This window comes from Arthrobacter sp. 10N43 (assembly GCF_056394525.1).
In genome coordinates this window covers 1-101,246 of the sequence record NZ_JBFTIA010000015.1, presented here as the reverse complement: position 1 = coordinate 101,246, position 101,246 = coordinate 1, and the positions used below count along the sequence as shown (strand labels likewise).

At 64.7% G+C, this 101,246-nt stretch carries 89 protein-coding genes and 2 riboswitches; of the genes, 47 read left to right on the top strand and 42 right to left on the bottom strand.

All coding sequences use genetic code 11. The annotated features are described in order from the left end of the window. The 17 genes from AC1DDO_RS20215 to AC1DDO_RS20135 all read right to left on the bottom strand — a co-directional run. Positions 1-189, bottom strand: a 189-nt coding sequence (locus tag AC1DDO_RS20215) for a hypothetical protein (RefSeq protein WP_476972605.1), incomplete at its 3' end; no start/stop codon positions are given. 159 nt (positions 190-348) lie between these two features. Continuing rightward, the gene (locus AC1DDO_RS20210; RefSeq protein WP_476972604.1) at positions 349-1,080 is read right to left on the bottom strand and encodes a maleate cis-trans isomerase family protein; all 732 of its coding nucleotides are present in this window, start codon (positions 1,078-1,080) and stop codon (positions 349-351) included. Positions 1,081-1,088: 8 nt separating this feature from the next. Next, on the bottom strand, positions 1,089-2,558 hold the full coding sequence (locus AC1DDO_RS20205) for an amidohydrolase family protein (protein ID WP_476972603.1): 1,470 nt from the start codon (positions 2,556-2,558) through the stop codon (positions 1,089-1,091). 27 nt (positions 2,559-2,585) lie between these two features. Beyond that, positions 2,586-3,392 (bottom strand): aspartate/glutamate racemase family protein, encoded by an 807-nt coding sequence (locus AC1DDO_RS20200; RefSeq protein ID WP_476972602.1) that lies wholly within the window; start codon positions 3,390-3,392, stop codon positions 2,586-2,588. After that, the gene (locus AC1DDO_RS20195) at positions 3,389-4,072 is read right to left on the bottom strand and encodes a GntR family transcriptional regulator (protein WP_476972601.1); all 684 of its coding nucleotides are present in this window, start codon (positions 4,070-4,072) and stop codon (positions 3,389-3,391) included. The genes AC1DDO_RS20200 and AC1DDO_RS20195 overlap by 4 nt, the downstream gene beginning before the upstream one ends. 68 nt (positions 4,073-4,140) lie before the next feature. Continuing rightward, complete coding sequence (locus AC1DDO_RS20190; protein ID WP_476868708.1) at positions 4,141-5,523, bottom strand: MFS transporter; 1,383 nt, start codon at positions 5,521-5,523, stop codon at positions 4,141-4,143. Positions 5,524-6,013: 490 nt separating this feature from the next. Continuing rightward, complete coding sequence (gene uraH, locus AC1DDO_RS20185) at positions 6,014-6,394, bottom strand: hydroxyisourate hydrolase (protein ID WP_476972600.1); 381 nt, start codon at positions 6,392-6,394, stop codon at positions 6,014-6,016. Further along, the gene (gene uraD / locus AC1DDO_RS20180) at positions 6,391-6,888 is read right to left on the bottom strand and encodes a 2-oxo-4-hydroxy-4-carboxy-5-ureidoimidazoline decarboxylase (RefSeq protein ID WP_476972599.1); all 498 of its coding nucleotides are present in this window, start codon (positions 6,886-6,888) and stop codon (positions 6,391-6,393) included. Before uraD ends, uraH begins: the two co-directional genes overlap by 4 nt. 165 nt (positions 6,889-7,053) lie before the next feature. Then, positions 7,054-7,890: an alpha/beta fold hydrolase gene (locus tag AC1DDO_RS20175; protein WP_476972598.1), complete on the bottom strand. Its 837-nt coding sequence runs from the start codon at positions 7,888-7,890 to the stop codon at positions 7,054-7,056. Between the two features lie 204 nt (positions 7,891-8,094). Further along, the gene (locus AC1DDO_RS20170; RefSeq protein ID WP_476972597.1) at positions 8,095-9,225 is read right to left on the bottom strand and encodes a phosphotransferase; all 1,131 of its coding nucleotides are present in this window, start codon (positions 9,223-9,225) and stop codon (positions 8,095-8,097) included. Positions 9,226-9,304: 79 nt separating this feature from the next. Then, entirely contained in the window at positions 9,305-11,101 is a 1,797-nt protein-coding gene (locus AC1DDO_RS20165) for an ABC transporter ATP-binding protein (protein WP_476972596.1), read from the bottom strand. An 86-nt stretch (positions 11,102-11,187) separates the two neighbouring features. Beyond that, entirely contained in the window at positions 11,188-12,363 is a 1,176-nt protein-coding gene (locus AC1DDO_RS20160) for a glycosyltransferase family 4 protein (RefSeq protein ID WP_476868702.1), read from the bottom strand. Then, positions 12,360-13,580 carry a glycosyltransferase gene (locus tag AC1DDO_RS20155; RefSeq protein WP_476868701.1) on the bottom strand — a complete coding sequence of 407 codons (1,221 nt, stop codon included), beginning with the start codon at positions 13,578-13,580 and terminating at the stop codon, positions 12,360-12,362. Before AC1DDO_RS20155 ends, AC1DDO_RS20160 begins: the two co-directional genes overlap by 4 nt. Continuing rightward, the gene (locus AC1DDO_RS20150; RefSeq protein WP_476868713.1) at positions 13,567-14,832 is read right to left on the bottom strand and encodes a glycosyltransferase family protein; all 1,266 of its coding nucleotides are present in this window, start codon (positions 14,830-14,832) and stop codon (positions 13,567-13,569) included. Before AC1DDO_RS20150 ends, AC1DDO_RS20155 begins: the two co-directional genes overlap by 14 nt. Before the next feature lie 234 nt (positions 14,833-15,066). Beyond that, positions 15,067-16,608 (bottom strand): sensor histidine kinase, encoded by a 1,542-nt coding sequence (locus AC1DDO_RS20145; RefSeq protein WP_476868700.1) that lies wholly within the window; start codon positions 16,606-16,608, stop codon positions 15,067-15,069. Between the two features lie 52 nt (positions 16,609-16,660). Beyond that, positions 16,661-17,326 carry a response regulator transcription factor gene (locus AC1DDO_RS20140; RefSeq protein ID WP_476868699.1) on the bottom strand — a complete coding sequence of 222 codons (666 nt, stop codon included), beginning with the start codon at positions 17,324-17,326 and terminating at the stop codon, positions 16,661-16,663. Positions 17,327-17,845: 519 nt separating this feature from the next. After that, positions 17,846-18,766 carry a serine hydrolase gene (locus tag AC1DDO_RS20135; protein WP_476868698.1) on the bottom strand — a complete coding sequence of 307 codons (921 nt, stop codon included), beginning with the start codon at positions 18,764-18,766 and terminating at the stop codon, positions 17,846-17,848. Positions 18,767-18,902: 136 nt separating this feature from the next. Between AC1DDO_RS20135 and AC1DDO_RS20130 the strand changes: the two genes are divergently transcribed. Further along, positions 18,903-19,823: a 2-hydroxyacid dehydrogenase gene (locus AC1DDO_RS20130; protein WP_476868697.1), complete on the top strand. Its 921-nt coding sequence runs from the start codon at positions 18,903-18,905 to the stop codon at positions 19,821-19,823. 136 nt (positions 19,824-19,959) lie between these two features. Beyond that, positions 19,960-20,583: a dihydrofolate reductase family protein gene (locus tag AC1DDO_RS20125; RefSeq protein ID WP_476868696.1), complete on the top strand. Its 624-nt coding sequence runs from the start codon at positions 19,960-19,962 to the stop codon at positions 20,581-20,583. A gap of 37 nt (positions 20,584-20,620) precedes the next feature. Here the strand turns inward: AC1DDO_RS20125 and AC1DDO_RS20120 are convergent, their stop codons facing one another. Then, positions 20,621-21,001 carry a VOC family protein gene (locus AC1DDO_RS20120; RefSeq protein WP_476868695.1) on the bottom strand — a complete coding sequence of 127 codons (381 nt, stop codon included), beginning with the start codon at positions 20,999-21,001 and terminating at the stop codon, positions 20,621-20,623. 168 nt (positions 21,002-21,169) lie between these two features. Between AC1DDO_RS20120 and AC1DDO_RS20115 the strand changes: the two genes are divergently transcribed. Both AC1DDO_RS20115 and AC1DDO_RS20110 read left to right on the top strand, forming a co-directional pair. After that, positions 21,170-22,909: an ABC transporter ATP-binding protein gene (locus tag AC1DDO_RS20115; protein WP_476972595.1), complete on the top strand. Its 1,740-nt coding sequence runs from the start codon at positions 21,170-21,172 to the stop codon at positions 22,907-22,909. After that, positions 22,906-24,912 carry an ABC transporter ATP-binding protein gene (locus AC1DDO_RS20110; protein ID WP_476868693.1) on the top strand — a complete coding sequence of 669 codons (2,007 nt, stop codon included), beginning with the start codon at positions 22,906-22,908 and terminating at the stop codon, positions 24,910-24,912. The genes AC1DDO_RS20115 and AC1DDO_RS20110 overlap by 4 nt, the downstream gene beginning before the upstream one ends. A 336-nt stretch (positions 24,913-25,248) precedes the next feature. Here the strand turns inward: AC1DDO_RS20110 and AC1DDO_RS20105 are convergent, their stop codons facing one another. The 4 genes from AC1DDO_RS20105 to AC1DDO_RS20090 form a co-directional block, all read right to left on the bottom strand. Continuing rightward, positions 25,249-27,042 carry an AAA family ATPase gene (locus AC1DDO_RS20105; RefSeq protein WP_476868692.1) on the bottom strand — a complete coding sequence of 598 codons (1,794 nt, stop codon included), beginning with the start codon at positions 27,040-27,042 and terminating at the stop codon, positions 25,249-25,251. 383 nt (positions 27,043-27,425) lie between these two features. Continuing rightward, complete coding sequence (locus AC1DDO_RS20100; RefSeq protein WP_476868690.1) at positions 27,426-30,341, bottom strand: NACHT domain-containing protein; 2,916 nt, start codon at positions 30,339-30,341, stop codon at positions 27,426-27,428. A 216-nt stretch (positions 30,342-30,557) separates the two neighbouring features. Then, entirely contained in the window at positions 30,558-31,550 is a 993-nt protein-coding gene (locus AC1DDO_RS20095) for a DUF2971 domain-containing protein (protein ID WP_476868689.1), read from the bottom strand. Between the two features lie 627 nt (positions 31,551-32,177). Then, a complete protein-coding gene (locus AC1DDO_RS20090; protein WP_476868688.1) occupies positions 32,178-32,783 on the bottom strand; it encodes a TetR family transcriptional regulator in 606 nt (201 codons plus the stop codon). Between the two features lie 83 nt (positions 32,784-32,866). Between AC1DDO_RS20090 and AC1DDO_RS20085 the strand changes: the two genes are divergently transcribed. The 4 genes from AC1DDO_RS20085 to AC1DDO_RS20070 all read left to right on the top strand — a co-directional run bounded on the left by AC1DDO_RS20085 (position 32,867) and on the right by AC1DDO_RS20070 (position 35,332). Next, on the top strand, positions 32,867-33,646 hold the full coding sequence (locus AC1DDO_RS20085; RefSeq protein WP_476868712.1) for an SDR family NAD(P)-dependent oxidoreductase: 780 nt from the start codon (positions 32,867-32,869) through the stop codon (positions 33,644-33,646). An 80-nt stretch (positions 33,647-33,726) separates the two neighbouring features. After that, positions 33,727-33,921, top strand: a complete 195-nt coding sequence (locus AC1DDO_RS20080; protein ID WP_476972594.1) for a hypothetical protein — start codon at positions 33,727-33,729, stop codon at positions 33,919-33,921. Positions 33,922-33,938: 17 nt separating this feature from the next. Continuing rightward, positions 33,939-35,075, top strand: a complete 1,137-nt coding sequence (locus AC1DDO_RS20075) for an FAD-dependent oxidoreductase (protein ID WP_476868686.1) — start codon at positions 33,939-33,941, stop codon at positions 35,073-35,075. Between the two features lie 23 nt (positions 35,076-35,098). Then, on the top strand, positions 35,099-35,332 hold the full coding sequence (locus AC1DDO_RS20070) for a hypothetical protein (RefSeq protein WP_476868685.1): 234 nt from the start codon (positions 35,099-35,101) through the stop codon (positions 35,330-35,332). A gap of 213 nt (positions 35,333-35,545) precedes the next feature. Here AC1DDO_RS20070 and AC1DDO_RS20065 read toward each other — a convergent pair whose 3' ends face one another. Continuing rightward, on the bottom strand, positions 35,546-36,319 hold the full coding sequence (locus AC1DDO_RS20065) for an IclR family transcriptional regulator (RefSeq protein WP_476868684.1): 774 nt from the start codon (positions 36,317-36,319) through the stop codon (positions 35,546-35,548). Between the two features lie 188 nt (positions 36,320-36,507). On the opposite strand from AC1DDO_RS20065, the gene AC1DDO_RS20060 reads away from it, so the two are divergent. The 6 genes from AC1DDO_RS20060 to AC1DDO_RS20035 all read left to right on the top strand — a co-directional run bounded on the left by AC1DDO_RS20060 (position 36,508) and on the right by AC1DDO_RS20035 (position 43,666). After that, positions 36,508-37,929, top strand: coding sequence for an MFS transporter (locus AC1DDO_RS20060; protein ID WP_476868683.1), 1,422 nt, complete (start codon positions 36,508-36,510; stop codon positions 37,927-37,929). A 5-nt stretch (positions 37,930-37,934) separates the two neighbouring features. Next, positions 37,935-38,321, top strand: a complete 387-nt coding sequence (locus AC1DDO_RS20055) for an NIPSNAP family protein (protein WP_476868682.1) — start codon at positions 37,935-37,937, stop codon at positions 38,319-38,321. After that, the gene (locus AC1DDO_RS20050) at positions 38,311-39,144 is read left to right on the top strand and encodes an SDR family NAD(P)-dependent oxidoreductase (RefSeq protein ID WP_476868681.1); all 834 of its coding nucleotides are present in this window, start codon (positions 38,311-38,313) and stop codon (positions 39,142-39,144) included. The genes AC1DDO_RS20055 and AC1DDO_RS20050 overlap by 11 nt, the downstream gene beginning before the upstream one ends. A gap of 96 nt (positions 39,145-39,240) precedes the next feature. Further along, complete coding sequence (locus AC1DDO_RS20045; protein WP_476868680.1) at positions 39,241-40,635, top strand: FAD-dependent oxidoreductase; 1,395 nt, start codon at positions 39,241-39,243, stop codon at positions 40,633-40,635. Beyond that, entirely contained in the window at positions 40,632-42,116 is a 1,485-nt protein-coding gene (locus AC1DDO_RS20040; RefSeq protein WP_476972593.1) for an FAD-dependent oxidoreductase, read from the top strand. The genes AC1DDO_RS20045 and AC1DDO_RS20040 overlap by 4 nt, the downstream gene beginning before the upstream one ends. Further along, positions 42,113-43,666, top strand: coding sequence for an FAD-dependent oxidoreductase (locus AC1DDO_RS20035; RefSeq protein WP_476868678.1), 1,554 nt, complete (start codon positions 42,113-42,115; stop codon positions 43,664-43,666). Before AC1DDO_RS20040 ends, AC1DDO_RS20035 begins: the two co-directional genes overlap by 4 nt. Positions 43,667-44,036: 370 nt before the next feature. Here the strand turns inward: AC1DDO_RS20035 and AC1DDO_RS20030 are convergent, their stop codons facing one another. Continuing rightward, the gene (locus AC1DDO_RS20030; protein WP_476868677.1) at positions 44,037-45,554 is read right to left on the bottom strand and encodes a PAS domain-containing sensor histidine kinase; all 1,518 of its coding nucleotides are present in this window, start codon (positions 45,552-45,554) and stop codon (positions 44,037-44,039) included. Between the two features lie 164 nt (positions 45,555-45,718). Here AC1DDO_RS20030 and AC1DDO_RS20025 point away from each other — a divergent pair, with 164 nt between their 5' ends. From AC1DDO_RS20025 to AC1DDO_RS19995, 7 genes are read left to right on the top strand one after another with little or no spacing between them, the layout of a single operon-like run. Then, on the top strand, positions 45,719-46,858 hold the full coding sequence (locus AC1DDO_RS20025; RefSeq protein ID WP_476868676.1) for an acyl-CoA dehydrogenase family protein: 1,140 nt from the start codon (positions 45,719-45,721) through the stop codon (positions 46,856-46,858). Between the two features lie 23 nt (positions 46,859-46,881). Further along, a complete protein-coding gene (locus AC1DDO_RS20020) occupies positions 46,882-47,277 on the top strand; it encodes a hypothetical protein (protein ID WP_476868675.1) in 396 nt (131 codons plus the stop codon). A gap of 2 nt (positions 47,278-47,279) precedes the next feature. Next, entirely contained in the window at positions 47,280-47,819 is a 540-nt protein-coding gene (locus AC1DDO_RS20015; protein ID WP_476868674.1) for a nuclear transport factor 2 family protein, read from the top strand. Continuing rightward, positions 47,816-49,096, top strand: a complete 1,281-nt coding sequence (locus tag AC1DDO_RS20010) for an aromatic ring-hydroxylating oxygenase subunit alpha (protein ID WP_476868673.1) — start codon at positions 47,816-47,818, stop codon at positions 49,094-49,096. The genes AC1DDO_RS20015 and AC1DDO_RS20010 overlap by 4 nt, the downstream gene beginning before the upstream one ends. Further along, a complete protein-coding gene (locus AC1DDO_RS20005) occupies positions 49,086-49,643 on the top strand; it encodes an aromatic-ring-hydroxylating dioxygenase subunit beta (protein WP_476972592.1) in 558 nt (185 codons plus the stop codon). The genes AC1DDO_RS20010 and AC1DDO_RS20005 overlap by 11 nt, the downstream gene beginning before the upstream one ends. A gap of 11 nt (positions 49,644-49,654) precedes the next feature. Next, entirely contained in the window at positions 49,655-50,395 is a 741-nt protein-coding gene (locus AC1DDO_RS20000; RefSeq protein ID WP_476868671.1) for an SDR family NAD(P)-dependent oxidoreductase, read from the top strand. Positions 50,396-50,442: 47 nt separating this feature from the next. Further along, a complete protein-coding gene (locus AC1DDO_RS19995) occupies positions 50,443-51,402 on the top strand; it encodes a PDR/VanB family oxidoreductase (RefSeq protein WP_476868670.1) in 960 nt (319 codons plus the stop codon). A gap of 157 nt (positions 51,403-51,559) precedes the next feature. On the opposite strand, the gene AC1DDO_RS19990 is transcribed toward AC1DDO_RS19995, so the two are convergent. Then, positions 51,560-52,180: a response regulator transcription factor gene (locus AC1DDO_RS19990; RefSeq protein WP_476868669.1), complete on the bottom strand. Its 621-nt coding sequence runs from the start codon at positions 52,178-52,180 to the stop codon at positions 51,560-51,562. A gap of 220 nt (positions 52,181-52,400) precedes the next feature. On the opposite strand from AC1DDO_RS19990, the gene hpaC reads away from it, so the two are divergent. After that, positions 52,401-52,919 carry a 4-hydroxyphenylacetate 3-monooxygenase, reductase component gene (hpaC, locus tag AC1DDO_RS19985; protein WP_476868668.1) on the top strand — a complete coding sequence of 173 codons (519 nt, stop codon included), beginning with the start codon at positions 52,401-52,403 and terminating at the stop codon, positions 52,917-52,919. Continuing rightward, the gene (locus AC1DDO_RS19980) at positions 52,916-54,229 is read left to right on the top strand and encodes an amidase (RefSeq protein WP_476868667.1); all 1,314 of its coding nucleotides are present in this window, start codon (positions 52,916-52,918) and stop codon (positions 54,227-54,229) included. Before hpaC ends, AC1DDO_RS19980 begins: the two co-directional genes overlap by 4 nt. Before the next feature lie 102 nt (positions 54,230-54,331). Here AC1DDO_RS19980 and AC1DDO_RS19975 read toward each other — a convergent pair whose 3' ends face one another. Beyond that, entirely contained in the window at positions 54,332-54,601 is a 270-nt protein-coding gene (locus AC1DDO_RS19975; RefSeq protein ID WP_476868666.1) for a hypothetical protein, read from the bottom strand. Positions 54,602-54,807: 206 nt separating this feature from the next. Here AC1DDO_RS19975 and AC1DDO_RS19970 point away from each other — a divergent pair, with 206 nt between their 5' ends. From AC1DDO_RS19970 to catA, 3 genes are read left to right on the top strand one after another with little or no spacing between them, the layout of a single operon-like run. After that, positions 54,808-55,911, top strand: coding sequence for a mandelate racemase/muconate lactonizing enzyme family protein (locus AC1DDO_RS19970; protein ID WP_476868665.1), 1,104 nt, complete (start codon positions 54,808-54,810; stop codon positions 55,909-55,911). A 29-nt stretch (positions 55,912-55,940) separates the two neighbouring features. Then, complete coding sequence (gene catC, locus AC1DDO_RS19965) at positions 55,941-56,231, top strand: muconolactone Delta-isomerase (RefSeq protein ID WP_476868664.1); 291 nt, start codon at positions 55,941-55,943, stop codon at positions 56,229-56,231. Between the two features lie 51 nt (positions 56,232-56,282). Next, on the top strand, positions 56,283-57,131 hold the full coding sequence (gene catA / locus AC1DDO_RS19960) for a catechol 1,2-dioxygenase (protein ID WP_476868663.1): 849 nt from the start codon (positions 56,283-56,285) through the stop codon (positions 57,129-57,131). A gap of 185 nt (positions 57,132-57,316) precedes the next feature. Here the strand turns inward: catA and AC1DDO_RS19955 are convergent, their stop codons facing one another. The 3 genes from AC1DDO_RS19955 to AC1DDO_RS19945 form a co-directional block, all read right to left on the bottom strand. Further along, positions 57,317-57,916 carry a TetR/AcrR family transcriptional regulator gene (locus tag AC1DDO_RS19955; RefSeq protein ID WP_476868662.1) on the bottom strand — a complete coding sequence of 200 codons (600 nt, stop codon included), beginning with the start codon at positions 57,914-57,916 and terminating at the stop codon, positions 57,317-57,319. Positions 57,917-58,102: 186 nt separating this feature from the next. Then, a complete protein-coding gene (locus tag AC1DDO_RS19950; protein ID WP_476972606.1) occupies positions 58,103-59,641 on the bottom strand; it encodes an APC family permease in 1,539 nt (512 codons plus the stop codon). Between the two features lie 215 nt (positions 59,642-59,856). Continuing rightward, positions 59,857-61,272: an aldehyde dehydrogenase family protein gene (locus AC1DDO_RS19945; protein WP_476972591.1), complete on the bottom strand. Its 1,416-nt coding sequence runs from the start codon at positions 61,270-61,272 to the stop codon at positions 59,857-59,859. Positions 61,273-61,551: 279 nt separating this feature from the next. Here AC1DDO_RS19945 and AC1DDO_RS19940 point away from each other — a divergent pair, with 279 nt between their 5' ends. Further along, positions 61,552-63,489 (top strand): primary-amine oxidase, encoded by a 1,938-nt coding sequence (locus AC1DDO_RS19940; RefSeq protein ID WP_476972590.1) that lies wholly within the window; start codon positions 61,552-61,554, stop codon positions 63,487-63,489. 25 nt (positions 63,490-63,514) lie between these two features. Next, a complete protein-coding gene (locus AC1DDO_RS19935; RefSeq protein ID WP_476972589.1) occupies positions 63,515-63,952 on the top strand; it encodes a hypothetical protein in 438 nt (145 codons plus the stop codon). A 49-nt stretch (positions 63,953-64,001) separates the two neighbouring features. On the opposite strand, the gene AC1DDO_RS19930 is transcribed toward AC1DDO_RS19935, so the two are convergent. Continuing rightward, positions 64,002-64,640: a TetR/AcrR family transcriptional regulator gene (locus AC1DDO_RS19930; protein ID WP_476972588.1), complete on the bottom strand. Its 639-nt coding sequence runs from the start codon at positions 64,638-64,640 to the stop codon at positions 64,002-64,004. 159 nt (positions 64,641-64,799) lie between these two features. On the opposite strand from AC1DDO_RS19930, the gene AC1DDO_RS19925 reads away from it, so the two are divergent. Beyond that, the gene (locus AC1DDO_RS19925) at positions 64,800-65,792 is read left to right on the top strand and encodes a phosphotransferase enzyme family protein (RefSeq protein WP_476972587.1); all 993 of its coding nucleotides are present in this window, start codon (positions 64,800-64,802) and stop codon (positions 65,790-65,792) included. Position 65,793: 1 nt separating this feature from the next. After that, on the top strand, positions 65,794-67,065 hold the full coding sequence (locus AC1DDO_RS19920) for an aspartate aminotransferase family protein (protein WP_476972586.1): 1,272 nt from the start codon (positions 65,794-65,796) through the stop codon (positions 67,063-67,065). 415 nt (positions 67,066-67,480) lie between these two features. Here the strand turns inward: AC1DDO_RS19920 and AC1DDO_RS19915 are convergent, their stop codons facing one another. From AC1DDO_RS19915 to AC1DDO_RS19905, 3 genes are all read right to left on the bottom strand, one after another. Next, on the bottom strand, positions 67,481-68,572 hold the full coding sequence (locus tag AC1DDO_RS19915) for a type I restriction endonuclease (protein WP_476972585.1): 1,092 nt from the start codon (positions 68,570-68,572) through the stop codon (positions 67,481-67,483). Positions 68,573-68,663: 91 nt separating this feature from the next. Next, entirely contained in the window at positions 68,664-70,055 is a 1,392-nt protein-coding gene (locus AC1DDO_RS19910; protein WP_476972584.1) for a sensor histidine kinase, read from the bottom strand. After that, positions 70,052-70,750 carry a response regulator transcription factor gene (locus AC1DDO_RS19905; protein ID WP_476868652.1) on the bottom strand — a complete coding sequence of 233 codons (699 nt, stop codon included), beginning with the start codon at positions 70,748-70,750 and terminating at the stop codon, positions 70,052-70,054. Before AC1DDO_RS19905 ends, AC1DDO_RS19910 begins: the two co-directional genes overlap by 4 nt. 142 nt (positions 70,751-70,892) lie before the next feature. Here AC1DDO_RS19905 and AC1DDO_RS19900 point away from each other — a divergent pair, with 142 nt between their 5' ends. The 6 genes from AC1DDO_RS19900 (at position 70,893) to AC1DDO_RS19875 (ending at position 77,110) form a co-directional block, all read left to right on the top strand. Further along, complete coding sequence (locus tag AC1DDO_RS19900) at positions 70,893-72,158, top strand: COG4705 family protein (protein WP_476868651.1); 1,266 nt, start codon at positions 70,893-70,895, stop codon at positions 72,156-72,158. A gap of 178 nt (positions 72,159-72,336) precedes the next feature. Beyond that, positions 72,337-72,642, top strand: coding sequence for a hypothetical protein (locus AC1DDO_RS19895; RefSeq protein WP_476868650.1), 306 nt, complete (start codon positions 72,337-72,339; stop codon positions 72,640-72,642). Between the two features lie 241 nt (positions 72,643-72,883). After that, a complete protein-coding gene (locus AC1DDO_RS19890; RefSeq protein WP_476972583.1) occupies positions 72,884-74,401 on the top strand; it encodes a purine-cytosine permease family protein in 1,518 nt (505 codons plus the stop codon). Beyond that, the gene (locus tag AC1DDO_RS19885) at positions 74,394-75,005 is read left to right on the top strand and encodes a TetR/AcrR family transcriptional regulator (protein ID WP_476972582.1); all 612 of its coding nucleotides are present in this window, start codon (positions 74,394-74,396) and stop codon (positions 75,003-75,005) included. Before AC1DDO_RS19890 ends, AC1DDO_RS19885 begins: the two co-directional genes overlap by 8 nt. A 99-nt stretch (positions 75,006-75,104) precedes the next feature. Further along, on the top strand, positions 75,105-76,094 hold the full coding sequence (locus AC1DDO_RS19880) for a nitrilase-related carbon-nitrogen hydrolase (RefSeq protein WP_476972581.1): 990 nt from the start codon (positions 75,105-75,107) through the stop codon (positions 76,092-76,094). Beyond that, positions 76,091-77,110, top strand: a complete 1,020-nt coding sequence (locus AC1DDO_RS19875; protein ID WP_476972580.1) for an agmatine deiminase family protein — start codon at positions 76,091-76,093, stop codon at positions 77,108-77,110. Before AC1DDO_RS19880 ends, AC1DDO_RS19875 begins: the two co-directional genes overlap by 4 nt. A gap of 71 nt (positions 77,111-77,181) precedes the next feature. Here the strand turns inward: AC1DDO_RS19875 and AC1DDO_RS19870 are convergent, their stop codons facing one another. Beyond that, on the bottom strand, positions 77,182-77,913 hold the full coding sequence (locus tag AC1DDO_RS19870) for a hypothetical protein (RefSeq protein WP_476972579.1): 732 nt from the start codon (positions 77,911-77,913) through the stop codon (positions 77,182-77,184). Between the two features lie 334 nt (positions 77,914-78,247). Here AC1DDO_RS19870 and AC1DDO_RS19865 point away from each other — a divergent pair, with 334 nt between their 5' ends. After that, positions 78,248-78,868: a hypothetical protein gene (locus AC1DDO_RS19865; RefSeq protein ID WP_476972578.1), complete on the top strand. Its 621-nt coding sequence runs from the start codon at positions 78,248-78,250 to the stop codon at positions 78,866-78,868. A gap of 94 nt (positions 78,869-78,962) precedes the next feature. On the opposite strand, the gene AC1DDO_RS19860 is transcribed toward AC1DDO_RS19865, so the two are convergent. From AC1DDO_RS19860 to AC1DDO_RS19850, 3 genes are all read right to left on the bottom strand, one after another. Continuing rightward, positions 78,963-80,315, bottom strand: a complete 1,353-nt coding sequence (locus AC1DDO_RS19860; RefSeq protein WP_476972577.1) for a cytochrome b/b6 domain-containing protein — start codon at positions 80,313-80,315, stop codon at positions 78,963-78,965. Between the two features lie 461 nt (positions 80,316-80,776). Further along, the gene (locus AC1DDO_RS19855; protein WP_476972576.1) at positions 80,777-81,760 is read right to left on the bottom strand and encodes an electron transfer flavoprotein subunit alpha/FixB family protein; all 984 of its coding nucleotides are present in this window, start codon (positions 81,758-81,760) and stop codon (positions 80,777-80,779) included. A gap of 11 nt (positions 81,761-81,771) precedes the next feature. Then, positions 81,772-82,548: an electron transfer flavoprotein subunit beta/FixA family protein gene (locus tag AC1DDO_RS19850; RefSeq protein ID WP_476972575.1), complete on the bottom strand. Its 777-nt coding sequence runs from the start codon at positions 82,546-82,548 to the stop codon at positions 81,772-81,774. Positions 82,549-82,790: 242 nt separating this feature from the next. On the opposite strand from AC1DDO_RS19850, the gene AC1DDO_RS19845 reads away from it, so the two are divergent. The 3 genes from AC1DDO_RS19845 to AC1DDO_RS19835 all read left to right on the top strand — a co-directional run bounded on the left by AC1DDO_RS19845 (position 82,791) and on the right by AC1DDO_RS19835 (position 85,395). After that, positions 82,791-83,441 (top strand): MBL fold metallo-hydrolase, encoded by a 651-nt coding sequence (locus AC1DDO_RS19845; protein WP_476972574.1) that lies wholly within the window; start codon positions 82,791-82,793, stop codon positions 83,439-83,441. Between the two features lie 245 nt (positions 83,442-83,686). Then, positions 83,687-84,106 (top strand): YciI family protein, encoded by a 420-nt coding sequence (locus AC1DDO_RS19840; RefSeq protein WP_441410550.1) that lies wholly within the window; start codon positions 83,687-83,689, stop codon positions 84,104-84,106. A 35-nt stretch (positions 84,107-84,141) separates the two neighbouring features. Next, entirely contained in the window at positions 84,142-85,395 is a 1,254-nt protein-coding gene (locus AC1DDO_RS19835; protein ID WP_476972573.1) for an RNA polymerase sigma factor, read from the top strand. 26 nt (positions 85,396-85,421) lie between these two features. On the opposite strand, the gene AC1DDO_RS19830 is transcribed toward AC1DDO_RS19835, so the two are convergent. Together AC1DDO_RS19830 and AC1DDO_RS19825 are read right to left on the bottom strand one after the other, a co-directional pair. Next, the gene (locus AC1DDO_RS19830; protein WP_476972572.1) at positions 85,422-86,123 is read right to left on the bottom strand and encodes an SCO1664 family protein; all 702 of its coding nucleotides are present in this window, start codon (positions 86,121-86,123) and stop codon (positions 85,422-85,424) included. Between the two features lie 34 nt (positions 86,124-86,157). Further along, entirely contained in the window at positions 86,158-86,853 is a 696-nt protein-coding gene (locus AC1DDO_RS19825; protein WP_476972571.1) for an MSMEG_4193 family putative phosphomutase, read from the bottom strand. A 145-nt stretch (positions 86,854-86,998) separates the two neighbouring features. On the opposite strand from AC1DDO_RS19825, the gene AC1DDO_RS19820 reads away from it, so the two are divergent. From AC1DDO_RS19820 to AC1DDO_RS19810, 3 genes are all read left to right on the top strand, one after another. Next, positions 86,999-88,387 (top strand): sigma 54-interacting transcriptional regulator, encoded by a 1,389-nt coding sequence (locus AC1DDO_RS19820; RefSeq protein WP_476869567.1) that lies wholly within the window; start codon positions 86,999-87,001, stop codon positions 88,385-88,387. 28 nt (positions 88,388-88,415) lie between these two features. Beyond that, on the top strand, positions 88,416-90,419 hold the full coding sequence (locus AC1DDO_RS19815; protein ID WP_476869566.1) for a vWA domain-containing protein: 2,004 nt from the start codon (positions 88,416-88,418) through the stop codon (positions 90,417-90,419). Positions 90,420-90,576: 157 nt separating this feature from the next. Next, positions 90,577-91,404 carry an aldo/keto reductase gene (locus AC1DDO_RS19810; protein ID WP_476869565.1) on the top strand — a complete coding sequence of 276 codons (828 nt, stop codon included), beginning with the start codon at positions 90,577-90,579 and terminating at the stop codon, positions 91,402-91,404. A 27-nt stretch (positions 91,405-91,431) separates the two neighbouring features. On the opposite strand, the gene AC1DDO_RS19805 is transcribed toward AC1DDO_RS19810, so the two are convergent. The 3 genes from AC1DDO_RS19805 to AC1DDO_RS19795 form a co-directional block, all read right to left on the bottom strand. Continuing rightward, positions 91,432-92,574, bottom strand: a complete 1,143-nt coding sequence (locus tag AC1DDO_RS19805) for an amidohydrolase family protein (protein WP_476869564.1) — start codon at positions 92,572-92,574, stop codon at positions 91,432-91,434. Beyond that, positions 92,574-93,938, bottom strand: a complete 1,365-nt coding sequence (locus tag AC1DDO_RS19800; RefSeq protein ID WP_476869563.1) for a type I glutamate--ammonia ligase — start codon at positions 93,936-93,938, stop codon at positions 92,574-92,576. Before AC1DDO_RS19800 ends, AC1DDO_RS19805 begins: the two co-directional genes overlap by 1 nt. A gap of 170 nt (positions 93,939-94,108) precedes the next feature. Next, a complete protein-coding gene (locus AC1DDO_RS19795; protein WP_476869562.1) occupies positions 94,109-94,921 on the bottom strand; it encodes an SDR family NAD(P)-dependent oxidoreductase in 813 nt (270 codons plus the stop codon). A gap of 932 nt (positions 94,922-95,853) precedes the next feature. Here AC1DDO_RS19795 and AC1DDO_RS19790 point away from each other — a divergent pair. From AC1DDO_RS19790 to gcvP, 4 genes are all read left to right on the top strand, one after another. Further along, the gene (locus tag AC1DDO_RS19790) at positions 95,854-97,239 is read left to right on the top strand and encodes an MFS transporter (protein WP_476869561.1); all 1,386 of its coding nucleotides are present in this window, start codon (positions 95,854-95,856) and stop codon (positions 97,237-97,239) included. Then, positions 97,236-98,039: a putative hydro-lyase gene (locus tag AC1DDO_RS19785; protein ID WP_476869560.1), complete on the top strand. Its 804-nt coding sequence runs from the start codon at positions 97,236-97,238 to the stop codon at positions 98,037-98,039. Before AC1DDO_RS19790 ends, AC1DDO_RS19785 begins: the two co-directional genes overlap by 4 nt. Continuing rightward, a complete protein-coding gene (locus AC1DDO_RS19780) occupies positions 98,036-98,287 on the top strand; it encodes a hypothetical protein (protein ID WP_476972570.1) in 252 nt (83 codons plus the stop codon). Before AC1DDO_RS19785 ends, AC1DDO_RS19780 begins: the two co-directional genes overlap by 4 nt. 135 nt (positions 98,288-98,422) lie before the next feature. Beyond that, positions 98,423-98,520: riboswitch (glycine riboswitch) on the top strand. A gap of 1 nt (position 98,521) precedes the next feature. Further along, positions 98,522-98,627, top strand: a riboswitch (glycine riboswitch). A 37-nt stretch (positions 98,628-98,664) separates the two neighbouring features. Next, positions 98,665-101,246, top strand: a 2,582-nt coding sequence (gene gcvP / locus AC1DDO_RS19775; RefSeq protein ID WP_476972569.1) for an aminomethyl-transferring glycine dehydrogenase, incomplete at its 3' end; no start/stop codon positions are given.

The following is a 101,246-nucleotide window of genomic DNA, read 5'->3' as shown; positions in this document are numbered from 1 at the left end:
GATGTACTGGGCACGCTCGGTGCCCTGTTCCTGAATCAGCGCATCCAGGGACTCCAGCCACTCGGCGGTCTCTTCCGGATCACGATCAGGCAGCTGGTTTGTCAACCCGCTGAGGATATGGGAGGTATCTTCTCCTGCAGCCACGTCCACCTCACTCTTCATCATTGAATGGCGGCCAGTAATTTTCATTATGTGAAAAAACTTTCTTGCATTTCGAGATTATCTAGGCGGCAACCCGGGCGTCAAGGCGGCCGGACAGTCACAATCGGGTGCCACGGACAACGCGGAGTCGGATGCCGCCCATTCGGGGGTCCGGGATGGGCCGTACCTGACCCCGCGTTGCTTTTGTCAGGCCGAGGCGAGCAGCCTGCCCCAGCGCGGGGAGAGCAGCGGGGCGCCGGCCATCTTGAGGCAGTGCCACAGGGTCACGGCCACCGAGTCGAGCACGGGAACGCCCATGGCCGCCTCGATTTCCTCCGCGATGTTGGCCCCGTAGAGGTTGGTGCACAGGTACACCAGCGCGTCCGGGTTCAATGCCGCCAGTTCCAGCGATCCGGGCCGCATTTCGGCGTCGGAGACCCGGGCGAAGGACTCGTTGTCGCTCAGGCCGAGGAAGCGGTGGTCAAGGGTCTTGATCCCGTCCCGTTCGTAGGACGCCACGATCCGTTCGTTGACGTCCTCCGTGTACGGGGTGAACAGCCCGACCCGCTCGGTGCCGAAGGACCGGAAGGCCTCCATGTAGGCCAGGGTGGACGTGGTGGCCGGAATGCCCGTCGCGTCCTGGATGCCCCGGACGAGCTCGCGGTCGTGGCCGGCGCCGAGCCAGGAGCCCGAGGTGCCGTTCCACGCGATGACGTCGACGTCGGCGGTCGCCAGGATCTCGGCGGCGGCCCGCATCACCGAAGCGTCGAACTGCTTGTCGGAGGAATCATCCAGGGCGATCCGCGTGACCTGGATCCGGGCGAAGTGGATGGTCACGTCGGTGCGGTCGCCGAGGATCCGGTAGCTTTGCGGCTCCAGGCAGGTGTTGGAGGACGGCACGATCATGCCGATGCGGGTGGGGCGGGTTGCGGAAGGCATGGGTGCTCCTAGAGTGCAGCGGGGTAGACAGAAGCCGTGACGGCAGCGGGCGCCGCGGCAGCGGGCGCGGTGGCCGCGGCGGCGGCCTGGTGTTCGCGGAAACCGTTGCGGGCCACGAAGCGGCCCGTGGGGCCTGGATCATGGAAGCCGTCGGCGTCCAGCACTATGCGTCCGGCGGACACGACGACGGCGGGCCAGCCGGTGAGTGTCCGGCCATCGAACGGCGAGAAGTCAGTCCCCATGTGCAGGGCGCCGCCGTCCACGGTGCGTTCCTGGGCGGGATCAAAAACGACGATGTCGGCGTCGAACCCCGCCGCGATGGTTCCCTTGCCCGGCAGGGCGTTGATCCGGGCCGGCCCCGCGGCGAAGACTTCCACGAAGTCTTCCACCCGGGCGCCGCCGTCGGCGTCCATGATGGCGGTGAAGGTGACCGGCATGCGCGTTTCCACTCCCGGCAGGCCGTGCGGCATGGCACGGATGTCATCGGACCGTTCGCGCTTTTGCGCGAGGTCGTAGCAGGAGTGGTCCGAGGCCACGGTGTGGATGGCGCCCGCGGCAAGCCGGTCCCGCAGCGCCGCGACGGTCTCGGGGCTGCGCATCGGCGGGCAGCAGGCGTACCACTCGGGGAAGGACGTGCCGTAGACGGTGTCGTCCAGGGTGAGGTAGTGCGGGCACGTCTCAGAGAAGGCGTCCCGTCCCTGGCTGCGGGCCTCGGTGACAAGGTCCACGGCACCCGGCGTGGACTGGTGCACGAAGTAGACGGGCGCGTTGGTGTATTCGGCCATCGCCAAGGTCTCCTTGACCGAGATCTCCTCCGCGAGTTCGGGCCGGGTGCGGTGCAGGTGTTCGATGCCGATCCGGCCGTCGTCCGCATGCTGCCGGGTGCAGTCGGCAATGATGGGATCGTGTTCGGCGTGGATATAGGTGAGGCCGTCCAGCCGGACCATCTCGCGCATGACCTTCAGGATGGTGTCCCCGTCGGCCATGGTGCTGCCCCGGTTGGTGGTGTACATCTTGACGGACCGGACACCTTCGGCGGCGAGCTGTTCGAGCTGCCAGGGCACGGTTTCGTCCCACTGGACCACCGAGCCGTGCAGGGCGACGTCGCAGCGGGACTCGCGTGCCAGTTCCTTCTTGTGCAGGACCGCGGCCAGCGGGGTCTCGCGGGCGTCGCGGGGGATGCCGAAGTCAATGATCGTGGTGGTGCCGCCCCAGAGCGCGGCGGTGGAGGTGGTCCGGTAATCATCCAGGGTCCGGAACCGCCCGGTCACCTGGGCGACGTGGCAGTGGCCGTCCACGCCGCCGGGAATCACCAGCTGGCCGGTGGCGTCGATGGTCCTGGCGGCGGCCGGAACGGGCTCGGCAGCGTCCACGAGCTGGACGATCTTCCCGCCGTGAACCACGACGTGGGCCTCCTGGCGGCCGAAACTGTTGACCACGGTGCCGTTGGCAATGACAAGGTCTGGGGTGTGGGACATCGTTGTCCTCCTTCGGGGAAAAGTTACTTAGTGGGTGGGCGTGGTCGCCAGCGCGGCCTGCTGCGCCGTCGTGAGGGCGGCGTCGAGGGTTGTCGATAGGCCCTTGCGGGCCTTCACCGGCGGGGGTGCGAAGGCGCCGGACCGGTGCGGCCCTGACTTGAGGCTGACCACGGACTGGGCCATCTGGATGCCCGCGGAAATGCCGTCCACCACGGGGACGGGGATCTGGCCGGCAAGCTCGCGGGCCAGTCCGGCGAGCGGCGCGCCGGCGAGGATCACGACGTCGGCGCCGTCCTCGGTGACCGCCTGGCGGCTGAGTGCCAGCAGGGTCTCCTTGAAGTCCTCCTGGACGGAACCGATCCCGTTGAGGGCCTCGTTGATCGAGCGGATCGAGGCCAGCCGGCCGCCGAGGCCGAACCGTTCCACGCAGTCCTGGTACCAGGGCCGGATCCGGTCGGAGATGGCGATGATGGAGAACCGGTGGCCCTGCAGGGCGGCGGCGCACAGGGCCGCCTCGGTGATCCCGATGACCGGAACATCGGCCAGTTCCTTCAGCGCGGGCATGCCGGGGTCCCCGAAGGCGGCGACGACGACGCCGTCGATGCCGCCGCCCGACGTGCCGCCGCCGGACGCGCTGCCGGTGTACTCGGCGATGATCTCGGCGACAGCGCCGGCGGCGATCAGCGCTTCAAAGCGGGTTTCGATGTATTCGACGCCGTGGCCGGCGGTTCGGACCACCAGTTCGGTTCCGGGCGAGGCGGAACGCCGGGCTTCGGATTCGATCAGCGCGGTGACGTCGCTGCTGATGTTGGGGTTGATGACAAGGAGTTTCATTTCTTCTTCCGATGAAGGTCGGGTTCCGTCCGGCGGAAATTCTCCGGAAACTGTTCCCGGTATTTGTCGATGTGCGACGCCGACTGGGTGGCCGCCCGGTCCGGGTTCCCGCTGGCGATCGCGGCGTAGAGGGCGCGGTGTTCCTCGATGAGTTCGGGGAGGTCGCTCACATGCCGGAACAGCCAGTGCATCCGGCCCTGGAGGGGTTCGAGCGCGGATTTGAGGAATCCGTTGTCCGCGATCCGGGTGATGGCATCGTGGAATTCGCTGTTGGCCCGGTGGGCGTCCATGATGGCGCCTTTAGCAAGGGACGCCTCGGCCGCGTCCAGCAGGGCTTTGAGGTTGCTGAGGTCTTCCGGGGTGGCGCGGGCCGCGGCCAGCCTGCAGGCCAGCACTTCGAGCGACTGGCGGACGTCGAAGAGATCCTCGACGTCCTTGGCGCTGAGCGAGCTGACTTCGGCTCCGCGCGCGCCGCGGTCGCTGACCAGGCCTTCCTGGCGCAGCATGCGCAGGGCTTCGCGGACCGGGAGGCGGGAGACATTGAATTCGGCGGCGAGGTCGCGTTCCACCAGCCTGGTGCCGGGAACGTAGTGCCCTTCGAAGATCCTGGTGCGGAGGGTGTCCCGGACGGCCTCGCGGAGGGGGCGTTCCTTGTCCTGGGTTTCGTCTGCGGTAGGCATGGTGCTCCATTTCGGGTTCTTGTGGCACTGCGTTCCCGGCTCCGGGAACAGGTGTTGCGTGGCCTAGCTTAGACAGGGAGCCGCTTGTTGTAGTCCAGCGTCAGCACGGAGGCTCCCATGATGATCGCCGATCCCACGAAGTACAGCAGCGCCCAGGTGTACGAGCCGGTGGCGCCGACGATCAGTCCGACGGCGATCGGGGTGACGAAGCCGGAGATGTTGCCGCTGAAGTTCATGGCGCCGCCCAGGACGCCCGCGTTGGTCCGGCCGCCCAGGATGGAGGGGATGCTCCAGAACAGGCCAACCCAGCGCAGGAAGAACATGACGATGGCGAGCAGGACCACCGCCGTCGTCGGGTCCGCCACGACGGTGACGCCGACGAGGCCGCCGATCACGACGACGCTGGAGGTGCCCAGGAGGGTGCGCATGACGCGGTTGGCCGAGGCGCCGGCGGCCCGCCACTTGTCGGCGATGGTGCCGCCGAGGATTTCGCCGACGAACCCGGCGCCGAAGATGACGAACGTGGACCAGCCGATGGTCTTCAGGTCAAAGCCCTTGGCCTGGGCCAGGTAGAGCGGGCCCCAGGTCAGCAGGCCGTAGAAGACCCCGTTGAAGCCCAGCCAGCCGAAGCACATGGCCCAGAAGGAGCGGAATTTCAGGTAGGGGAGCAGGGCGCGCTTGCCCTTGCTGCCGTCGAGCTCGGCTTCGGCGTCCTCGGCGGCGTGGGAGGCCTCGATGTACTCGGCCTCGGCGTCGTTGACTCCGCGGTGCTGGCGGGGGTTGTCCCGGACGTACCACCAGACGGCGAGGCCCATGAGGACCGTCGCGGCGCCGGCGATGATGAAGGCGGTCCGCCAGCTGCCCGTCGAGGCGATCAGGCCGGCGATGAGGATGCCGCCCAGCCCGGCGCCCAGCGGGGCCCCGGCGTCAAGGATGGTGGCGCCGCGGCCGCGCTCGGATTTGTGCATCCAGATGGCGTTCAGCTTTCCGCCGGCCGGCATGACCCCGGCCTCGGTGACGCCGATGCCCAGGCGGGCGATGAACATGGTGAGGAAGCCCCCGGCCAGGCCGGAGGCCGCCGTCGCGGCGCCCCAGCCGACGCAGGACGCGGTCATCACCTTGCGCGGACCGAACTTGTCGATCAGCCAGCCGACCGGGATCTGCATGAGGGCGTAGGTCCAGAAGAAGGCCGAGAGCAGGAGGCCCACGAGCTCCGGGGCCATGTTGAATTCCTTCTGGATGATGGGCAGGGCGACCGAGATGGAGCCCCGGTCGATGTAGTTCACGGAGACGAGGACCAGCAGGAGCAGGAACATTTTCCAGCGGACCCTGGTGCGCCGTTGCACGCCGTCCTTGGAGCCTGCGCGGGTGGGTTGTCCTGCGGTTTCGGTACTTGCGACGTCGGTGCTGGGGGTTTCGGTATTGGCGGTTTCGGTATTTGGAAGAGACACAACTTCTCCTTGATAGAGAGGAAAAATGCCGGCGAGTGATGCGGGAGGGTTTGTTTCGTGGGCCAGGGTGCTGGCCTGAGGTGCTGGCGTTGGGTGCTGGCGTGGGGGGCTGGCGTGGGGGCGTCCCGTGTGCGGGCTGCCGAGTGTTGATAGAGGGGGCTGATATCAGCGCTGACATCAGTCCGCCGATCAGGTGCGGATCAAGTGCGGATCAGGTTCAGATCAGGTGCGGATCAGGTGCGGAAGCCGGGGCCCGGCAAGCTTGCTGTTTTGGGATCCCGTTTTGGGATCCCAAAATTGAGAATAGAAGTGACGTGGAGCACTGTCAAGGGGCGTGGGCCGGCGGGCCCCGTTCACGGGAAAAATGTCGATTGTGACTGGCCTGGGTCCCATGGCGCAGAGCGCATGCGCTATCAGATCGGGCTGCCCTGAAGCCTTCAGGGCAGCCCGATCTGACAGAGCAACGTGGGGTCCGGCGGCGGCGCGGGGCCTAGCTGCCTCGGTAGGTGGAGTAAGCGAAGGGGCTCAGCAGGAGCGGCACGTGGTAGTGCGGCTGCGACTCGGACACCGCGAAGGTCAGCGTGACTTCGGGGAAAAAGGTCTCGGTCCCGGCGGCGGCGTAATAGGTTCCGGTGTCGAAGCCCAGCCGGTATGTTCCGGAGCCCAGGTGTTCGGGGCCGAGGGCCTTGACGCGCCCGTCGTCATCCGTGGCGCCGGCCGCGATCCTTTCCCAGCGTTCGCCGTGGAGCTTGTCCAGGGTGACGGCGACGCCGGCGGCGGGCTTGCCGGAGCCGGTGTCCAGGACGTGCGTAGTGACATGGGATATGGCTGAGGGATTGCTGGCGGGGGGATTGCTGGCGGGGGTGCTCATGCGCCGATCAGTCCTTCGATTCGGAGTACCGCGATTTCGCGCAGCTGCTGGCCGATCACCACTTGTTCCTCTTCGGGGGTGTGGGCGAGCCGGGCGTTGAGGGCAGCCAGGATCTCCTCCCGGCTGCGGCCGGCCGCGCGGATCAAGAACACCTGGCCGAATTTTTCCTCGTAGCTCCGGTTCCCCGCGGCGATGGCCGCCGCGACGGCGGGATCCGGGATGCCCAGGCCGGCCTGCTCCGACTGGGAGAGCCGGGCCTCCGTGCTGTTGCCCGCGGCGCGTTCGCCGATGCGGGGATGGTGGGCAAGGGCTGCCTCCACCTCGGCGTCGGTGAACGGTTCCGCCGCGCGGCCGGCGGCCCCGAGCAGGTTTTCGGTGCAGTCGAAGGGCCGGGAATCGACGATCTCTTCGATCCACCGCCCAATGTCCAGGCAGGGACGCAGGGCCGCGGCGGCCTCCTCGCGTCCGGCAGCGTTAAAGTCTTCCAACAGCATGTGCCAGATCCTTTGTGTCAATGCTGGCATCCACGGCGTAGGCTATACGAACGAGTTTTTCAGACTGTATCCGTATCGTGGAACTGTTATTTCAGCATATGCAAAAAATTGAACCGTACCCTGTGGCGGGTGTCAACCGGAAGACGGGGCCCGGGTGGGCGCCGGCTAGCTCCGGAGGAACCGCAGCAGCACCTCGTTGACCTCCGCGGCGTGCGTCCAGAGCAGGCCGTGCGGGGCGCCGTCGATCTCCACGTATTCCGCGCTCGGCAGCGCCTCGGCGAACCGGCGGCCCGCGACGTCGATCGGCAGGATGTTGTCCGCCGTGCCGTGCACGATCAGGGCCGGGACATCGATTTTGGGGATGTCGGCGCGGAAGTCCGTCAGCCAGGTGGGCTGCGCTGCCACCGATGCCGTGGGCCCGGACGTTGTGGCGAGGTTCCATCCGGCATGCATCACTTCCTGGCTCAGCCGAGGGGTGCCGAGGAAGGTCTCACTGTTGTAGAAGTTCTTGAAGAATTCCGTGAAGAAGGCGTACCGGTCTGCCGTCACGGCTTCCAGGAGCCCGTCGAACACCGACTGCGGGACGCCGCCGGGGTTGTCCTCGGCCTGCAGGAGGTAGGGCTCCAGCGAGGCCAGGAATGCGGCTTTGGCGACCCGGGCGGAGCCGTAGGTTCCGAGGTACCTGCCCACCTCGCCGGTGCCCATTGAGAAGCCCACCAGCACGACGTCGTTCAGGTCCAGGTCGTTCAGGAGCGTGTTCAGGTCCGCAGCGAAGGTGTCGTAGTCGTAGCCCCCGGTGGGCTTGCTGGACTGCCCGAAGCCGCGGCGGTCGTAGGTGATGACCCGGTAGCCGGCGCCGAGGAGGGCCGTGGTCTGCTTTTCCCAGGACGAGCCGTCCAGCGGGTAGCCATGGATAAGGACCACGGCCTGGCCGGATCCGTGGTCCTCGTAGTAGAGCTCGACATCTGTGCTGTCTTCGGTTCCAACCTTGATGTAAGCCATGCCAGCGGTCCTCCCGGTGCGGTGCCGTGCGAAACAGTGCCGTGCGAAGCCCTGCGAAACAATACGGTGCAGGGTGCAGTCAGTACGTGTGCCCCACTCTAGCGGCCGTGACCCCCGCTGCCAGTGTCTGCTCACCATCCGGAATGGGGAACTCCTCCGCCAGGGCGGGCCACTGCGGCCGGGACGGGCGGGTGCCAGCCGATGTCAGCGGCCCCCGGCTTCCCTAGCCTCGCTTGCGAAGCTGGACAGGAGGCCGGACTCGAGCGGAATATGCGCGGCACGTTCGTCGAGCACAGCCAGGGCCCTTGCCGAGCGCTTTGGAAACGGGGAACAGGCCAGCCGAAGCCAGGCGCCGCCGGAATAAGCATGGAACCGGTCCGGGCTGACGTGCAGCTCTTCCGCGGCGGCCAGGATCCGCGTGTGGGCAGCCAGATACCGGTCCGGCGAAATGCAGGGTATGCGGGCACTCAGTTCCAAATGAACGTCCAGGTTGGCCAGATCCAGTGCGGCCTCGGCCTGGGCGGTATCGTCGAAATCCAGCAGGCCCAGCGGCGAGGGGCCGCCGGCGGCGAGGATTTGCTTGTCGTGGAGGTCCCCGTGCGCCCAGACCAGAGGATCCGGCGCGGTCCGGAGCAGGTTCCGGATCACGTCGTCGGCCCGTGCGCTCAGGGTGGCGCGTTGGGATGCGGCTTCCGGGATGTCGTTGTAGTGCCGCAGCCAGCGGTTCACCCAGCGCCGCAGATCCGCGACCTCCACCTCCGGGGAATGGGCGGGCAACGCGGCCAGGGCTGCGTGCCCGGCGGAGCTACCCACTTGGGCGGTCCAAGCGTGCTGCCATCTCTCCCACAGTCGGTCGAACTCTTCATCGCTGAGACCCGCGGTGTCGTCGCCCAAATCCCCCAGGGGCTGGCCGGGAACGGCGCTGAAGACGATGACGTCCGGAGAGTTCCGCAGAACTTTGGGTGCGGTGAAGGTCTCGGGGTCCAGGAGAAGTTTGGTTTGTGCGCAGCGTTCGGCGGGCACAATCGCACCGCCGGGCGGGAAGACCTTGATGTAGCCAGCATCGGTCCGGACGACGGCGCGCATGTGCGGCCGGTAGGACACCAGTTCCCCGCGCCGGGCCTCGGCCCGCAGGGACGGAAGCCCGGGATCGTCCGCGGGCAACAGCTCGAACACTCCGCCGCGTAGCACGCCTCCCCGGACGCCGGCCTGCCCCGGCGCAACGACCTCCAGGATGTAGTCGCCGACCGTGCTGTCCGGCCACACCCGGTGGATCTTCCAGGTTTGCCCGGAAGAGTCGACGGCCGACCGTGGGACCGGCGAGTGCCAGCTCATGCGATCAACTCCGGGGCTCGGCGGATATGCCAGTCCGGCGGCCGCTGCGCCTGCAACCATTGTCCCTGCGGGGCCATGCTCATTTCGGCACCTTGAACAGTTCGCCCGGTTCTGCCATCTGCTGCCGGTGGACCCAGCCGGCAAAGCGGGAGTCCGGATCGACCAGCAATGACTGCGGCGCCCCATCTTCGAGGATCTCGCCGTCTTCGAGCCAGATCACCCGGTCGCACGATTGGGCCGAGTTGACGTCGTGGGTAATGGTGATGGAGGTCCGGCCCTCGGTGAGTGTGTCCAGGGCGTCCAGGACCGAATCCCGGGAGGCCGGATCAAGACCGGCCGTCGCCTCGTCCAGGATCACGATGGGGGCCTTGCGGAGCATGGCGCGGGCGACGGCCAGCCGTTGACGCTGTCCGCCAGAGAGATCGTTGGCCGCCTCGCCGAGGACAGTTTCGTAGCCCTCGGGCAGTGCGCGGATGAAACCGTCGGCCTGGGCAAGGACTGCCACGGCTTCGATCTCCTCATCGGTGGCGTCGAGGCGGCCGAACCTGATGTTTTCCCGGACCGAAGTTCCGAACAGCACGGAGTCCTGGAGCAGGATTGAGACATGGGAACGCACGGAAGCGATGGTCAGGCCCCGCAGGTCCTCCCCTCCGAGGCTGACACTCCCCTCCCACGGGTCCACCATCCGAAGGATCATGCTTGCCAGCGTGGACTTCCCTGCCCCGGAGGGCCCCAAAACGGCGCAGTGCTGACCCGCCGGTATGGTCAGGGTGATTCCCTTGAGCACCGAAGCCCCGTCGAAGTGGCCGGCCCAGACGTTGTCGAACACGACGTCCGGGTGGGGGCTCTTGAGCGCGACGGCGTTCGGTGACTCGGGAACGTCACTCTGGGCGTCGAGCAGGTCGGCCACCCTTTCCCCGGAGGCCGTCGCGCGGGCGATGCGGCTGGTGTACCTGGCCACATCCTTGAGCGGCCTCATCCCGGTTTTCAGGTAAAACAGGAAAACGGTCAGATCTCCGGGGGTCATCGCATGTTGCATCACCCTCCATCCGCCGGCAGCCAGGACCACCCCCGTCGCGATTCCGGTCAGGACGTCGGTTTTCCGCTGCAGGCTGGCGGACAGCCTCAGCGTGGCCACCCCCGAGCCAGACGCTGCCTGGTTGCTCTTGCCGAAGCCCGAGCTGAGGGTGTCTTCGAGTCCATACGCCTGGACTTCGCGCATTGCTCCCAGGGTTTGTGCGGCTGTGGTGGCCAGGGCACTTTCGCCCTTGCGTGATTTGCGGGCCGCGGTGGTAATCGATCCCGAGCTCTTACGGGAAAACAAAATGAATATCCCGATGGACAGGAACGTCACCAGAGCGATAAAAGGATCGAGCCAGAGCATGATGATCATCATTGCGATCAGCGACACGATGTTGCCGATGAGAGGGAGCCCTGCTGTGACTGCCACGTCCTGCAGCCGGGATACGTCCGCTACGAGCCGCTGGACCGTGTCGCCGGTGGAGGCGTGGCTGTGGTGGCGCATCGACAGGCTCTGGAGGTGGCGGAAGGTCCGGGCGCGTAGTTCGGAGGAAATGCGGGTACCCACGAGGGCAAACGAGATCGCGGAAAAGTAACTTGCCACGGCCCGGATCAGGCTGATGACAACTATTGCGCCGGCGCAGAGAAGCAGCACCTCGGAGCTTGCCTCCACGCTGAGCGGGGACCTGCGCAGATTGGCGCCGAGTGAGTGTGAGACGGAGTCGAGGACGATCTTCACGGGCCACGGTTCAAGAAGCCGGAAGAGGATTTCCACGGCCATGGCAATGAATCCCCAGGTGATGAGCAGCCTGTGCCCGCGCAGATGCGGGCGGATGCAGCGCAAGGTCCGCTGCATCGGAGTGGGTTCGGAGGACGCGTTGGTGCCGGTCCTTCGCCACAGTGTTCGCCAGCTACGGGGGTATGAATGCCTGGCAGCGGTGGTCATTGCCTGGCCAGTCTGCGTGCAGGCGGCAGGGCCTCGGTGATCCGGGACAGCACACCGCTCCAGCTGAATCTCTGCACAGCGTCGCTGCGGGCCTCGAGCCCGAGCCTCTCCCGGAGGTTCGGGTCTTCGCCGAGCCGGATGAGGGCATTCGCGAGTGCGGCCGGCTCCCCGGGCGGCACGAGGATTCCGGTGCGGCCGTCCTGGATGATGGATGGGATCTGGCCCACGGCGCTCGCGATCACGGGCAGCGCGGCCGCCATGTACTCAAAGACCTTCAGCGGCGAGAAGTAATCGTCCTCGCCGGGGGCGTCCGGGGGATAGGGGGCGGCGGCGGCGTCGAATTCTGCCAGGAGTCCGGGCACGGCAGCCGGCGAAACGGCGCCGGTGAACACCGTTGGCACGCCGAGAGACTCGGCGAGGCGTTCGAGATCCTTCCGTCCGGGGCCGTCACCAACCACCTGGACCTGCCAGCGCAGGCCCGGGTCAAGCGTCTGTTGGTTGGCCAGGGCCACACCGTGCAGCAGGCCGGGGACACCATGCCAGGGCTTCAGCGTTCCGACAAACCCGACCGTGAGGTGATCCGGATTCCGGCGCCCGGGCCGGCGGGCCGAAATCCGGTCGACGTTCACGCCGTTCGCTGCCAGCACGGTTCTGGCGGTCGGCACCCGCGCCCGCACCCAGTGCACCACGGGATCCGAGACGCAGGCCACGACGTCGGCCGTTGCCGCGTTGCGGCGGAAAACCGTCTCAGCCTTCTTCACATCAAGCAACTGACGGTACCGCTGCTGCTCCTCGATGAGTGGGGCGTTGACTTCGAGTACTGACGGCACGTCCAGGATGCGCGCCACCACGGACAGCGCCGGACTGAACAGCGAATAGCGCTCGTAGAACAGCCCGCAGCCGTTGCGCAGGACCTCGTCCGCCAGGCCCAAGGCGGCGTCCTGTACGGCCCGTTCCCGGGCGGGGCCCGGGACGGATTCCGGCCTGACTTCGACGACGTCGAGATCGGCAAGATCGCTGGGCCGCTCCGTGCCGATCTGGGTGCAGTAGACCGTGACGGCGGCGCCGGTCCCGCGCCACGCCCGGACGATTTCCTGGACGTGCACCGAGGAACCCTTGGTGCCGAAAACAGGCACGCCGGGGTCGGCGCAGAGGTATGCCACGCGTGTCATGCGACTCTCCTTTCCGAACGGGAGAGGGACCTCAGGATCTCGGCCTGGCGGTGGACGTCGTAGTCCTCCTCGATCAGGGCGCGGGCATTGCGGGACATGGCAACCCTGTCCGTGGCGGGGGAGCTGAGCGTGCGGATGCCGCGGGCCAGGACGTGCGGGTTGCCCGGCCGGACCAGGACTCCGGTGGAGCCGTTCCGGACCACCTCGGGGATCCCAGTGACGGATGTGCTGACGCAGGGGACGCCGGTTGCCATGGCCTCGAGCAGGACCGTGGGCATGCCGTCCGCGTTGCCGTCGGCGCCGATCACACAGGGCGCCACGAAGATATCGGTGGAGTGGAGCAGCTCGTGGACCTGGTCCTGGGTCTGGGGGCCGAGGAGGCGGACGTGCTCGCGGAGCCGGAGCTGATCGATGCTGGCCTCCAGCTCCTCGGCCATGGGCCCCGTCCCGGCGATCCGGAGGTCCATTTTGACCCCCTGGTCCAGCAGTTCCGCGGCCGCGGGCAGCAGATGCTGGAAGCCTTTCTTCTCCACCAGGCGGCCGATGGCGGCGATCCGCAGGGTGGTTCCTAGCGGGTGGGGCTCCCGGTAAGGGAAGCGCTCCAGCTCCAGCCCGTTGCGCACCAGATGGAGCCGGGACGTCGAGCCCGGGAAGCGACGGCGCAAGTAGCGCATGTTGTACTGGCTGATGGTCACGGCGTGGTGGGCCTGCTCCAGCTTGAGCCGCAGATCCTCGTCCTGGACTGATTCATGGAAGATATCCACGGCGTGGGCCGTAAACGAGAAGGGGATGCCGGTAATAAAGGAAGCCAGCCGGGCAACCGTCGTGGCGCCCGAGGCGAAGTGGACGTGCATGTGCCGGATGTTCCGGCCCTGCAAGGCGGTGGCCAGGTTGATGGCCTGGACTGCTTCGTCCGCCGTCGCCGCGGCGAGTTTGGCGAAGTTCAGGCCAAGGGCGGCCGTGAGCCCCGCCTCCTCGGCCAACTGGAGGGCCTCCCACAGGGCTATCGTCTTGATGGGGCGGTCAATGTAGGTCACCGGTGCCTGGACCCGGGCGAGCTCGGGGTGGAACCGTGAGTCGTTGGTGGGCAGGAGCGAGAAGATCTCGATCCGGTCCCCCGCCGCTTCGCGGGCCAGGATTTCCGCAACGATGAACGTTTCGGAGAATCGCGGATACATTTTGAGGACGTAGGCGGTCCCCGGTTCAGACGGCGACACGGCTCGCACCGCCCTTCGCGCGCCTTGTGGCGATGCTTTCGTCCGGCTGGAACTCATCGGCCCCAAACTGATCGGACGTGGCAACTTCGGTGCCGAACTGGTCGGAGTCGGCCAGCGGCCTCAGCAGTTCTGCGGCCAGTTGAGGAACGCGGATCAGGCCGTCCAGCACCGCACGACGGCGGTCCACGGTGGTGCCGATCCGGGCGGCCAGCCAGTCGGCCAGGATCTCCGGCGTGAGCGTGCCGATCTCGTGCTGCTCCAAGTACCCTGCCGCGGCCAGGGACGCGGCCCGGATCCGTTGCTCGGCGCGCGACTGCGTGCGGGGCACGATCAGCGCGGGAACCGCGGTGCTCATGATCTCGCACACCGTGTTGTAGCCGCCCATGGCGACGACGGCGCTGGCGTGCCGGATGTGGAACACGAGGTCATCCACGGCTGCCACCACCTTGACGCCGGGGCGGGCCTGCTTCCGGAGGTCGTTGAGCTGCTCGGCGGGCATCTGAGGTCCGGCGACCACCAGGTGTCCCAGCCCGTCAGGGACCGGCGCGGCGACGGCGACACTGGCCAGGGCGTAACCGTCCGAGCCTCCGCCGACCGTTGTCATGTAGTACTGCCCGGGCATGCAGCTGGTGCCAGAGGCCGCGGGGCGGCCCTCGGCGAGGTAGCCGGTGTATCGGATGAGCTTCCGGAGGGTGAACGGTATTTCGCCGGCGGCGACGGGATCGTGGACGGCGGGATCGCCGTAGACCCAGATGGCATCGAACAGGTCCTTGACCACCCGGGGTCCGCCTACCCTGGCCCATTCGGCGAGGGCCGCGGCGGGCGCGTCAAGGACCTCGCGGAGGCCGAGCACCACGCGGACCGGCCCGGCCGTGCGTGCGCGCCGTAATGCCGTTTCGAGTTCGCCGTGGACGCCGGTGGCGTGACGGTCCACCACCACCAAGTGGGGGGAGAAACCCGCCAGCGTTGCCTGCAGCAGCCTGGCCCGCAGCGGCACGAGCTCCTGCATGGGCAGCGTCAGGTTCCTGGGCAGGTAGCCCGAGGAACCCTTCGCCACGCCGGGCAGCAGGACCCAGTCCCACCCCTCGGGCAGCAGGAACGCCGGGGCCAGGGCTGTGCCGGTAATGAGGATTCCGGTTACTGGGCGGCCGATAAGCCCGGGCAGCTGATTGGTCAGTGCGTGGGCCAGCGCCAGATTCCGACGCACATGTCCCAGGCCCACTGAATCATGTGAGTACAGCACGATCCGCATTGGCTCCACAGCAAATCCTCCCGCCCCCGATGCACGGGACACAGCGGTGATCGCAACTGATTCTGATCACAAATGGGTCCGGTGCCGGCGCTGTCTGATGATATTCATCAGCCTGCGCCCCAAGAGTGAGGATGGGATGAGGGGAAGATTAAGGATTCCTCATCAAAGGGCCGGACTTTGCGGCCGTGCGCTTATCAGCCGCCAGATTAGCGAACCAGAACAGCCGCGGCTCAGTCAGACGCGGACGTTGGCGGCCTGCAGGGGGATCTTGATCAGGAAGGTGGAGCCGTGGCCGTATTCGGATTCCACGGTGGCCACGCCGCCGTGCGCCTGGGCGATTGCCGCGACGATTGCAAGGCCCAGTCCCGAACCTTCCTCGCCGCGGCCCGTGTGCGCCCGGCCGAACCGTTCGAAGATCCGTTGCTGGTCCTCCGCGGCGATTCCGCTGCCGTCATCGCGTACCCACAGCACCAGGGTGTCCTGTTGTGGGCGCGAGGCCCCGTCGTTTGCCGCTGGGCTCTCAATCCGGGAACCCAGCGCGATCGTGGAGGAAAGCCCGGTGTATTTGACGGCGTTCGCGGCGAGCTGGACCAGGGCCTGTGTGAGGCGCTGCGGATCCGCCTCCACCACGTAGTCGGCCTTTTCATCGATCTGCCAGTTGCGCTCGGCCAGGACGTGCACCTTTTCCATGACCTGGTCCATGAATTCCGGGATCCGGACGGATTCACGCCGGATGAAGCCGGGATCGCCGGAGTTGGCGAGCAGCAGGAGGTCGTCCACCAGGCGCTGCATGCGGTCCACCTCGTCCAGCAGCACGTCGCGCGTGGCAATGACGTCGTCCGGGTCATCCACCGTCACGAGCTCGAGGTGCCCACGGAGGATGGTCAGCGGGGTCCGCAGCTCATGGCCGGCGTCGTCCAGGAACTGCTGCTGCTGCTGGGCGCCTTCATCCAGCCTTTCGAGCATGGTGTTGAAGGTCTTGGCGAGCAGTGTGACGTCGTCCTCGCCCTTGCGGACTTCCACCCGTTGCGTGAGGTCTTCCGGGCCCACCGCCCTGGAGGCCTCGCGCATACGGCGGAGCGGATCGAGCAGGCGGCCGGCAACGATCCCGCCGATCACAGCGGCCGCCATGAGCATGGCGAGGGCCACCAGCGAGTACGTCCGGACCGAGTCGGCGTTATGCTCGCGCTGGTCGCCGGCGTCCCGGCCAACCAGGAAGAAGGTCCCGGTGGCGCCCTTCATGGGCACCACCACAGTCCTCAGCGGGCGGCCGTCCGCGTTCAGCTCTCCGAAGGAGGCGCCCATTGGACTCCTGAGCTGGACGGCGTCGGCGAACATGGTGTTGTTCAGAAGGGCGTGGTCCCCGTTGCCCTCAACGGTCCACGCCACGCGCCCGTCCACGATTCCGGCCATGACCTCGTTGCTGCGGGGCTCGATATCTTCCGCGGCCTCGCGAAGCGCGCTGATGTACGTCCTGTTCGCATAGTCCCCGGACGTCTGCTTTTTGGTCTGGACAAGCCTGACCACGGCGTTGGCTTTGTCCAGGATCGCCTGGTCAACCCTGGCATCAGAATCCTGGAACTGGACCACGAACGTGACCAGCCCGGCGGTGACCAGCCCGGCGAGCATCATGCCCAACATGGCGGCCACCACCCGGAAACGCACCGAGTGGATCTTTGCGCCCCAGCCGGACGGGTCCTGGGTTTCCGGCGCAGCGGACCCAGCGGGCGGCGCGGCCTGGCCGCTCCCGCCTGGATGTTCGTCCGACGTGGTCACTGCGCTCCTTTCCTGAGACATCCCTGTCCCTTCACGTACCGCGAAGACCTGCTTAGCTCAGGCGGTACCCGGCGCCGCGGGTGGTGAGGATGCGCTCGGCGCCGATCTTTCTCCGCAACTGGCGCACGTACACGTCCACCACATTGGAAGTGCCGTCGAAGTCGTAGCCCCATACGTGGCTGAGCAGTTGCTGCCGGCTCAGGACCTGGCCGGGATGGAGCAGGAACATTTCCACCAGGGAGAATTCGCGGGAGGAGAGCTCCACCATCCTGCCGTCGACGCTGACGGTGCGCGTGAGCAGGTTCAGCTCCAGGGGCCCGTAGCGCATCACGTTTGTCGACGGTGGATCGCCGGAGTCCCCCTTGCGGATCCGGGCACGGATGCGGGCCACCAGTTCCTCGAAGTGGAACGGCTTGACGATGTAGTCGTCGGCGCCGCCCTCCAGCGCCGCGACGGTGTCCGTGGAGGATCCGCGAGCCGTGAGGAAGATGACCGGGATGCCCACCTGGCCGCGGCGCAGTGCCGCCAGGACGGCATAGCCGTCCAGCCGGGGAAGCCCGATATCCAGGAGCAGGAGATCGAATTCGCCGCTGGACGCGTAGTCCACGGCCGTGACGCCGTCGGCGACCACGGTGGGCGCGTAGCCGGCGGCGCGCAGTCCCTTTTCGATGAAGCGGGAGATGCGTTCTTCGTCTTCTGCGATGAGGATGCGGATCAAGGTGACTCCCTGGAAAAGCCCGGATCCGGAAAGTCCCTGTAGGCCGCGCGGTCGCGCGGACATCATGCGCGGGATCCTGGCTTGCCCCAATACTGCGGCATCTCCTGCGCACGAGCCGGGAGGAATTCCGAGGCCCCAGCAGCCTCGATCAGCCCGGAGTGCGGGCGGGGTCCGGGCCCCTGGTATGGGGCCCGCTGTCTTTTTGGCGCGTGCTTCGGTCAGGGCGGCGCGGCGGGCCGTGCGGGACCGGAGGTCCCTGCTTCGGCGGGACGACAGGTACGAGATTCAGAAGGAATGAACATCTGGGTGCTCCTCCAGAGGACGGCCCAACGGTGGGGGCTCCATCGGGCAGCTGCGGCTGAGACTATTCCCGCTTCTTTCATCCTGCCCCTGTAATGGAGCGTGCGCCACCTTTGATTGGTGGAAATTCAGTCTGTTAACAGCTCCCGCACAGCTGCACGGCGCCATGTCACGCCGCTGCAGCACTGCTAACTGAACACCTCTACTAACTGAACACCGCTACTGCCGGAACAGGGCGCCGGTGACCTGGTGCGTCAGATCGTGGATGAGGTCGAGGCGGGCCGCACTGTCGGCGTCGTCCGGTCCCCACGTGTAGATGACCACCGCGTAGGAGCGGTCCCCGGCGCTGAGCAGGGCGGCGTCGTGGACGTAGCCCTGCACTACGCCGTACTTGTGGTGGACGGTGATGCCGGGGTCCACGGCCGCCGGGATGAGGTCCTCGTCATTGGTGTGCTGCATGTAGCCGAGCAGTTCCGCGGTGTGGCCGGCGTTGAGCAGCTTGCCGGTGGCGAGCTGCTGGAGCAGCCGGGCCATGTCCGGCGGGGCCAGGAGGTTCTGCTCGGGATCGTAGGTGATGCCGAGGGTGGCGGCGTAGGCGGTGAGGTTGGGGTAGCCGATGTCTTTCATCAGCAGCAGCCAGGAGTCGTCGCTGCTGGTGTTGATCATGGCCTTGAGCTGGAACGCGGCGTTGAACGAGCCCATCGGGGCGTCGAGGGACTTATCGCCGGTTTCCACCAGGTGGTAGTAGGCGGCCGCGGTCAGGACCTTCGCTGTGCTTGCCGCCGTGTACAGTGCCACGTCGCCGTAGCTCTGCAGCTGGCCGTCGTGGGTATCCACCACGGCGACGCCGATCCTGTGGTCGGGGTGTTCACCGATGATCCGCTGGATCTCGGCGGGGAGGTCGACGGCGGGCGCCGGGGCCGCCGTCGCCGTGGGGGACGGGTTCGGCGCCTGCCTGCCGGCGGCGGTCAGGAGACTGCCGGCCAGGAAACCGCCGCCAGAGAAAGTATTGCCCGGCGGGGCGGTGCGGAAGACGCCGAGGACCACGACGGCGGCCAGCACCAGCGCGGTGACGGCCCACACCAGCACCAGGTTCCTGCGGTGCGTCGGAGCGGCCGGCCTGGGCACCGGATTCGTCATGTGCGTGGCCTTCCGGGCTCGGCAGGGGGTGGTGCCTCTGACGTTAGGCCCGGCCGGGGGTGAAGTCCACGGAGCGCGCGGGGGAGCGCCGAAGTTGGCCAAAAATCCCGCTCGCCGGTCTACTACGCTGGCACTCATGACCCGGAAAATTACTGTCAGCCTGCCGGACGCCGCGTTGCGTGAATACCTTCAGCCGCACCCGGACGTCACCATCCTGGAATGGGACCTCGCCGGTGAGCCGCCCGTGCCGCGGATCGACATCGTGGTGCCGCCCTACATGGGCGGCCCGCAGGTCCTGCAAGGCCTGGAGGCGGTGGACACGGCCCTGGTGCAGAGCCAGTCGATCGGGTACGACGGCGTGGCGGAGTTCCTGCCGTCCGGCCGGATCTTCGCCAACGCGGCCGGCGTGCACGAGACCTCCACCGCGGAGCTGGCGCTCGCGCTGATCCTCGCCAGCCAGCGCGAGCTGCCCCGCCTGGTCCAGAGCCAGCAGGAGGGCCGGTGGGACGCCAGGCCAACCGCCAGCCTGGCCGACCGGCGGGTCCTGATCGTCGGCTACGGCGGGGTGGGCAAGGCGATCGAGGACCGGCTCCTTGCCTTCGAGACGTCCGTGACCCGGGTGGCCAGCAAGGCGAGAACGGACGACCGGGGTCCCATCCACGGCATCGAGGAACTCCACGCGCTGTTGCCGGAGCACGACATCGTGGTGGTGGGGGTCCCGCTCAGCGACTCCACCCGGCGCCTGATCGACGACGCGTTCCTCTCGGCCATGCCGGACGGCGCCCTGGTGGTGAATGTGGCCCGCGGACCGGTGGCGGACACGGACGCCCTGGTCCGGCACACCGGCTCCGGACGGATCCGCGCCGCGCTGGATGTCACCGATCCCGAGCCCCTGCCGCAGGACCACCCGTTGTGGCGGACACCGGGCGTCATCATCAGCCCGCACGTGGGCGGGGCGAGCTCGGCGATGCGCCCCCGGATGGGCCGGCTGCTGCAGCGCCAGATCGGGCTCATGCTGGCCGGCGAACCGCCCGCGAACGTGGTGCTGGGCGGCTGATCGGGACAGGCAGGACGGCCGAGCCGTTGATGCCCGTTGCCGTGCGGGAACCGTTGCTCCGCAGGGGATCCTGTGCCAGCCTCGAAGTGATCCCATCGCCGGAAGACGACGACGGGCGGCAGCGAAGGAGCACGGCATGGGACTGATCCATATCGACCTGTTCACCACGCTCGACGGCGTTGCGCAGGCGCCAGGCGGGCCTGACGAGGACCCGGACAGCGGCTTCGCGTTTGGCGGCTGGCAGGCGCCTCTCTGGGACGAGGTCGTCGACGAACAGGTCGGCTCCGGAATGGCGGAGATGGATGCGCTGCTGCTGGGGCGCCGGACCTACGACATTTTCGCCGCGTACTGGCCGCACGCGGACGGGGACATCGCGCGGCTGTTCAACCGCCTCCCGAAATACGTGGCCTCGCGCCAGGCGCCTGCCCTGGAGTGGGCCGGCTCCACACTGCTCGGCCCTGATGTCGCCGCCGCCGTGCGCGAACTGCGCGACCGGCACGCGAACACCCACGTCATCGGCAGTCTCGACTTCGTGCAGACCCTGTTCGCAGAGCGGCTCTTCGACCGGCTCACGCTCTGGGTGTATCCGATCCTCCTCGGCGGGGGGAAGAAGGTCTTCGCCGACGGGGTGGTTCCGACGAACCTCAGGCTCATCGAGCCGGTGGTCGCCTCGCCAAAGGGTGCGGTGATGCAGCGCTACGCCCTCGCCGAGGGCACGCCCGGCGTCGGCGACATGTCGGACGTCGATCAGGAGGCTTAGGAAAGGTCAGGAGGGGCAGGCGGGCCGCCGCTGCGGGCTACGGGTTCTCGGGTGAATTCTCCGGCCGGGCTGTGTCCACCACGCAGAACCTGTTGCCCTCCGGATCGGCAAGGATCACATAGTCGGCGTCCGCCGGCCGCTTGCTCCACTCCACCCGCGTGGCGCCCAGGGCCAGGAGCCGGTCCACTTCAGCGCCCTGGGTGTCCGTGTACAGATCCAGATGCAGGCGCGGCGGCACCTGGACGGCGGCCGGGACGCGGTCCAGGGAGATGCAGGTGCCCACACCGTCCGTCGGCGCCAGGATCACAAAGTCGCCGTCGGGTGCGTACCGCGGCTCGTAGCCCAGGGCGGTCTGCCAGAAACGCATCTGGCGTTCGAGGTTGTCCACCCGGATCACGATCGAGCCAATGCTCAGCATCCGGCCAAGCTACACCCGCCCGCAAAGCCCGGCAACTGATATGCCTGCCGCGGGGACACACTCCGATTCGCCCTGAGAGAAACCCAGCTAGCTCCCGGCGGCCGGACGTAGACTGACCGTCACATCGTTCTGTGCGAAACAGCCCGTGACGCGTGAAGTGGAGACCGGATGCTCTGGAAACTGCTTGTCGAATACCTGAGGCCGCAGCGGCGGCTGCTGCTCGCCGTCGTCGTCTTCCAACTGGCGGCGTCCATCGCCTCGCTGTACCTTCCCACCCTCAACGCGGACATCATCGACCAGGGCGTCGCGACAGGGAACACCGACTACATCCTGCGCATCGGCGGCATGATGCTCATGATCACCCTGCTGCAGGTCGCCTGCACCATCGCCGCCGTCTACTTCGGCGCGAAGGCCGCGATGGCGCTGGGCCGGGACGTCCGCGGGGCCATCTTCACGCGGGTGGCCGAATTCTCCGAGCAGGAAGTCACCCGTTTCGGCCCGCCCAGCCTGATCACCCGCTCCACCAACGATGTCCAGCAGGTCCAGCAACTGGTCCTGATGTCCGCCACGCTCATGGTCACGGCGCCCATGCTCTGCATCGGCGGCGTGATCATGGCCATCCGGCAGGACGTGCAGCTGTCCTGGCTGATCGCCGTGAGTGTGCCCGTACTCCTGATTGGGGTGGGGTCGATCATCATCCGGATGGTGCCGCTGTTCAAGCTCATGCAGGGCCGGATCGACACCGTCAACCGGGTGCTGCGCGAACAGCTCACCGGCATCCGCGTGGTGCGGGCCTTCGTCCGGGAGGATGTGGAGACCGCGCGCTTTGCCCGCGCCAACGAGGACGTCACGGACAGCGCGCTGCGCGCCGGCCGGCTCATGGCACTCGCGTTCCCCACCGTGATGCTGGTGCTCAACGTCTCCAGCACGGCCGTGATCTGGTTCGGCGCATTCCGGATCGAGGACGGCTCCATGCAGGTGGGCACCATGATCGCCTTCCTGAGCTACCTCATGCAGATCCTGATGTCCGTCATGATGGCCACGTTCATGGCGATCATGATCCCGCGCGCTTCCGTTTCCGCGGACCGGATCAGCGAGGTGCTCGGGACCGAGTCCAGCGTCCGGCCGCCACTGCATCCGGTCAGCTTTGCCGGCCGGAGCGGCCGGGGCGAGCTTCAGATGCGCGACGTCGGGTTCGCCTACCCGGGTGCCGAGCAGCCGGTGCTCTCGGACGTGAGCTTCACCGCCCGGGCGGGGCAGACGACGGCGATCATCGGGGCCACCGGTTCCGGCAAGACCACCCTGGTGAACCTGATGCCGCGGCTGTTCGATGCGACGTCCGGCTCGGTGCGGATCGACGGCGTGGACGTCCGGGAGCTCCACCCGGACCTGCTGTGGGGGCACATCGGACTGGTCCCGCAGAAGCCCTTCCTGTTTTCCGGCACGGTGCGCAGCAACCTGCTTTACGGCAAACCGGACGCCACCGAGGACGAGATCTGGCGGGCCCTGGCCATCGCGCAGGCGCAGGACTTCGTGGAGGAGCTGGAGGGCGGGCTGGACGCGCCGATCTCGCAGGGCGGCACCAACGTCTCCGGCGGCCAGCGGCAGCGGCTCGCCATCGCCCGGGCCCTGGTGAAACAGCCAGAGCTCTACATCTTTGACGACTCCTTCTCCTCGCTGGACACCGCCACGGACGCCAGGCTGCGGCAGGCGCTCAAGCGGCACACGGCCGGGGCCACGCTGGTGATCATCGCCCAGCGGGTCTCCAGCATCGTGGACGCGGACCAGATCCTGGTGCTGGACCGCGGCAGGATCGTCGCGCACGGCACGCACCCCGAGCTCCTGGAAACGTCCGAGACGTACCAGGAGATTGTGAACTCCCAGCTCGCGGCGGAGGAGGCAGCATGAGCCGCACCGACAAGGCGCCCACGCCGGCCCCCGCCGCTGCTCCGACGCAGGCGCCGCTGCGGATTCCCCGCCCCGCCGGCGGACCCGGCCGTGGCGGACCGTTTGCCGGGATGAACATCCCGGCAGAGAAAGCCATGAACTTCGGCCCGTCGGCCCGGCGGCTGCTGGGGGAGCTGCGGCCCGAACGGCTGTGGCTGGTGCTGGTACTGCTGCTCGCCGTCGTGAGCGTGACGTTCTCGGTGATCGGGCCCCGGCTGCTGGGCGAGGGCACCAACCTGATCTTCGCCGGCGTCGTGTCCAAGCAGCTGCCGCCCGGTGAGACCCAGGCCCAGGTGATCGCCCAGCTGCGTGCCGCGGGGCAGACCCAGCAGGCGGACATGCTCAGCGCCATGACGCTGACGCCCGGCACGGGGATCGACTTCACCGCCCTGGCCACCGTGCTGCTGTGGGCGGTTGCCCTGTACGTGCTGGCCTCGGTGTTCGGCTGGCTGCAGGCGTACATCCTCAACGGCGTCGTGCAGCGCACGGTGTTCCGGCTGCGCGAGCGGATCGAGGCGAAGATCAACGCGCTGCCGCTGCGCTACTTCGATTCCGTGCAGCGCGGCGAGGTGCTTAGCCGGGTGACCAACGACGTCGACAACGTTTCCCAGAGCCTGCAGCAGTCCATCAGCCAGGCCGTGACCTCGCTGCTGACCGTGGTGGGCGTGCTGGTGATGATGCTCCTGCTCTCGCCCACGCTGGCGCTGATTGCGCTGGTGACCATTCCGCTGACGCTGGTGACGACGGCGGTGATCGCCAAGCGCTCGCAGAAGCTGTTCGTGTCGCAGTGGAAGCACACCGGCGAGCTGAACGGGCAGATCGAGGAGACGTACACCGGGCACGCGCTGGTGAAGGTCTTCGGCCGGCAGCGCGAGGTGGAGGAGCGGTTCCGGCAGAAGAACGTGGAGCTGTACCAGGCGAGCTTCGGCGCGCAGTTCATTTCCGGCCTGATCATGCCGGCCATGACGTTCATCGGGAACCTGGTCTACGTGGGGATCGCCGTGGTGGGCGGCCTGCAGGTGGCCTCCGGGGCGATGCAGCTGGGCGATGTGCAGGCGTTCATCCAGTATTCCCGGCAGTTCACCCAGCCGCTGGCCCAGCTGGGCTCCATGGCGAACCTGCTGCAGTCCGGCGTGGCCTCGGCCGAGCGGGTGTTCGAGCTGCTGGATACCGAGGAACAGGGCCCTGATCCTTCTCCCTCTTCTTCGCCTGACGGGGGCCGGGGGCGGCTGGTGTTCGAGGACGTCTCCTTCTCCTACTCACCGGACAAGCCGCTGATCACTTCGCTTTCTCTGGTGGCGGAGCCGGGCCAGACCGTTGCCATTGTGGGGCACACCGGCGCGGGCAAGACCACCCTGGTGAACCTGATGATGCGCTTCTACGAGCTCGACGCCGGCCGCATCACGCTCGACGGCGTGGACGTCACCGCGATGACCCGCAACGAGCTGCGCTCGCGGATGGGCATGGTGCTGCAGGATACGTGGCTGTTCGGCGGGACGATTCGGGACAACATCGCTTATGGCCGGCCTTCTGCCACTGAGGACGAGATCCTGGAAGCCGCGCGCGCGACCTACGTGGACCGGTTTGTCCGGTCCCTGCCGGCGGGCTACGACACCGTCCTGGAGGACGAGGGCTCCAATGTCTCGGCTGGCGAGAAGCAGTTGCTCACGATAGCGAGGGCTTTCCTGGCCCGGCCGTCCGTGCTGATCCTGGATGAGGCGACGAGCTCGGTGGACACCCGCACCGAGGTCCTGGTGCAGAAGGCGATGAGCGCCTTGAGGAGCGACCGGACTTCGTTTGTCATTGCCCACCGTCTCTCCACCATCCGCGACGCCGACCTCATCCTGGTGATGGAATCCGGCCAGATCGTGGAACAGGGAAGCCATGCTCAGCTGCTGGCCGCGGGTGGGGCCTATGCGGCCCTGTATGAGGCGCAGTTCGCGGCTCCTGTGGCGGAGGTTTAACTGTCCTGCTGGCCTGCATGGCCGTCAGAGGGGACCCACGAGAGGGCGAGCCAAGGTGCGACAGGAGGCGGTGACGCCGGTCGCTGCGGGTCTTAGGCCTCAACCTGACACGAGACAAATAGCAGCCAGAACTTGCAGGTGCAACTTGTCCGGGTTTCGGACACGTTGGCCTTGTTGCGTCTACGACGTTTGGCTGCTGCCTCTTGCCGGTTAGATTTCCGGGGTAATTGCGGCTCGTACTTACCAGGGGAGAGTTTGGCCACGAATGCTGTGTCGGACACGTGATTCACGAGGTGACTCGGCGGTGCCCGCCTGAATCCGAGCCTTAGCTCTGGTTCAGACATGGTCTTGGACGTTTGCCGTGCGGATGAAGTTGACGAGTCTCTGCACTTCGGCTTTTAGGTCGTGGGGAAAACCATGGGCCGGCATCCATCGACTACTGACAGCCTCGGCAACGTCAGACTTCCTGAATGTGATAGGTGTGCCGCTGTGGAGACTATCTTGAAGTGGGTTTTCGTAGCGGTCGCCCTTCCAGCTCGGTGTGGCGTTCGGATACAGGTCTCGCAGGGCTTCCGTGAACAGGTCCACCGGGATGTAGTTTTCAACGGTGTAGCCAGCTGTAACCCAGGTGTGGCTGTGTTCGTCTGTTGCCAGCTGCTCGATAATCCTCAGCTTCGTGGCTCCCAACGTGTCTGTTTTCTTCTGCATGTCGGAATCGATGACAACGACCATGTTTCGATTGAGCCGTCTGAGCGAAATGAAGGCATCTGCATCGGCGTGAGGGTCGTCTGTTGAGAGGTGGCTTAGCAAGGACCCGCCGTAAAACATGATGACGTAGTGGACGCCTTCCAAAAGCTTTGGGTCGAGGAGTGAGATCCACTTTCGAATGTAGAGACGGTCTGATGGCCCTTCAACCCAAATGACGCAGTTGGATTGCACGATGTCCGAAGCGCGATAGCCGAGCCTTGCACTTAGGATGGACAACTCGTGGGGAGTGACCGCCGGAGCTACCTCGGTGCCCGAATCTTCTATCCAGACATGGGAAATGGAAGCAAGCTCGGTGTCCAGCATGTGTGCGGAGTGAGTGGCAATTAGGTATCGGTTGTTCGTGTTTTCTTTTAGGTAACGGATCAGCCGACGCTGAAGTATGGGGTGTAGATGTACTTCGGGCTCTTCAATGCATACCAAGTGTTCGTCGATGACTGTCGCGGCTGCCGCCAGGATGATGACCTCGTGGACACCTGTTCCCAAGTGCTCTAGGGGGAGCACTCGATTCTTGCTTCTGACAAGGATCTCATCGTGGGTGTATGGGATGTGTATTGTGGCGCTTTCGTCGTCGAGTACTTTGCGAACGAACTGGTTGATCTCCTGAAACTTTCGTAGCTTGTCCGGGTCTTGGTTCTCTGGGCTCTGCAGCTCGGCAAGTTTGATAATGAGGTTTTCGCCGCTGTGGGAGGAAGCGCCAGAGTCGCTTGACCGGACGTGCCGTAGACCGTCGATAGTCTCGACTCGGGGCAGGTATTGCGGGATGTCCATGTCCGCGAGAAGTCCTGAAATGGCATACTGACCGCCCCACCTTGAACTCATGGGTGAAAGGGCCGAGAGGCTGCTGAGTTCCATACGAACGGCGTAGCCATCTCTGTCCCTGTTCGAGTACTCCTTCTGAACCTCTTCGACAAGTGAAGGGTTCTCCACGACGAGTCCGCCGTTGTGGCCGATTTCGAAGTCGAACCAGGCTAGTTCTGAGTCTTGGCGACGGAATGTTGGTTGACGCAGGAGGTGAACCAAGGCTTCCGCATGTTGCTCGTTTGCTTGGTCGCTGAAGCTCAGTAGTTCCGACGCTGACTCCATATCGGGTCGAACGCCTAGGGCGAGTTTCGGTTTGTCAACAAATGCGCCGTTTAGGGGTTGGTCCAGGCTGCCAGCAGTCATCCAGCTTTTAAGCGTTCCAAGGCGGTCATCGTCGCTGAACATCGCATGGGCGAATCTAAGGATGTTTGACTTGCCACTGTTATTTGGGCCAGCAACGAGGTGAACCTTGTCGATGGGACCGATAAGCTGCGAGTTGGGGCTCCAGAAGCTGCGGTAGCCCGTGAAGCCGAAGCCGGCAATCACGTCAAGTCTATTCACGTGTCACTCGGTCTTCGCAGTGTTGGATTCCGGTGCGGTAGGTTTCGCCATGGTTTCAACCCTATCCATTGGCGGCGGCGTTTTGGCGGCACCCAGTGCCGCGTTCATCTTTGGAAGTGATGGGACACGCGTGCGGTGGCTGACTCGGTCGGTCAGCGGTCCAGGTAGGACCCGCTGTAGCCGATCCGACGTGGCGCGAGTTGGAAGAACTCAAGGATGCAGGTTCTCGGTGACCTCACCGCCGCTTTCGCCCGCCGGCAAGGCTGGAAATGCTCGACCCCGCCACCTTGAACATCGACATCAACCTCTGTAAGGACGTCTCGCTCAAGCCAGAGTTCATCGCGCGCATCAGGGCCCCCGACGTGCTCGAGTCCGTGACGGCCCTAGGCTAGATCGTCCTCCCACCTTTTTGGCCACTCCGGCCGAGCGCGGTCGATGGACATTCGCAGCTGCGTGCGTAGGAAGTCACTCGGGTCTGCATCGGCCGCAACGAAATGACCAAGAGCGGCAGTAAGGAGCGACCGGGCAGATTTTATGCTCATGAGGCAATCCAGCAACGGCGGATGGGCCTGTGGGCCCTCTGTGACGGCTCGAACTACAACTCCCGACATTGTGAATTCGGTTACACCAATCTTCCTAAGTACTTTGTTCAGCTCCCGTTTCGCTGCCTTGTCGTGGTCATCAACTTTCAAGAAGTATGGCTTGATGACTTCAGCTAGATTCGTCTTTGCGGAATGCGTCAACGCTTTTCGTGACCAGCTCTGAAGCTGGGCAGCCTCCTGATGTCCCTCGATGTAGTGAAGGAGGGATCCGCCTGTCTCTGGATCAAGGCTTTTGAGCTCTGCTGTCAGCTTACTCCGCGCGAAGGAACCAATTTTCCCTGCTTCTTTGCTCCAGTTGGCCAAGAGGAAGAGAATGGCAACCTTGCCTGGGCCGCCTTTTGCCAGCCCGTCGTTAATGCGTTCGGTCACGAGTTTCCATGATTCATCGTCATCTTCGGTGACTTCTTTGAGGACGCGATTCAGTTGATCGCTGTGCATACCCGCCGTTATGGATAGCAGGTGCAGAGCGATGTTGGTAAGCCTGCGGCGGTACTTGGGAGCGTTTGCGGCGATGTCGTCATCAAGGATATCCAGGGCTAGCAAAGGGCCTATGCAGCAGGCACGGGAGACTTGGGACTGGAGCCCGATGTCATCAACCAATGCGAGAAGGCCATCGCGAAGTGTTTGGTGTTCCTCGAATAGGCGTCCGGCGCCGAGGAGCCAACTGTGTCGCCAGTGTGTGGAATGAGCAGTGGCCTCGAACGGTTGGAGCGCGTACTGCTCGCCCTGGCTGAAGAAGAATGAAGCGGCCATGAATTCCTGCAGACTTCGGAGCTCGAAGCCAACGTGCCCGGCGACTCGGGGTACTAATAGCACGAGGCGGTCAAGGGCTGCTTCGGAGAGATCTTTCTTTATACGTGCTGTGTCTGCCTCGGAAAACTTCTCATCTTCACGCAACCGGTGCTCGATGACTGACTCGAACTGTTCGACAGTCAGCAGTGCGTCTGCGTGACCCACAGCTTCGGCTTTCTGTTGTAGAGCTAGGCCCACCCGCTGATGCACGAACTCCACGTTTCTCCGTTGCCCTCGAAGGAGCTTGGCAAGGTGTGAATGGCTTTTATTCATCTCGCGTTCGTAGATGGTCGAGAAGTACGAATTGAATAGTTCGTGCCGACTCTCAGGGAGACTGATTCTCTTTGCTAGCAGGAGACTCATGATCGTCACCTGCAAGGGGGTCACCATCAACTTCGAAGTGGCATCTCTGCGCAACGCTTCGGAGGCTTGCTCGTTGACACGAACCCGTAGTTCATCATCGTCTGCGTACTGAACCGCCGACAGCTGGCCGACGTAGCTTAGCGCTTCGCTAGGAGCGAGAGGTGCCAGAACGAGGTGTTTATACTCCTCTGGATTCATTTCACCGGCGTAACCTTGTGGTCGCGTCGTTGCCACAACAAACAGATCTGCGTCCACTTGCCTGGCATCTGTAAGGAAGTCGGCCACCTTCTCGAAGACACGTTCACGAGCTGCTCGTGTTGGAACCTCGTCTAAACCATCCAGGATCAGGATCCAAGGCCACTGGGCGAGCCACTTTTTTAGCTTGGCGGGTGTTACTTCGCCATCATCGGAGGACATTTCGGTCATTTTTGATGCCATGAAGCGAAGAACGCCTGTATTTTCTCCGCCAGCCACGGCATCACCGAATTCACTGAGTTTTATGGTGAAGGGCCATCTCCTGTTTGAGGGTTTGGGGATGCCTAGCTCAGCGAAGATGTGATGGCTCAGAGATCTCCTGATGTTTCGTTCAGCAGGATCGAGCTTGGAGTCCGGGTAGTCTTCCAGGAAAGCTAGCCTGTAGGTCTGACTCAAAAGCTGGCTGAGTGTGGACTTCCCCTGGCCAGGGCCACCAAGTATCAAAACGTTTGACAAGTCTGGCCGTGTGTCGGCAGGGCGCAACATATTGTCACCAAGAGCGACGATCTGGTTGAGCGCGCCGTTAGCGCGGCGTTCAGCCGGTGTCTCCCCAATTAGGCGTCGCTCCGTATCCAGTACAGGGAGGTCAATTGCGACCTGTGAGAGCGGCAGTCTCGTGGTCGGGTCCCCTCCTGATTCGCCGAGACGAACCCACTGATCATGCCGGAGGCTCTTGATCGTGTGTGTCTTGTACAGGGATTCCAAGCTGCCATCCGGCAGACCGAGAAGCTCTTGCATCTGGGCTATCAGGTCGCCAGCGCTGAGGAATCCCTTGTACCTATTTCGAACCCCTTCGTGGAGGTCGAGAAGGGCGCAAATCTTGTCACCATCCCAGATGTCCCAGCCCTTCACTCCCAGTTCAGTGAGCTCCGTCTTGAGGAAGTCGTTGATCGTGTCAACGCCACCCGACTTGGGAACAGCTGACAGAAATACGTTAGTCGTGAAAAGCAGGTACTCCGGCAGTCGTCCATCGATCCGACGTCTCTTAGTTTTGTCTTTCCACTCTTTGATCTCCTTCTGCAGCTCACCCTGCAACCAGATCGCGTTGTTGCCTACATCGCTGGGACGTTGGCGGAATTTGGCCTGGATGACCACATAGCCATCCCAATGCCCCGAAGGCGGCGACGGCTCTGGGTAAGACGTGAGACCTTCAAACGTCGCTTCACGCCCCCCGTCCTTGCCCTCTCCGAAAGGGCGCACAGCGGCACCGAATGCGGCAATGGTGAGGGCACGGGTGACATGCTCAAACTCCCGCGTACCGAGGCGTTCAAGGTGATAGTCGCTCATGGATTGCCCTGCTGACTCGATCCGGTCACCATAAACACCTCAGTCAAGGCTCGGAATCTTCTTCCCGTGGTTTCAATTCCGCCGTACAAAGCATCTCCATCTCAGGGTCCAGTTTTCACTACTTTAGGGCCGCTTGGGCGAGCTCCGCCCTGTTACTCGAACGACGCGCACAGAATTCGGGCCAGCGAGCCAGAGCTCAGGGGTTTATCTCGGCTGTCAACGGAAGGGGACCTGGCTGGGAATCACTGCTATGGACGGACGTCCCGCAGCCCGGAGTAGTTCACGTACTCCCGAAGCAGCCTCATCAGGATAGGGCGTTGGGCCTACGGCAATCCCAACAATTGGAAGGTCCTGGACCGGCTCTGGTTCGTTGGACGAATTATTCTTCGAATCAGCCGGCAGGCAAAGCTCGACGTATGGGACGATGCCGTATCTGCTGGCCCGATGCTTCACATAGACGAGATCCGTGTGAAGACCCGCCCAGCACACGACTCTCATCTCCCGCTCATCCTCAAAACCCGGGTGTTTGAAGGTCTGGAGCTCGTTATAAATGTCGGACATGACATCGAGTTCGTGTCTGTCGGCCCATTCTCCGTTCGAGCGAGCGACGGAAGCGCTCTCTAGTTCTCTCAGCCTTCCCCAAGCGATCTCGATCTGACTCTCCGGGTTGTAGACGGCGTCCCGCCATGGGAAGGAACCAAGATCGCGAAGGGCGTTCTCAAATACCTCTTGCTTGGAGTCCTGCTCAAGGAAGCCCAACTTGTCAACCATCTCTTCCGTCATAACTCTCTGCCGGCGCATCGACATGGCCTTCGTGGCATCGAGTCCGACGGCGAAACCGACTTCGGGCCCAGTGTAATTGCGCCACATGGTCAGGTTGTTTGGATCTTTGCAGCCGCAGGCGACAAACGTCTTGTAGGGATCCTGGGATGTCGCATAACGCAGCATGGACTCGAGGTCTGCGAGAACGCCGGTATCCAGGTAACCCTTATGCCGCTCGAGAAGGTTCCTGAGCAGTTCCGCCCCCGTGCGCATCTCGTGACGGTCGTTCAAAAACGCCGCCGAGCTGGCCCAGAGAACGTTCTCTCGAATAACTCCGGCCAGACCAGCCGCATTTGTGTAGTGCCAGATGATCCCATCCGGCCAGCTCTTAGGTGAGAGCAAATCGGGCGACTCGGATGGATTAGGCTGAAGGGGAAGCGGGCTCATCCGCCAAGACTATTGCCAGAACTGTCTAGATAGTGCCGGGGCAAGGCCAATTGTGCGGTGAACACGACCTGACGATCGAGGGGACTGATGGTCGCCGCGCCCAGGTCAAGCATCAGGTGGACCTGCGCGAGCTCGACGTCGACACGTTCACGGCGCGATTCGGATACGGAAGGCCGGCGGCAACTCAGTAACTCACGCTGGACAGGCCGCGGCGCAAGGTACTGCCTGGGAAGCATTAGCCGCTCTCACCCAGCACATATGGCCACCCTGCAGGAAGCATACAGTGCCCTGCTGCACGCATCGCACCTCAGACCTCACCGGGCGACGCAGCAGGGAACGGCAAGTAAGACTTAGTCCATTTCGCGGTCCATACGCTCCTCCAGAAATGAGCCCACGCATTCTGCATTGTCAACAAACAGCAGCGGCCGCGGAGGAAGGCAAGGCTCCGGAGAGCAAACCCCCGGGGCCTTGGTGTTTTCAGCTAACAGCGTGCCTACGGAGGGCTCCCCCTTCCCCCCAGCGGATACATTCCCGGCGGTTACCGGCGGGAGGGCGGGTGGGGTCCTCGCCCCGAGTGCTGGCGCTCCTGTTCGGGATCTCGAGCCGAATAGGTTGTGGTCATACGACTTAGGAGACCGGCACCCGCAACACCCCAACAGCAGCCACCAAATACGGCACCGGATCCGGATCCGTCCCACCGGCCCACTGCATCCACGCCTCAAACGTCGCGCCGATCAGCGCCGCGCACAGATACCCCGCGACGTCCTCGCTGACCCCGGCTGACACCAGGTACGCCCGGGTCCGCTCGCGCTGCGGCGCCAGGGACTCGTAGCTCCGGCTGGCCAGTTCGGGGTGTTCGGCGATCAGCCGCAGCCGGCCGCGCGTGACTGCGAGGTCCGGCAGGACAGCAACCCCGGCGACCGCCGCGTCCCGCAGCCCGGCCAGAATGTCGCCGTCGGCCCCGCCGGCAGCGCGCGCTGAATCAAGCAAGAGACCCGAGGCTTCGATCACTGGCTCCATGCCGCCCCAGACGAGGTCGGCCTTGCTGGCGAAGTAGCGGTACAGGCTCTTGCGCCCGATCCCTGCCTCGCGCGCGATGTCCTCCATGGAGGTCTGCTCATAGCCGCGCTCGGCGAACAGCCGCAGCGCGATGGCGGCCACGGCGTCGGGATCAATCGTCACCGGACGCCCGGTGGAGCGCGGAACGGCGGTCGTCAAAGCATCCGAAGGCATCCCACCAGTATTCACCCTTCCATAATGACACAGAGTGTCATAACGTGGACGGCATCACCGTCAGCAACGTCTGGAAGGACATCATGGGCAACGAAGCTACATGGCAGGAAGCCACCACCACCGGCCGATTCGCCGGCAAGACCGTCATTGTCACCGGCGCCGCCTCGGGCATCGGCCAGGCCACAGCCCTGCGGATCGCCAAGGAAGGCGGCCGCGTCATCGCCGCCGACATCAGCAAGGAACGCCTTGACGATCTCGTGGCCGAGAACGCCGGACTGGACCTGGTCCCCGTGGCCGGCGACATTTCCACCGAGGAGACCGTAGCCGCCGTCGTCGCAGCCGCCGGCGGACGGGTCGATGCCCTGGCGAACGTCGCCGGCATCATGGACAACTTCGCCCCCATCCACGAGGTGGACGACGACCTCTGGGACCGCGTCTTTCGGATCAACGTCACCGCCCTCATGCGCCTCACCCGCGCCGTGGTGCCGCTGATGCTCGAGACCGGCACCGGCTCCGTGGTCAACGTCGCCTCCGAGGCCGGCCTCCGCGGGTCCGCCGCCGGCGCCGCCTACACCGCGTCCAAGCACGCCGTCGTCGGCCTGACCAAGAACTCGGCCGTGATCTACGGGCCCAAGGGCCTGCGCTTCAACGCCGTGGCCCCCGGCCCCACCATCACCAACATCGTGGCCAATTGGGGTTCCCAGCTCGCGGCCGAACGCCTGGGCCCGCTGATGCAGGCCACCGTCCCCACGCCCGCCACCGCGGCGCAGCTCGCCGCCTCCATCACCTTCCTGCTCAGCGACGACGGCACCAACATCAACGGCGCCATCCTCGCCTCCGACGGCGGCTGGTCCGCACTCTAAAGCACCTCGCTCAAACGCAAGCGGACGACGGCGGGAAGTCCCGCCGTCGTCCGCTTTTGTGGACCAATTTCTCTTCGGTGATGATCCAAAACCCGGCTGCGCGGCGAATTGGCATGGTCTTCATCGGAGCCATCGGGCTCTCCCTGGCCACTCAGATTGCACCCAAGGCATTCACGGCACAGATGGTCGCCCTCATCGCGATCGTGGCCGGCCTGGCGCTCTTCACTGCGCGCAGGCCCATTCACCGCGGCTTGTACGTTGATCTGGAAGACTGAGCACGAAGGAGTCAGGCATGACCACACCACGCATCGCCGTCATCGGCACCGGAACCATCGGCTCGCAGACTCTATGGCAGCTCTCCAAGCTCGACTGCGAAGCCACCGGCTACGAACTTTTCAGCCCCGGCCACTCCCGCGGCGCAGCCGGCGGGGAATCGCGGCTCTTTCGTCACATCGAGATCGAGGACCTGCAATACCAGCCCATCCTAGGAAGGGCCGATGAGCTCTGGAAGGACCTCGAAGCGGCCACGGGCCAGAGGCTTCGAGACATCTCCGGGGCGCTGACCTTCAGCGCGGAAAATGCCCCGGCCACCCGCATCGCCCTGCAGTCTGCAGTGCTTCTGGGCGACCGGGTTGAGGTCATGACCGCGGCCGAGGCCAAATCACGGTTCCCGATGTACGAGACCGACCCGGACGAGATCGTGATCCTCGACAAAGGTGCTGGAACGATCTTCCCCGAGAAGACAATCCGCACCGCCGCGGCTGCGGCTAAAGCAAACGGTGCCACCATCCGCACCGAGGCTCGGGTGACAGGCATTGTCCAGGACGGCGACGAGGTCGCGGTCACCGCAGGTGGACGCACGGAGCGCTACGACCGTGTCATCGTTGCCGCCGGCGCCTGGACCGCGACGCTGTTGCCCGACATGGCGCCGTACCTGGCCACCCGGCGCGTGCTCTCGACTTGGTTCCTGCCCCGTACCGGCGAAAGCCTAAAGGGGATGCTGCCGTATATCCGCACCGAGCCGAAGTACTCGTACGGCCTGCCGACCGCCGACGGCCTGGCAATGAAGCTCGGCCTCGGGTTCGCCAACCACCTACCCGTCGACTCCCCGGACACCGCCCGTATGAACGTCACCGACGAGGACCTCCAGGCAGTGCGTAGCCTAGTGCGACGCTTCCTGCCGCACCTGGAGGACTACCCGATGCGCATGACCCCGTACTTCGAGGCATACACGCACAATCGCCACGAGTACGTCGCCCCACATCCGGGCATGCCCGGCGTGCTCGTCCTGGCTGGCTTCTCCGGAAAGGGCTTCAAGACCTCACCGGTAATCGGGGAGATCGCAGCCCGCGAGGTCCTGGGACTAGAACAGAAAATCGACGCCAAATTCCTACTGGACGGCCAACGAGTCAGAGTGCAGGATCTGTAGGAGACCCTTAAGCCCCGGGGTCTTTGCGATTCCTGCGAGACGGGAAGGCGGCCAGTGGGGACGGCACCGCCAACGTCGTCGCCACCTCGGGATCCTGGCTCGCGGCCGAACGCCTCGGCCCGCTGATGCAGGCCACCGTCCCAACGCCCGCCACCGCAGGGCAGCTCGCCGCCTCCACCACCTTCCTGCTCAGCGACGACGGCACCAACATCAACGGCGCCATCCTCGCCTCCGACGGCGGCTGGTCGGCGCTGTAGGGGAGCAGCACCCAACTCAAGCGGACGACGGCGGGAAGTCCCGCCGTCGTCCGCTTGCTCTGCGTACTCTTCCGGTGGGGTCCGACATCCGGGCCTTGGCCGCCCGGCATGTGCCGGTCGACATGTTTATGGGAATCGGGGCGGCCGGACGGCGGACGGCAGGCTCGACTTCGTTGAAGTGCGGGACGCCCTGGCGGCAAGCCAGCAGCCCGTCTAACCCAGGCTCACGCCCTCCAGTTCCTTCTTGAATTCAGCGGCCGTTTCCAGCAGTTGGGCGGACAGGCGTTTGGCGTCCTGGCGGGCGAAACGGCCGATTGGCATGGCGATGCTCAAAGCCGCGTGTTGGCCATCTACCAGGCCCAGGGATACGGCCATGGCCGCCACGTCCTCCTCGCTCTCTTCGAAGTTCATCCCGATCTGCTGCCGGCGCGTCTGGTCCACGTCCCGGTACAGCTTGGGGAAATCGATGCCGGCGTTGACCGCGGCCGCCGAGTCGTCGAGGACGCGGTAGCGCCTCTCTATGTCCTCCCGGGGCAGGTCCGCCAACATTGCCTTACCCGCAGAGGTCAAGTGGGCTGGCAAAACCACGCCGGTGCGGAGGCCAAAGCGCAGCGCGTGGGTGGTTGCCTCGATGCCGTCCAGGTGGTGGATTTCCGTGCCGATCAGCGTTGCTAGGTGGCTCGTCTCGCCCACCCTTGCGAAGAGCCGCTCCAGATATGGGCGCACGCGCACGCGCAGCGGCGGCGGGGCGTTGCCAGTGGTCACCCGCCGGCACTCGGGGCCCGGGACATACCGCCGCTGGGCGGCCTGTTCGGCGAAGCCGTCGCCCACCAGTGTCACCAGCAGGCGCTGGGCCGTCGACGGATTGACCTCAAGCATGCTGGAAGCCTCGGTCACGCTGATTGAACCCTGCTCCGCCATGTGCTTGAGCAGCACCAGCGCTCGGTGAACGGATTCAACCCGCGGCGCTTCATCTTTGCGTATCACGCAATTTAGGATAGCAACCATTGCGCCCGACGCATAGAGCTGGCTAGCCTCACATCACAACTTACGCAGCGACCCCCGCAAAAGCCGGGCCGCGCGTCGTTCGCACCCCAGCTGTAACTCCCCAACTGAATGCCCCCTAACTAAAGGCGCCACAGGCGCCGCACTGCTCACCCGACGAAGGAGTCTTGATGAGTCTGTCCCAGCCGTCACGAGCCGTAAAACGCTCGCTCAAGCCCGCAATGCCCGCCTCCCCGCAGGCCAAGCGTGCCGTCCTCAGCGGTACCTTCGGGTCCGCCCTCGAATGGTTCGACTTCGCCGTCTACGGCGCCATGGCCGCAACTGTCTTCCCCAAACTGTTCTTCAACGACATGAATCCCGCGATCGCACTGCTTGCGTCCTTCGCAACCTTCGGCGTCGGCTTCGTGGCCCGTCCGCTCGGCGGAATCGTGTTCGGCCATCTGGGGGACCGCCTGGGACGCCGCAAGATCCTGCTCACTACTTTCATCACGATGGGCGTCGCGTCGATGGTCATCGGCCTGCTTCCCCCGCAGTCGGCGATCGGCATCGCCGCCCCGGCCCTGCTGGTTCTCATGCGCTTCGTCCAGGGCATCGCCCTCGGCGGCGAGGCCACGGGAGCCCAGTTGATGACCATGGAGCACGCACCCGCGGACCGCCGCGCCTTCTACGGTGGGCTCATGGCGATGGGTTCGCCCATCAGCCAGGTGGCCGCCAACCTGATGCTGGCCGTCCTTTCCGGCGTGCTGAGCCCGGAGGCGTTCCTCTCTTGGGGCTGGCGCGTACCGTTCCTGCTGAGCATCCTGCTGGTGGCGGTGGGCATCTACATCCGGCTCAAGGTTGAAGAGACGCCGGTGTTCAAGGAAGGCATGCAGGACATCGCCCAGGAATCCACCAACCCTGCCACCGTGATCAAGACCCACGGCGTCACCATCCTGCGGCTCATCCTGGCCTTCGCCCCGATCGTCGTGACCTTCTACATCGTCTCCGTATTCGGCATCAGCTACCTCACCACCCACGGCTTCTCGCAGAGCCAGACGTTCACCATCATCATGATCTCCAACTTCCTCTCCGTGATCGCGATCTGGTGGGGCGGCCGGCTCGCGGACGTCTACGGCCGCCGTCGCATCCTGACGATCGGATCGGCAGGCACCCTGCTCGCCGCCGTCCTGTTCTTCCCGGTGGTGAACCTAGGCAGCTTCCCGCTGACGCTGGGCATGGTGGCGTTCTCCCTGGTGACCGCTCAGTTCGGAAACGCCGGCCAGGGCGCGCTCTTCGCCGAGGCCTTCCCCACCCATATGCGGTACACGGGCTCCGCGCTCGCACTCACCGGTTCCAACCTGATCTTCGCCGCTCCTGCACCGTTCCTGGCCTCGTGGTTGATGAGCATCAGCGGCGGCAGCACCGTCTCCATCACTGTTGCCTGGATCGTGATCATCGTCGCCGCGCTAATCAACCTGGTGCTGATGAACGACGGGAAGACCCTCGAGGGCGGCCAGCACCGCTTCGGTCGCTACGTTCCCGCTGAGGAAACGACGACGACGGCGCCCGCCGCCACCGGGCTGGTCGGCTCCGCCGCCGGAGAGGCACCGTGACCGGCGTGATTGTTGAACAGCGGACCTACGTCCTGCACACCGGTGCACGACTCAACGAGTACCTCGAAGCCTACGAAAGCATCGGCCTGCCCGCGCAGAAACCGATCCTGGGAGGCTTCCTGGGCTACTTCGTCACCGAATTCGGCCGACAGAACGAGCTCAACCACTTCTGGGCCTACGAGGACCTGGAGGACCGCCGGACCCGCCGCGCAGCGCTCGCCAAGAGCGGGAAATGGCAGGAATGCCTGGCCATCATCCGGCCCATGATCATGACGATGGAGAACCGGATCATGTACCCCACGTCCTTCTCGCCGATCCGCGCCCTGCCCGTAGCCGTCACCGACCCACACACGGCCTTCAGCCGGAACCAGGAGCCCGGCCATGACCAGTGACCCCACTGCCACATTCGATGCGGAAACGCTCAAGCAGCCCGTGCTGCTGCAGACGGCGATCGTGACCGGCGGCGCCGGCGGCATCGGCCAAGCGATCAGCAGCCGCCTCGCCGCGGAAGGCTACGCCGTCGTCGTCGCTGACCTCGACCAGGACGCGGCGGACCGGACGGCCGCGGCGCTCCCTGAAGTGGGCTGGGCCGAACACCGCGGTTTTGCCGGCAACCTGGCCGACGGAGACACCAACAAGGAACTGGCCGCCTTCGCGGCCGAGGCCGGCCCGGTAGGGGTGGTGGTCAACGCGGTCGGCATTTCACCCAAGCGCAGCGGCGGCAAGATCCGCTTCTTTGACCTCAGCGACGAGGAGTGGAACACCGTAATGGCTGTCAATGTCGCGGCGCCGTTCTTTCTGGTCCGCGAGGTCTACCGGCACATGCCCACGGACGGTTCCGCCAGCATCGTGAACCTGCTTTCCATCACGGCCAAGACCGGGACCGGTGGAGGCCCGGACGCGGACTTCGGCCCGTTCCTGCCCAGCTCCGTGGTCTACGGGGCATCGAAGGCGGCGCTGCAGAACCTGACGGCCAGCCTTGCCCACGAACTGGCCGACTTCAAGATCCGGGTCAACGGCGTGGCACCGGGATTCGTGCAAACTCCAATGATGGGCGACGTACCCCAGGACGCCAGACTCCTCGGCCAGGTCCCCATGAAGCGCTTTGCGACGCCGGAGGAGATCGCCAACGCGGTGGCCTTCCTCACCGGTAATCAGTCCACCTACATCACCGGCATCAGCCTGGACGTCAACGGCGGCTTCCTCACCTGCTGAAACGCCTGGCCGCGCCGCCACGGAACGTGACAGAACCGACGTGACAGAACAGACGCGACAGAACCAATGACAAAAACCCCTGAAAGGGACAGCACCATGACCATGCCCCAATACGACTACGATGTGGTGGTTCTCGGATCTGGCATCGCGGGACAGTCTGCAGCCACCAGCGCGGCGCAAGCCGGCCTCAAGGTGGCGCTCCTGGAAAAGACCGCCAAGCTTGGCGGCTCCTCAGCCATGAGCGGCGGATTCTTCGCCTTCTCCGGGACCGCAGAGCAGGCGGCCGAAGGTGTCCAGGACTCCGCGGAACTGTTCCTGCAGGACCTGCTCTCCACTGGCGGCGGCGTCAACAACCGTGCACTGCTGGACGCCTATCTCGAACGCCAGGACGAGACCTACCACTGGCTCAAGGACCAGGGCGCGAAGTTCCGGGCCCTGGAAATCAGCTCCGGACAGTCCGCGCCGCGCAGCCACAACACCGTGATCACCGAACTGCTCGCCAACATGCACCGGACCTTCACCGAAAGCGGCGGGGACACGCGGCTGGGACACCGCGCCGTCCGGCTGGTGCGCAGCAACGAAGGCCCGGTGACCGGCGTCGTCGTCGAGTCCGACGGTACCGAGTCCCTGTTCAACGCACGCGCCGGCGTGATCCTGGCGACCGGCGGCTTCAGCCGCAGCACCGATCTGCTGCGCACCTTTGCGCCGGAGCAGCTGGCGGCCATTCCGTACGGCGGGGTGGGCAACACCGGTGACGGCCTCAAGATGGCCTGGAAACTGGGCGCGGGCGTGGCGGACATGTCCTACATCACCGCCACGTACGGCTCCCACCCGGAAACCGGCGAGGAGTTCCATGAATTGCTCACGGCCTATTACATGGGCGCCATCATCGTGAACAAGGACGGCCGGCGGTTCGTTGACGAGTCCAAGTCCTACAAGACCCTGGGCCGCGAGGTTCTCAAGCAGCCTGAGGGACTGGGCTTCGAGATCTTCGACGCGAAGGTCCGGGCCAAATCGCATCCCGGTATCCCGCTCAATGACATTGGCATGATCGAGGACCTCGGCCACATCTTCAAGGCCGACACCCTGGAGGAACTGGCCGAGGCCGCCGGCATCGACGCCGCAGCCCTGATGGCGACCGTAGCCCGCTATAACGCTTCGGTAGCCAGCCGCGAGGGGGACGAAGTGGGCCGCAGGAACCTGTGCAACGGGGTGGGCGAGCTCCTGCCGCTGGACCAGGGACCGTTCTACGCCTACCCGGCCAAGTCGCTGATGACCACCACCTACTGTGGCCTGACCATCAATCCCAACGCCGAGGTGGTGGACGTCGACGGCGAGGTGATCCGCGGCCTGTACGCCATCGGTGAGCTCACCGGCGGATTCCACGGCGCCGCCTACATGACCGGCACGTCGCTGGGCAAGGGTGCCGTCTTCGGCCGCATCGCCGCCGAGCACGCCGCCGCCAAGCTGGCATCGGGCGTGACGCAATGAGCACGGCAACGCAGCATCGGGACAGTGTTCCGGTCCGGCACCGTGGCGTGGGCGGGCTACATGGCGTGGACGAGGTCCGCCGCGTGGACGTGGTGGTGGTCGGATCAGGCGTCAGCGGTTCGGCCGCGGCCATGACCGCCGCCCGGCGGGGCGCCAAAGTAGCACTGCTGGAGAAGCAGGCGGCGTTCGGCGGATCGGCAGCGCTCTCGGCCGGCATGTTCTGGACCGCACCCACTGTCGACGCCTACCGGAAGCGGATTCCGCTGGGCAACGTGGACCTCGGCAGCCGACTCGTGGGCGACTACGAGGAAGCGCTGGCCGAGCTGCGGTCCTCCGGCGTCCGGGTTGCCGAGGAACCGAAGCGGGACATCATGACCTTCGGCATCGGCTACTCCACCGACATCCACGGCATCCTGGCCTGGTGCCGGGACCGGGTCCTCGCGGCCGGGGGAGAGACCGCCGCGGGAGCAGTCGTTACCGAACTCATGCGTGACGGCGGCACCGTCACCGGTGTCCTGGTGCGCACCATCGACGGGCGCCGCATCCGGTACGAGGCGGGCGCCGTCGTACTCGCCAGCGGCGGATTCCAGGGTGACCGCGCTGAACTGACGCGGTCCATCGGCCCCAGTGCGGACCGGCTGGTGCTGCGCTCCAATCCCGGCAGCGTCGGCGACGGGCTGCGCCTCGCGCGCGCCGCAGGAACCGGCGGAACGACGGCGATGAGCACCTTTTACGGGCACCTGCTGCCATATCCGCTCTCCAGTTTCGAGACGGAACACTACCTGCCCTATTCGCAGTACTACTCCGGCTCCACGGTGCTGGTGAACCTGCAGGGCAAGCGCTTTGCGGACGAGACCGACGGCGACGAACTGCTCAACCAGGCCGTCACCTTCCAGCCCGAAGCGCGCGGGATCCTCATCTTCGATGAGTTCGTGCGGAGCACGGAAGTGCTCGAGGAACCGTTCCCGGGCCTGGGCAGCATCGACCGTCTCGGCATCGCCATCGACGCAGGCGGGCAGCACGCCGTCGCACAGACTCTGCCGGAACTCGTGGACATGCTGGCCGGCTGGGGCGTTGACCGCGATCAGCTCTCGCGCACCCTGGATAGCTATGCGGAACTTGCGGGCCAGGGCGGCACCGCCGATGGCATTCCGGTCTCGTCCTCCGCGCGGGCGCCGCAAAATGGCCCTTTCTACGCACTCATGGTCCAGCCGTCCATCACGTTCACGTTCGGCGGGATCCGCACAAATGCGCGCGGCGAGGCTCTGGACCACGACGGCGCGGCGGTACCGGGGCTGTACGCCGCCGGGGCCGATATCGGCGGGCTGTCCAACTATGGCTACGCCGGCGGCCTCGCCCCCGGCTACATCACCGGCCGCTGGGCCGGGACCTCGGCGGCCGAACGGGCGGCCGCATTGGTACGGAACGGAAGCGGCGCCGTCGCCGCCGACGGGCACGGAATTGAAAGGAATGCACTGTGATTTCGACAGCAGCGAGTTCAACAGCAGACGTCCTGGTGATCGGCGGCGGTGGGTCCGGCATGAGTGCCGCGATTTCCGCGGCCACCAGCGGTGCCACGGTGATCGTGCTGGAAAAGTGCCCGAAGGTGGGCGGCAGCACGGCGATGTCCGTGGGCTCTTTCACCGCGGCCAACACGGCCTACCAGTACCGTGCCGGGGTCAATGACAGCATCGAGCTGTTCGTCGAGGACATGAAGTTGGCCAACGGCGAATTCGAGCAGCGCGAAAACAAGGAACTGCGCCGAATCCTCGCCGAAAATGCGGGCCCCACGGTGGAGTGGCTCAGCAGCATCGGCGTGCAGTTCCTCGGCCCCACCCCGGAACCGCCCTACGAGAAGCCGCGCATGCACAACGTCCTGCCGAACTCCGGAGCCTATGCCGAGGCGCTGCTGCGCGAGTGCAGGAAGCGCGGCGTCGTCATCCACACCTCCATGCGCGTGGAGGAACTGCTGAGCAACGCCGACGGCGAGGTCATCGGCGCGCGTGCCAACGGCAGGGAGTACTTCGGCCGCCGTGGCGTCATCCTGGCCACCGGCGACTACTCGGCGTCGACCGAAATGAAGGCCAAGTTCGTGGGCGAGGAGGCGGCCAAGATCCCGCCGGTTAACCCCAACAACACCGGCGATGGTTTCAAGCTCGGGGCCGACGCAGGCGGGGTCATGATCCAGATGGACCGCCTGTATGAAGGGCTTCGCTTTGCCCCCTCTACTCGGGTGGACCCGATCAAGATGCTGCCGTCCCATCCGCTCATTTCCAAGGCCATGCGCCTGGTAGTCGAGCGTCTGCCACGGAAGATCCTGGCCTACGTGGTCCGCGGAGCATTGACCAGCTGGGTTGGCCCCAACAACACCATGTACCGCGCCGGGGCGATCCTGGTGGGCCACGGCGGGAAGCGCATCGCCAACGAGGACTCGGACAAGGCCATGGCTCGGGCCACCGCGGCGGACGCCAAGAACACCGCGTACATGATCTTCGACGAACGGGTGGCCAAGAAGTTCTCGGCCTGGCCCAATCCGGTCTCCACGTTCCCCGGCGTGGCCTACGCCTACGTTGACGACTACAAGCGGTACCGCCCGGACGTCTACCACCGGGCCGGCACCATCGAGGAACTGGCCGCGAGCACCGGCCTCGATTCCGCGGTGTTGACGGCGAGCGTTGAGGAATGGAATGCCAAGGTGGCGGCCGGCAAGGACGGCGACTTCGACCGCCAGCACCTGGGCCAGGGCGTGACCGAGGGGCCGTTCTACGCGCTCGGCCCGATGAACGCCTTTATTACCCTGGCCGACGGCGGACTGGCAGTCGACACCGAACTCCGGGTGACCACGGCCGAAGGCGAAGCCATCCCGGGCTTGTGGGCTGCCGGATCAACCGGGCAGGGCGGGCTCCAGCTGCTCAACCACGGGTTGCACATCGGCTGGGCGATGGTTTCCGGACGCATCGCCGGACGCAACGTGGCCCAAGCCGCGAGCCGTGGCGACCTGAGAGTCGCCGCGGGAGTCGCCGTGGGCTGAGGGTCTACTCCCTGGATGAGTGCTTTGCGGTCTGACCGGACGAGGATGTCGTGCGCCGTGAACTGAACCACAAGAATGCCGGCTGCAGCGCACCACGCCACCAGTCGCCGTCCGGCGGGAGACCAGAGGTGCACCGCGAGTCCGGCTGCTGCACCTCCCACGGTGAGGAAGACCACGATCGTGGTGAGTTCGTATTGGCTTAGCGGCAGCAGCGACACAGGCATCTGGTCCGGAGCGACCTCGGCACCCAACACCAGCGGACGACGGCGGGGAGTCCCGCCGTCGTCCGCTGGTGTGAACCTACTTCCCGTCGCTGGACCGAGAGCCAGCTCAAAGCCCGGGGAAATCGAGAACTACATATCAGGTGTTCTCATTCGTTGGCCAATGGAAGCTCAAAAGTAAACGAGGCACCCCTGGACTCATTCTCTTCCGCCCATAGCCTGCCATGCTGGCGTGTGATGATCCGGTGGCTAAGGGCCAGGCCTATTCCGCTGCCCGTGGATTTAGAGGTGAACACGCCATCGAAAATTCTCCCGTCCGGGACATGTGCGATGCCCTTACCCCGGTCGGCGACACGGAACACGCCCGATTCCGCCGTGGCGTATGTGGTGATGGTGACATGGCGCTCGCGCCGCGGCCATGTGGACATCTCGTCGATGGCGTTGTGGCACAAATTCAGGATCACCTGTCCGGTCAATATTTTTTCGCATCGAATCCAGATGGGCGCATCGCTCTTGACAACCTGAATTTCCGTTTCGTGCTGCTGGCCGCGGAGCTGGATGAAATACAGGCAGTCTTCGACGATTTCATTGAGGTCGACAATCTGTTCGGAATGTTCAAGCTGGACAACGAAGGCGCGAAGGCTGGATACGATTTGGTTGGCGCGGTTTATTTGTTTTTTGGCGTTTTCCAGGCCGTACTCCAGGTCTTGCACGGCAGTGTCTGGATTGCGCAGCCGTCGGGACACGCCGTCGACGAAGTTGGTGGCGGCGGCCAGCGGCTGCCCCAACTCGTGGGCGATGGCCATGGCCATGTCTCCCATGGCGTTGTAGCGACCAAGATAGTTGAGGTGCTCGAGGTCCCGACGATGTTGTTCCTCCGCGGCGACCTGATCGGTGATGTCATGAAGGAGTACGAGCGTCCCTTTAAGATCACGTTCCAGCTCGATGTGCTGGCAACTGGCCCCCACCCACACCTTGGTTTTGTCGGGGCGGGACAGTTCCAGCCGGATGCTTGTGGCAGATCCGTCCGGCTGGGGAGTGGCCAGGGCTTTTTCAAGCATCTGCTTTGAGCCGGGGGAGCAGAGCTCCAGAAACTTGGTTCCCACCAGCTCGGCGGTGCTGAGGCCAAGCTGGTCCGAAGCGGCCGAACTGGCATAGCTGACCACCGAATCGGCGTCCATGACAAGGATCCCCTCCGCCATGTGACTCAGGAAAGCCTGGAGCCGCCCCTCAGTACGTTGAAGGTCGGATTTGAGCGACTCCTCTTTTTCGATATCGCGGAATTGCACCATAACTATGGAGCGGTCTGCGAGATTGACCCTGACCGCTATGGCCTCGGTGAGAAAATCGCGCCCGCTCTTGGAGCGATACATCCATTCCGTACGGCTAGTGCCGTGGTCTGCGGCATCTTGAAGCCATTGGACGCCCGCTGCGCGCCGGAAGCGGGGATCGGCGCTGCTCATGTCTGGGGCCTTCAGCGGTTTCAGCTCTGACAACGTGAAGCCGAGCATGTCGCACGCCGCCGGGTTGGCCCACAGGATGTCCTTCGTGGCGGCGTCATGGATGAGGATGCAATGGGTGAGGGATTGCATGAACCGGGCGAAATCCGAGCGACTCGGGAACTGCTGTTCGCGTTCATCGCCGGGCAACGGCAGGGAAGTAGACACACCAGATCCTACTGCGCACAGAATCCGGACCGACATAGGTGAATTCTTTAGGCCGGGGAAGTTTTATCGCCGGGGTAGGGAGTGAATCACCAATTGTTGCGTTCCTAACCGCGTCATAGCTTGGGAAACAGACAACGACGACGACCAACCCGTGGGAGCCCAACATGACAAATGTCCTGGATGCCGCATCACCGATCACTCTGGATGAAGTGCTGCTTACAGTCGAGCGCCGTCGCGACGAATTCAGTGCCCAAAAATCAGTCCCGACGGATGTTATTGAGGCGTTCAAGAAGGCCGGCGTGTACCGGGCAGCGACTCCGCGGCGCTTCGGCGGCGATGCTTTGCCGCCGTCGGAATTCCTGCGCATCGTAGAGCGCATCTCACAGGTTGACGCCTCGGCGGGCTGGGTGGCGAGCTTCGGTTCAGCCGTATACCTCGCAGCCTTGCCGCTGGAAACCCAAGCCGCCCTCTACAGCGGTGGCCCCGACGTCGTGTTTGCCGGCGGTCTCTTCCCCGTGCAGAAGGCTGAGCGCGTTGACGGAGGCTGGAAAGTTTCAGGGGAGTGGAAGTTCTCCAGCGGTTGCCGGGGGGCTGACATCATTGGCGTGGGCCTCGCCGGCGGCGAGGGAACCCAAGGCAAACCACTCACGGCGTTGTTGAGGCCGGAACAGGTTGAGATCGTCGAAAACTGGGACGTGGTCGGATTGCAGGGCACCGGCAGCAACGATCTGCGGGTTCACGGTCAATTTGTTCCCGACGAGTGGACCTTCGTCCGCGGTGGGGAGCCCACTGTCGACGAGCCCCTTTACCGCTATCCCGCTATCGCATATGCCGCCCAGGTGCTTGCGGCCGTGAATCTCGGCACCGGACGCGCCGCTCTGGATTACGCAATCCGCGCCGGCAGTGGACGCACCGGGATCACGGGCGCACCCAAGCTGGCGGACCGCGCCTACTACCGGATTGACATAGCCAAGGCGGAAGCTGCGCTGCTGTCTGCCAGGGCCTTCTTCTACGAGATTTCCGACGAGGTCTATGCCACGGTCGAGACCGGCGACAGCCCGACAGACAAGCAGAAAGCGCTCTTGCGCCTGGCGTCGACCCATGTCGCCAAGGTCGGCGCCGCCGCCGTGCAGGCCGCCTACACCCTCTCGGGGACTGCGGCCATCTACGATGCCAACCCCATGCAGCGCTACCTCAGGGACGCCTCGGTCGTAACCCAGCACGCTTTCCTGGGCGACGGCATCTACGACGGGGCAGGCGCGGTCCTTATGGACATTCCGCCGTCCATCCCGGCCTTCATCTGAACCTGCGGCAACAAGGAGAGAACGTGACTACAAACCCAGCAGATCCACTGCGCGTATTGTTCTGCATCGGCATCAACCAGAACTTTTTCGATCTGCCCAAGAGCGGCATCGGCGCCGTCTGGACCGCCTTTTCCGGCATGATGTCCGAAATGGGCCAGATGGACGGCGTCAATGTCATCGGCAACATGGATGACGACTCCCACATGGTCGGTCCCTCCGATGGTTGGCCCTGGACCTGCTACATCCTGGCCGACGTCGACAGCCAGGAAACGATCAAGGCAGCGTGCAATCTGTTCCGGACCACCATGGTGGGCGAGCACGCTTTGTGGCACTACGCCAAGATCGAGGCCAGGATCGGACGCGCCCTCATCATTCGGGACGACGTCATCCGGGACGACGTCCCAGTGGCGGCCGGCTGACCATGGCACCTATTTCGACGTCGGAGCTTGCACAGCGCCTCACAGCTGTCGAAGCCACCGGGGCAGTCCGCCGCACCATGAGCCGCTACATGGACCTATGCGACGTGCCCCGTGCCGCCTATGCGCCGGAGGTCCTGGAAGCACTCTTTTCCGACGAGGCAATCTGGGAAGGAATCGGTCCGGACTATGGCAGCAAGTTCGGCCGGATCGAAGGCCGGGAATCCATCTGCGCCATGTTGGGCTCATACCTCCCGCCGTCGCCGCACTTTCGGAGGAACATCCACCTCCTGGGCGAAGGCCACATCACTGTCTCCGCGGGAACGGCTGCCGGGAGCTGGATCATGCAGCAACTCTCCGAGTACGGGAACGGCGACCTGGACCTGATATTTGCCCGGCTAAATGTCGACTTTGACATACGCAACGGCACGGCCGTCATCAGCCATTTCCGGACAGAAAAGATGTTCTCCTCCGCACGCCCGTTCGGCGCCCATCTCAGTGAACAAGCAACACCTAACCTGCAAAATCTTAAGGAGTACCGATGACCGCCCCAACTTCAGACCGGGCCACCGAGTTCGCATCACTGGCAGCCGAGGACCGCGTCGCGGCCAGGCTCTACACAGACCCCGAGATTTTCGACTGGGAGATGGAGAAGATCTTCTACAGCACCTGGGTGTGGGTTGCACACGAAAGTGAGATTCCCGACGCCGGGAGCTTCAAGATGTCTCACATCGGCCTGCAGCCGGTGATCGTCAACCGCGACCGGAAGGGAACCTTCAATGTCCTCCTGAACCGGTGCCGGCACCGGGGAGCGAGCGTCTGCGAAGTACCCAAAGGCAAAGCCAACGGCTTCACCTGCCCCTACCACTCCTGGTCATACTCCCTCGAAGGGAACCTGCGCGGCATCCCGTATCCCGACGGCTACGAGGGCGTTGCCGAGAAGCGTGACCTGCCCCTGCAGCGGCTGCGCGTGGAAACTTACAACGGTCTCATCTTCGCCAGCTTCAAGACGGACGTTGAACCGCTGGCGGACTTTCTTGGGGATGCAAAGCTATGGATCGATCGCTTCATGAAGCAGGGGGCCGGCTTCCCGGTCAAGGTCCAGGGTGAGCATAAGTTCCGTTTTGACGGAAACTGGAAAATCCAGCTGGAAAACACCACAGACGGTTACCACTTCCCGATCGTGCACCGCTCCTGGATGGCCTCGGTGGACGCCGAAACGGCAGACATGTTGTCCTTCATGACGGACGAGGAAGCTGTGACCCACGCACTCGGCAACGGACACAGCGTTGCCATCATGGTCCCCGAGCACGTGGATCTGGAAGTCGACGACGGCACGGAAGAACTCCAAGAGAGGTTCCGTCCCATCATCGACGAACTCTCCGAAAAGATGCCACCAGAGCAGGTGCGCCGCATCGTGCGATCAATGCACGGCGCGGGATACAACCTGAATCTGTTCCCGAACCTGTCCCTGTCAATGTCGTTCTTCCGCGTTCTGCGGCCGATCTCCGTGAACGAAACCGAAATCCAGCACATGGCACTGGGCCTCGACGGCGGACCGGACAGCGTAAACCGGGAACGCCTGCGCATCCACGAACACTTCCAAGGACCCTTCGGGTTCGGCACTTCCGACGATTCAGAAGCATGGGACCGGGTCCAGCGCGGAGCCGTGGCCAACCCCGAGATGCCCATCCTGGTCAACCGTGGGCTGGGCCGGGAAGTGGCCGCCGATGAGGGGTGGAAAACGTCGCATGTCACAGACGAAACCGGCATGCGCGAGTCATACGCAATGTGGAAAAGGATGATGAACGATGACCGCTGAGACCATCGAAGAGAGCACCGGTATTGATAACCGCCCCGCACAGGAACCCTCCGACCTTGGCCTGGGCAAGCTCGCCGATCCCCAGGTGGGACGCGCCATCGAGCTGATCTGGCACGAAGCCCGGCTCCTCGACGACAAGGCATACGAGGCCTGGCAAACCCTCTACACGGACGACGCGAAGTACGTCATCCCTGTCGATCCGGACACGGACGACTTCGAATCATCCCTAAACATGGTCTACGACGACGCCCGGATGAGGCACATGCGCATCACGCGCCTGGTTCAGGGCTACTCCATGTCGGCTGTGGCCGCGGCACGCACCACCCGGACCATTTCACGGTTTACCGTGGAGGAGCAGACAGCGGAAACGGTCACGCTGCGTTCCGCGCAGGTACTGGTGGGCTTCAAACGTGAAAAATTCCAGGTACTTGGCGCCGATCTCACCCACCGCATCCGGTTCGACGGCGACGACGCCCGGATCGAGCTCAAGCTCATTCGCCTTGTCAACGCCGACGCCGCCGTGAACGCCTCCGGCTTCCTACTCTAAGGACTTCGACCATGAATAAAGTCGCACTCGTTACCGGCGCAGCCCGCGGGCTGGGTGAAGTCATTGCCCGCAAACTCCATAAAGAAGGTTTCCGCGTCGCCATCACGGGCACCACGGCAGAGTCCGTCTATCCCCTTGCCGACGCTCTTGACCCATCCGGGGAGACTGTCTGGGCAGGCGCACTGGATATCCGCAGCAAGGCAGACTTCGAAACTGTCCGTGATGCTCTCGCTGAAAAATGGGGCGGCACTGACATCCTGGTCAATAACGCCGGACGTTCCAAGGTGGCACCTGTTCTGGAAATCACTCCGGAAGAATTCACCGAAAATGTGGATATCAACCTCAGGGGAACTTTCCTGGGCTGCCAGGTATTTGGCCCACATTTCCGGGAACGCGGCTACGGCCGCATCATCAACGTCCACTCGCTCGCAGGACACAACGGCGGGACTGCCACTGGCGCCCACTACGCCGCATCCAAAGGCGGCGTGTCCACGCTCACCAAGGTCTTCGCCCGGGAGTTTGCATCCTCCGGTGTGACCGTCAATGCCGTCTCGCCCGGACCGCTGGATCTTCCCGTCGTCTACGAAACCGTTGATCCCCAGAAACTCGACATCATAAAGGCAACCATTCCGGTTGGCCGGTTGGGGGATGCCGAGTTTATCGCGGACACGGTGGCGCTGCTCGCCTCCCAGGGGGCGTCATCGGTCACCGGGGCCTGCTGGGACATCAACGGCGGACTCTACATGCGCTAGCCGCCGGCCAGCACATCACCAACAGAAAAGGAAAGGAGCGTTGCCCCATGGGTATGTTCAAAGTACGCGTAGCCGAAGTGCTGGAGGAAACCAGCAACATCAAGTCCTTCCGCCTCAAGCGTACGGATGGGGCACCGTTCGGTCCCTATCCGGCCGGCGCCCACATCGACGTCGTCGGACCGACAGCCGTCATGCGCCAGTACTCGCTTTGCAGCCCGCCCGATGAACTCCACGACTATGTTGTCGCGGTCAAGCTCGAGGCGGCATCACGCGGCGGTTCGGCCGCGCTGCACGATCAGGTCGAAGTGGGCCAGGAGCTGGAAATCAGCACGCCTCGAAACCTGCTGTCCGTGGCACGAGGGGCGGACCAGCACGTCCTCGTGGCGGCCGGAATCGGGGTGACCCCGATGATCAGCATCGCCTATCACCTTCACAGGATCAACGAAGAGTTTGAGCTGCACTACTTCGCCCGTTCCCGGGAGGAAGCGGCATTCTGCGACCTGCTCAAGGACAGAAGCGGTTTCGGTGATCGGGTCTTCTTTCACTTCGGCCTAACCCGAGACCAACAAGCAGAAGTCCTCGGCAGGGTTCTGGCGCCCCTCACCAGCTCGTCTCATGTGTATACGTGTGGACCGCAGGGCTTTATGGAGCGGGTGAAAGAAGCTGCCTCCGCCGTTATTGCCGCGGACAACATCCACATCGAGCATTTCCAGGCCGGCGAGCCAGCCGACACAGACAGCGACACCCCGTTTGAAGTCGAACTGGACGACGAAGTGTACGAAGTGCCTGTCGGAAAATCCATTGTTCAGGTCCTTGCCGACAACGGGATCGAAGTGGACACCTCATGCAAAGAAGGAATCTGCGGCACCTGCATTATGGGTGTTCTGGGCGGGCAGCCCGACCACCGGGACCAGTGCATGTCAAACAGCGAAAAGAAAGCCAATGACCAGATCGCAGCCTGTGTGTCCCGAGCCAAATCTCCGCGGCTCACACTGGAGCTCTTCTGACTGGCGGCACCCAAGACCGGCCCGCCTCCGCGTACTAAAGAATGTTGTTCCTGGGAACTGACCCGCAGCCATCAGCGCCTGTTCAGGATGCACCACAGTGAAGTCTCCCCCGCCGCGGCGGGGGAGACTTCACTGCTCTCCCGTTCATCCGGGATCTTCAAAGAACTGACACGTGATGTTGAAGGATGTCGCGGACCAGCGTGGCAATGCTGTCAGCGCCGGTCTTCGCCTTGATCCTGGTCCGGTGAACGTCAATTGTCTTGACACTGGTTCCCAGCTTCCGTGCGATGTTCTGACTTGGCAGCCCGTCAATGACGAGGGCCAGGATTTGCCGTTCCCGCGGGGTCAGACCCGCAATGCGTTCCTCAATTTCCCGGCGGCTTCGGTCTGATGCAAAGCGCTGACGCGCCAACTCGAGTGTCTCCTGGACAACGTCCAGCATGTGCTGGGGGTCGTAGGGCTTCTCGAGGAAGTTCACTGCGCCCTGTTGGAGGGCTTTGACGGACATCCGGATGTCGCCGTGTGCCGAAACAAAAATGATAGGCAGCGGAGAGGAGATGCTGTTCAGCGTCTCCTGCAGCTGAAATCCTCCGGTCCTGGGCATCCGCACGTCCAAGACAAGGCACGCCGGGACGGAAGGGTCGTAGTTGTCCAAGAATGATGCGACATCGTTGTAGATGCGGGAACGGATGTTGACCGATTCCAGAAGCCAGGACAACGAATCGCATAGCTCCTGATCATCGTCGACAATGTACACGAGTGCTTCCGGTAAATCCATGATGGCGACCTTGCAGAGCAGAGAAATGGGCTTAAACGACGCTATCGACGGTCGGCCCGCACAGTCAATACTTCCGCCGTAAGGATGCTACCTACCCGGCTAAAGCGATACCTGCCGATCAGTGGCACAAATTGCAATATTTATTAACTCCAATTCCTCCTAGATTCTCATTACGAACTAATGGAAGGCCCAATGAGGGCCGCGTCATTTGGAGGAAGAAATGCCTGAACTCAGTCAGATCCAGAAAGACTTCCGGTCTGCGATGGCGCACTTGCCGGCGGCGGTGAATGTCATCACTACTGGCGGGCCGTTCGGCCGGGTGGGCATCACAGTCAGCGCCGTGTGCTCGGTAACCGATTCCCCTCCCACGGTCCTGGTTTGCGTGAACCAGTCCAGCGCAACGCATGACATTTTCAACAGTAACGGTGAAATCTGCATCAACGTCCTCAGCGGCGAACATGAGGAACTGGCCCGCCACTTTTCCGGAGCCACCAAGGTACCCATGGAGGAACGTTTTGGCTGGGATATCTGGGAGGAAAGCTCAGGATCCGTGCCGGTGCTCCGGGATGCATTGGTCAAAATCGTCGGGCGCATTAGCGATCGCTCCGTGCAAGGATCCCATTCGGTAATTTTCGTCCAGGTCGAGCGTATTGAAGTCCAGGGGGAGCGTGACAGCCTCGTGTACTTCAAGAGGCAGTTTCATCGCCTTTCCGTGACTCCTGAGCTGGTGACTGTTTGACGTCCCCGGACGCGCTCCTGGAGATGGTTTCGGACCTCAGGGCTGGGCGGACCCAGCCGAGCCGGGTCCTCGCCGATGCCCTCGAGCGGGTGCGTGCGAAAGAACCCGCGGTGCACGCCTGGGTGAGAGTCGACGTCGACGGGTCAGCCGCGCAGGCGGAGGCGCTGGAAACCGCTGGCCTGCACGGACCCCTGTGGGGGATCCCGGTTGCAGTCAAGGATCTGATCGACGTCAAGGGCCTTCCAACCGGCTGCGGCAGCCCACTGCGCGGCCACGAGCCAGCAACGGCGGACGCGGATTGTGTGCGGTTGTTGAGGGAAGCCGGGGCTATCATCGTGGGCAAAACGGTGACCACCGAATTCGGATACTTCGCCCCGGGACCGACGCGCAACCCGGTAAATCCTGCGCATACCCCCGGCGGTTCCTCGAGTGGATCCGCGGCCGCAGTGGCCGCCGGAATGGTGCCTCTGGCGTTGGGGACGCAAACCGCGGGATCGCTTACCCGGCCGGCCTCCTACTGCGGCCTGGCCGGCTTTGTGGCCGCGAAGGACCAATTCCCAACTACCGGGATAACCGGCCTTAGCCACTCGCTTGACTCGCTGGGACTGATCACCAGGACCGTTGCGGACTTGCGGTATGCGTGGGAATCCCTCAGTCGATTCGAGACAGTAAAACAGGATGAGCCCTTGGGCTCGGTGAGACTTCTGCTCTGGGCCGGAAGCGGGCTCGGCGAACTCTCCAGGGAAATGTCCGCGGCGCTAACCGCCGCCCAGGCGACTCTCAGCAACGAACCCGGGTTCCATTTCACCGATTGGTCAGACCATGGAATGGTCCGGGACCTCGCCGAGCATCATGCCACGGTCATGGCCAGCGAAGCCTCTGCAGCACGCGCCGAAGAGTTGGCACACCACCATGAATTGAGTGTGCCCTTCACCGAGCTCCTCACCTCCGGCCGTTCCCTGCCCCACCACGAATACACCGCCGCCGTGGAGCTCATTGCGGTGTCCCGGCAGAGGGTTCTCGCCCTCCTTGAGCGCTTTGACGCGGTTTTGGGACCAGCGGCCCTGGGCGCCGCTCCGCCAGGACTGGAAGCAACCGGCAGCCCAATTCTCAGCCGCCCCTGGCAGGCGCTTGGCCTACCTGTGCTGACCATTCCAGGACTTACCTCCGCCGATGGCATGCCGTTGGGGCTGCAACTTATCGGAGCTCCTGGGCGGGAACCCCGGCTGTTTGATATCGGGCAGCGCATCGAAGAAGCCTTGCGGCAGACAGGTGCCAAGCGCGGTGGGACGCTGCCCCTTGACGATTGACCGGCCGCCGGTTGCAGGGAAAGCTGGCGCGACTCGGCTAAAAAGCGGACGAAAAGAAGGGCTCTGTTGGGTTTCCCAACAGAGCCCTTCTTTCATTGTCGGTCAGCGCCACGCGGCGTCAGCGGTCCAGTACTCGGAGCCATTGGCGCTTACTCCGTGCTTCCACTCCGAAGTTCGGCGCAGTTGGGGTTCCACCCTGGCAGTTACCGCATCTGCTGCGGCAGGGCCGTCCTCGTCCACCTGCCAGTGGACCCAGTTCACTTCCAGACCGGCGTCGTCATGCACGAACAGATCAACATGATGCCACCCGTATCCGAACGTGTCCGTGTAGCAAGTCAGGAACATCCGGTCGTGGTTCTTGGGATGCGGCATACAGGTACTCCTTTGCATCGTATTTCAGACACCGTACGACGCAATTTCCCTGCGCCAACAGGGGATAAACCCTTACTCGACGTGGTGATACTTCGTCTGTCGCCTTTACGAGCGGAAGGAAAGAATCTTTCACATGGGGAGGGACGACCTCCCTTGCCCGGACCCGACGTCGGCAAATGTGCCGCCATGACCCAGAGGAAGATGCCGTGAAGATTGAGCGCATCGAGACAATTCCTTACTCGATTCCGTACACGAGGCCGCTGGCCTTCGCGAGCGGCGAGGTCACAGACGCCGAACATGTGCTGGTCCGTATCCACACCGATGAAGGACTGACCGGCGTAGCGGATGTTCCACCCCGGCCCTACACCTATGGGGAAACACAAGACTCGGTGCTGGCGATCATCAACAAGGTATTCGCACCCGCCATCGTGGGCTTGGACCCGCTGGACCGCGGCAAGATTCACCAGATCCTCACGAGGACCGTCCATAACCAAACCGCCAAGGGCGGCTTGGACATCGCACTCTGGGACATCATCGGCAAGGCCGCAAGCATGCCGGTATCGGCGCTTCTCGGCGGTTACGCCGCGGAGATGAATGTCAGCCATATGCTCGGTTTCAAGCCGGCGGCCGAACTTCTGGACGAAGCACTTCGGGTTCGCAGTGAATACGGGATCACCACCTTCAAGCTGAAAGTCGGCCGCAAGCCACTGATCCTGGATATTGAGGCGTGCCACACACTCCGGGCTGGTTTGGGACCTGACATTGACCTATACCTTGACGCCAACCGCGGTTGGACCGCCAATGAGGCTTTCGAGGTCTTGCGGCGCACCGAAACCCTTGGGCTGTCCCTCCTGGAAGAACCCTGCGATGCAAAAGAAACGATGAGCCGGCGCCGGTTGGTCGACAAATCACCGATTCCCATTGTCGGTGATGAAAGCGTCCCTACGGCCGGTGACGTTTCGCGTGAGTTGCTCTCGGGCGGATGCAACGCCGTGAGCATCAAAACGGCGCGCAGCGGATTCACTGAGGCGCAGCAAATTCTGGGGCTGTGCACGGGTCTTGGCATCGACGTCGTGATGGGGAACCAAATCGACACGCAAATCGGCACCTTGGCGACGGTCGCTTTTGGGGCAGCCCACGAACCGACGTCGCGCCGCGCGGGTGAGCTGTCGAACTTCCTCGATATGTCTGATGACCTCCTCGCGGACCCCATCGTAATCCGCGAAGGAAAAATTCTGGTCCCCCAGGTCCCCGGTGTGGGCGCCGAAATCGACAACGAAAAACTCGAACGCTACCGACAGGACAAGTAGCGACCGCCATTTCCACAAACGGAGGAAAAATGCTCTACCTGGTCCGAATGGACGTCAACATCCCAGCGGATGTCCCGCCGGCGACAGCGGAAGCTGCCAAATCAGCCGAGAAAGAACTCGCGCAGGCCCTGCAGCGCGACGGCCGATGGTGCCACCTCTGGCGCGTCGTGGGCCAGTACGCGAATTACTCGGTCTTCGATGTGGCTGGCAATGACGAGCTGCACGAAATTCTCCAGCGCCTGCCCCTGTACCCCTACATGGCCATTCAGGTCACACCCCTGGCCCAACACCCTTCCTCCCTCGCAGCATCCGAACACTAACCACCCAATTCCGCATCGACGCGGAGGCGGAAAGCAAAGAAAGGACATCAAATGTCTGTAGAAATTGAAGCGACGGCCGCTGATTCCGGAGCCAAGGCCACCGAGCGCTTCCGGTCTGACAAATCCTCGGCCTTGGAAGTGGGCGCCGACCGGGTCAGTCGACTCGCCTCCCGTGCCATTAACGCCCTCGTTGAAACCGTTCTGGAAGAAAAGGTCACCTACGAGGAGTACAACGCGCTGAAAACGTGGCTCATTCAGGTTGGCGAAACCGGGGAATGGCCGCTCTTCCTGGACGTATGGCTGGAACACGCGGTGGAAGAAGTCGCCAACAGCGGCCGGGCAGGCAGCAAGGGCACCATCGAAGGCCCGTACTACGTCCCGGGGTCGCCGGTCCTCGAGTCGCCGGCGACTCTCCCGATGCGCGAGGACGAACCAGGGACGCCGCTGGTTTTCCAGGGCAAAGTAACTTCAGTTGCGGGTGCAGCCCTGGCGGGGGCGTCGATTGAAATCTGGCACGCCGATGATCTGGGCTTTTACTCACAGTTCGCCCCCAATATTCCCGAGTGGAACCTCCGGGGGACGGCGCTAACTGACTCCGAAGGTTTCTTCCAGATCCACACAGTGCAGCCTGCGCCCTATCAGATCCCTACCGACGGTGCCTGCGGGCAGTTGATCGAGGCGGCCGGATGGCATGCATGGCGGCCGGCCCACCTGCACCTGAAGATCGCGGCAGCCGACCATCAGCTGATCACGACCCAGCTGTATTTCACGGCCGACAAGCACCTTGGCGATGACATCGCTTCGGCAGTGAAGCCCGAGCTGGTACTCGACCCGCAGGACAAGGCAGACGGTACGGGCCGAGAGGTGACGTACGACTTCGTACTCGCACCGGCCCAGTAACACCCTTTCCACCGGATGGCACAGTCCACGCGTTCCCTTGATGGGGATGTGGTGCCATCCGGTGGTTTGCTGTGTCCGGACAGGGCCAGATCCCGGCAGGTCAATTCTTTAGAACATCACCAGGTGGAAGCGCTGGCAGGTGGCGCTGCTTCCCTACGCCTTGCTCCAAGGCTCCCGCGCTGGATTCATGCCTGGGAGGGTTGAAGGAGATGCAACACGGCCTCCAGCTGGGAAATGAGCTGGAGCCGAGTGCTGGTGCCGGGGGCGAGGGCAACGCTGATTTGCGCCCCAAGAAGCATATTCATAAGGATTCCGGCAAAGTCTTCATCGCTCACCGTCGAGAAGATCTCTCCTGCAGCCCGGGCATCCCTCAAGTGGACCAGGATTCGTTCGCGCCACTGTTCCATCGACCGTTCATGGAGCGCTGACTTAGACGTATCTCCCAGCGCACGTTGCCAGAATCCGATCACGATCCGGGCTTCGTTCTCCTTCTCTTCATCCAGCGGGAGCACCTCGTGGCAGAACACACGGAGAGCGGCCAGACCGGTATTGATTCCGGTGGCCGTGTCGATTCTTTTGTTTGTTTCGTGAAAGACATGCTCGAAGGCAAAAGCAAGCAGATGTTCTTTACTCCCGAAATAGGGCTTGAGGGCGCCATTGGCGAATCCGGCCTCAGCTGCGATTTCCCGCATGGTGGCGCCTTCAATGCCGTCGCGGGCGATGAGCCGCCACGTGGCACTGACCACATCTGCACGCCGCTGGTCATGATCGACAATTTTCGGCAAGGAGACCTCTCTCTACCCGATGCTTTTCCCTGGACTTCCTCTAGGGTAGTCGCACCCTCGTCCGGCGCCCTGGGGCAGCAGCCTTGGCTCTGTCCGTTCAAGCCAAGAACGGGGTAACGCGGATCGGCATCCTCCGTCCCATGTCAGGGGACGGAGGATGCCGCACAGGAGTCCAGCTATTTCTTGCTAATTGACCCGAACTTCGTCGCAGTCCGGCGTCGGCAGATCATATTCGTTCTCCTCCGGAGAGCCTTCGCCGCCATGGCCGATGTATTCGTAGACAGCCGGAGACTTGATCTTCAGGCGATGGCCCCACCACAATCCGGCGGCGCCGGGGACGATCGCAATAGCCGGCAGCACCCAGGACAGAACCGATGGGCCGGAGGACCCGATGAGAACATCGAAGTTCGCCAGGATAAGCACGAACACGGCTCCGAGGGCCAGCGCGCTAAGCACCGGGGCGACGACGGTGGTCCAAAGGGACAGCTCATGGGCGTTGCGGCGGAAGTATCCAACGACAGCCAAGGAAACCAGGGCCAGGAGTAAAACGAGTCCGGCGGCGGCTGAATTCGAAAGCCACGTAAAGAGGGTCAGGACCGGAAAGAGCGGGCCCAGATCGGATGCATTGCCGGCAATAGCGAACGCCACGATGACGGTCAGCGCGGTTATGGATTGGGCAATAGATCCGGCCACAGGCGCATGGGTGCGCGGGTTGACATAAGCCAGTTGCTTTGGGAGCACGTTTTCCCTGGCCAGCGAGAAGACGTACCGGGCAACAGCATTGTGGAATGCCAGAAGCGAGGCAAAGAGGCTCGTGAGAAACATCATCTGCGCAAGGTCTGCCATGAGTGTCCCGACGTTTTGACCTAGAAAAGCAAACAGCAGCCCGGGGCCCAATTCCCTGGAGACCGCCACGATTTGGCCAGGGCCCGTAGCGGTCATCATTGCCCAAGCTGAGAATGCGTAGAAGACGGCGATAATGGCTACAGATATGTACGTTGCCCGTGCGATGGAGCGTTTCGGGTCCTTCGACTCCTCGCTGTAGATCGCCGCCGATTCAAAACCCATGAAGCTGGCAATACTGAATGCCAAGGCAGCGCCAACTCCGGCGGTAAACAGATCGCTTGGCAACAGGCCTGTCGCCGAAACGCCTTCCGGCTGCACAGCAAAGGCGGCAACGTCGAAAACGATGACTGCAAGAAATTCCAGGCCCACCATGACGGCCACTACCCGCACAGAAAAATCAACCTTGTTGATGCCGAGCCACGCGACGACCAGGAAGGCAACTCCGGCAGTTGCCCACCACGGGACATCCGCCCCTGTCTTCTCATTGATGAACGTAGCCGAAGCAAAGCCAAAGAGACCATAGACGGCGATTTGGATGGAATTGTACGCGGTGAGGGCCACGAAAGAAGCTCCTACGCCGGTCCTCTTGCCAAGGCCCTGGGCGATGTACGCATAGAACGCCCCGGCATTTCGAATTCGCGAACTCATGGCGGCGTAGCCCACGGTAAACAGGGTCAGGCAGGCTCCGAGCACAAGGAAGGACAGGGGAATCCCGAGCACTCCCGTCACCGCAAAGTTGGCGGGATAACCGCCGGCGACCACTGTGAGCGGTGCCGAGGCCGCAATGGTCATGAAGACCAGGGCGGGAACTCCAAGAGTGCGCCGGCTCAGGCCCGGTGGTTGGGTAACGGCAGGAATTTGTGGAGATGCGTGGGACATTTTCAGCCTCCGGGGAATGGTTAAGGGGTGACGCAGGCGGTCGACGCTGACCGACGCTGCATGGGGTAATTCCTGAAAAATATGGGGGTGGCCGACCAATGGCCACACAGTCCGGGTTCGTCAGGTACGGGGACGCGTGGTCACGTTGCCGTTGTTGCCGGAGGAAGAATCTGGTGGGCCGCCCGGCCCGGCGCCCTTGCGGACGCCGGCCGGTTTCAGCCGTTGATGATCTGCGGGACGCCGAGGGCTTTGAGGCCTTCGACGCCGAATTCAAGTCCGTAGCCGGATTGCTTGGACCCGCCAAAGGGAATCAGGGGGTTGACCATGCCATGGGCGTTGATCCACACGGTCCCGGCTTCGAGCCGGGCCGCGACGTTGCGGGCTTCGGCGGGGTTGGCGGACCAGACGGAGGCGCCGAGCCCGACGTCGAGCGCGTTGGCCATTGTCACGGCCTCGTCCACGGTGGTGTAGCGGATGATCGGCAGGGCGGGGCCGAATTGTTCCTCGGCGACGAGCGGGTTGTGGTTGTCGATGTCGGCGACGAGGGTGGTGGGGTAGAAGTGGCCGGGCTGGTCCAGTGCCGGGTTGCCGCCGAGCAGGATCTTGGCGCCGGAGTCGCGGGCGGCCTCGACGAGCCCGGCGACGATGTCGTACTGGGCCCGGTTCTGCAGCGGGCCCAGGACGTTGTTCTCGTCCAGGCCGTTGCCCATCGGCATCGCGGCGGCGACCTGGGTGAGTTCGTCGCAGACGGCGTCGTAGATGTCCGCATGGACGTAGAGGCGTTTGAGTGCGGCGCAGGTCTGGCCGGTGTTGATGAACGCGCCCCAGAAGAGACCTTCGGCGATGGCTTTGGGGTCTGCGTCGGGCAGGACGATGCCGGCGTCGTTGCCGCCGAGTTCCAGGGTGAGGCGTTTGACCGTGCCGGCGGAGGATTTGATGATGGCCTTGCCGGTGGCGGTGGAGCCGGTGAACATGATCTTGCCGATCGCCGGGTGTTCGGCCAGGGCCTCGCCGACGTCGCGGCCGCCGGAAACCACCGTGAGGAGGCCGTCGGGGAGTTCCTGGTTGAGGATTTCGACCAGGGCCAGGACGGAGAGCGGGGTGTATTCGGAGGGCTTGACCACCACGGCGTTGCCCATCCGCAGTGCCGGTCCGATCTGCCAGACGGTGATCAGCATGGGCCAGTTCCAAGGCCCGATCGCGCCCACGACGCCGATGGGCCGGTAGTGCAGTTCGGCGCGGGTTTCGCCGTCGTCCACCACGGTTTCCGCTTCCAGGGGAGTGCTCGCGGCCGTCCGGAGCCAGGCGGCGCAGGCGCCGACCTCGAAGCGGGCGTTCGGGCCGTTCAGCGGCTTGCCCTGCTCGCGGGAGAGCAGCCGGGCCAGTTCCTCGGCGGAGCGTTCGACGGCGTCGGCGGCCCTGAGCAGCGCGGCGGACCGGGCGTCGTGGCCCAGCGCGGCCCAGGCTGGCTGCGCGGCGGTCGCGGCGGCGACCGCGCGTTCCAGGTCCTCAACGGTGTGGACGGGAGCCTCCCCGACGGGCTGGCCTGTGGCGGGGTTAAGAATTGTCCGGGTCGATCCTGCCGCGGCCGGCGACGGTTCCACGTTACTTGTGGCTGTGCTGGTGCTCATCGTGCTCCTTTTAGGGGATAGGGAGAGAGGGTGCTGGTCTTACGGGGAGAGTTTTGCTGGTGGCCGATCGGCGCACTCCGCGCGGTCTCAGCGCGCTGCCGTCACTGTCCGGCACATTTCTGCCGTGTGACACATCACACAGTAGACGCCAATTCATCTTTTTTCCACACTTGGCGAAAAAAAATCTTGAGACCCGCCTCGCGCTTGTGGGCAGGATCACAATCGCGTATTATCTACAGTCATAGAAAAACATTTTTTCGAAGTCGACCCGGAGGATCCATGCGAACTTCAGTACTGCAAACGGCCGTCCGCCACCCATTGGCGTCCCCTGACGAAATCCAGGAAGCTCAGTCGCTGTTGAGTGCTAACGGCCTGCTGGGACCGGAGAAGCGGATCGCATACCTCGGACTTCTGGATCCGTCACGGGAGCAGGAGGTGGAGGACCGGCGGTTCCGCGCGTTCATTCATGACGTGTCTGGAGCTGCACCGACTGACGCGATTGTTTCGGTGACAACGGGGACGCTGATCTCCGCACTGGAGCTCGATACAACAGCCACGGGTGAGCTTCCCGTCCTGGGGGAGGAGTTCGAGATCGTCGAGCAGCTCCTTGCCACGGACGAACGGTGGCTCAAGGCCTTGGCCGCCCGGAATCTGGATGTCAGCAAGGTCCGCGTCGCCCCGCTCTCCGCTGGTGTCTACGAGTACCCGGAGGAGAAGGGCCGGCGCATCCTCCGCGGGCTTGCCTTCGTGCAGGATTTCCCCGAGGACAGCGCGTGGGCGCACCCGGTCGATGGCCTGGTTGGATACGTCGACGTCGTTAGCAAGGCTGTGACCCAGGTGATCGACACCGGCATCTTCCCGGTTCCCGCCGAACACGGCAACTACACCGACCCGGAGCTCACCGGCCCGCTGCGGACCACGCAGAAGCCCATCAGCATCACCCAGCCGGAGGGGCCCAGCTTCACCGTCACCGGCGGCAACCACGTCGAGTGGGAGAAGTGGAGCCTGGACGTCGGCTTCGACGCCCGCGAAGGCATTGTGCTGCACAACTTGGCCTTCCAGGACGGGGACCGGCTCCGGCCCATCATCAACCGCGCGTCCATCGCCGAGATGGTGGTTCCCTACGGGGATCCGTCGCCGATCCGGTCCTGGCAGAACTACTTCGACACCGGTGAATACCTCGTGGGCCAGTACGCCAACTCGCTCGAACTGGGCTGCGACTGCCTCGGCGACATCACGTACCTCAGCCCGATCGTCAGCGACGCGTTCGGCAATCCGCGCGAGATCCGCAACGGCATCTGCATGCACGAAGAGGACTGGGGCATCCTGTCCAAGCACTCGGATATGTACACGGGCATCAACTACACGCGCCGCAACCGCCGCATGGTGATCTCCTTCTTCACCACCATCGGCAACTACGATTACGGTTTCTACTGGTACCTCTACCTCGACGGCACCATTGAATTCGAGGCCAAAGCCACCGGCGTCGTCTTCACCTCCGCCTACCCTGAAGGCGGCTCCGACAACATTTCCCAGCTCGCTCCGGGCCTGGGTGCGCCGTTCCACCAGCACATCTTCAGTGCCCGCCTGGACATGGCCATCGATGGGTTCACCAACCGGGTCGAGGAAGAGGACGTGGTCCGGCAGCCGATGGGCGAGGGCAACGAACGCGGCAACGCATTCTCCCGCAAGCGCACGGTCCTCACCCGGGAATCAGAAGCCGTCCGCGACGCCGATGCCGCCAATGGCCGCACGTGGATCATCTCCAACCCGGAGTCCCGCAACCGGCTCGGCGAACCCGTGGGCTACAAGCTCCACTCCCAGAATCAGCCCACCCTGCTGGCCGACCCGGGCTCCTCCATCGCACGCCGCGCCGCGTTCGCCACCAAGGACCTCTGGGTCACCCGCTACGCAGAAGAGGAGCGCTACCCCACCGGCGACTTCGTCAACCAGCACAGCGGGGGAGCCGGGCTGCCGGCCTACATCTCCCAGGACCGCGACATCGACGGCCAGGACATCGTCGTGTGGCACACCTTCGGCCTGACGCACTTCCCCCGGGTGGAGGACTGGCCCATGATGCCCGTGGACACCGTCGGCTTCAAGCTCCGCCCGGAGGGCTTCTTCGACCGCAGCCCCGTCCTGGACGTGCCCGCCAACTCGCAGCCGTCCGCTGGCTGCCATGCCGACGGCGACGCCGGCGGACACTGCCACAGCTAAGCGCTTTCGCGTCAGGAATCACGAAATGACCACGACGGCGGGACGGGTCCGGTCAGCCGGGCCCGTCCTGCACCCGCGAATCTGCGCAGCACTTACGGCCGTGTCCTGCCTGGTGCACCTGTGGCTTGCGGCCTCGGGGCACCACGATGCCTGGCTCGGCGCTCTTATGATTGCCCTGGCGGCGGTCTGTGTCCCGTGCACTGTGCACATCTGGCGCCACAGCAGAATTGGAGCTCTCCACCAGGTCACCATTTCGGCCGTGGCGATGGTGTTCCTGCATACGGTCTTGCTGCTCGGATCGGGCGGCGCCGGTCACGCCCACGGCGGGGGGCCGGCGTCGAAGGTTGTGGAGGCGTCCGGCGCCGCTGAACTCTTGCTGGTCATCGGGCTGGAACTCACGACGGCGTTGCTCGCCGCGACGCTCGTATCCCGGCTGAGGCCTCGCGTCCTGCCCGAAGGTTAGGCGCCGGCATGCGCGGCTTGTCCACAAAGGGCCGTCCGACTCTTCTCCGTCAGCTAGCGTCGTGCGCTTCATTCAAGGATCGAAGAAGAAACCGAAAAGCGCCCAGCAACTGGCCCGCGCTGTCCGGATTGAGCGCCACTTGGATCCCGGCATCCCGCAAGCTCCCGGCAAGCAGGACGGCCAGCGGTTCGCTCGAGCCGGTTGGTAGCTTTCCTTCACGAGTCCCGATTTGGAGTTCGGCGCTGAAGGCCGTGAACACGCCCGTTGATCCGACGCCCCGTTCTTTGCTGAAGCCCAAGAGCTGAGGTCCGGAAATGTTATAGAAGTAACCGATTCCCTTGTCCGCTGAGACTGCAAGCAGTGCCTCTGCGTAAGCCTCAACCCGCTGCGTCCAATTCAGCTTCTCGCCGCCGTTGGATTCAATGGCTGAACGGGCGTTGTCCAAAAATTGATGGGCCACCCGCTGATATGCCGCGGCCAGCAACTCTTCGCGACCACCGGGAAAGTGGGCATAAAGGGTGGCCCGAGCCATTCCGCTGTCCGTCAGGATCTTGCCCACCGTCACCGAAGAGAGGTCGCTTGTCCCCGTTTCGGCAATCACGGCCAATGCTGACTGGATCAGGTCATTGCGCGTACTCACCTGCCGGCGTTCGCGGAGACTTAGTCGCTTCGCGCTCTCCACTGACATGTGCCCTCCTCGGCCTTTGTGCCACTCCGTTGGCGGCCCACATCTCACCCTACGTCTTTCTTGAAAAAAGACTTGCAGTCCGAAAACTAGACCGCTAGTCTAGTTTTTATGACAGCTTCCCTTGCCCCCGGCGTGGCCATGGTCCGTGAGGCCCTTCCAATGTTTGGCATCGACTCCGCAGCGCGAGTTACGTTCATCAAACAACGCGAGAATCAGGTCTTCCGGGTCGAATACGACGACCAGGATTGCGCCGTGCGGATTCATCGGCCCGGCTACCGGGCGGCCGATGAGATCGAGTGCGAATCGCACCATCTGCGCGGCCTTCGGAAAGCCGGTCTCCTAGTACCAGAGCCCGTTGAAAGTCTCCTTGGCGGCTACACCGTCCCGGTGGACTGCGACCAGCGGTTGGTCTCCGTCCAGCGTTGGTTCCCCGATGCCTTCCCTATTGCAGACTCGTTCCAGGTCTTTACGGGGGCCGGCACTCTGGACCAGAACCACATGCGCGAACTGGGTGCTGTGATGGCCCGCCACCATCGTCACGCAGAATCCACCACCCCGCCGGAATCCCTTGGGAGACCTGCCTGGGACCTGGACGGGCTATTCGGTCCCGGCGCCCTCTGGGGTGATGGAACCCGGCTGCGGTCCCTCACGCCGGAGGATCGCCTGTCCTTGGCCAAGGCCGCGGAGGCCGCATCGCGAGTAATTGAAGCGCTCGGAAGGGATGGCAGTGTGTTCGGGGCCATCCACGCCGACATGACCTTCGAAAACGTCCTTGCCACCGGCGACGGACTTGTCATCATCGACTTTGACGATTTCGGCGAAGGCTGGTTCGGCTTCGACATCGCCACAGCCCTCTTCTTCGCCACGCCACACGCGAACTACGCCACCCTGGCGGAGGCATTCCTGCACGGTTACGAAAGCGTCCGTGCGCTGAATCCCTCCGAACGCGACGCATTGGACGCCTTCTTGATTGCGCGGGGCATGAGTTACCTGGGTTGGGCCGCAGACCGCCCGGGGGATCCGGCCAGCGATTTTGCTGAATCCCGGCTGGGCCCTTGGGTGGTCGAAGCGGCAAAAAGATTTACCGGTAGCGGTTCAACCGGGTGGATACACCAAGACGATTCATCGGCAACACCCAAAGGAGAAATCTGAAATGACTGCGAACCTGCTGAAACGCCGCTACGAAACGCTTGGGCCCTACTCGCCGCTTTTCTACGATGAGCCCCTGGAATTTGTGGCGGCCCATGACGTCTGGCTCACGGACGCCCGCGGCGAGCAGTACCTTGACGCCTACAACAACGTGCCCCAGGTAGGCCATTGCCACCCCCGGATCATAGCCGCCATGGCTGATCAAGCGAGCCGGCTGAACATCCACACGCGCTATTTGAACAACCACGTCGTGGACTACGCCGAGCAACTCCTGGGCACCTTTCCGCCAGAATTAAACAGGGTCTTGTTCACTAACAGTGGCTCAGAGGCCAACGATCTCGCGTTCAGAATGGTCCGGCAGGCTACGGGTGCCTCGGGCGTCCTGGTCTCGGACTTCAGCTACCACGGACACACTTCGTATTTGGCCGGTCTGACCACCGGGCTCCGGACAGGCGAGGCCCTGGCCGCCGAAGTCCGGCCCATCCGCATTCCGGACATGGACCGCACCATACTGAGCGAGCCAGACCTGCTGGCCGCATCCCTTGCTGAAGTAGATGCCGCAATCGAATCCCTCGTCCGTGCCGGTTATGGCCTTGCAGGCTTCCTTTTCGACTCACTCTTCTCCACGGAGGGTCTGAACACCCTTCCGGCCGGCTATATAACTGGCGTCATCGACCGAGTCCACGCGGCGGGCGGACTGGTGGTCGCTGACGAGGTCCAGTCCGGCTTCGGACGTACAGGAACACATTTCTGGGGCCACCAGCGGATCGGTGCTTCCCCTGACTTCGTGACGCTGGGCAAACCCATGGGCAACGGTCATCCCATCGGGGGCGTGGTCACCAGCAGTGAAATGCTGGACCGCTTCGGTCCACACAACAACTACTTCAACACCTTCGCCGGGACCCCCGTTTCGGCGGTGGTTGGAAGCACCGTGCTCTCAATCCTCCAGGACGAGCAGCTTCCGGAAAAGGCCACCATCCTCGGGGCGTCAATCAAGGAATCCCTGGAGAAGCTCCGCGCAGAGTACCCGTTTATTGGACCCATCAAAGGAACCGGCCTCTTCTTCGGTTTTGAGGTCTTCGACGACAAAGTCCCGGAAGCACCCTCTGCAGACCGGACCAAACGGCTGGTCGAGGCCATGAAACGCAACCACGTGTTGATCAGCCGTATTGGCCGAGATGACAGCGTGCTGAAAATCCGCCCGCCGCTTGCATTCCGGAGCGAGCACGCGGACCTTCTCCTGGATGCACTGAAAATCAGCCTTAAGGAAGTCTGAACCCGCTGATGCTGGACGCCGGCACCGGTGCCGCTCCCTGCAGCGCCAACCAGCTGACGCCGGAGCTGAGGATGGCGCCGTTGCCCTTGGAGCGGCAGGGCATGTTGACTCCGATGTCGACGCTTGTACATCGTCACCGTGGCGGCTGCCCAACCGCGCCACGATGTTCGTATGAACGCCCCCCTAGGTCCGGTCCACGAGGTGGATGACGAGCTCTGGGAGCGCGTCTTCCGAAGCAACGTCACCACCCTCATGCCGCCTCACCCCGCGCCGTTGTGCCGCTGAATGCTGGTGGCCGGCACCCAACGCAAGTGGACGACGGCGGGAGGTCCCGCCGTCGTCTTCTCACTCTGTCCTGTTGGTTCAGGGTATTTCCGGCACGCCTCCAGTGGGAGCCGGTCGAGAGCGGTCGCGTTTACAAGTAGCTCTTGACGCTCGCACGGAGTGCTGCCGTGTGCTCGTAGATCTCTTCCAGTGAGCTAATCGGCACCCGCGTCTCTTCCTTGTTGTCGTCGAAGATGCCGATGTACTTCTGGGTGCGGTTGAAGTGCAGGCGCGCGATCGGCTTGCGGTTGTTGTCATCCAGCAGCACCGCGAAATAGGATTTGGCGTCCCTCTGTACCACCCGAGCGGGCTTGACCTCGCTGCAGACGATGGCCCGCACGATCTGGTATCCCTCGATTTCCTCCAGTGTTGTCTCCAAGCCGTCTGCCTCGGCCAGATCCGCTTCGGCCACAGGTGCACTGGTGACGGTGGCCGCCACTGTTGCGTCCTCAACTTGCGGGAAGGCCGCGCCGCCGAGGGCCTTCTTCAGCCGCTCGTTGACCTGGTCGTTCAGGAACTGCTTGGACGCTTTAGTCACCAACGCGGTGAACTGCTCGCGCACCTTCTGGGTGTAGGGGCCTGTGTACACGCGACCGGTGAGGAACTTTACCCACTCGTCCTCGGGCTCCTTGAATTGTGCCGCCAAGGTCCTCTTGAGTTCGCCGATATATTTCAGTTCGCCTGCCGCGCTGATGATCGAATCGAGATCAAAGACGTCCTTTGACAGCTTTTGCAGCTCCGGAATGAGGGATTCGTCGATGTCGTTCAAATCGAGCACGAGGAACGGCTTGGTGTCCATGCGGTTCGGTGCATCGAGGTCCGTGAAGAATTGGTACAACTCGCCGTTCGTAAGGATGGCGATCCTGGCGTTGGTGACGGCAAAGTACCGGAAAAGCTGGGATGCGTGCTCGATCTTCACCGGTTCCGTGGACTTCTTGCATTCGATCAGGATCTGGACCTCGCCGTCCTTGACGATCGCGTAGTCGATCTTCTCGCCCTTTTTGAGCCCAACATCCGCGATGAACTCCGGAACGACCTCCATGGGGTTGAAGACGTCGTAGCCGAGAATTGTGGAAATGAAGGGCATGACAAAGGCATTCTTTGTGGCCTCTTCCGTTTGGATCACACCCCGCTGCTGGCGCACCTTTGCTGCCAAAGCTGAAAGTTTTTCTGCAAACTCCATTTGTCCCCCTGAGAATTGATGGTGCTGCCAACCGTAGCGCAGCCCTGTGTCAATTTGATGAAGGTAGCCGAAGGGTGAGATTAGGGCCCACCTACGGGTGATCCTGGAGAGGCGCGGGGCGTTCCTGGGGGACAGGGATCTCGAGTCTCACGACAAGGCCGGAGGTAGCTGAATTCTCGAGGGTGACGGTGCCGTTGACCGATTCCGCGGCGGCTGCGACGATTGCCAATCCCAATCCGGAGCCGTTCGCTGTGCCGCGCGCGTTCTCTGCCCGCGAGAAGCGGTCGAACGCGTGGGGAAGGAAGTCCGGCTCGATGCCAGGGCCGGTGTCGGTGATGACGGTGATTATGTGGGAGGGTTCCTGCCTGATGGTGGCGGTGATCCTTCCCTTCCCGTCGACGGCGCGGAGGGCATTCGAGAGCAGGTTATCGAGCACCCTCCCGTAGAGGAGGGCAGGCATTGGTGTCGGTACGGCGCGGTCTGCGTTCTCGGGTGTGGTCAATTCGATCTCGACGTCCTGGCCCATGGCGCGGAGCCGGGCCCGGTCGATGGCTTCGCCCGCCTCATCGACGAGGGCCCCGAAGTCGGTGGCCGACGGTGTTGGGCCACCGGCATCCAGGCGGGAGAGTTCCAGCAGGCTTTCTACAAGTTCGGAGAGCCGGGTGGTTGCACGCTCGGCGCCGAGGATATCGGAGTCAATGTTGCTGCGGTCGCCGGCGCGGAGCAGCTCAAGGTGCGCCTGCAGAACCGCCAGTGGTGTGCGCAGTTCGTGGCTGGCATCCGAGACCAGCTGCCGTTCCCGGGAGGCCGATGCCCGGAGGGTCTCGATGAGACGGTTTAGGGTCGCGGCGAGGCCGGTGATCTCATCCCGGGCCGGGCCCACGGGCAGCAAGTCGTCCGCACCGGCCGCGACGATCGCTTCCGCGCTCCGGCGAAGTTGCGTAACTGGGCGGAGCGCAGCTCCCGTCAGAAGCCACGAGGCGGCACCGAACAGAAGCGTGAGGGCGCCGAGGCCCAAGGTCACCCCCGTGGTGAGGTTGGTGAGGATGAGATCGGATTCTTGCTGGTTGCGGGCCGAGATGATGGTCCAGTTACCGGCGCCGGTCGGAACGGTTTCGACGGCGACCAAGTAGGTGGCCTCACCCGCGACAAGCTGCTGCGGACCGGTGCTGGATCGGTTGATATGAGCCATATTCGAGGTGATGGCCGCAGGCAGCGTCGAAACCTGGCTGGTTCCGGCAGGATCGATGACTGCAACGAGCTGACCCTCGCCGGGATTGTCACGAGGTTCGTTTGGCTCCTGCTCAATGGCCGTCTCGAACTGGGCGGCGTCGCTTTGGAGTACTTCGAAAGCGGCGTTTTGCATAAGGCTCTCGACCTGCTGCCGCACGACGAGGCCAACGGCACCGAAGAACAAAGCGGCCAGCAGCAGCGTGCCCATCGTGATCCGGGCACGGATGGAGAGCCTGTAAAGCGCCTTCACAGGTCTCGCGCAAGCTGGAAACCGACACCTCGTTTGGTGCGCAGGCTCACCCCGGTCGGGAGCGGATCGAGCTTGCGGCGGAGGTAGCTGATGTACTGATCGACGATATTCGAATCTGCGTGCTGAAGAGTTCCCCAGATCTCCAGCAGGATCCGCTCCCGTGGCAGTGTCTCGTCCGCGTTTTGGGCCAAAAAACGCAGCAGCGCGAATTCCTTGGGGCTCAGCGGAACTACCTTCCCGCCCGCTCGCACTTCGTGGTCGTGGCTGTCGATGATCAGCTCGCCGACCTCGATCCGGGGACTGAGCGCCAGGCCCTCCCGGCGACGGAGTGCCCGCAGCCGGGCTGCGAGCTCGTTGAAAGCGAAGGGTTTGATGAGGTAGTCATCGGCGCCGGCGTCCAGCCCTCTCACGCGGTCGCTGACGTCGTCCCGGGCCGTGAGCATCAGGATGAAGAGCGCGGGTGACGCCTCGCGCAATCGGCGGCAAAGTTCGAATCCGGACATCCCCGGCAGCATCACATCGAGTATCGCGACGCCGTAGTCCGTTTCTTGGGCCGCGATCAGGGCTGTCAGGCCGTCTTCGATCCAGTGCGCCTCGTAACCTTCGACGCCGAGGCCGCGGGCGAGGAGAGGCCCAAGTTCAGTGTCGTCTTCGACCACCAGCACTCGCACGGGACGGTCACAAGATTCAGCCATGGAGCTATTCTCGCCGAACCGGGCGTCGCGTTGGCACTTCTGGGCACCGCCACGGTGTCCCCTCGGCGTGTCTGTGAGAATTCTCAGACAGGGGCCCTTTTTTCGCAGTTTCACCGGAGCAACGAATGGAAGGGTGCAGTTCATGAGCACCCGAGAGATGACGTCGCCGCCCCCAACCAAGCTTCTGAGCAAGGTTCCCGAGATCACGATCTGGTTCTGGATCATCAAAGTCCTTTGCACCACGGTCGGAGAGAGCTTTGCCGACTTCATCAACGTAGCCCTCGGAGTAGGCCTCGTTGAAACGGCTGTCATTTTCACCGGCGTCACCGCCGTCGTACTCGCCGTGCAGATGAGGCTCCGACGCTACCGCCCGGACACGTATTGGCTCACGGTGGTTCTGCTGAGCATTACCGGAACGCTCTACACCGACCTGCTCACGGACCAGGCAGGCGTACCGCTCTGGATCAGCGCCAGCGTGTTCTCTGTGATGCTCGCTGTGGTCTTCGCCATCTGGTTCGTCAAAGAACGAACCCTGTCCATCCACAGCATCACCACCAGGCCCCGCGAAGCCTTCTACTGGCTCGCTGTCCTCGTGACGTTCGCCCTCGGCACGGCCCTGGGCGACTGGACCCTCGATCTCACCGGATGGGGACCGGGCGCGTCAATTCTGCTGCCCCTCATCCTCATCAGCATCGTCACCGCCCTCTGGCGTTTCGGCGCCAACCCAGTACTCGCCTTCTGGATTGCCTACATCCTCACCCGTCCCCTGGGCGCGAATATCGGAGACTGGCTCAGCCTCACCGCCCCCGAAGGCGGCCTGGGCCTGGGCACGCTCACCACGAGCATCATCTTCCTCCTGGCCATCCTCGCCACCGTTGTGTATCTCTCAATCAGCAAAACCGACACCGTCGAACGCGCATCGGGCAAGACAGCGACTCCAACGCCTCCCGGGCGTCCTCGGACAGCGTTGGGAATCCTGGCAGTTGTCGCGGTCGCCACCATCATGCTCCTCGCCTACACAAGCAGCCTCCCGCACAAGAGCGCCCTCGCCGACGAAAGCCCTGCAAAGAGCTGCACTGCCGGTTCCGTGCCGACCCAGCCTGAGGCCCAGGCGGCAGCGAAAGCAAACTTCCCTGCCGCGAACATGACCGAGTTCCGAACCATTGCCTCCGACACCCTCGCCTTCGTCAAGAAGGGCGACCAGGCCGCAGCCGCGGCCCGCGTTACCGATCTCGAGACCGCCTGGGATGACAACCAATCTGCGCTGAACGCTGCCGACTGCGGTGCCTGGACCTACATCGACAAACAGATCGATCCCGTCTTGTCCGCTGTCCGCGCGCCCACCCCCAAGGCGGCGACCGAACAGACTGCCCTGAAGAACCTCCTCGCGACGCTCGGAGGTGCCTGAGCAAGACGAGCATCCAGGTGCAGGCGGACGACGGCGGGAGGTCCCGCCGTCGTCTGCTGCGTTTACCTGCGCCAAGAGGGCAGGGCAGCACGTTCCAAGCCCACCGTCCGGCCCTACCGGGATAGCGCCGGACGGCCTATCGTGGTCCCTGCCATCAGCCCGAGGGAAAGGAACGACGATGTTCACCCTGCAAATTAGCTACCCGGTCCGGGAGTATGAGGCTTTCAAGAAAGTGTTTGACACGGATCCCGCAGGCCGCGCGGCCTCGGGCGCCCGGTCTGTCCGCGTGTTCCGGGATACCGAGGACGGGAACAGCGTGGCCGTGCTCCTTGACTTCGACACCCAGGACGCCGCGACCGCCTTTCTGGAGAAGTTGCGGACCCAGGTGTGGGACAACCCCGAGGTGATAGGACAGCTGATGACGGCAGCGCCGACCGCCAGGATTCTGGAAGAGGTGGCCCGGGAGGGCCAGGGCGCGGGCTGACCGCTGAGAATCCGGTGGTCCCGCCGGATAAGTGAACCGCAACTTCATCCCGTCCCCGGACGACGGCGGGACGTACCGCCGTCGTCCGCTTTCCGGTGCCCCACTGGCAGGCGGCCTGCGCAGCGCCGGATCCGTCCAAAAATAAGGCAGATTGTGCGATGAGAGCTATTGACTGAAAATTCAGTCAGGACTTATGGTTGATGCAATACATCAATGTGATGTAGCTCACGAAAGGTTTGCCATGATCAGCACGCGCTTCCGCAAAGACGCGGATTCCGTCGGTGCCGCATCCGCGCACAAGGACCGCTTCGGCCGCATTGAGTCGGCCGGCATTGAGTTCATTCCCGACGACCAACGCACCTCCCGCCCCCGGAACCTGTTCACCGTGTTCTTCGGCGGCAACTTCGCCTTCTCCGTCATCGTTTTCGGCTGGCTTCCCATTACCTTCGGCCTGGACTTCGTCGGCGCCGCCACGGCCAGCCTCACCGGTCTCCTGCTTGGTACGGCCCTGATCGCCCCGATGGCTCTGCTGGGGCCACGGACCGGCACCAACAACACCGTTTCCAGCGCCGCACACTTCGGCACCCGCGGAAGGTTGATCGGTTCGGCCCTGACCCTGTTATTCGCCCTTGCGTACGCCGCCATCGCGGTCTGGACTTCGGGCGACGCGCTGGTTGCCGCCGCCGAGCGGCTGCTGGGCGTCCCCGTTGACGGCACCACGCTGGCCATCGGCTACGCCGTGATCTCCGTGGAAATCGTCTTGGTCGCGCTTTTTGGCCACGGCACCGTGGTGGCAATGCAGAAATTTGTCGCCCCGGTGGTCGGCATTCTGCTGCTGGTCGGCGTCGTTGCTTTCGCGCCCACGTTCAGCCCCACCTCCGTACATGCCGACTACCTTCTGGGCGATTTCTGGCCCACCTGGATTTTGGCCGCCGTCATTTCCGTCGGAGGCCCACTGTCCTACGCGCCCACGCTGGGCGACTACAGCAGACGCATCTCCAGGAAACGCCACTCGGACCGTTCCGTGGTCGGCGCCACCTGCCTCGGTGTGTTCCTGGGCCTGTTTGTCACGGCTCTCTTCGGCGCCTTCACAGCCTCGGCCATCCCGGAACTCGGCAGTTCCTACGTTGCAGATCTGGTGAGGTCCGCGCCGGCCTGGTACCTGCTGCCGATCCTCATCATCGCGTTGGCCGGCGGGCTCGGCCAGGGTGTGCTCAACCTCTACGCCAGCGGCCTGGACCTCGAAGCCCTCTTCCCGCGCCTGCGCCGCATCCACACCACGCTGATCACGTCCGTGGTCGCCGTCGGGCTCCTCTACCTTGGAGTCTTCGTGTTCAACGCGGTGGACTCCATCACCGCCATGACGCTGGTGCTCAACGGATTCGCCGGCCCCTGGGTGGCCATCAACGTTCTGGGCTTCCTGGTCGCCCGTCGTGGCAAATACCACGCCGCAGACCTCCAGCTCTTTCGTGCCAACGGACCGCGCGGACGGTACTGGTACAGCAACGGCTGGAACCTCCGGGCCGTGATGCCCTGGGCCATCGGATCAGTCTTCGGCCTGCTGGCCACGGACACATCCCTCTACACGGGCCCGCTCTCGCAGCTCGCCGGGGGAATCGACCTCAGCTTCCTTGGCTCCACAGTCATCGGAGCCGTCGGCTATCTCGCGGCTCTCCGGCTCTGGCCCGAACCGACTGCCTCCCTGGCCGAGGCCGCACCGGAGCGGGGTGAGCACGTATTACTGTCAAACCATGACTGACAAACTAGCCAAGATCCTCACCGCCGCCACCACCTGCATCGCCAGGAACGGGGTCCGGGGAATGCGGGTCAACGACGTGGCAGCAGAAGCCGGAGTTTCACCGGGCCTCCTGTACTACCACTTCACCGACCGGGCCGGCCTGCTTGCCGCAACGCTTGAACACATCAACAAGCAGGTCAGCAAGGACGACGCCGCCCCCGCCTCCCCTGACGCCGAAGACCGCGCCCGGCACTTCAGGCACCTGCTCCTCGACGAAATCAAGGACGACCCTGATGTCCGCCGGAATTCGGTGGCCTGGAACGAACTGAGGGCCTGCTCCATCTTCGAAAAGGAGCTGGCGGAACCGCTTTCCCGGACAACGGCGGAATGGAACCGTGAGATCGCCCAGGCCATCGTGGCCGCCAGTGAAGGCACCAGCGAGGACGAGGCCGCAGTCACCGCGGAGATCCTCACCAGTTTGGTGGAAGGGATCTCCGGCCGCTGGCTCAACGGTTTCATCACCACAGACCATGCGCGTTCCCTGGTGACGACCGCCATCGACTCACTCACCGCAGCACGCCCGAGTACCTTGCAGGAACCTTCCGAACAGGGTCTGGGCAAATGAACCACCGACCGAACTTTCAATCACTCATAAATCGACGCGATTCCAGCGGAATCCCACGATCATGCAAGGACCCCTAGGGTCCCGTTAGGAAGCACCACCATGGACATCATCGCCAACACCGAACCGCCCGCCTCCTTCGCCCGGAGCCAGGAGAGCACCCGCCGGCCCCTCCGCGTGGCCCTGGTGCAGCACCGCTGGCGGGAAAACGCCGCCGAGCTGAGGCAGGTGCTGACCCATGCCATTGGCAAAGCCGCCGACGCCGGAGCCAGGGCCGTGTTCCTGCCGGAACTTACGCTGTCCAAATATCCGGCCAACGTCCGGGCCGGCAGCAACCCCGCCCGGGATGCCGAGGACCTGCTCAACGGCCCCACGTTCGAGTTCGCCGCCAACGCAGCCCGGAAACACTGCGTCACCGTCCACGCCTCGCTCTATGAGCGCTCCGACGGAAACGACGGGCTGGGCTTCAACACCGCCATCCTCGTCTCGCCCCAGGGCGAGCTGCTGGCACGCACCCGCAAGACCCACATTCCCGTCAGCGCCGGCTACTACGAGGACACGTACTTCCGCGCCGGTCCGGCCGTCGACGCTTACCCCGTGTACCGCCCCGCGGAACTGGACGGGGCCGCCGTCGGACTCCCCACCTGCTGGGACGAATGGTTCCCGGAGGTCGCCCGGCTATATTCGCTGGCCGGCGCGGAAATCCTGGTCTACCCCACGGCCATCGGCTCGGAGCCGACATTCCCCGAGTTCGACCACCAGCCGCTGTGGCAGCACGTGATCACAGGCCACGGCATCACGAACGGGACGTTCATGGTGGTCCCCAACCGGACCGGCGACGAAGGCGACATCAACTTCTACGGTTCCTCGTTCATCTCCGATCCCTACGGCCGAGTCCTGGTCCAGGCGCCGCGCGACCGGGAAGCAGTCCTGGTAGCCGACCTCGACCTGGACCAGCGCAAGGACTGGCTGGACCTGTTCCCGTTCCTGACCACGCGCCGCCCCGACACCTACGCCGAGCTCACCCGGGACGTCGATTTTGACCGCCCGTACGGGGCAGTCTCCGCCAAGCAGACCGCGGACCAGCCATGAGCTGGATGATGCCGAGCGAGACGGCCCGCCAGGAAAAGGTCTGGATGGCATTTCCGCCGGAGCGTTCCTCGATAGGGCACACCGCGGAAGAAACCCATGAGGCCCGCACGGCGTGGGCAGCCGTGGCACATGCTGTGGCGGAATTCGAGCCGGTCACCATGGTGGTGGACCCGCCAGACATGGCGGCCGCACGGACCTATCTTTCGGCTGGCATTGACCTCGTGGAAGCGCCCCTCGACGACGCCTGGATGCGGGATATCGGGCCCACATTCGTGACCGGCGACGACGGCCGGCTGGGCGGGGTGGACTGGGTCTTCAACGGCTGGGGGCAGCAGGACTGGGCCACCTGGGGCAAGGATTCCGAGGTCGGCGCGGAAGTGGTGAGGCTGGCCGGGGCGGAGCTGCTGGACAGCCCGCTGGTTAATGAAGGCGGCGGGATCCAGGTGGACGGTCTGGGCACCGTACTGGTCACCGAGACGGTGCAGCTGGATAAGTTCCGGAACCCGCGCCTGAGCAAGGCGGACGTCGAAGCCGAGCTGGCCCGCACCATCGGCGCCACGCATGTCATCTGGCTGCCATGTGGGCTGACCCGTGATTCGCAGGAACTCGGAACCCGCGGACACGTGGACATCGTGGCCGCTATCCCGTCGCCGGGTGTGCTGCTGGTCCACTCCCAGCGCAACCCACTGCACCCGGACTTCCAGATCACTGCAGATATCATTGCGATGCTCGCCGGGACCCGGGATGCGCAGGGCCGTGCCTGGGAAATCGTGGAGGTACCGGCCCCGGACACGCTGCGCGACGAACTCGACTGGGTCGACTACAGCTACATCAACCATCTGGTGGTGAACGGCGGCGTCATCGCCTGCAGTTTCGACGACCCCGCCGACGCGGGAGCCCGCCGGATCCTGGAGCAGGCGTATCCGGGCCGCGAAGTTGTGATGGTCGATGCCCGCCCCATCTTCGCCCGGGGCGGCGGCATCCATTGCATCACCCAGCATCAGCCGGCCATCTGACCGCGGCAGCTATAAAGCCCGCTGCTGTGGGCGACGTGCACGTCGCCCACAGCAGCGGGCTATCTTCGCCATCACGGTGCGGGCTGCGCGGCCGATCCCGAATCCGAGGGAACCGCCGGCGCCGAGGTCGGTTCGGTCACGGGGGAAGGCTCCGGGCTCTGTCCGGCGTCGGGTGCGAGGTCTGCCGGCGGGGTGTCGCTTGCTCCGTTAGCTCCAGGCGCTTCAGTTCCGGCCGCCCCACTGCCCACGCCACTGGGGCTACCATCCGTAGTCGGGGCACCCGCTTTGCCAGTGCCTTCCTTGACTTGCCCAGGGACTTCCACCGGGTTCCCGGCCGATTTGTCTGTCTCGTTCGGGACAGCCGGATTGCCGCTAAATGCTTTGCCCAGCGTTGTTGTGTGCCCGGTGGCACCGCTGTCGATGCTCGACGTCGACGAGACAAGGCTGGAGATGGGCCGATTGGTTCCGAATTCGACCGCCGTGACGCCGACCATCGCGATAACGAATGCGGCGGCACTGACCGCCCCGACCTTGATCCAGGTCTTGGGGGTGAGTTGCCTCCTCACACGTTTGGCTCGAGGTTCGTCGCTCTCGGCCGGAGCGCTGGCGGCCAGCACGTCGCCGTCGTCAGTGGGCAGTCCGCCCCTGCGCCGCAGGGGGATTTTCCTCGATGCGACAGTGGCGGCCGAACTAAGAGTTTTGGCGTAGAGAGCGGCGCCCACCGTGGCAACGATAGAGCCGAGTGCGGCGCCGATAAGCGTCCCGGCAACGCCGAGAAAGGACCCCACCAAGGCAGAGGTCACCGCTGCCAAAGCCGAGCCGATAGTCTGGGTGCCACTTAGTCCTAGGAGCTGTTTCGGCTTCTCGTCTTTAGCGGAGTCTGCAGGCATATTCAAACACATTTCGATCAGGCAATATTACGAATAGATAACGTTACCAGATTGCTGGCCGGCAGTTCGGCGAGCTGACCCGCTCCCCGCTCCACGCCGGCGGAACCATGGCGGGCCGCTCGCTGTGGAAGAACAACATGCGGGTGTGCTCGATTGGCGTCGAATTGATGGCTGACTACCGGCAAGGTTTCCGCAAGCCGTGGGGACCACTCTTCTCTGAGGGCGGCCCGCAGACAGGGAGGGCTGCTTGAAGAAAGGCAACGTAGCCATGTTTGATAAATCGAGCCTCAGACGCCAGGCACGCGAGCAGGGTCCACTGCCACGCCGGAATAAACGGATTGGGTCGGAAGGAACCTATTCCGACCGGCTGCACATCCCCATAGGGGCAATCGAGCGGGCACGTGCCCTGGACCATATGGTTACGCGGGCGCTGCGGCCGGTTGCCTTGCCGGGTTTGCGGGTGCTGCTCGGGCTTGTATTCGTCTGGTTCGGCGGGCTGAAGATTGTCGGCAAGTCTCCGGTGGCGGGGCTCATCGCTCAGACATTGCCATTTGGCCATGACCAGCTCGTCCTGGTGACACTCGGAGCCGCCGAACTGGCCATTGGCTGCTTGCTCATCAGCGGCGTCCTGCTCCGTCTCGCGTTGGTGGCATTGTCCATGCACCTTGCTGGCACGTTCGCCACCTTCGCAATGGCACCCGGGCTGATGTTCACAGACGGGGATCCCTTGCTGTTGACCGCCGACGGCGAGTTCGTGGCAAAAAACGGCGTACTTATCGGTGCGGCCCTGGTCCTCATCGCCCATTCAAACCGTACTTCCGCCGAGCCGCAGGACCAGATTTCGGCAGTGTCGGACCCCGCTCCCTAAAGGTCAGCAAGTCCCGGTCCGACACTGGAGGATCCCGTGCCAGAGCGCCTGAGCGGCGTGCGGGGCGGGATCCTCCTGTGTGGATGGTGGAGGGCTAGCGGCTGCTCACCCGACCGAACAGCTTTGCGATTGGTGCGAGCACTAGCGGGCGGGCCGCGTACCAGCCGGCTGCCGTGACGGCGATTGCGGCCGCGAAGAGCCAGAAGCCGACCCAGTTCACCTCGTCAGTTCCACCGAACATGTGGTTTAGGTTGCGCAGCGCACCGGTCGCGAATACCAGGAACACGTGGACGAGAATGAACAGCACGAAAAACAGCATCGTGGGGAAGTGGATCGCTCGCGCGACCTCCACCGGGTAGATCCTGTTGACCGTCTTGGTGTCCTTCGGCCAGAACTCGCTCATGCGCGCACCCGTGATCGCCGCGAGCGGGGCCGCGATGAACACCACGATGAAGTACATGAGTTGCTGCAGGCTGTTGTAGTTCACCCAGCCGGTCTCAACGGGCCAGTCGAGGGTCATGTACTGCAGGAGCGCGGAGGCCGCGTTCGGGAACACCTCCCAGCTGGTCGGCACGATTCGCATCCAGCGGCCGGTGGCAAACAGCAGCACCACGTAGATGAGCCCGTTGGCCAGCCACAAAATATCGAGCGACTGGTGCAGCCACAGGTTGATGCTGACCTTCTTGCCACCACCCTTCGGCGTCCAGTACGCGGGCGGCTTCTGCTGGGTGCGCACCTGGTAGCCGGAGCGAATGATGAGCACCATCAGGAAAATGTTGAAGAAGTGTGCCCACTGCGCCCACCACGGGAAGCCGGGCTCCACCGTATCGGGCAGGTCATACGCGCCGGGGTACTTTTCCAGGAACTCCGGGACACCCGGCAGCGTGGTCACACCGCGCGCGGCGAGCACAAGAATCGCTGCCGCGGCCACCGCGCCGAGCGCGAGGAGTACCACGAGCTTGATCCACTGCCCCAGGGTGCGCGAGCCGTAAAGTTTCGCCTCGGACTTTGGCTTCACGGGCTCGTCGACGACGGCGGGCTTTGCAGTCCTTGCTGCCGGTGCCGGGGCGGCGGACCGTGCTGGGGCTGTTGGTGCTCCCGCTGCTGGGGTGGCGGTGACCGCCGGTGAGGCAGCTGATGAACTCGCAGTCGCCGTCGTCGGGGGCTCCGTCTCGGCAACGGTCTCCACCACGGCAACGGTCTCCGCCACGCTGGCAGCCGGGTCATGGGCCTCGGCAATGGGTTCGGGCTCAGCCTGAACCGCAGCGGCCGGAACAGCGGCAGCAGCAGCGGCCGCCACCACGCTGGAAGCCGGAGCAAGTCCGGCTGGCGGCCACGGTTCACCGCCGGGAACCCGGGGGAGTCCGCGGCGCAGCGCTGTGGTTCCCGTCGCCAGTTTGGCAGGTGCGGTGGCCGGCGCAGCAGCAGCTGACGTCGTTGCTGGCACTTCTTGAACAGGAGCAGTAGCTGCAGCAACCTCTACAGCCGGAACCGGCGCGGGAGTGGTAACTGCGGCGGGCGGCCCGACAGCCGCGGGAGCGCCGGACACAACCTGCACCGATGCCGGAGCCTCCCCCGCTGGCGGCCAAGGCTCCCCACCCGACACGCGCGGCAGGCCACGCCGAAGCTGACGCGCCGCCGCGCCGCCGTCGTTCACTGCGGGGACCGGAGCGGACAACGCTGCATTCGGCACCGGCACCTGGGCCGGTTCCTGGGCAGCAGCAGGGGCGGGCGGCGCTGCGGCCGCCGGCCCGGCGGTGACCGGTCCCACCCCGGAAACTGAGGTCGATCCCGCAGCCGCTCCTGCTGTGACAATGCGTGCGGGTACCTCGCCTGCTGGGGGCCAGGGGTCACCGCCTTCGACGCGCGGCAGGCCCCGCCGGATATTCCGAGACAGAGTTGCCATCGCTACTTCTTCCGAGCCTCAAGGGCGCTAATCAGCTGGGGCACTACCTCGAAGAGGTCGCCGACCACGCCGAAGTCGGCGATCTCGAAGATCGGCGCGTCTGAATCCTTGTTGATGGCGACGATCGTCTTCGCGGTCTGCATGCCTGCCCGGTGCTGAATCGCGCCGGAAATGCCCAGCGCAATGTACAACTGTGACGAGACGGAAACCCCAGTCTGGCCGACCTGGGCCGACTGGGGGATGTAGCCGGCATCCACCGCGGCGCGCGAGGCGCCAACGGCAGCGCCGAGGGTATCGGCGAGCCGGCCGACCAGGGCGAACTGTTCCTCCGACCCGAGTCCGCGCCCACCTGCAACAACCTTCGCGGCACCGCGCAGCTCCGGCCGCGCAGTGGCGGCAACTGCCTCCTCGAACGAGTCGATCCGTGCGGCCGGCTTGTCGGACGGGGTCACGTCCAGGGTTTCGGATGCCTGCGGCTGAGCCGTGGCGCGCGCCTCGATGGAGCCCTGGCGAACCGTAATTACCGGCGCCCCAAACGTGGCCGTTGACGTCACGTTGTAGGCACCGCCGTAAACGGAGTGGTGTGCCAGCACGCCCGCGTCATCACGTGACACACCGATCGCGTCGACAGAAATCGCCACACGCGAACGTGCAGCGTATCGGCCGGCAAGGTCGCGTCCATTCAGCGAATGCGAAATCAGGATCGCATCCGGCTGCACCTGCCCCACAGCGGTGGCCAGCGCGTCAACGGCCGGCACACCGAGCGCGCCCGGGTCCGGAGTCTCCGCCACCAGTGCGTGCGCGGCACCCAGGGCAGCGGCCTCCGCGGCGGCGGCGCCCCCGGTGCCGGGTGAGGCAAGCACCAAGGCAATGGGAGTGCCCACTGCAGCGGCAGCGCCGAAGAGTCCGGCCGCAGCCTTCTCGAGTTCACCGGAAGCCATGGTTTCGACGACGACGAGGATCGCGTCACGAGGGTATTCAGTCATGTCGTTGCGCCTTACGCCAGTCGGTTTTCGATAAGGAAGTCGGCGAGCTTCTCGCCAGCATCACCCTCATCAATGATCTTTACGCCCGCCGCGCGCGGAGGCTTCTCTGCAACGCTCAGCATGATCGAACGCGCCGCGTCCGGATCGTCGGCCGTGATCCCCAGGTCAGCAAGGGTAAGCACCTCAAGGGGCTTCTTCTTCGCGGCCATGATGCCTTTGAAGTTCGGGAAGCGCGGCCCGGGAAGGGCCTCGGTAATGGAAATTACCGCGGGCAGGTTCGCTGACACCGTCTGCAGGCCGGATTCCACGGGCCTGGAGCCGGACACGGCGCCTTCGCTGATTTCTACTGAGCTGAGGCCGGTAGCGTGCGGCACGTCGAGCAGTTCGGCAAGCATCGCGGGAATCATGCCGCCGGATCCATCGGTGGAGACGTTGCCGGTGATCACAAGATCGAACCCAGCGCGACGGATCGCTGCTGCGAGGGTCTCGGCGGTCAGTCCAAGATCCGCGCCCCGCAGCGCCTCGTCACAGATGTGGGTGGCACTTCCCGCCCCCATCGCGAGCCCCTTGCGTATCGTCGCCGTGGCACCCTCGGGGGCGAGGGAGAGCATGGCGACCTCGGTGCCCTCGTTCGCGTCGGCGTAGGTCAGGGCCAGCTCCAAGGCCCGCTCGCCGATCTCATCAATGACCGTCTCGCTGGCTTCGCGATCGGCGAGGCCTGTTTCAAGGTTCAGTTTTCGGTCCCCGTAAGTGTCGGGGACCTCCTTTACTAGGACGATAATCTTCATCGATGGCTCTTCCTGTGGCGGGCATGTCTCAAGTGGGGAGACACGTCGGATCTCCATTGAGTCTACGAAAGTGCTGCCCTTCCTGCTGGACAGGGCCCGTGTCGCGAAGTGCGGCCCAAGAAATCGCGATGCAGGCGTAGCGTTCGGCCTGCCGCTGGCGGGTGACGGTTCACCCAAAGCCTTGACGTTTGTGCGTGCTATGCCGATATTGAGGGGACTGAGTCACCTTCGGGAGGATGAACATGGCTAACGTCCGGTCATTTGTGGAACCAGTTGTTCAGCAAATTCATCTGCCTGCAGGAATTGCCGGGCCGGACGAGCTCACTTTGGACGTGCGCTGCTTTCTCGTCGGGGTCTCCACCGGGCTGGTCTTGATTGACGCCGGGCTGAAGGGAAGCGCCGCGGAGATCGAACTGGCACTGCAGCGAGTCGGCGCCCAATGGTCCGATATCACCGACGTCGTCCTTACCCATTCACACCCAGACCATGTCGGCGGACTGGATGAGGTCACATCGAGGACCCCGGGAGCCGACGTCTGGGCCGGCGCGCCTGAGGCCCAGGCGATCTCCTCGGCTGTCCCGCTGCGGCCACTTTCGGAGGGGGACAATGTCCGGGGACTTCGGGTCATCGAGACACCCGGGCACACGAAGGGTCATATCTGCCTGCTGCACGAGGACGAGGGGGTGCTGTTCGTTGGGGACACGGTGGGCGCGATGGCAGGCGTAGTGGCGCGGCCGCCCGCACCTTTCACTGCGGATGCGGCGCAGGCTGAGCTCTCGCTGCGGAAGCTCAGCGAACTGGCGCCGAGAAGGATGCTGTTCTCGCACGGAGCTGAGGTCCCCGACGCAGTTGCCCAACTCCGAGAACTGGTTTCCCGCGGGGCCGGGACTTAGGACGGCTGTAGCGCCCGGAAGGTGGTCCAGGATCACGACGACGGCGGGAAGTCCCGCCGTCGTCGTGGTGTTGGGCAGGGGACCGGCCCATGACAATTGGCCGCAACATGGATGCCGCGGGCAAGCCGTGAGCTGCCATAGGCCGCGCCAAATGAATTTTCGGGACCGTGTCGATTTTCCCTCGCGCTGTTCGACCTGTGGGTGAGAAGGTCGGAGGGCGACTTTCCACAACCTAGGAGATTGAAATGGCAAAGTACATGTTGATCATGCGCGGCACCGATGAGTCGTACGCCAACTTCGAGAAGGCCGACTTCAACGAAATGCTTGAGATCATGGGCAAATTCAATGACGAATTGATCCGCTCCGGCGTCCTGTTGGCGGCCGAGGGCCTGGATGATCCCAAGGAGGGCGTCGTGGTGGACTTTACCGGCGACACCCCGGTGGTCACTGACGGCCCCTACGGCGAGACCAAGGAGCTGTTCGGCGGCTACTACATCCTCGACGTCGCATCTAAGCAGGAAGCCATCGAGTGGGCCAAACGGGCCCCCATGACGGCGGGCACCAAGACCGAGATCCGCCGGGTACCCTCCATCGACGAGTTCCCGCAGGACAATGAATGGATCCAGAAGGAACGCGCCTGGCGCGAGCAGACCGGCCAGGTCTGAACCAGCCAATCCGGACTGCCCAGCCCAAAACAGCAGTGAGCAGCAACGCGGCAAGGGCCGCCGTCGAAGCGGTGTGGCGCATGGAGTCCGCCCGCATCGTCGGCGCCCTTGCCCGTTACACCGGCGATTTCCCGTTGGCCGAAGACCTGGCGCAGGAGGCGCTCGCCGAGGCCCTCGTGTCGTGGTCGGTGAATGGGATTCCCGCGGAACCGGTGGGCTGGCTGCTGACCACCGGCAGGCGCCGGGCGGTGGACACCTTCCGGCGGCGTGCCGCGCGCGACGAAAAATACGCCCTGCTGGCCCGGGACCTTTCGGAGGCGGAACCGGGCGCGGATTCGCTGTTCAACCCCGACGCGATCGACGACGACGTGCTGGCCCTGATGTTCATCTCCTGCCATCCCGTCTTGTCCAGGGAAGCGCGGATCGCGTTGACCCTGCGCGTGGTGGGCGGCATGGGCACCGACGAGATCGCAAAGGCGTTCCTGGTTCCGGTGCCGACCATCCAGGCACGCATCACCCGGGCCAAGAAGACGTTGGCCGCCGCCCACGTTCCCTTTGCCGTGCCGGAAACGCACGAACTCCCCGAACGGCTTGGCTCGGTGCTCCAAGTCGCGTACCTGATCTTCACGGAGGGTTCCTTCGCGTCCGGCGGTGAATCCTGGATGCGCACGGACTTGGCAGGCGAAGCGCGCCGCCTGGCCCGGGTGCTCACGCGGCTGGCGCCCGAACCAGAGGTGTTCGGCCTGCTTGCACTGATGGAACTGACGGCCGCGCGCTTCCCCGCGAGGCTCGATACCTCCGGCCGCCCGGTCCTTCTGGAGGACCAGGACCGACGGTTGTGGGACCAGTCGGCGATCCGGCGCGGCCGCGCCGCGCTGGCGAAGGCCGCGGGGGCCGGCCGCGGGCTCGGCGCCTACGGGCTGCAGGCCTCCATCGCCGAATGCCACGCGGTGGCCCCCTCCGTCGCGGAAACGGACTGGCAGCGGATTGTCATCCTCTATGAGGCCCTGGGGCGGCTGGCGCCGTCGCCGGTGGTCGAACTGAACCGCGCGGTGGCGGTGGCCATGGCATCGGGCCCGGGCGCCGGGCTGGAACTGGTCGACGCGATCGCATCCCGGGGCGAACTTAACGGCTCGCATCTGCTGCCGGCCGTCAGGGGCGAGTTATTGACCCGGCTCGGCCGCCGCGGTGAGGCGCAGTCCGCCCTGCAACAGGCCGTCGCGCTGTGCACCAACGCGGCCGAACGCGCCGCCCTGGAACGAAAGATCGGCGAGCTGACCCGGCCGTAGGGCAGGGGCAGCCCACGGGAGATTGTCTAAACCAGCGGCCACGGGTAACGCATGCCGGTGCGGTCCACCGGCAGCTCCCGGGTGCGCAGCAGGCGCTGAACACGGTGCTGCAGGGCGGTGACCTCCCCGTCGTCGAGAAGTTCAATCAACTCGGGAGGTACCGCCTCCGCGAGCGGGGCAATGTCCTCGAGCAAAGCATCCGGGATGGGTTCGCCCGCGAAGTCCCAGATCACCGTGCGCAGTTTGAAACCAGCCGAGAAACACAGCCCGTGGTCGATGCCCCACACCCGCCCGTTGTCACCGCGCAGCACGTGCCCGCTCTTGCGGTCGGTGTTATTGGCGACGTAGTCGAACAGTGCGATCTGCGCCAGGTCGCGGTGGGTCTCGGGGGCGTCGGCGTACAGGGTGAAGTAGTGCTCACGGAAGTCGCACTCGATGAACCATTGCAGCGAACCGATCCCCAACGGGGCTTCCTCCCGGATCACCGTCGGCGGCACGAGTCCCCATGCCAGGGACTCGCTGAGCAGGTAGGCCGCGCGCTCCCGCCGGTACAGCCCCGGCTCGAAATCGGACAGCGGCTGTTCCCCGGCCTCCGGCTTGTAGACAGCCCAAGCGGAGTCTTCACCGCAGGAAACCTGGACGAGGAATGTCTCGTTGCTGCTGCGCGGGAGGCGTCCGAGCAGCTCGACGCTGCCCTCGGCCAGCAGCGTCAGCTCCCGGCCGGACACCGTCTGCCCCGATTTACCGTCAGCCCCAGCTTCATCACGGCCCCCTCAGCCCGCTGAGGGGTTCCGACGTCGAATTCACCATGAGCACGGCGGGTGCCTGACCCTCCACAAAAGAAATAGCCGACACCGACCCCGGGCTGATGACGATCCGCTGGAAGAGGTCCAGGTGCGTGCCCAGGGCGTGGGCGACGGCGGCCTTGATGGGGTCGGCGTGGGAGAAGCACACCACGACGCCGCCGGCGTGGGCTGCGCACAGGGCCTCGAGGGCTCCGACGATCCGCGCCTGCATCTGGCTGAAGCTCTCGCCGTTCGGGAAGCGGAAGGAGGAGGGGCTGTGCTGCACGGTCTGCCACTGCGGGAGACCCGCCAGTTCGGCGAGGGAGGCGCCGGTCCACTCGCCGAAGTCGCATTCGAGCAGGCCGGCGTCCTGCTTCACTTCAAGTCCCGCGCGGGCTGCTGTGGGCTCCGCCGTTTCCATAGCGCGCTCGAGCGGCGAGGAATAGATGGCATCGACGGACAAACCGGCGAGACGCTCGGCGACCCGTTCAGCCTGGGCCCGGCCCAAGTCGGAAAGATGCAGTCCCGGGGCCCGCCCCGGCAGGACCTTGCCGGTAGTCGGCGTCTCCCCGTGGCGCACCAGAAGGAGGATCGTGCCCCGAGGCTCCGATGAGGGTCCCGACGGCGGTCCGGATGGTGGCGCCGATGGTGCCGGCGGCGTTGCAGCAGTCATCAGGTCTAAGCGTAGCGGCAGGGGTCCCCGCCCGAGCTTGCGAGGGGTGGGGCAGCCGCGTAGCGGTAGGGGTCTCCGCAGGACCTTGCGCAGGAATCCGCAAAATCCCTCGATTCCCCGCACAGTCGAGGACTACCGTAGAGGAGTGAGTGATCGCCCCGATATCTTCACTGTTGGTGAATTGCGTGCCGCCGGCCACGTTCACAAAGACCTGCGCCGCGAAATCCGCGACAACCTGCTCGCCGCGCTCGCCGCGGGCCGCGATCCGTGGCCCGGTCTGTTCGGGTTCAGCCGGACCGTCCTTCCCCAGCTTGAACGTGCCCTCATCGCCGGGCACGACATCGTCCTGCTCGGCGAGCGGGGACAGGGCAAGACGCGGCTCCTGCGCACCCTGGCCGGGCTGCTGGACGAGTGGTCGCCGGTGATCGAGGAATCGGAACTGAACGAACACCCGTACGAACCGATCACGGAACACTCCCGCGCCCGCGTCCTCACCGAGGGGGACCGGCTCCGGGTGGCGTGGCGCCACCGCTCGGAACGCTACGTCGAAAAGCTCGCGACGCCGGACACCTCCGTCGCGGACCTGATCGGCGACGTCGACCCGATGCGTGTGGCCGAGGGCCGCCGCCTCGGGGACCCGGAAACCATCCACTACGGCCTGGTCCCGCGCTCCAACCGTGGGATCATCGCCATTAACGAGCTCCCCGACCTCGCCGAGCGGATCCAGGTCTCGATGCTCAACGTGATGGAGGAACGCGACATCCAGATCCGCGGCTACGTGCTGCGGCTGCCGCTGGACGTACTGGTGGTCGCGTCCGCCAACCCGGAGGACTACACCAACCGCGGCCGGATCATCACGCCCCTGCGGGACCGCTTCGGTGCCGAAATCCGCACCCACTACCCGATAGAGCTCGACGACGAGGTCGCCGTCATCCGCCAGGAGGGGCAGCTGGTGGCCAGCGTCCCGCCCGTCATCCTCGAGATCCTGGCCCGCTACACCCGGGCGCTGCGGCAGTCTCCCGCGGTCAACCAGACCTCCGGGGTTTCCGCGCGGTTCGGCATCGCAGGTGCGGAAACCGTCGCCGCGGCGGCCCTGCGCCGGGCCAGCGTGCGCGGCGAGGAGGAAGCCGTCGCCAGGATCGTTGACCTGGAGGCCGCAGTGGACGTCCTCTCGGGGAAGATTGAGTTCGAGTCGGGTGAGGAAGGGCGGGAACAGGCCGTCCTGGACCACCTCCTGCGCACAGCAACCGCAGAAGCCGTGCGGGCGCACTTTCACGGACTCGACATGGGTCCGCTGGTGGCCGCTCTCGACGGCCACACCACGGTGACCACCGGGGAACTGGTCACGGCGCGGGAGTTCCTCCACAACCTTCCGAACCTCAACGGCTCCCGCCTGTACGAGGAAGTCAGTGAGCGCCTGGGCGCGAATAACGACGGGCAGCGCGCCGCCGCCGTCGAACTTGCGCTGGAAGGTCTCTACCTCGCCCGGCGGATCTCCAAGGATTCCGACGACGAAGAAACGATCTACGGCTAGCAGTCCAAAGTTAGGGACGGGAGGGCCCATGAGCGCTCACAACCGGTCAAGGTATGGCCGGTACGCCGGAGGACCGGATCCGCTCGCCCCGCCGGTGGACCTGGCGGAGGCGCTCGACGCCGTGGCCGAGGACGTCATGGCCGGCTACTCGCCCCGGCACGCCCTGCAGGAATTCCTCCGGCGCGGAGGCCGTAGCCGGGAGGGCCTCGACGACCTCGCCAGCCGCGTCCAGCAGCGCCGGAATGAACTCCTCAGCCGCCACCGGCTGGACGGCACCCTCAGCGAAGTCCAGAAACTGCTCGACACGGCCGTCCTGGAGGAACGCAAACAGCTCGCCCGCGACGCCATGATGGACAATACTGATCGCGCCATCCGGGAGATGCAGCTGCAGAACCTGCCCCGCTCCACGGCGGCAGCGGTCAACGAACTCGCCTCCTATGACTGGCAGTCCAGCACCGCGCGCGAGGCCTACGAGCGGATCAAGGATCTGCTGGGCCGCGAACTCCTTGACCAGCGGTTCGCCGGCATGAAGGAAGCACTCGAGAGAGCCACCGATGAGGACCGCGCGGCCGTGAGCGAAATGCTGCACGACCTCAACGAGCTCCTCGGCAAACACCGGCGCGGCGAGGACACGGACGCGGACTTCCAGGGTTTCATGGCCCGGCACGGCCACTTCTTTCCGGAGAATCCACAATCCGTCGAGGAGCTCGTGGACGCGCTCGCTCAGCGCGCCGCCGCCGCCCAACGGCTCCTGCGCTCCATGTCCGCCGAGCAGCGCGACGAACTGATGCGGCTCTCCGCCCAGGCATTCGGCTCGCCCGACCTCATGGCCGAGCTCGACCAGCTCGACGACAGCCTGCGCGCCCTGCGCCCCGGTGAGGACTGGACCGGCTCCGAACGCTTCGACGGTGAGGAGGGACTCGGGCTCGGCGACGGCACCGGGGTACTCCAGGACATCGCCGAACTCGACGAACTGGCCGAACAGCTCTCCCAGTCCTACAGCGGCTCAAGCCTCGACGACCTGGACCTGGACGCACTGGCCCGCCAGCTGGGACAGAACGCCACCGTGACGGCCCGCACCCTCGCGGAGATCGAGCGGGCAATGCAGGACGGCGGCTACCTCCGGCGCGGGGCGGACGGGGATCTCCGGTTGTCGCCCCAGGCCATGCGGCGGCTGGGCAGGTCGCTGCTGCGGGACACCGCCAAGCAACTCTCCGGCCGGCAGGGGCGCCGGGACACGCGCGTTGCTGGGGCGGCTGGGGAGCAGACCGGTTCCAGCCGCCAGTGGGAGTTCGGCGACGCCGAGCCGTGGGACGTCACCCGGACCATGACCAACGCGATCCGCCGCACTATCGCCGACGGCGGTGATCCGGGCCGCGGACTGCGCTTGGCCGTGGAGGACATCGAGGTGACGGAGACGGAGGCGCGCACGCAGGCCGCCGTCGTCCTGCTGGCCGACGTGTCCTTCTCGATGGCCGCCGAGGGACGCTGGGTGCCCATGAAACGCACCGCGCTAGCCCTGCACCACCTCGTCTCCACCCGGTTCCGCGGCGACCGGCTGCAGCTGATCACGTTCGGCCGCTACGCGCAGACCATGGACATCGGCGAGCTCACGGCCCTGCCGGCCCTGCGGGAGCAGGGCACCAACCTGCACCACGGACTGCTGCTGGCCAGCCGCTTCTTCCGCCAGCACCCGTCCATGCAGCCCGTCCTCCTGGTGGTGACTGACGGCGAACCCACCGCCCACCTGCTGGCCGACGGCGAGTCCTGGTTCTGCTATCCGCCGGACCCGGAGACCATCCGCGTCACGGTGGCCGAACTGGACCGCCTGGGACGGGCCGGCACGCAGGCCACGTTCTTCCGGCTCGGAGACGACCCTGGCCTGGAACGATTTGTCCAGCGCATGGTCCGCCGCATCGACGGCCGGGTGGTGGCGCCGGAGACCGGGGAGCTGGGGGCGGCCGTGGTGGAGGAGTACCTCCGCGTCCACTTCCGGGGGCGCCCCTACGACGACGCCGACTGGGCTGAATAGCGGAGCTGAACGGCGGCCCGTGGTCGAAAGTAGTTGCTTGCGCGCTATATATCTTTGTGCAACAATAAACACAGCGCCTGCAATTACTAGCGTACGCGCCCTACTTCTTCGGCTGGCCACCGACCTCCCGCTACCCAATCTGACTTCAGGAGAAACCATGACCGCCATTCCCACCGTCACGCTCAATAACGGGGTCCAGATGCCGCAGATCGGTTTCGGCGTCTTCCAGGTGCCCGACGACGACACCACCGCCGCGGTCAGCGCCGCTCTCGCCGCCGGCTACCGGAGCATCGACACCGCCGCGATCTACGGCAACGAGGCAGGCACCGGACGTGCGCTGGCGGAATCCGGGATTGCCCGCGACGAATTGTTCATCACCTCCAAGCTCTGGATCGAAGACCTCGGCTACGACGCCACCCTCGCGGCCTACGAGTCCAGCCTGGACAAGCTCGGCCTGGACTACCTTGACCTCTACCTGATCCACTGGCCCGCTCCCGGGCTGGGCAAATACGCGGACTCCTGGCTGGCCCTGGAGAAGCTGCTGGCCGACGGCCGGGTCCGGGCGATCGGCGTTTCCAATTTCCTGCCCGAACACCTGCAGACGCTCATCGACCTCGGCGGTACGGTGCCGGCGGTCAACCAGGTGGAGCTGCACCCGGCCCTGCAGCAGCGGGATATCGGTGCCTTCAATACCGCCTACGGAATCGCCACCGAGGCCTGGAGCCCGCTGGCCCAGGGAGCCCTCCTCGAGGATCCGGCCATTCTTGATATCGCGTCCCGGTACGGCCGGAGCTCGGCGCAGGTGATCCTGCGCTGGCACCTGCAGCAGGGACGGATCATCATTCCCAAGTCGGTCACGCCGTCGCGGATCAGCGAAAACCTGGACGTGTTCGGCTTCGACCTGTCAGCGAACGAGCTGGCAGTCATCGACAGCCTCGAACGGGACGGCCGCACGGGCCCGCACCCGGCCGAATTCAACGGCTAGCCAAGCTAGACACAGGGCGGCGCCCGCTCAGGGGAGCGCATACACGCGGCGGGCGTTCTCGCGCGCGACCAGTTGCACGATCCTGCGGGCGTCCGCCTCCGAACAGTCGTCGTCGGCGATCCATCCGCCCACCACCTTGGCGATTGCGTTGCGCCACAGCCTCGCCCCGAGGTAGTGAAGTTCGGCCGGGCCGAGGGCGTCGGAGGAGTACAGGATCCTCGTGAAGGGCGCCAGCTCGAAGGAGCGGGCCACCAGATCCCGGCTCCGTGACCCGGTGTAGTTCACGGCGAGGCCCACGTCGATGTAGACGTTTTCGAAGGCGTGGGCAAGGTAGCCGGCTTCGCGCTCGAACGGATAGCAGTGGAGCAGCATGATGGGTGCGTCCCGGACTTCGGCGGACCGCAGAAAATCCAACAGGTACAGGGGATTGGTCTTGTGGAGGTCCAGGTCTCGGTCGCCGAATCCGACATGGAACTGCACGGGAAGCTTCATCGACACGGCCGCATGGATCCCGTGGGCAATGAGGGTCACGTCGGTGAGCCTCGCCTTGGTGCCAGCGCGCGGGTTCTGCTGCCAGCGGCGGGCTGCCTCAGTGACCGCCGCCGGTGTGCGCCGGCTGAGGTCCTGGTCGAATCCTGCGCGGTAGGCGAGAACGGTTTTGACGCCCACGGCGCTGCGGGTGAGGTCGTGGAGCCGCTGGCCGAACTCGTCGACATAGTCTGCCGGGTTGGCAATCTCCCGGATCAGCGACTCGGCGAGCAGTTCCAGCCGAACGATCTCGTGGGTTCGCCCGCCGGAGACCTCAGCCATGCCGGCCATGCCGAGATAGTCAGCGGCGTCCAGTCCTGTGTCGATCAGCCAGTCGCTTACCCCGGCAGCGCGGGTCATGCGCCGGCTGACCTCGAGTTCTCCAAGCTCGGCGCGACGGCTCCAGTATTCCGCCGGTGAGGCGTGCCGGGGCAGATCAAGAATGCCGCTGCACCAGCGCCGGATGGCGAGCCCGATTTGTGTGTTGTAGGCGTCTCCGGGGTTGGCCAGCGGTTCGGTGTTCCCTTCGTTCAGCGAGTTCTGAAAGCGTGCCTCATCACCGTCGGCGTGAAACGCGCCATGCACGTGGTGATCGACAAGGCTGACGTGTTCGACGAAGTCCGGGAAGTCACCGCCCGCCATCAGATCGACCAGGCAAGTCGAAAGCGTTCGGCGAGCTCGTCCGGAGTGAGTTCGGCTGCGATGCGCTGTTCGTAGCGCCGGACGGCCACCGTGGCGTCGATGACGGCGTCTCCGAGAAGCCTGCGGGCAAGGCCTGAGTTGTCTAGGGTGTCGATGATGGCGGCGGGGGAGTCTGAGAGCTTTCGGACGTTTGCCTGCTGCCGTTCCTCGTCCGAAAGCCGCCCGGGGTCACCGGGGATCTCCTCCGGAAGCCGGCGTCCGCCGCGGATACCGTCAAGGGCGAGGGCAAGGATGGCCGCCGAGGCCAAATAGACGTTCGACGACGGGTCGACGATTTTCACCTCGACGTTGGCTCCGTGCGGATTGCCCTGGCCCTCGCGCAGGAAGCGCACCGAGGCTTCCCGGTTTTCCAGGCCCCAGCACAAGTAGGCACCCGACCACGTGCCGGGCGCCAACCGGCTTCCGGACAAAACTGACCCCGTGAGGAAGCCCTGGACATCCGGGAGCCCTGCGATGATTCCGCCAATGGCAGCGCCTCCCTCGGCGGAGATGCCGCGCGGTCCGCTGCCGCCGGAGAACAGCGGCACTCCGTTCTTTCGAAGCGAAAAGTGCTGGTGGGCGCCGTTCCCAACGCTGCCGGGAAAGGGCGACGGCGAGAACGAGGCCATCATGCCGTGGGCCCTGGCGACGATGCCCACGATAATCCTGGCAAGGACCACCGTGTCCGCGGCCTGGACCGGCGGGGCCGGGGGAAGGGAAAACTCGAACTGGTTCCTGCCGTACTCGGCGTGAAGCTGCTCCAGGGGAAGCCCGGCCTGGTTCAGCGCTGACAGCAGGTCATCGAGGAATTCCGATCGGTCCAGAAGGCCCATTGCCCCGTACGGAACCCAGGGCGCGGTTTCCAGCGCTGAACCATCCGGGGCGACGAGAAAGAATTCAAGTTCGTGGCCCACGAGCGCCTGGTACCCGGCCTCGACCAGGCTGCCCTCGATGTCGGCCAGGCAACCGCGGGCACAGGCCGGAGAGGCGGCTCCATCCTGTTCGAAAAGGCGGGCCGGTGCCCATGCGCGGCCGCCGGGCAGGACACGAAGTCCCGCGATGTCGATCTTCAGGCGCATATCGCCGACGGTGGTGATGCTGTCCGTGAACGCTATCCCGCCGTCGATGGTGAAGACGTGCCAGACGGGGGCGGCGCCCATCCCGGATTCGTGGAAGATCTTGAGCCGCGCCAGCGGAACGCTCTTGGCCAGGGTGATGCCCGAAGCATTCACCACCGTGCCGATCACGGTGCGGACGCCGGCCGCTTCGAGCTCGCGGTGGGCTTTCGCAACGGCGGATTCGTCGGCTGATGCGATGGGGGTCATGCGCCTATCATGCGGCCGCTCCTCATCCAATGAAAGGCTCACCCAATGAAAGACGCCCCCTCTGCACTGGGATCGCACCCGGGCACGGGTTTCCGGCCAACAGCCCGAGGCCCATGCGGCGCCCGGGAAACCCGACGGCGGCACGTCCCGCCGTCGTCCGCCTCGGCGTCCTAGATATCCGCAAGCGTCAGCGCCGGCGGCGAATTTCCGTCGATGTCCAGGACGCCGAACTCCTTCGCCACCGCAGCGGCGATGAGCACCTGGCCGGTCCGCGTCATCAGGTCCGGATCATGGAACAGCGCATTGATCACCCGGCCGATGAACTCAGGGCTTTCGCTGGTCGAGAGATCGAATGCACCGCTTTCCGCCGCGGCCAGGACCGCCTCGGTGCGGACCAGTCCGGGGTAGAGCGAGATGACCGGAATGTCGAACGGTCTGAGCTCGACGGCCATGTCGGAGGTCATCTTGTCCGTCGTCGCTTTGGCGATGCCGTAGATCGTGTTGCCGAGGTGGCGCTGCGCGGCCCAGAAGCTGATGTTGACGATCAGGCCGCGGTGCCGCCGCATCATCATGCGCGCCGCGTGCGCCGAACACACAAATGCGGCGCGGACGCCGGCGTCCATCATGCCGGTCCAGCGATGCGGCGCCTGCTCCCAGAACGGTGCCGGCCACGTGAACGCGCCGCCTTCGACCATCTTCTCGTACCCGCCCCAGGCGCAATTGACCAGCAGGTCGAGGCGGCCGCCCTCGGTCCGGATCGTGTCGAACACGTGCGCGGTCTCGTCATCGTTGAGATGGTCGCAGCGCAGGCGCACGATCTCCCGCGGGAGGTCCGCCTGCTCGATCGACCGGCCCGTGCCATAAACCCGGAACCCCGCGGCCTGAAGGGCAAGCGCGATGCCCCGGCCGACACCGCGGCTCGCGCCGGTCACCAGCGCAACGCCACCCGTTGGCGCGTCACTGCGTTCGCGTTCGCTGGTCATGCCAAGCGGCCCCCGCTTACATTTCGTCCCGTGATCCCCATGATAGGCCGGGCCCGGCGCCTGGTGCCCGCGACTTTCTCGGGCCCAGCACCCGGAGGCGGCCCTATCTAAAAACGCACCCTTCGGGTTTACTGGGCCGCAAGGCTGACACGCGAAACATGGAGGGGGAACCATGCAGTCCAAAGGAACATGGCAAATCGCAGCGGGCTCGATATTGCTGGTGGCCACGTTGTTCACGCTACCGATGCCACTGGTTGACGTGCTCTCGGGCAGCGCCGGACAGGGTGCGGCGGCAGTGTTCGTGCTGGGACTCGCGCTTCTAGCCGCTGGCCTCGGTTTGGTCGCCGTGGGTCTGTACAAGCGATCGCGGAACCTAAAGACGGCGCGCAGTTACGACACCAGGGAGCCCGCATCCTCCGACGAGGACCGGCCGACCAATCCTCATTCGATGCCCCATAGCTATGGCGCCCTTCCGCCTCCGGGGTAGACACTCCCAGCTCAAGAAACCAGAACCTCAAGAACCCAGAACCACAAAAAATAAGACGACGACGGCGGGTTGTCCCGCCGTCGTCGTTCGTGCTGCCCTGAAACCAGCACTGCCGCGGTGCCCTGAGAACGCGGCCTGAGGCCTTGAGGCAGCGCTTCGGCGCCTTAAATCCGGCTATACCCGGTGGCTGCCGCGACGACCGCATCACCCTCAACCCCTTGACGATGTGACCTGCGTCGCGTAAATTGTTCAACAATTCGGATTGTTCAACAATCCAACAATTGATCCATTTATTGAACGCAGTCCCGACTTCCGCAGCCCATCACGGTAGCCGCACACGCACCCGAATGTCCCGACCCGCATCGCCGCAGGCCCGGACCGACAAGGCGCACCAACACCAGCCGCCCGCACTTGGCTGACATCCACACTCTTCATGGAGGTACACATGGCCGCTTCATCCGTAACGGCCCCCGCTGACCCGAAGCCCTTTGTAGGGCGCAAGGGCATGTACAAGGCATTCGCGGCCAGCCTGACCGGAACCGCACTGGAGTTCTATGACTTCGCTGTCTACTCCGCCGCGGCCGCGATCGTTTTCCCGCTGATCTTCTTCCCGGCCTCGGACCCTGTCACGGGCACCCTGTTGGCCTTCTCCACCTACGCCGTGGGCTACATTTCCCGGCCCGTCGGCGGCATCATCTTCGGCCGGCTCGGCGACGAGATCGGCCGCAAGAAGATCCTGGTCATCACGCTCATGCTGATCGGCGCCGCCACGTTCCTCATCGGCCTGCTGCCCACGTACGGCAACATCGGCATCATGGCCCCCGCCATCCTGGTCTTCCTTCGCTTCGCGCAGGGTGTTGGCGTCGGCGGCGAGTGGGGCGGGGCAGTGCTGCTCTCCAGTGAATTCGGTGACCCGAACCGTCGCGGCTTCTGGGCATCCGCCGCGCAGATCGGCCCGCCCGCCGGTAACCTGATGGCCAACGGCGTGCTTGCCGTCCTGACCATGGCCCTGTCCGAAGAGGATTTCCTGAACTTCGGCTGGCGAATTGCCTTCCTGATCTCGGCCCTGTTGGTGGCCTTCGGGCTCTGGATCCGGCTCAAGCTTGAAGACACCCCCATCTTCAAGGCCATGGAAGCCAAAGGAGACAAGCCCAAGTCCCCCATCCGCGAAGTCCTGGCAACCCAGCGCCGCCCCCTCATCGCAGCCATGCTCAGCCGCATCGGCCCGGACGTCCTCTACGCTTTGTGCACCGTCTTCATGCTCACCTACGGCATTCAGAAACTTGGCTTCGACCGCGGCCAAGTGCTGGTGGCCGTCCTGATCGGTTCGGCACTCCAGATTTTCACCATGCCGCTCGCCGGGGCCATCTCCGACCACATCAACCGCCGGCTGGTCTACGCAATCGCCGCAGTGGCCGCCGCCGTCTGGGGGTACCTGTTCTTCATCGTCCTCGAAGGTCGATCCCCGGTCATGCTGATCGTGGGAACGGTGCTGGGCCTGCTCTGCCACTCGTTTATGTACGGACCCCAGGCCGCGTTCGTTGTTGAACAGTTCTCGCCGCGGCTCCGCTCCACCGGCAGTTCGCTGGCCTACACCTTCGCCGGAATCGTCGGTGGCGCAATCGCACCGTTCATGTTCACCCTCCTGCTGAGCACCTTCAACAGCTGGGTCCCGGTTGCCATCTACCTCAGCGTTGCCTGCCTCCTGACCCTGGTGGGCCTGGCCCTGGGCCGGGACTCCGACGTTGCCGAGGACCAGGAGTACCTGCAGCCTTCAACTGAGCTGGTGGAAAATGAGCCGGCTGTAAATGAGCTGGTGGAGGCCCGATGAACCAGGCCAACGCACACCTGGCACCCTCCGATGCGCGCCTGAAGTTCCGCAGCGGCCTGGTCACCCCCACCTCCGGGTGGAGCGACGGCTACACCCAGGCAAACCTGATAGCGGTGACGGCGGACTACGCCGACGAATTCATCGAATTCTGCCGGCTCAACCCCAAAGCCTGCCCCGTCATCGACGTAATCCCGGCGGGACAGTACCAGAGCGCCCTCGCCGCGGGGTCGGACATCCGCACTGACATCCCGGCCTACCGGGTGTGGGTGGACGGCGAACTTGCCGGCGAAGTCACGGACGTCGCATCGGTCTGGCGTGATGACATGGTAGGCGTCCTCATCGGCTGCAGTTTCACCTTCGAAGCCGCGCTTGCCAGCGCGGGCGTCCCGCTCCGGCACACCGAAACCGGCCGCAACGTCCCCATGTACCGCACGAACATCGAGTGCACCCCTGCCGGCCGAATCCACGGGCCGATGGTGGTCTCCATGCGCCCGATGCCGCCCGAACTGGTCCAAACGGCCATCAGGGTGACGTCGGAAGTACCTAAGGTTCACGGCAGCCCGGTTCACGTCGGGACGCCCGGGGACCTCGGCATTGCCGACATCAACCTCCCCGACTTCGGCGACGCGGTGGAGATCCGGCCGGGAGAAGTGCCGGTTTTCTGGGCCTGCGGCGTGACGCCGCAGAGCGCAGTGATGGCATCAAGGCCCGCCTTCGCCATCAGCCACGCCCCCGGACACATGTTCATCACTGATGTTCCCGAAAGCACCTACCGGGAACGGACAGGAGCGTCATCGTGAAGAAGAGATTTCCCGTAGCCGAGAAACGGGCACGCAGGATCGTCAAACTCTCAGCGCCGCGGCGGCAAGCCACGGGCACCCACTGCGAACTGACCGGAGTCTGGCAGAGCCCGGCCGGAGCGAGCATCTCGATGCACGAGGGCCAGCTGGACTTCCCGCCGTCGTCCGCTTCCGGCGACTCCGGTGCCGTGCCATACCTCCAAGGCTCGGCATTCGGCCTCCACGAACCTCCCCGGCCGGCGGACTAGTTGGCCTAGCCTCGCGGACGCGGACCGGCTTGCGGTTGTTATCGTCAAACAACGCGTCATACGGACCCACCTCTTGCAACCGGCCCCCGCAACAAGTAACGTGTGAGCCGTGTCACCCACCAGTGGCACAGCTTATGATCTGCGGCGGGAGAGTCCTGCCGGTACGTTCAGCAGGCGCCGTAGGAGCAAATCCTCCCCAGGAATCTCTCAGGCCCACGTACCGCCGCGGCAAGGCAACTCTGGAAAGCAGTCCGGGAAACCGGGCTCACCGACGGTGCAAGTGGCGCCTGCTAACAGCAGGCAACGCGGAAACTCTCAGGTCCAATACAGAGCGGGGAGGAACCCGAATCATCGTGGCACTATGTGCCACCTGAATTATGGAGTTCCTCATGACGATTCAGTCGTCCCCGTCCACGTTCGCAGACCGCCATATCGGTGCGCGCCGCCAAACAGACATCGACACCATGCTCAAGGCCGTCGGCTACGACAGCGTAGACGGCCTCGTAGACAATGCACTCCCCGCTTCCATTCGCCAGGAAAAGCCGCTCAGCCTGGACAGCGCCCTCAGCGAAGTTGAGGTGCTGGCCGAACTGCGCAAGCTGGCTTCCAAGAACAAGACCGCCGTGCAGATGATCGGCCAGGGCTATTACGACACCGTCACGCCGCCGGTCATCCGCCGCAACATCCTCGAGGCCCCCGCCTGGTACACGGCCTACACGCCCTACCAGCCGGAGATCTCCCAGGGCCGGCTCGAGGCACTGCTGAACTTCCAGACCATGGTCCAGGACCTCACCGCGCTGCCGGTCGCCAATGCGTCCCTCCTCGACGAGGCCACCGCCGTCGCCGAAGCCGTGCTCCTGATGCGCAGGGCAAATAAGTCCGCAGGACAGAACGCAGGTGCCCGCGACGGCAAGACCGTCCTCGACGCCGACTGCCTCCCGCAGACCATCGCCATTGTGCGGGGCCGCGCCGACGCATTGGGCTTCGAGGTCGAGGTCGCCGACCTCTCCCAGGGACTGCCCGCCGGCGACATCAACGGCGTCGTCCTGCAGCAGCCGGGCGTTTCCGGCCGGGTGTGGGACCAGTCCGCCGTGATCGCAGAGGCCAAAGGCCGCGGCGCCCTGGTCACCGTGGCAGCGGACCTTCTGGCCCTGACCTTGATCACCCCTCCGGGCGAGCAGGGCGCGGACATCGCCGTCGGCTCCACGCAGCGCCTGGGCGTGCCGCTGTTCTTCGGCGGCCCGCACGCGGCCTACATGGCGGTGCGCGAAGGCATGGAACGCACGCTTCCCGGCCGAATTGTTGGCGTCTCCAAGGACAACGCGGGCGTCCCCGCCTACCGTCTGGCCCTGCAGACCCGTGAGCAGCACATCCGCCGTGAGAAGGCCACCTCCAACATCTGCACCGCCCAGGCGCTGCTGGCCATCGTCTCCTCGATGTACGCCGTCTACCACGGTCCCGAGGGCCTGAAGGCCATCGCCCAGACCGTCCACAACAACGCCCGTGCCCTCGCCGCCACGCTCAAGATCGCTGGCCGGGAACTGGTGGCCGAGGCCTTCTTCGACACTGTCACGGTCCGCGTTCCGGGCAAGGCCCGGAAGGTCATTAACGCTGCCGAGGCCCGCGGCATCAACCTGCGCCTCATCGATGCGGACACAGTTGGCGTGTCAGTCGATGAGACCACGACGGCGGAGGTCCTCTCCGCGGTGGTGGTCGCCTTTGGCGCCGGTCCGGTGGTGGAGGCCAAGGGCTTCGAGCTGCCCGAGGCTGTGCTGCGTTCCTCCGACTACTTGCAGCACCCGGTGTTCAACACCCACCGTTCCGAAACCCAGCTGCTGCGCTACATCCGCAAGCTCTCGGACCGCGACCTCGCCCTGGACCGCACCATGATCCCGCTGGGCTCGTGCACCATGAAGCTGAACGCCACGGCCGAGATGGAAGCCATCTCCTGGCCGGAGTTCGCCTCCATCCACCCGTTCGCCCCGGACTCGCAGACGGCCGGTTGGCGCGAACTGATCGAGGGCCTGGAAGCGGACTTGACCGAGATCACCGGGTACGACCAGGTCTCCATCCAGCCCAACGCCGGGTCCCAGGGCGAACTCGCGGGCCTGCTGGCCATCCGCGGCTACCACCTCTCCCGCGGTGAGGCCCAGCGCAACGTCTGCCTGATCCCTGCCTCGGCGCACGGCACGAACGCGGCCTCGGCCGTGCTGGCCGGCATGAAGGTGGTCGTCGTGGCTACGGCTTCGGACGGCACGATCGACCACGCCGATCTTCAGGCCAAGATCGAGGCCAACAAGGACGTCCTCTCGGCGATCATGATCACCTACCCGTCCACCCACGGGGTGTACGACGCCGACGTCCGCGAGGTGTGCGACTCCGTGCATGCGGCCGGCGGGCAGGTCTACGTCGACGGCGCCAACCTGAATGCGCTCGTGGGCCTGGCCCAGCCGGGCCAGTTCGGCGGCGATGTCTCGCACCTGAACCTGCACAAGACCTTCTGCATCCCGCATGGCGGCGGCGGACCCGGCGTCGGCCCGGTTGCGGCCAAGGCCCACCTGGCACCGTTCATGCCGGGCGACGCCAACAAGGCCGCGCACGAGGCCGGCGCTACCGAACCAGGAACCGGAGTTGCGATCTCCGCCTCCCGCTACGGCTCCGCCGGCGTCCTGCCGATCTCCTGGGCGTACGTGAAGCTCATGGGCGGCCAGGGCCTCACCGAGGCCACCAAGTCCGCCCTGCTGGCGGCGAACTACATCGCGGCCCGCCTGAACGAGTTCTTCCCGGTCCTGTACACGGGCGAGGGCGGCCTCGTGGCGCACGAGTGCATCCTGGACCTGCGCGAACTGACGGCCAGGACCGGAGTGACCGCCGAGGACGTGGCCAAGCGCCTGATCGACTTCGGCTTCCACGCCCCCACGCTGTCCTTCCCCGTTGCGGGCACTCTCATGGTGGAGCC

Excerpts from the sequence above, each read along its gene's own strand:
- AC1DDO_RS20210 (WP_476972604.1), bottom strand. The coding sequence starts at position 1,080 with ATGCCTTCCGCAACCCGCCCCACCCGCATCGGCATGATCGTGCCGTCC.
- AC1DDO_RS20205 (WP_476972603.1), bottom strand. The coding sequence starts at position 2,558 with ATGTCCCACACCCCAGACCTTGTCATTGCCAACGGCACCGTGGTCAAC.
- AC1DDO_RS20200 (WP_476972602.1), bottom strand. The coding sequence starts at position 3,392 with ATGAAACTCCTTGTCATCAACCCCAACATCAGCAGCGACGTCACCGCG.
- AC1DDO_RS20195 (WP_476972601.1), bottom strand. The coding sequence starts at position 4,072 with ATGCCTACCGCAGACGAAACCCAGGACAAGGAACGCCCCCTCCGCGAG.
- uraH (WP_476972600.1), bottom strand. The coding sequence starts at position 6,394 with ATGAGCACCCCCGCCAGCAATCCCCCCGCCAGCAATCCCTCAGCCATA.
- uraD (WP_476972599.1), bottom strand. The coding sequence starts at position 6,888 with ATGCTGTTGGAAGACTTTAACGCTGCCGGACGCGAGGAGGCCGCCGCG.
- AC1DDO_RS20175 (WP_476972598.1), bottom strand. The coding sequence starts at position 7,890 with ATGGCTTACATCAAGGTTGGAACCGAAGACAGCACAGATGTCGAGCTC.
- AC1DDO_RS20170 (WP_476972597.1), bottom strand. The coding sequence starts at position 9,225 with ATGAGCTGGCACTCGCCGGTCCCACGGTCGGCCGTCGACTCTTCCGGG.
- AC1DDO_RS20165 (WP_476972596.1), bottom strand. The coding sequence starts at position 11,101 with ATGCAGCGGACCTTGCGCTGCATCCGCCCGCATCTGCGCGGGCACAGG.
- AC1DDO_RS20160 (WP_476868702.1), bottom strand. The coding sequence starts at position 12,363 with ATGACACGCGTGGCATACCTCTGCGCCGACCCCGGCGTGCCTGTTTTC.
- AC1DDO_RS20150 (WP_476868713.1), bottom strand. The coding sequence starts at position 14,832 with ATGCGGATCGTGCTGTACTCACATGATTCAGTGGGCCTGGGACATGTG.
- AC1DDO_RS20135 (WP_476868698.1), bottom strand. The coding sequence starts at position 18,766 with ATGACGAATCCGGTGCCCAGGCCGGCCGCTCCGACGCACCGCAGGAAC.
- AC1DDO_RS20130 (WP_476868697.1), top strand. The coding sequence starts at position 18,903 with ATGACCCGGAAAATTACTGTCAGCCTGCCGGACGCCGCGTTGCGTGAA.
- AC1DDO_RS20125 (WP_476868696.1), top strand. The coding sequence starts at position 19,960 with ATGGGACTGATCCATATCGACCTGTTCACCACGCTCGACGGCGTTGCG.
- AC1DDO_RS20120 (WP_476868695.1), bottom strand. The coding sequence starts at position 21,001 with ATGCTGAGCATTGGCTCGATCGTGATCCGGGTGGACAACCTCGAACGC.
- AC1DDO_RS20115 (WP_476972595.1), top strand. The coding sequence starts at position 21,170 with ATGCTCTGGAAACTGCTTGTCGAATACCTGAGGCCGCAGCGGCGGCTG.
- AC1DDO_RS20110 (WP_476868693.1), top strand. The coding sequence starts at position 22,906 with ATGAGCCGCACCGACAAGGCGCCCACGCCGGCCCCCGCCGCTGCTCCG.
- AC1DDO_RS20100 (WP_476868690.1), bottom strand. The coding sequence starts at position 30,341 with ATGAGCGACTATCACCTTGAACGCCTCGGTACGCGGGAGTTTGAGCAT.
- AC1DDO_RS20095 (WP_476868689.1), bottom strand. The coding sequence starts at position 31,550 with ATGAGCCCGCTTCCCCTTCAGCCTAATCCATCCGAGTCGCCCGATTTG.
- AC1DDO_RS20090 (WP_476868688.1), bottom strand. The coding sequence starts at position 32,783 with ATGCCTTCGGATGCTTTGACGACCGCCGTTCCGCGCTCCACCGGGCGT.
- AC1DDO_RS20085 (WP_476868712.1), top strand. The coding sequence starts at position 32,867 with ATGGGCAACGAAGCTACATGGCAGGAAGCCACCACCACCGGCCGATTC.
- AC1DDO_RS20080 (WP_476972594.1), top strand. The coding sequence starts at position 33,727 with ATGATCCAAAACCCGGCTGCGCGGCGAATTGGCATGGTCTTCATCGGA.
- AC1DDO_RS20075 (WP_476868686.1), top strand. The coding sequence starts at position 33,939 with ATGACCACACCACGCATCGCCGTCATCGGCACCGGAACCATCGGCTCG.
- AC1DDO_RS20060 (WP_476868683.1), top strand. The coding sequence starts at position 36,508 with ATGAGTCTGTCCCAGCCGTCACGAGCCGTAAAACGCTCGCTCAAGCCC.
- AC1DDO_RS20050 (WP_476868681.1), top strand. The coding sequence starts at position 38,311 with ATGACCAGTGACCCCACTGCCACATTCGATGCGGAAACGCTCAAGCAG.
- AC1DDO_RS20045 (WP_476868680.1), top strand. The coding sequence starts at position 39,241 with ATGACCATGCCCCAATACGACTACGATGTGGTGGTTCTCGGATCTGGC.
- AC1DDO_RS20040 (WP_476972593.1), top strand. The coding sequence starts at position 40,632 with ATGAGCACGGCAACGCAGCATCGGGACAGTGTTCCGGTCCGGCACCGT.
- AC1DDO_RS20025 (WP_476868676.1), top strand. The coding sequence starts at position 45,719 with ATGACAAATGTCCTGGATGCCGCATCACCGATCACTCTGGATGAAGTG.
- AC1DDO_RS20015 (WP_476868674.1), top strand. The coding sequence starts at position 47,280 with ATGGCACCTATTTCGACGTCGGAGCTTGCACAGCGCCTCACAGCTGTC.
- AC1DDO_RS20010 (WP_476868673.1), top strand. The coding sequence starts at position 47,816 with ATGACCGCCCCAACTTCAGACCGGGCCACCGAGTTCGCATCACTGGCA.
- AC1DDO_RS20005 (WP_476972592.1), top strand. The coding sequence starts at position 49,086 with ATGACCGCTGAGACCATCGAAGAGAGCACCGGTATTGATAACCGCCCC.
- AC1DDO_RS20000 (WP_476868671.1), top strand. The coding sequence starts at position 49,655 with ATGAATAAAGTCGCACTCGTTACCGGCGCAGCCCGCGGGCTGGGTGAA.
- AC1DDO_RS19995 (WP_476868670.1), top strand. The coding sequence starts at position 50,443 with ATGGGTATGTTCAAAGTACGCGTAGCCGAAGTGCTGGAGGAAACCAGC.
- AC1DDO_RS19990 (WP_476868669.1), bottom strand. The coding sequence starts at position 52,180 with ATGGATTTACCGGAAGCACTCGTGTACATTGTCGACGATGATCAGGAG.
- hpaC (WP_476868668.1), top strand. The coding sequence starts at position 52,401 with ATGCCTGAACTCAGTCAGATCCAGAAAGACTTCCGGTCTGCGATGGCG.
- AC1DDO_RS19975 (WP_476868666.1), bottom strand. The coding sequence starts at position 54,601 with ATGCCGCATCCCAAGAACCACGACCGGATGTTCCTGACTTGCTACACG.
- catC (WP_476868664.1), top strand. The coding sequence starts at position 55,941 with ATGCTCTACCTGGTCCGAATGGACGTCAACATCCCAGCGGATGTCCCG.
- catA (WP_476868663.1), top strand. The coding sequence starts at position 56,283 with ATGTCTGTAGAAATTGAAGCGACGGCCGCTGATTCCGGAGCCAAGGCC.
- AC1DDO_RS19950 (WP_476972606.1), bottom strand. The coding sequence starts at position 59,641 with ATGTCCCACGCATCTCCACAAATTCCTGCCGTTACCCAACCACCGGGC.
- AC1DDO_RS19945 (WP_476972591.1), bottom strand. The coding sequence starts at position 61,272 with ATGAGCACCAGCACAGCCACAAGTAACGTGGAACCGTCGCCGGCCGCG.
- AC1DDO_RS19940 (WP_476972590.1), top strand. The coding sequence starts at position 61,552 with ATGCGAACTTCAGTACTGCAAACGGCCGTCCGCCACCCATTGGCGTCC.
- AC1DDO_RS19935 (WP_476972589.1), top strand. The coding sequence starts at position 63,515 with ATGACCACGACGGCGGGACGGGTCCGGTCAGCCGGGCCCGTCCTGCAC.
- AC1DDO_RS19930 (WP_476972588.1), bottom strand. The coding sequence starts at position 64,640 with ATGTCAGTGGAGAGCGCGAAGCGACTAAGTCTCCGCGAACGCCGGCAG.
- AC1DDO_RS19925 (WP_476972587.1), top strand. The coding sequence starts at position 64,800 with ATGTTTGGCATCGACTCCGCAGCGCGAGTTACGTTCATCAAACAACGC.
- AC1DDO_RS19920 (WP_476972586.1), top strand. The coding sequence starts at position 65,794 with ATGACTGCGAACCTGCTGAAACGCCGCTACGAAACGCTTGGGCCCTAC.
- AC1DDO_RS19915 (WP_476972585.1), bottom strand. The coding sequence starts at position 68,572 with ATGGAGTTTGCAGAAAAACTTTCAGCTTTGGCAGCAAAGGTGCGCCAG.
- AC1DDO_RS19905 (WP_476868652.1), bottom strand. The coding sequence starts at position 70,750 with ATGGCTGAATCTTGTGACCGTCCCGTGCGAGTGCTGGTGGTCGAAGAC.
- AC1DDO_RS19900 (WP_476868651.1), top strand. The coding sequence starts at position 70,893 with ATGAGCACCCGAGAGATGACGTCGCCGCCCCCAACCAAGCTTCTGAGC.
- AC1DDO_RS19895 (WP_476868650.1), top strand. The coding sequence starts at position 72,337 with ATGTTCACCCTGCAAATTAGCTACCCGGTCCGGGAGTATGAGGCTTTC.
- AC1DDO_RS19890 (WP_476972583.1), top strand. The coding sequence starts at position 72,884 with ATGATCAGCACGCGCTTCCGCAAAGACGCGGATTCCGTCGGTGCCGCA.
- AC1DDO_RS19885 (WP_476972582.1), top strand. The coding sequence starts at position 74,394 with ATGACTGACAAACTAGCCAAGATCCTCACCGCCGCCACCACCTGCATC.
- AC1DDO_RS19880 (WP_476972581.1), top strand. The coding sequence starts at position 75,105 with ATGGACATCATCGCCAACACCGAACCGCCCGCCTCCTTCGCCCGGAGC.
- AC1DDO_RS19875 (WP_476972580.1), top strand. The coding sequence starts at position 76,091 with ATGAGCTGGATGATGCCGAGCGAGACGGCCCGCCAGGAAAAGGTCTGG.
- AC1DDO_RS19855 (WP_476972576.1), bottom strand. The coding sequence starts at position 81,760 with ATGACTGAATACCCTCGTGACGCGATCCTCGTCGTCGTCGAAACCATG.
- AC1DDO_RS19850 (WP_476972575.1), bottom strand. The coding sequence starts at position 82,548 with ATGAAGATTATCGTCCTAGTAAAGGAGGTCCCCGACACTTACGGGGAC.
- AC1DDO_RS19845 (WP_476972574.1), top strand. The coding sequence starts at position 82,791 with ATGGCTAACGTCCGGTCATTTGTGGAACCAGTTGTTCAGCAAATTCAT.
- AC1DDO_RS19840 (WP_441410550.1), top strand. The coding sequence starts at position 83,687 with ATGGCAAAGTACATGTTGATCATGCGCGGCACCGATGAGTCGTACGCC.
- AC1DDO_RS19825 (WP_476972571.1), bottom strand. The coding sequence starts at position 86,853 with ATGACTGCTGCAACGCCGCCGGCACCATCGGCGCCACCATCCGGACCG.
- AC1DDO_RS19815 (WP_476869566.1), top strand. The coding sequence starts at position 88,416 with ATGAGCGCTCACAACCGGTCAAGGTATGGCCGGTACGCCGGAGGACCG.
- AC1DDO_RS19810 (WP_476869565.1), top strand. The coding sequence starts at position 90,577 with ATGACCGCCATTCCCACCGTCACGCTCAATAACGGGGTCCAGATGCCG.
- AC1DDO_RS19805 (WP_476869564.1), bottom strand. The coding sequence starts at position 92,574 with ATGGCGGGCGGTGACTTCCCGGACTTCGTCGAACACGTCAGCCTTGTC.
- AC1DDO_RS19800 (WP_476869563.1), bottom strand. The coding sequence starts at position 93,938 with ATGACCCCCATCGCATCAGCCGACGAATCCGCCGTTGCGAAAGCCCAC.
- AC1DDO_RS19795 (WP_476869562.1), bottom strand. The coding sequence starts at position 94,921 with ATGACCAGCGAACGCGAACGCAGTGACGCGCCAACGGGTGGCGTTGCG.
- AC1DDO_RS19790 (WP_476869561.1), top strand. The coding sequence starts at position 95,854 with ATGGCCGCTTCATCCGTAACGGCCCCCGCTGACCCGAAGCCCTTTGTA.
- AC1DDO_RS19785 (WP_476869560.1), top strand. The coding sequence starts at position 97,236 with ATGAACCAGGCCAACGCACACCTGGCACCCTCCGATGCGCGCCTGAAG.